We start from the raw sequence: 105,740 nt of genomic DNA, 5'->3' as shown, positions 1-105,740 counted from the left end.
GAAAAGTGAGCTATGCAGTTTTATACTCTTCGAAAATCAAATTCAAACCACGTCAGCGTCGCCTTACCGTACTCAAGTACAGCCTGCGGCTAGCTTCATAGTTTGCTCTTTGATTTTCATTGAGTATTAATAAAACAAAAAAAGAAATCTATCTCATACATGAGTACAAAAGTTCCCCTTATAGTTTCTAGTGAAAAACAAATATTCACTAGAAACTATAAGGGGAGTCTTCATATATCTAAAAGAAATTCTAAACCTGTTTCAGCTTGATATAGTGTTTGAATAAAATGTGAACAAATTTATTAGAGAATTCAAATCAATTTCATGCTTTAAAAGTCGTTTCGTACTATTTTAGATTCAATTAATTATACATCATAGATAATACGCTTCAAAAATCTCTTCAAATCACGTCAGGTTCACATTTCCGTATAAGAGAGAAATTTATTGTTGCAATACTTTTCTTGGTTTGGTACCTTCAGCTGGACCAATGACACCTGCCATCTCAAGCTCTTCCATGAGACGGGTCGCACGGTTAAACCCAACAGACAAACGGCGCTGAATCATCGATGCGCTGGCTTTCTGGGTCTCAATGACTAGAGCCTTGGCTTCTTCAAAAAGCGGATCTCCACCAGAATCACCATCTGAAAATTCTCCTTCATTTTCAGAAACCTCACCTGGATCAAAACTCTCATCGTAGTCTGCATCTGCCTGAGCCTTGATGTAGTTTACGATGCGCTCAACATCATCATCCGAGATAAAGGAGCCTTGAAGACGTACTGGATGATTTTCATCGATTGGTTTAAAGAGCATGTCACCTCGACCAAGCAATTTTTCTGCTCCATTTTCATCCAAGATAGTACGGGAGTCTGTCCCTGATGATACCGCAAAAGCCACTCGAGATGGGACATTGGCCTTGATCAGACCAGAGATGACATCAACGGATGGACGCTGGGTTGCAAGAATCATGTGGATACCAGCAGCCCGCGCCTTCTGCCCAAGACGAATGATGGCATCTTCCACTTCCTTGCTGGCCACCATCATAAGATCAGCCAACTCATCCACAATCACGACAATGAGCGGTAGCGGAATCTGCTTGTACTCAGACTGGGCATTGAACTCTTCTACCTTGGCATTAAAACCTGCAATATTCCGAACTCCCACCTTGGCAAAGAGTTCATAACGATTTTCCATCTCATCCACAACCTTTTGCAGGGCCTTGCTGGCCTTGCGTGGATTGGTCACTACTGGAATCAAGAGGTGGGGAATATCATTGTAAACAGACAACTCAACCATCTTGGGATCGACCATCATAAATTTAACTTGGTCAGGTCTCGCCTTCATGAGGATGCTGGCGATAATGCCGTTAACAGCTACTGACTTCCCTGAGCCTGTTGAACCTGCGACTAGCAAGTGGGGCATTTTAGAAAGGTCAAAAGCTCTTGCGGTTCCATTAACAGCCTTTCCTAAAGGAATTTCCAAGAGATTTTCTGCTTTCGTTTGAGATTGTTCCCATAGTTCTCGGAAAGAAACTGTCGCAATCTCAGAGTTAGGTACTTCAATTCCCACTAAAGATTTCCCTGGGATAGGTGCTTCGATTCGGACATCCTTGGCCGCCAAGGCTAGAGCGAGGTCATCTGCGAGATTGGAAATGCGATTGACCCGTACACCCACTGCAGGCTTGACTTCATACTTGGTCACTGATGGCCCAATTTCAGCCCGTTCAACCGTCACCTTTATCCCAAAGCTAGCAAAGGTTTCTTCCAAAATTTTGATATTTTCTCTGACAATTTTCTTCTCTTTAGACTGGTCTTTGGGTTTATCTGGGGCAAAGAGTTGCAAACTTGGAAGTTTGTATTCAAGGGCTTCCTTTGCTGAAAAATCGACCTGAACATCTTCGTCATCAGAGCCATCTTCTTGTTCAGGGAATTCAAGTTCAGCTTGAGGTAGGATGATTTCTGGTTCTACCCACTCTTCTTCTGGAACAGGAGGAACGTCAAGCACAACATCATCAGTCAGAATTTCACCTGTTTCCATATCAACAGGAGGCAAATCGAGTAAGGCTTTTTCAGCCTCTTCTTGTTCTAATCTAGCCTCTTGCTCAGCCTTTTGGCGAGCTTTTTCTTCTTGTTTGACAAAGCGTTCCTCTTTTCGACGCTCATGCCCTTCTCGCCATTTGGCAAATCCTCTACTGAAGAATTCAGCAATATCGTAAACAGACCAAGGACTGATTAGGAGAGCGCCTGCTAAAATCAAGATAGAACCAATAAAGTAAGTGCCGATATTTGAGAAGAGAAAGGCTGTTGGCACATAGAGACCAACACCAATCAAGCCCCCTCCAGCAAAACTGGTCGTTCGAAAACCGGTCAAATCCGTCACAACCTGAGCCATAGTCCCTTTTAATACCGACTTATCCAAATCATATTTCCAAACCAAGTAGGCCTCAAAAATCAGGAGCAAGCCTGCAAAAATGGTGAAAAATCCAGATAAGAGCCCTTCCTGTTTTCGTATCCACTTGAAAAAGAAGAGATAGAGCAGGATACCAAATATTGCCAGATAAGCTAGGCTACCCACCAGCAAGCGAATTAAATTGTAAAGTGTTATACCTGCAGCCCCTAATTTGAAAGCTGCGAAAATCAATAAAATCGCGATTCCTAGCGAAATCAACATTCGTTGAATCGCTTCTTTTCTTTCGAGTTCTGCTTTAGACGGTCTCCGTCTTGTTTTACTTGTATTCTTGTTTGCCATTCTTCTATTATACCACATTTGACAGACTTTTCGGAAAGAGAAAAAGACTGCACCAAACGGTACAATCTTTTCATTTTTCTATTTTTTATGCTTGTGGTTTGCGTAGGTAACCATAGACCACACCACTTACGATTGCTCCTACCAAGACAGAGACAAGGTAAAGGAGAGCATTTGAAGTAAGGGCAATTACGAAGATTCCTCCGTGTGGAGCCATGAGTTTGATTCCAGTAAGACCAACGAGTCCGCCTGCTACTGCTGAACCAAGGATGAAGCTTGGAATCGCACGAGCTGGGTCAGCGGCACCAAATGGAATCGCTCCCTCAGTGATAAATGACAAGCCCATGATGATGTTTGTCAAACCAGAGTTGCGTTCTTCTTTAGTAAATTTATCTTTGAAAAGAAGAGTTGCGACAAAGATTGCAAGTGGTGGCACCATTCCTCCAGCCATAACTGCTGCCATAGCCACAGAACCACCTGAAGAAACAGTCGCTGCAAGCGTACCTGTACCAAAGACATAAGCCGCTTTGTTAACTGGTCCACCCATATCGACAGCCATCATTCCTCCAAGAACGATACCAAGAAGGACAGCTGAACCTCCTCCAAGACCGCCTAGGAAGTCATTCATAGCAGTGTTGATTGCTGCCATTGGGATATTCACAGCTAGCATGACAAATCCAGTCAAGATTGTTCCAAGAAGTGGCAGGAGAAGAATGGATTTAGCACCTTCAAGTGAACGAGGAACTTTAACGTATTTCTTGATAGCAAGAACCAAAGCACCTGCGATAAATCCACCAACAAGGGCACCTAGGAAACCAGATGAGACACCTGCAAGAGTTGAAGTTGCTTCACCACCTGCGGCATAAGGAATTTTACCAAAGGCAAAACCTTCTTTGGCAATAGCACCAGCCACGAAACCTGCTACCAAACCTGGTTTTTCAGCGATAGAGTAGGCAACATAACCTGCAAAGACTGGAAGCATCAAACCAAAGGCAGCTCCACCAATTTTCATGAACATAGAAGCTAGCTCATGGTAGGAACCAAGATTACCAAGATTTTCATTTGGAACACCCAAAGCACCGTCAATCAAGAAGGCAAGGGCAATCATGATACCACCACCGATAACGAATGGCAACATTTGAGAGACACCACTCATCAAGTGTTTGTAGAAGGCACCACCAAGACTTTGTTTTTCGTTAGAGGTTGTTGCGGCTTTGGCTCCATTAGCAGCACGGTAGACTTCAGCATCTCCATAAAGAGCCAAGTTGATCAACTCTTCTGTCTTGCGGATACCGTCAGCAACTGGACGATTGATCAATGGTTTGCCATCGAAACGATCCATTTCAACGGCCTTGTCTGCCGCAATGATAACAGCTTTAGCCTTGCGGATATCTTCTGCAGTTAGTTGATTTCCAACACCGCTAGCACCGTTGGTTTCGACCTTAATTCCAACACCCATTTCAGTAGCTACTTTTTGAAGAGCTTCTTGGGCCATGTAAGTGTGGGCAATACCTGTTGTACAAGCTGTAACAGCAACGATAAAGTCACCAGAGTCATTGGTAGGTACTTGAACAGGTTCCTCAGTTTTTTCTGAAGCTTGGTTAAAAAGTTCGATAACTTGGTCAGCTGATGTTGCTTGACGAAGTTTATCAGCAAAACCGTCTTTCATCAAGTATTGAGACAATTCTGCCAAGGCTGCCAAGTGGGTATCATTGGCACCTTCTGGAGCTGCAATCATGAAGAAGAGGTCAGTTGCTTGTCCATCCAAGCTCTCATAGTCAACACCCTTATTTGACTTGGCAAAGAGAACTGTCGCTTCTTTTACAGCAGCATTTTTGCTATGAGGCATTGCGATTCCATCACCCAAACCTGTAGAAGTCAAAGCTTCACGCGCTAAAATTCCTTCTTTAAAGGTTTCAAAATCTGTCACATAACCGTGGTCTGTCAAGCTTTTAATCATCTCTTCAATGACAGCTGTTTTTTCAGTTGCCTGCAAATCCAGCAACATGACATCTTTTCTCAATAGGTCTTGAATTTTCATCGTTTTTCTACCTCAACTTTTTCATATGTTTCTTTTATAAATTCTGCCGTTGCCAAGTCATCTGAGAAGGTAGTTGCCGTTCCGCAAGCTACTCCCCATTTGAAGGCTTCTACTGCGTCTTTTGATTTAACAAATTCACCTGTGAATCCAGCTACCATAGAATCACCAGCACCAACTGAATTTTTGACTGTTCCCTTGATAGGTTTTGCGAAGTAAGCTCCCTCAGATGTGACAAGAAGGGCACCGTCACCAGCCATAGAGATAATGACGTTTTGAGCTCCTTTAGCCAGTAACTGACGAGCGTATTTCTCAATTTTCTCTAAACTTTCGAGTTTAACCCCAAAAATCGCTCCAAGTTCATGATTGTTTGGTTTGACCAAAAGTGGCTGGTAGTCCAAACTATCAATCAAGGTCTGTCCTTCAAAGTCACAAACCACTTGCGCACCCGTCTGACGTGTCAAGGCAATCAAATCCTTGTAGATAACATTGCCTAGGTTTTTAGCACTCGAACCCGCAAACACAACCGTATCTTCTGCTGTCAGACTAGATAAAATAGCTTTCAATTCTTCTAGCTGAGCTGGTTCCACATTTGGACCCGTTCCGTTGATTTCTGTTTCTTGGTCTGCTTTGATTTTAACATTGATACGAGTATCTTCTGCCACTTGGACAAAACGTGTCTCGATTTCTTCCTTTGCCAGAGTATCTGTGATAAATTCACCAGTAAAACCTCCGATAAATCCCGTCGCTGTATTTGGTATATCCAAGCGTTTCAAGACACGACTGACATTGATTCCTTTCCCACCAGCAAACTTATCATCACTGTCCATACGATTGACACTACCGACTTGGACTTGGTCCAAACGAACAATATAGTCAATGGATGGATTGAGTGTGACTGTATAAATCATACTTCTATTACCTCCGTTTTCTCCTTAATAACCTGCAAGAGCTCATTCCCTTGACTTGTGATAACAATAGCTCGTTTGAGTGGTGCTACCTTAGCAAAGCAAGTTTGTCCAATTTTTGACGAATCGACCAAGACATAGGTCTGTTTAGCATTCTCCAAAATAGCTCGCTTCACAGCTCCCTCCTCCATATCAGGAGTCGTATAATAACTATCGTCCACACCATTCATCCCGATAAAGGCACGGTCAAAGTGCAATTGGTTAATCTGGTTAAGAGCAACGCCCCCGATGCTAGCATCTGTTGCCATCTTGACACTTCCTCCAACCATGACAGTTGGAATCTGCTTTTCAACCAACTGTGCGGCATGGTGAATCGAATTTGTCACAACAGTAATATTCTTATTGATCAATTCATGGATCAAAAAAGCAGTTGTTGTTCCAGCATCGATAAAGATGACATCTTGTTCCTTGATGAGAGAGGCTGCTTTCTGAGCCAGCAACTTCTTCTCTTGAAGGTTTTTGACAGATTTTTCTTGAATGGTTTCTTCTTCCTGCAAGGAATGGGGCAATTCTGCTCCACCATGTACGCGACGAAGCTTGTTTTCTGCTTCCAACTCATCCAAGTCTCTTCGAACCGTTGATTCTGAGGTCTCTAGCAAACTAACTAATTTCTCTAGAGAAACTACATGATGTTGATTTAACTCCTCTAAAATCAGTTGCTTCCGCTCTGTTTTTAACACTGAATCACCTCCTGTTATCGTTTACACTATTCATTCTATCACACTTCCTTTCAAAGTCAAGTATTTTTTATCATTTTCTTTCAAAATCTATCATTTTTCTTATTTCTAGAATTTTTATTGCAAGATAAGAGCCTTTATGGTAGACTATTTGAGTAAGTATTGGAAGATTACTCAAGAGGCTTAAGAGGCCGTGTTGGAAACGCGGTAGGCGTGTAACAGCGTGCGTGGGTTCGAATCCCATGTCTTCCGTTTATTTTAAAAAAGATACCCAAGAAATCTTGGGTATCTTTTTTCTTATATGCTTGTTTTATAACTCGGGTGAATTTCTTAGAAAATATCAAATAACAATTTCACATTGAGAATTGTTAAGATAATGGAAACGATATAGCCAAGGATGGTATTCCATTTGGCATTGGTAAATTCTCCCATCAGTGATTTCTTAGAAGTTAGATAAATCAGTGGGAAGATTGAAAATGGAAGAGCAATCGAAAGAAAGACTTGTGAATAAACCAATAACTGATCCAATGTTTTTTCCTGATGACCAAACAGAACCGCTACAATCATGACAGGCAACAAGGCAAAGAGACGAGTTGCCAAACGAATGAACCATTGAGGTAATCTCATATGCAAGAAACCTTCCATAACGATTTGTCCAGTCAAGGTACCCGTAATTGTCGAATTTTGACCACTGGCTAATAAAGCCAAGGCAAACAAGGTTGATAAGGTCGAGCTAGCTATAGCTCCTGCAATAGTAGAATCCTGCAAGGCATTATACATTTGAGAGAAGGCAGAAATCTCAGATGCATGGCCGAAAAAGAGAGCCGCCCCGAGAATTAATAGAAGGGAGTTAACCACAAAGGCCAAGGATAATTGGAGATTTGAATCCCAGGTCATAAAGCGCACCGCTTTTCGAACATCATCCTTGTCCTTGTGATTGATTTTCCGAGTTTGAGACAAGGAAGAATGCAAATAGAGGTTATGAGGCATAACCGTCGCACCTACAATCCCCAGAGCTAAAGTTAATTGACTTTCATGACCTGGCAAAGGACTCTCAAATAAGGTCGAATTGGGTAAATAACCCTCAGCGATTCCTTGGAAACTTGGATTTGATAAAGCTACCAGATAAGTAAAGATTGCTAAAATCGTTAAAATCAGTGTTGTCACAATAGCTTCTATCTTCTTAAAGCCAAATTTCATCAAAAGCAATAAGAGAAAGACATCTAGAACCGTCAAAAGGATGGCTATCATAATCGGAATCTTAAAAAGAAGATTGAGAGCAATCGCTGAACCTAGAACTTCTGCCAGGTCTGTCGCCATCAAGGCCAACTCCAAAATCACCCATAAGCTATAACGAAGCCATTTGGGTGAATGATGACCCGTTGCTTGAGCCAAGTCCATTTGAGTTACAATTCCAAGCTTTCCTGCCATCTGCTGAAGCTGCATAGCAATGAGTGATGAAATCAAGATGACAAATAAGAGACTGTACTTATAGGATGCACCTCCAACCACACTGGTTATCCAGTTTCCTGGATCCATATAACCAACTGCGACAAGAGCACCCGGACCTAAAAAGGCCTTTAAATTTTGCCAGAAATGATTGTTATTTGGAGTATCGATAGATTGATTAATCTCAGAGAGTGACACTTTTTTATGAGAAGACATAGATACTTACCTCTTTCTAAACCTACTTTTTCATTATTTTCTATTAGAGAAAAATAAGATTGACTTTAAACTATTAAAACAATGAAAACTATATGAAAAACATTTAGTTTTTTCATTATTTTTCTTAAGGCACCTTAATATTTTTCTTAAGGCACCTTAATTATAACACAAAAATGAAAACTATATGAAAAACATTTAGTTTTTTCATTATTTTTCTTAAGGCACCTTAATTATAACAGAAAATATGATAAAAACTTAAGAAAATTCAGGACTTGCTTTAATATTTAGGATACAACAAAATGTTGTATTCTTTTTTTGCAAAAGAATACCAAAGAATAAAATAAAAAACGTTGTAAAACACCTGATATTATGCGTTTTTTTGATTTTAAAGACTTTTTGCTTGATCCTTTTCACCCTGTTTAACCGCCATTGATTTTAACTCATTACCTACATCTCAAAAAAAATTTAAAATTGTCTTAATCTCCTTTATTGTGTCGCTTTTGGAGTTTTTTTGGTATAAACTTCTACGCTCATCCTATGGAGCAAGACAGACTCATAGCTTCACACATAATAGAACGAGTATCTCCATCTGTAGAGATACTCGTTTTTTGCTATTTTCGAAGTGATCTTTTTGACCAGTCCTATACATCATTTTTATACTCAACGAAAATCAAAGAGCAAACTAGGAAGCTAACCGCAGGTTACTCAAAGTACAGCTTTGAGGTTGCAGATAAAACTGACGAAGTCAGCTCAAAGTACAGCTTTGAGGTTGCAGATAAAACTGACGAAGTCAGCTCAAAACACTGTTTTGAGGTTGTGGATAGAACTGACGAAGTCAGTAACCATATCTACGGCAAGGTGAAGCTGATGTGGTTTGAAGAGATTGTCGAAGAGTATTAAGGAGTATAGAATAGTATTTTAACTCCATCCTCTAAAGTGCTCCCAATAAAAGATACTTGAACACTATATTCAGCATATAAGCTTTATGCCCTAAGTCAAAACAATCATTCTTTTCTAATTTATCGTAAATAAATCTAAAATCACAGAATACTGTCAGATGACTTAAACAATGATTCTTTGGAAAAAGCGAATCGAAACTTGATTTATCAATTTTTATTCCACTATCTTTTTGTCACACATATTTATAAAGTACTGGTGCAAGCGCACATCATCAGTCAATTCTGGATGAAAAGAGGTCACCATCATATTTTTTTCTTGGGCAGCAACAATTTGATCGTCAACTCTTGCTAGAATTTCTACATCTTCGCCAACACTGCTGATAATTGGACCACGGATAAAGGTCATTGGAATCTGACCGACTCCCTTACATTCTGCTTCCGTGTAGAAACTTCCTAATTGGCGCCCATAGGCATTGCGCTCGACCACCATATCCATAGTTCCTAGATGACTCTCTTCCTGAGAAGTAATTTCCTTAGCCAGCAAAATTAAACCCGCACAGGTCCCAAATACTGGTAAGCCAGATAAAATGGCTTCTCGGATGGGAATAAGCATCTCCTGGTCTCGTAAGAGCTTGCCCATGGTTGTAGACTCTCCTCCAGGTAAAATCAAACCCGACAAGTCACTCTGTTCTTGCTGAAAATCATCTAGATTTCTGATTTCAACACTCTCGACTCCTAATTGATCTAGTACTTTTGCATGTTCTGCAAAAGCACCTTGCAAGGCCAATATTCCGATTTTCATCTATTTTCCTCGCTCAGCCATGAGAATTTGAATCTCATTTTCATTGATACCAACCATGGCTTCTCCTAAATCTTCAGAGATTTTAGCTAAGACTTGAGGATTACGGAAGTTAGTCACAGCCTTAACAATGGCACTGGCTCGTTTAACAGGATCTCCTGACTTAAAAATACCTGAACCTACAAAGACGCCTTCTGCACCTAATTGCATCATAAGCGCAGCATCTGCTGGCGTTGCAACACCTCCAGCCGCGAAGTTTACAACAGGCAATTTTCCATGTTCATGGACGTATTGAACCAATTCTACAGGGACTTGCAAATCCTTGGCAGCAACATAAAGTTCGTCCTCACGTAAGTTTTGAATACGGCGAATTTCCTGATTCATCATGCGCATATGACGAACAGCTTGGACAATATCCCCTGTACCTGGTTCTCCTTTAGTACGAATCATAGAAGCACCTTCAGCGATACGACGCAAGGCTTCTCCCAAATCCTTAGCACCACAAACAAAAGGAACTTGGAATTCTTTCTTGTCCACATGGAAACGGTCGTCAGCTGGAGATAAAACCTCACTCTCATCGATATAGTCAATTTCGATAGCCTCTAAAATCTGAGCCTCAACAAAATGCCCGATTCTGACCTTGGCCATTACTGGAATACTAACCGCTTCTTGAATTTCCTTAATCATCTTTGGATCACTCATACGGGAAACACCACCAGCTGCACGAATATCAGCTGGAATCCGCTCCAAGGCCATCACAGCTGCCGCACCAGCAGCTTCTGCAATACGGGCCTGTTCAGGATTTTGAACGTCCATGATAACCCCACCTTTGAGCATCTGTGCCAAGTTTTTATTTAGTTCATAACGATTTTCAGTCATTTCTTTTTCCTCATCATTTGTATTGGTAGCTACCATTTCATTTTAAGTTAGATTAGAATGAATCACAAGATAAAAAAAACATAATTGTATGGGTACAGAATGATGAAAAAACTATCTGACCTTAGCTTAAGGCCAGATAGCTCATTCATTTTTATTTTTCAGCTGTAAGTGCAGCCATTGTGATGTAGTTGTATGGTTTATTAAAGTGTGGCAAGAAGAATAGGTCTGTCAATGCCAATTTATCAATTGTTACATGCTCTTGGATAGCAAGTGAGAACATGTGGATTCCCATGCTGATTGCAGAATCGCGTGAGACCATTTGCGCACCAAGAATTTCACGGCTATCTTTGTCAAAGACAATCTTGATGGCAACTTCATGGTTGTCATGCTTCATAAATTCTGGTTTTTGAAGATCGTTAAAGCCTGTTTCAGTTGCGTTGTAACCAGCAACTTTAGCTTTTTCAAGAGTCAAACCAGTTGAAACCATGTGAAGACCGTAGATTGAAATACCATTTGAACCTTGAACACCGATTCCTTCCAATTCATGTCCACAAGCGTTGTAGGCACCAACGATACCAGTACGAACTGCGTTTGAAGCAAGGGCGATGTAGCTTGTGTCTTTACGAGCGTTGTCATAAACAGTCGCACAGTCACCAACGGCAAATACACCAGGAAGTGAAGTTTCTTGTTTCTTGTCTACAAGGAAGGCACCGTTACGGAAGAGTTCAATCTTACCATCAGCAAGGGCTGTATTTGGACGGAAACCAACTGCAAGGATAACCATATCCACATCGAAAGTTTCTTTATCAGTAATCAAGCGTTCAACTTTACCGTCACCTTCGATTGCTTTAACAGTTTGACCAAGCGCCAAGCGGATGTTGTGGTCTTCCAAGTTCTTCGCCATCATTTGTGTGAAGTCTTTGTCATAGTAACCGTTCAAGACAGTATCAACAATATCGACAAGGACAACTTCTTTTCCAAGACGTTCAAAGGCTTCAGCAAGTTCAACACCGATGTAACCACCACCAACAACGGCGATACGGTCAAGGTGCTGGCTCTTGTCAGCAAGTTTATTGATAACTTCTTCAGCATTTTGGTACAATTTCACGAATTGTACGTTTTCAAGAGTTGCTTTAAATTCGCGGTTGCCTTTAACAATTTCAACACCTTCGATTGGTGGCAAGATTGGTGTAGAACCTGTAGCAAAAATCAATTTCTCGTATGATTCTTTGTGCTCTTTTCCTTCAACTTCTGCTGTAACTACTTTATTATCATAGTCGATTGAAAGAACTGGTGAGTTCATGTACACCTTAGCACCTTTAGCTTCCAATTTTTCTTTATCAGAATAGAACAAGCCTTCAGCACCGTCAATTTGTTCACCAATCCAAAGGGCCATTCCACATCCTAGGAAAGAGATGTTAGAGTTTTGGTCGAATACAACGATTTCGTTCTCATTCCCAAAATTATCCAACATAGTATTAATACATGCTGTACCAGCGTGGTTAGCACCAACTACAACGATTTTACTCATAGAAAAATTCCTACCTTCAATTTTAAATTTACTCTTCTAGTATAACATTTACTGTTAGCGTTTACAAGAGTTTAACTAATTTTCCCGATTTTTTTGTAAAAAATTGTAAACAATCTGTATCTTAACACGGATTCTTGCAATTTTTCTTCATTCCGTGAGCATATTTCTTGACAAGTTTACAAATTTTATTTGTGAAAACGCTGACTTTATGGTATGCTAGTATCATGGAAAGAAAATGTAAGGGGTTCATTTTTCATAAATTTACTATATTTCAACCTTCTTTTCATAAGAGAAAGGAGTTGGTAGCTTGCCTCTTAGTTCACATTCCGAACGGCTAATGGGGACTACTATCACTATTTCATTAGTAGATGAGCGAGCCGATATCTTGCTCCAAAAGTCCTTTGATTTACTCAGAGAGCTCGAATACCGCTTCAATGCCAATAGTCAGGAAGCTGAGTTGATGGAAATCAATTATCAAGCAGGAATAGCTCCTGTCAAGGTTCATCCAGACCTGTTTGAACTAATTTCACTTGGTTTAGAGCATAGCCTAGCGCCCTCTAGCCATCTCAACATCAGTATTGGTCCCTTAATTCAAACCTGGCGTATCGGTTTTTCAGATGCCAAGGTCGCCCAACCTCAAGAAATTGAATCGGTGCTCCCTTTAATCAATCCTCATTCTATCGAGTTAGATTCTTCTACTTCCACTGTGTTTTTAAAACAGAAAGGAATGAAGATCGATCTAGGTTGTTTAGCCAAAGGATACAGTGCGGATAAGGTTGCCCAATTTCTTAGGAAAGAGGGTGTGACGTCTGCCTTGATTAATCTGGGAGGGAATATCCTGACCATTGGAAAAAATCAGGCAAGAGGGAATCAACCTTGGCAAATCGGGATTCAAGACCCAGCAAATCCAAGGGGAAATCACTTAATGACTATCCCTGTTGTCAATCAATCTGTCGTGACTTCAGGCATTTATGAACGTCACCTGACAGTCGATGGAAAAGATTACCATCACATTTTTGACAGTCAGACAGGATATCCTGTTGAAACAGAACTCGCTAGTCTCACAATCATCTCTGATAAGTCAGTTGATGGTGAAATCTGGACAACTCGACTCTTTGGAGAAAGACCTGCTTCTATCCTCTGGCAAGTCGAAAGTTTGGAGGGAATCGAAGCGATTCTGATTGATAAGGAAGGTCACCTAAGCTGTTCTTCAGGAATCCCTACTCTATAGAGACAACTGTTTCAATGGAGTTTTAAAATCGTATTATGTAAAAAGAGAAAGGAAATCTCATGTTAAAACTTATTGCTATTGTTGGAACAAATTCAAAACGTTCTACAAACCGTCAATTGCTTCAATACATGCAAAAACACTTTGCTGATAAAGCTGAAATTGAACTTGTTGAAATCAAGGATATCCCTGTCTTTAACAAGCCAGCTGACAAGCAAGTACCTGCTGAAATTTTGGAAATTGCTGCTAAAATAGAAGAGGCAGATGGCGTTATTATCGGTACTCCTGAATACGACCACTCTATCCCAGCTGTTTTGATGAGCGCTCTTGCTTGGTTGTCTTATGGTATTTACCCACTCTTGAACAAACCAATTATGATTACAGGTGCTTCTTACGGTACACTTGGTTCATCACGCGCCCAATTACAACTTCGCCAAATCTTAAACGCACCAGAAATCAAAGCAAGTGTCCTTCCTGATGAATTCTTGCTTTCACATTCTCTTCAAGCCTTTAATCCAAGTGGAGATCTAGTAGATCTTGATGTTATCAAAAAACTGGATGCTACTTTTGATGACTTCCGTATCTTTGTAAAAATCACAGAAAAATTGCGCAACGCACAAGCCTTACTTCGCAAAGATGCTGAAGAATTTGACTGGGAAAATTTGTAAGATAGGAGACCAAAAAGAATGAAATTTGTTGGACTTGTAGGATCAAACTACGATCAATCATATAACCGTAAACTCTTGGAATTCATCCGTCGTCACTTCAAACTCAAATTTGAATTAGAAGTCCTCGAAATTGATGAAGTTCCAATGTTTAACCAAGACGAAAAATGGGATGAAAGTTTCCAATTGCGTCTCTTGTATAACAGAATTACGCGTGCTGATGGTGTCATTATTGCTACTCCTGAGCACAACCACACAATCTCAGCTTCTCTAAAATCTGTTCTTGAATGGCTTTCATACGAAGTTCATCCATTTGAAAACAAACCAGTCATGATTGTGGGAGCTTCTTACTACGACCAAGGTACTTCTCGTGCCCAAGTTCACCTTCGTAAGATTCTTGACGCTCCAGGTGTCAATGCCTACACACTTCCAGGAAATGAATTCCTTCTTGGTAAAGCCAAAGAAGCTTTCGACGATGAGGGCAATATCACAAATGAAGGAACTATTAATTTCCTTGAAACATGCTTGGACAACTTTGTAAAATATGTGGGAGTCGTTTCAAAATTGAAAAAACCAAAACCAATTGCACCAGAAGATTTATATTGTACAAATTCAATTGCAACTACCATTCAAGGTGTTGATCCAGATGATCCTGAATGGGTAGAAAAAGCAGCTGAACTTGTTGGAGCTGTTTCTGGAGATACTTACGTTAAATTAGACCATGGTATCTTGACAGTTAACCAAATTGACATGTTCTTGAAAGCAATGCCATTTGAGTTGACATTTGCAGATGATAATAACCAATTCTTGTACTTTAATAACGCACACCAAGATCCAAATACAATGTTTGGTAAACGTGTACGTGCTCAATCAGGAAACCGTTTAGGAACTGTACACGGTTCATTACCAGATTCTAGAATGAAAAATGTTGAATGGGTTGTCGGCGTATTGCGTAACGGAGACCAAGAATATGTCCGTACAATTGTGCCAGGAACACCAGAAGGCGTTATTAATACCCATAATTACCAAGCAATGTACTATCCAGATGGTTCATATGCTGGAATCAATGAAATCATCTTTAATTTCCAACCATGGCTTGACTGGTACCTCAATACAACTGGTCAACGTCTAGTTGGTGGAAATACTGCAGCTCCTGCTGGAGGACATGGCGGAGCAGATGCTACATCTGGAGCTTCTGATTCAGGTGATGCTGGAGGTCACGGTGGTGGCGCAGACGCTACATCTGGCGCAAGTAATTAATAATTTTAGGAACCGTTATGGTTCCTTTTTTGGCTCTTTGTCAACTGTACTTGGTTGGTATGTCAATCCTTCTCTATGGAGTTATCGCCAGCAACGGTTTGAAAGTCTTGATCAAAGAACGTGTTGATTTCGGTCAAATGCGTAACCTAATCATCGCAAGTGCTATGTTGGTCCTTGGACTTGGAGGAGCTATCCTTAAACTCGGTCCAGGTACCCTTTCAGGTACTGCCCTATCAGCCATGATAGGAATCATCTTGAACTTAATCTTGCCATACGAAAATAAAGATTAAGAATCTAAATACACCTAAGAGTCTGGGATAAAAAGATTTTGATTTTAGGAATTCTTTATTATAAATTTTTAAAATCGATAGGTTAGACAAAAAAGCGAACAAGACAGAATTCTGAGTGTCAGATAACTTGCTTTGTTCGCTTTTTATATTTAAGGTTAGACTTTTGTCCCAGACTCTTTTTCGTATATCATAATATAGTGGACTGAATCTGGAACAGGACGACACTACCTCTAAAACATTCTTATAAATTGATTTAAATTCCAAATTTTTGTCGCTACATTCCTATTTCATTTTACTATAAAAGTGTCTTAACAAAATTATTAAAATCAAAAAACGCATAATATCAGGTATTCACATAAACCTTGATACTATGCATTTTGTTATAATATTTGCTTTATTTGGCTCAATCTCTTGTCTTACTTACGTTTCTTCTTCGCTTTTTTCATTTTGTTAGCCATGCGTTTCATGGATTGTTTCATAGCAAATTCACCGATTTTACCTTTGAGTCCGCCACCAAACATTTGGCTCATATCTGGCATTCCTGATCCTCCGAGAGCTGACAGGTCAGGCATACCGCCTTGTCCCATCATTCCTTCAAGGGCAGACATATCCATTCCTCCCATATTTGGCATATTTTTAGGAAGGTTGTTTGGATTGATTCCCATCTGCTTCATCATCTTGTTCATATCACCAGACATGACTCCCTGCATAAGCTGTTTAGCTTGGTTAAAGTCTTTGATGAATTTATTAACTTCGACAAATGTATTTCCAGAGCCTGCAGCGATACGACGGCGACGGCTTGGATTTAACAAATCTGGGTTTTCACGTTCTTCAGGTGTCATGGAAGATACAATGGCACGTTTACGAGCAATCTGGCGTTCATCCACCTTCATGTTTTGAAGGGCTGGATTGTTAGCCATACCTGGAATCATCTTGAGCAAGTCTTCCATTGGACCCATGTTTTGCACCTGATCCAACTGATCAATGAAATCATTGAAATCAAAGGTGTTTTCACGCATCTTCTCAGCCATTTCAAGGGCTTTTTGCTCATCGTATTCCTGAGAAGCTTTCTCAATCAAAGTGAGCATATCCCCCATACCAAGGATACGGCTAGACATGCGATCTGGGTGGAAGGTTTCAATGTCCGTAATCTTTTCACCTGTACCAGTGAACTTAATTGGTTTTCCGGTAATGTGACGAACAGATAGGGCCGCACCACCACGAGTATCACCATCAATCTTGGTAAGGATCACCCCAGTCACTTCCAACTGAGCATTAAACTCACGCGCAACATTGGCCGCTTCTTGACCAATCATAGCATCAACGACAAGGAGGATTTCATTTGGTTGAGCCAAGGCTTTCACGTCACGAAGCTCATTCATGAGGAGCTCATCAATCTGCAAACGACCTGCCGTATCAATCAAGACATAATCGTTGTGATTGGCTTGGGCTTGTTCCAAACCTTGACGAACAATCTCAACAGCTGGAACCTCTGTTCCAAGAGCGAAAACCGGCACATCAATCTGTTGACCCAGTGTCTTCAGCTGGTCAATAGCCGCAGGACGGTAAATATCCGCCGCAATCATCAAAGGACGGGCATTTTCTTCCTTCTTGAGCTTGTTGGCCAATTTACCTGCAAAGGTTGTTTTACCAGCCCCCTGCAAACCGACCATCATGATGATGGTTGGAATCTTAGGTGACTTGATAATTTCTGCCGTATCAGAACCTAAAACAGCTGTCAGTTCCTCATCAACGATTTTAATAATTTGTTGCGCAGAATTAAGGGTATCAATGACCTCATGCCCGACTGCACGCTCACGAACTTTCTTGATAAAGTCCTTTACAACAGGCAAGGCAACGTCGGCTTCAAGCAAGGCCAAGCGAATTTCTTTGGTTGCCTCTTGAACATCAGCCTCAGAGATTTTTCCTTTTTTACGTAGATTTTTAAAGACGTTCTGCAAACGTTCTGTTAAACTTTCAAATGCCATTTTTCTTCCTCTTATTCTCTATTATCAATGCTTGTTAAAATTTCTATCTGCTCCTGCAGAAAGTCATCCTTTGGATAGCGCTCCAAAATCTGATCAAAAATCTGACTGCGGACAATGTAGTCCGAGTACATGTGCAATTTCATCTCATAATCTTCCAGAATCTTTTCTGTCCGCTTGATATTATCATAGACAGCCTGACGACTGACACCAAATTCCTCGGCAATCTCAGCAAGACTATAATCATCAGCGTAGTAGAGCTCTATATAATTCATTTGCTTATCTGTCAAAAGCGCCGCATAAAATTCAAAGAGCGCATTCATACGATTGGTTTTTTCGATTTCCATAACTTTTATTATACCAAAAATTAGCCTAATCTACCACACTAGGAAGCCAATCCGAGAAGATAGCCAGGTAAATTTGAAAAAGACATGAGCCTAGCCCCAAGTAATTTCCAATTGATAGCTAGTAAAGGGATGGCCCTCTTGATTTTGTAGTTGATAATCTAGCTCAATCTTTTGCCCATCAACTTGATAATGGATCGTTTGTATGATAAACTCCTGCATGCCCATTGGTGTAGGAATATAGGCCAAACTATCACTATCCTTTAGGAAGCGCATAATGGTCTTGGGATTGGAAAATCGGCTCATCACCAGTTCTTGACCATGAAATTTAATAACCACTTTTTCCTTTTCCTCATTATAGAAAAGCAGGTAGCTATAATCTCCTTTTTCATGCACTTCCACGTCATAAAGCTGGTCAATCACTTCCAACTGCTCATCAAACTGAATCGTATTTCGCATCCGAATCTTCACATCAAGTCCTCTTTCTTGTCTCTTGTCCTACTATTTTACCAAAAACTCTAGCTTTTTGCTATAATGGTCATATGAACGAAAAAGTATTCCGTGACCCAGTTCACAACTACATCCATGTCAATAATCAAATCATCTATGACTTGATTAATACAAAAGAATTTCAGCGTTTGCGTCGAATCAAGCAACTAGGAACTTCCAGTTATACCTTCCACGGTGGGGAGCACAGTCGCTTCTCCCACTGTCTAGGAGTCTATGAGATTGCTCGTCGCATCACAGAGATTTTTGAAGAAAAATATCCCGAGGAATGGAATCCTTCTGAGTCTCTCTTGACCATGACCGCTGCACTCCTTCATGACCTTGGTCATGGTGCCTACTCTCATACTTTTGAAAATCTCTTTGATACAGACCATGAAGGCATTACTCAGGAGATTATCCAAAGTCATGAGACGGAGATTCACCAAGTCCTGCTACAAGTGGCGCCAGATTTTCCAGAAAAGGTAGCCAGTGTCATTGACCATACCTATCCAAACAAGCAGGTTGTGCAACTCATTTCTAGTCAGATTGATGCGGACCGCATGGACTATCTCTTGCGAGACTCCTATTTTACAGGAGCATCCTATGGAGAATTTGACCTGACTCGAATCCTCCGAGTCATTCGTCCTGTCGAAAATGGTATCGCCTTTCAGCGCAATGGCATGCACGCCATCGAAGACTATGTCCTTAGTCGTTACCAGATGTATATGCAGGTTTATTTCCACCCCGCAACACGCGCCATGGAAGTTCTCCTACAGAATCTTCTCAAACGCGCCAAGGAACTCTATCCTAAGGACAAGGACTTCTTTGCCCGAACTTCCCCACATCTCCTGACTTTCTTTGAAAAAAATGTGACCTTGTCTGATTATCTGGCTCTGGATGATGGTGTGATGAATACCTACTTCCAGCTCTGGATGACCAGTCCTGACAAGATTCTCGCAGACTTGTCGCAACGTTTTGTCAACCGTAAGGTCTTTAAATCCATTACCTTTTCACAAGAAGACCAAGACCAACTCGCTAGCATGAGAAAATTGGTTGAGGACATCGGCTTTGATCCAGACTACTACACTGCCATTCATAAGAACTTCGATCTCCCTTATGATATCTATCGTCCCGAATCTGAAAATCCACGGACACAGATTGAGATTTTACAAAAAAATGGAGAACTGGCCGAACTCTCTAGCCTGTCTCCTATCGTCCAATCCCTTGCTGGCAGTCGCCATGGAGATAATCGTTTCTATTTCCCAAAAGAAATGTTAGACCAAAACAGTATCTTTGCAAGTATTACCCAGCAATTTTTACACTTGATTGAGAACGATCATTTTACCCCAAATAAAAACTAGAAGAGGAAATTTATGAGTATTAAACTAATTGCCGTTGATATTGACGGAACCCTAGTCAACAGCCAAAAGGAAATCACACCTGAAGTCTTTTCTGCCATCCAAGACGCCAAAGAAGCTGGTGTCAAAGTCGTGATTGCAACTGGACGCCCTATCGCAGGTGTTGCCAAACTTCTAGACGACTTGCAGTTGAGAGACGAGGGTGACTATGTCGTAACCTTCAACGGTGCCCTTGTCCAAGAAACTGCTACAGGACATGAGATTATCAGCGAATCCTTGACTTATGAGGATTATCTGGATATGGAATTTCTCAGTCGTAAGCTCGGTGTCCACATGCACGCTATTACCAAGGACGGCATCTACACAGCCAATCGCAATATCGGAAAATACACTGTGCACGAATCAACCCTCGTCAGCATGCCCATCTTCTACCGTACACCTGAAGAAATGGCTGGCAAGGAAATCGTCAAATGTATGTTCATCGATGAACCAGAAATTCTCGATGCTGCCATTGAAAAGATACCAGCCGAATTTTATGAGAGCTACTCCATCAACAAATCTGCTCCTTTCTACCTTGAACTCCTTAAAAAAAATGTAGACAAGGGTTCAGCTATTACTCACTTAGCTGAAAAACTCGGATTGACCAAAGACCAAACCATGGCTATCGGTGACGAAGAAAATGACCGTGCCATGCTGGAAGTCGTTGGCAACCCTGTAGTCATGGAAAATGGAAATCCAGAAATCAAAAAAATCGCCAAATACATCACTAAATCTAATGATGAATCTGGCGTTGCCCATGCCATCCGTACATGGGTACTGTAAAATAATTTGAATATAGAAAAAGCACTCCAAAAGTTAGAGATAATGTACTGACCCCAAAAGTTAGACAGAAAAAATCTTACTTTTGGGGTGCAGTTTAAAATTCAGTATTTTTGGTTTCTAGTTTTATCCCCTAAATAATTATTAAATCTGAAAAAGGTAGTACATTATGTAAAACCTTTTTCATTTTTTTATTTTACTACGAATTAATATTATTTTTTCTAATGATAATTGATCCACTAATCTTCCTTTATAAATGTTGCAGTTCTTTTCTTAGTTAGCTTTTTTTCATAACTCTTTATAAGAATAACCAATAAACTACTTAGTAATCCCAAAATAACTAAACTTAATCTCGGGTTTAAAAGCCAATTAAAATAAGCGGCCAATATCCCTCCAAAAGGTGCAAAAATGGTAGCTATTACAAAAGAACTAGAAAGTATCTTTCCAATATTATACACAGTACTTTCTTGTTGCTGTATTGTTGTAATCGAAACAGAAGCTATTGTAATTAATCCACTCAAAATTGAATAACAAATTCCAAAAAATATCCAATTTTCTACTATTCCACTCACCATAATGACAAGTGGGATGGTTGCCATTGATATATTCATCAAGATAAAGGCATCCTTCTTATTCAAAAAAGTAGAAAGAAGGGTTACTGCTATCAAACTTCCAAATCCAGCAATTGAGTAAACAATCCCAACAAGACTATTTGATAATTTTAATTGATCCTGTAAATAAAAAATAATCGTTGCATTGAAACCTAGCATAGCGATATTCACAACAATAGTAAAGAGTAAAGAAATCCTCAATTTAATATTTGTAAAGTTCTCTTTAAAACCTACAAAAATTTCTTTTATATCATCATTACCATTCTCCTTGTGTTCTTGATCTGGAATATATGAAATTAGTATTGAAAAAAATAATAACAAGAAAGAAGCGCTATTAATAAAAAAAATGCTATTAATATTAAACTTTAACATCAATAACCCCGCCAGAGCAGGAGAAACTAATTTTGAAATAGTTCTTACACCTTGAAACTGCGAATTATATTTTTGCAATTCTTCCTTCTCAAATAAGGCAGGAGTAATGACTGAAAATCCTGTTTGAAAAAGTGTCGAAAATAAAGGAATCAAAAATGCAATAACATAGTAAAAGAATATAGAAACTGAATATTTAGATAATATCGGTATTACACTACATAATAATACCGGTATTAATGTAGACCATAATAGTATTTTTTTCTTATTGAAATTATCTAATAAGTAACCCATAACAAATCCCAAGAAGAATTGAGGTAGCAATTCAATAATCACCATTCCTCCCATTGCAAAAGACGAATGAAATTCCTGGTAAATTAAGATTGGAAAAGCAATTTTCTGAAATCTATCTCCAATATTTGATATAAATTCACCAAAAGTTATTGTATAAAACGTTTTCTTGTTAATATCCAAAATGTCCCTTCTTTCTAGTTAAATCACGATGAATATCACTTTTTATTAAATCGGTAAGACTTATTCCAAACCTCTTTGCAAGAGTTGGTACCTCACTATTTTCACTTAAACCATACATAGTTTCTAACTCAATGAAATATACATCCTTACCAGATACTCTAAAATCAAGATAAAGACATCCTTCTTATTCAAAAAGTAGAAAGAAAGGTTACTGCTATCAAACTTCCAAATCCAGTAATTGAGTAAACAATCCCAACAAGACTATTTGATAATTTTAATTACGTCCATTTTTTTCTCTCATTAATTGGACATAGCCCTTTGTTTCTATTTTTGAATTTAAAAACGAGAACTCTCCGCACATTTTATCATAAAAATTACTATAATCTTCTTTTGAAAAATCTCCTAAAATCTCTATCTCAAGATAAAACCCAAGACCATCAATCTTATCTAGATTAATCGTTTTATTTTCTAATTCATTATGATAAGTCTTTCTATGTTTACTTATTGTGAAAATATTTGAAAATCCATCTTGCAAGATATTTCTTACAAATTCTAATTTTTCAGATTCCAATTCTATTTCACTTTCACTCCACATTCCTTGTTTTATCGTATCTTTTCTTGTGAAAATACTTGCTCTATTATCATCTTCTTGGCGAATTCTGTAGATAAAGCTACCTACCTCATCATTTTCAAATTCTCTTCCTTTTGTTTTAAAATATTTATCAACTTGCTTATTTTCATTCTTAAATTTATAAGATTTTTCTAAATATGAAATAGCATTATTATAATCTCTCTCATCGTTGAGTTCAAATCTAACTTCTAATTCATTCATTAATTTTACCTCTCAATTCTTTAAAGGCTGAAGTCTCTTTACATTCACTCAGTCTATAGTAAGTTTCTGGTGATGTTTTATAGACACAAAGCCTGATATTTTCTTGCACTCATTTTAGCACTTCAATATAATACTGTCAAGATTTTTGATGATATTTTTTTATTTATTTTTATTAAATACATATTTGTATTATTTTGGATTTAAAAAACGATGCTTAATTGAACATCGTCTTTACTATTCTGTTATATCTGCAATGTAATGCTCGATTTTAAGAGCCATTGACATATTTCCCTCAAGCTTATATAGAAAATAAGCCGTTTCAAAGTACTCTTTTACTGCAACTTTAGAAGAAAAATTCTTACTGACATTTCCCATCAATAAATACAAATCAGCCAAAAGATACGTTGTTCTATACGTCTTACATTGCTTTATCGTATCTGTGATTTTAGTAATAGCCTCTTCAGTATTATTCTGCAACCATAGATAGCGACAAACATTATAATTAAATTTAATAGAAAGGTTTAATTCTTCGATTGTGTTTAACTTGAGTTGATTTACTTGATACTCTAACTTTTCTCTAATTTCATTAAAACTCTCTAAATCTTCAATATCATAATAAAAATTGAATAGAGTATTTGCAACTTGAAGGTAGGTCAAGTCAGTTACACTTAACTGAGACAGTACCTTCTCCAATCTTGCCACAGCCTCCTCTTTTTGCCCATAGAAATAAAAATCTATAAGAGATTTTGTCCACTCCATATAAAATTTATTTACTAGAGACAAGCGATGCACCTTTACACTCTCTAATTCATATATATATTTCAAAGACTCATAATTTCGATTTGTGATAAATGTCTGGGCTAACTTTTTAAACTCTGATAACTCATCAATCTCTTCTACAATCTGCTCATTAAAAAAATAATCTATACTAACTTTTAACTTCTTAGACAGAGCATATAAAAAGTCTGCTCCTGGAGTAAATTCTCCATTCTCTAATCGACTAATCTGTCCCTGTTTACATATCCCCTCAGCCAATTCTCGCTGAGACATTTTTAATTCTTTTCGTCTATTTTTTAATCTTGTTGCTAAAAGTGTGCCCACGTTTGCATTTTCCTTTTCAATTTGATATCAATTTCAATTGTAACATGATTAAATTTTAAATACAAATTAATAAACCAAAAGATACAAATTATATATAAACAATGACCAGATAGGTTACCTTTGAAAACCTATCCCTTCTTCTTTTGAAATTTCCTTACTCAAACGATTGATAAACTTATTAACTTGAAATGGATTAGATATTAGACTATCATATTCAGATTTTGTTATTGATATATTTAACAGACCAGAAATAATCTTTTACAACATATCAAATTCAGGGGAACAATAACGATTTTCCCCATTTTTTAGGCTATCTATTTCATAACAATCAATTCATTTTGTCACATACCTTAGCCCAAAAAATCCACACCAAATCTTTTTGAAAGCTGTTTAAAGCTTTGTACTTGCTTTCTAAGTTCATAGATCTTAACCTTAACCTCATTTGTCTAATTCCATAATAAAAATAAGGACATTCTAACAAAGGAAGTCCTTATTTTTCAACTAATAGATGTCAAAGTTACTATGCAGATCCACTTTATTCTGTAATCATTGATCAAAATATAATTTTTTGTAAAATTTTGATTATGAATTAGTCAAAGAAAAAACACTAACCTATTTCAAAAAACTAAATTGTGATGATTGCCTATAAATAAACACTTTGAATATTCTTTATTTTTCTTAATTTACTAAAAATGCCCCCTGCCGGAATCGAACCAGCAACTACTCCTTAGGAGGGAGTTGTTATATCCATTGAACTAAGGGAGCTAGATAAAAACTCTGCTGATTGAGCAGAGTTTTTTAGTCGAATTAACGACGGATTTCTTTGATACGAGCTGCCTTACCTTGAAGTGCACGCAAGTAGTACAATTTCGCACGACGTACTTTACCGTAACGAACAACTTCGATTTTTTCAACACGTGGAGTGTGGATTGGGAAGATACGCTCAACACCTACACCGTTAGAGATTTTACGAACTGTGTAGTTTTCTGAGATGCCAGCACCTTTACGTGCGATAACAACACCTTCAAAAATCTGGATACGTTCACGGTTACCTTCGACAACTTTCGCGTGTACACGAACAGTGTCACCAGGACGGAATGATGGGATATCTGTACGAAGTTGACCTTCAGTCAAGCTTTGGATTAATGGATTCATTTTATTCTCCTATCTTTGTCAATCTTGAGGAATCTTCCTCAGCGGATAAACTGTATTTTTGTGCGTCCATTACACACAAGATACAGTTTACCAAATTTCCACAAAAAAGTAAAGAAATTTATAGCAGAATTCCTAAAAAAATCGCAACCAAACCACCTAGGTAGGTCAAAGTCAGGTAAGAATAAAAAACCTTCTTATCACTTAACAGTCTTTGAAGTTCGTCATTCAAGGTAGAGAAGGTTGTTAAACCTCCGCAAAAGCCAGTTGCTAGAATAGCATAGACTTCCTTAGACTCTACATGATTGTAGAATAAGCCAATCAAAAAACAACCTAAAAGATTGGCTATGAGCGTTCCGAGTGGCAATTTAGAAGCTTGATTATAGCGGGAAAAGAAATAGCGCACTAAAGCTCCGAAACCACAAGCGATTGCAAGATAGATGATTACCATTTCTTCCTCCCCAGACAATAGGCCAAGAGTAGGCCTCCACCGATGCTCAAAAGCAAATACAGTACCAAACTAAGATAACGACCTGTATCAAGTAGTTTTACAGCATCTAACATGAGACTAGAAAAGGTTGTCAAACCTCCACAAAAACCTGTACCCAGTGCTAAAACCAAGCCCTTACTGGTTCCCTTATAGACCAGATAGCCCTTGACAAGATAAATCAGGCAGAAAATTCCCAGATAGTTGACAAGAAGGGTGCCCCAAGGAAAGTCTGGACTGGCTGGTAACCAAGTAGAAACCAGGTAGCGGACAAGTCCGCCCACCATGGCAGCTAGAAAAATCCCTAGCGGATAAAATTGTTCTTTTTTCATTTGATGTTTTGATCCTGATAATCACGCGAACGTTTGAGTATGTCAGAAAAAGTCGCTACAATAGTCTCCTGATAGCGCTTGTCCTCTACACGACTTCTAACCTTTTCAAAAATAACTTCTTCTCTCTTGGTATCTAAAATCGGTTTACCTGAAGCTTTCTTATAGGCAACTACCCCCTCAACCAAATGCATTCGTTCTTCTAACAGTTTGACAATTTGGTCGTCGATTTGATCAATTTCTTGACGAATAATATCTAAATCCATGAAGTCTCCTCCTTTATTTGAATTATTGTATCAAAAAGCCACTAAATAGGCTAGTAAAATCCCAAGTCACGGTAAGAAAAATGCACTGATTGATTGCATCAGCGCACGTTTATACTTATCCTACTTTAGCAGCCAATTCTTCTGCAAATTGTTCCAAGCGTTCAATATCTTCTTCCTCGGCAGAAAGATCAACTTTGACACACTCTGAACCTTTTTCTGCTCCTGTTGACACAAAGACACGGTCAAAGTCATCAACAGCCTTACAGAATTCATCGTAGAAGGTATCTCCTGAGCCGACCACTCCGTAGATTTTGCCATTCAAGTTGAGATCAGCTAAATCTTCGTAGAAGTCCATCATCTCATCTGGCAATTCACCATCACCATAAGTATAGGTCGCAACGATAGCGATGTCTGCTTCCAAGAAGTCTGAAGCGTCAATAGTTGTACATTCATCAACATCGACATCCAATCCCAAGTCACGTAATTTGTCTGCTACAATATCTGCAATTTCTTCGGTATTACCGGTCATACTGGCAAATACAATTTTTGCTAATGCCATATCGTCCTCCTCAATTTATCTTTCTCCATTATATCACATCTTTTTCATTTTAAAAATAAAAATTCTTGTGCTACAATGAAATGAGAAAGAATTGAGGTTATTTATGGACATTTGCCATCAAATTTTAGAAAAAATCAAAGAATACGACACGATTATCATTCACCGTCATATGAAACCAGACCCTGATGCCTTGGGAAGTCAAGTGGGATTGAAAGCTCTTCTCAAACATCATTTCCCAGAAAAAACTATCAAAGCAGTTGGTTTTGATGAACCAACTCTTACTTGGATGGCTGAAATGGATTCTGTTGAAGATAGTGCCTACCAAGGAGCCCTTGTCATCGTCTGTGATACAGCTAATACTGCTCGTATCGATGATAAGCGCTATCGTCAAGGTGATTTTCTCATTAAGATTGACCACCATCCAAATGATGATGTATATGGTGACCTGTCTTGGGTCGACACTAGTTCAAGTAGCGCTAGCGAGATGATTACCCTATTTGCTGAAACAACCCAACTGGCCTTGTCAGATCGCACTGCTGAGTTGCTCTTTGCAGGAATTGTCGGTGATACAGGTCGCTTCCTCTACCCTTCTACCACTGCACGGACCCTCCGCCTTGCTGCTTATTTGAGAGAACATAACTTTGACTTTGCAGCTCTCACTCGCAAAATGGACACTATGAGCTACAAAATTGCAAAACTTCAAGGCTACATCTACGACCATCTGGAAGTGGATGAAAACGGTGCAGCGCGCGTTATCCTGAGTCAGAAAATCTTAAAACAATTCAATGTTACCGATGCTGAAACTGCAGCCATTGTCGGTGCACCTGGACGCATTGACAGTGTAAGTCTCTGGGGAATTTTTGTGGAGCAGGCTGATGGCCACTACCGCGTTCGCTTACGCAGTAAAATCCATCCTATCAATGAAATCGCCAAGGAACATGATGGTGGAGGTCACCCTCTAGCAAGTGGTGCTAATTCCTATAGCCTAGAAGAAAACGAAATCATCTACCAAAAGTTAAAAAACTTGCTTAAAAACTGATAAAATACTTGCCAAACTTTTCAGAATCTGATAGACTAGTATGGTAATAATCTATGGCTCGCAAAGAGACCATGGCAGAAAGGAAATATTGCAAAATGAAAAAAGATATCCATCCAGAATATCGCCCAGTTGTCTTCATGGACACAACTACTGGTTACCAATTCCTTAGCGGTTCAACAAAACGCTCTAACGAAACAGTTGAGTTCGAAGGCGAAACTTACCCATTGATCCGTGTGGAAATTTCATCAGACTCACACCCATTCTACACTGGACGTCAAAAGTTCACTCAAGCAGATGGACGCGTGGATCGTTTCAACAAAAAATACGGTCTCAAATAATGATAAAAAGAACAGTTTCGGCTGTTCTTTTTTCTTTCTTGAAATTAACTACTGTTTTCATGTTCCAAACTCAAAAAACTTTGCACTCTAGCTAGCCACACGATGGTTTCTAGAGAACAAAGTTTTTTCTTGCCTAAAAAGTATAAAAGATATATACTAGCTATATATAGTATAGATTGGAGATATACCATGACTACATCACTTACTAAGCAATACAATTTTAAAATCAATAAATCATCAATGGAACAAGCTAGAGCTATCATCAAGGAAAAAGGAATGACTATGACGGATGCTATTAGTCTTTTTATCGAGCAAATTGTTCTCGAACAGGATTTACCAATAAAAACTGCAGAAGATTTACACCGTGAGCGATTGATTCAGGAACTACAAGCCCAATCTGAACGCGCCTTAAGAGAATATGAATCCGGACAAGGAACTTCCCTAGATGATATGAGGCTACGATATGACTTATAAAGTGATTCTATCTACCGAAGTGAGTCAAGCAATTGACAGTATTCATGATTACATTACTACTGTTCTTTTATTACCCCAGTCGGCTAAAAATACTGTGGCCAAAATTCTAGACGGCTTAAAAAGTTTAGAAACCTTTCCTGAAGCTGGCTTTGATGCAGATGAAAAAATCGTCCTTAAAATCAATAGTAAGTACCCCACACGAGGAAAAATTATCGGGCAATATATCTTGCTTTACTTTATCGATCAAACCCAAAGAACTGTTTTTCTTTCCCACTTATTCCACACAAAAAGCGACTATGTTACCTTGCTACAAAGCAAAAATAATAAAAACTCAAAATCATCATTTTAATGTCAACTGCTCCCTTAATAGCCTTGTGATTATAAAGAATACAGTCTTCATTTTAACTAGAAAATAAAAAAACTTTGCACTCTAGCTAGCCACACGATGGTTTCTAGAGTACAAAGTTTTTTATTAGACAAATCTTATTCTTCCTTATCTTGATTTTCAGTTCCTTTAGTTGTATTGTCTTCCCAAAGGATACGCTCGATACGGTGGAAACCAGACCAACCTTCTTCTGTCTTGTTTTCGTCCATATAGTCTGCCAAACGGAAGTCAATTTTTACATCTGACTCACCAAAACTTTCAGCAATTGGTTCTGAACGCTCATAAGACATACGAATCAGTGGATAAACCTTCTTAGCTTCTTCTAACTTACCTTCTTTCAAAAGTTTGACAAATCCTTCCGTATCTGTCAAAAGTTTATCAATTTGCTCTTGCACAAAAGTCTCATAGTCAGCAGTGGCCTTATCAAGCATTTTCTGCTTGTCTTCAGACAAGGCTGTCACCTTAGATGAATCGGTTGTATCTGCTGATTTTTCAAACCTAACAGCACAAGCTGTCAATAGCAAGGCTGAAGATAAAAGGACAAAACCTAGTTTTTTCATTGTTTACTCCTATCGGTTCAGGAAACCTGAATTAATTTTACGTCTCATTATACCACGTTTTCACTCATTTTTTAATAAATTTTCAGAAAATTCAATGTTATGAATAGCATTACAAATGCAAAAAACTAAGCCTAGGAAAATCTCCAAAGCTTAGTTTGATCTAGTTTCTTAATTTCCAGCGTAATATTTTTGAATTCCTTTAATAATGCCTTCAACTAACTTATCTTGGTATTGATCACTACGGATTCGTTGGTTTTCTTCTGGATTATCCATATAACCCAACTCTAATAACACAGCAGGTTTCGCAGTCTCACGAAGAACAGCGAAGGTGGATTGCAAAAGCCCAGCATCTCTAGCTCCTGTCTCGGCCAAGAGAGATGAATGAAGGTCAGCTGCCAAACGATTACTTTCACTCATTCGATCTGGATTATTATGCCAGTACTGGTTAATCTTGCTCGGATAATCTACTTCTTCCTTATAAGAATAAGTCTGTATTCCCAGATTCAATGTTGTGTCATTCCCAGTAGCGTTAAAATGAATACTAATAAAGAAGTCTGCATTCGTCTTATTTACCATACGAGAACGCTCTGTCACAAAGTCAACATCCACATCACTATCACGAGATGTTAAAACTGTATAGCCCAGTTCCTCTAAACGTTTCCGTAATTTACGAGAGACCTGTAGATTCAAATCTTTTTCAGCTATTCCATAATAGTAAGCGCCCGAATCACGTCCACCATGCCCAGGATCTAGGAAGATAGTTTTACTATAGTGCCCCTTTTCAAATCCTTTTGGAAGTTCTTGAACCCATTTACCATTATCTTTGAAAAAATGGCTGCTTCCATTAATAGTATAAGTTCCAGTGACATAAACGCCATCTTCTTTAAGATAATACCAAGCTTGATAATCTTGATCATAAAGCCACTCTTTATGAGCCATGTAGCCACCAGATTTTAGATAGTAAGAGCCAACCCATTGCTGTTCAGCATAGTGCCCACCTGACTTGAGATAAAACCAGCTAGAGTAGTTAGGATCGTACACCCATTCTTTATCTGCCATAGCCCCACTGGACTTCAGATAATAATTTCCCTTCCAGGTATTAGCCATCATGACACCATTTTGATCAAATGCATACCATTTACCATTGATTTGACTCCATTGGTTAGACAGATATTTTCCTGAACCATTGGCGTAGTACCACTTGTTAGCCATCTGATACCAGCTATTTTCAAGTAAGTAACCATTCTTATCAAATAGGTAGCCCTCATAAAGAGTATCTGTAAATTTGACACCCGTTTGACTATAATAAGTCCACTTCCCGTCTTCTTTTACCCAACCAGTTTGTAGCTTAGACTCAGTAGGAAGAGTTGGCTTTATCTCCTGCTCACTCGAACTAGGGATCGGGCTCGTTGGCTGGATTTCTGTAGTTGCTTGAGAAGCATTTGCAGAGCTAGTAGTTGAACTATCAATAGAGTTATTCGTAGAATGACTAGCATCATTAGCTAAAACTGTTTGGCTAGTGAATCCAAGAAGAGCCAGAGCAAGAATCGTAAATTTCTTATATGATTTCATTTATAACCTTTCTAGGGGAATGGAATCCCTGTGTTATTGAGTTCTTTAACTTCCTTAATGAAGGAGTTTTTTAAGGATAAAATTTCATTTTCTGGAAATAAGACTTTCATGGTATCAAGATGTTGGATAATCTGATGTCCTAGTTTTATCCCCTCTATTTTATTTTGTCTAAGAAGATTATACACCTCATACATCTTGATAGTCATAAAAGGATATAGAGGTAAATAGTAACCAGTATGGACAAAAATCCTGCAATACTTTATACGATACAATTCAATTTTATCTATCAATTGTTGTGCCAAATCATAATAAGCATTTTCAGAATAGTATTTAACAATTGTTCGAAGTACATCCACCAACATATGGGTTTGATTTGTAGCTAAAGGAAGGCTACTTGAGAGAAGTTCAAAAACTTCTTTTTCTTTTTGTTGATACATTTCAAGAGGAAAATCAAATAAAGTGCCTAAGCGTTGAAATACATGAAAATCAAAAGGTAACCAGTAATCCATTGAAAACAGCTGTTCTTTTAGTTGTTCAAGGATTTCCCAATCCTCTTCAGTTAGCATTTTTTCAGTAGATATGAGAGTTAATAAATGAAGGAAATTTCTAACATAAGGATTTTCATCATCTTTGACTGTATCTTTGGCATCATCAGACTCCAAAGTTCGATCATTTCTATGTTCGACTAATTTGGTTGTCTCTTCATTTTGCATGGAAACCACAAGGATGATGTCTTCATTGGAAACAATATTCAGATTCTCAAAGATAAAGAAAGTATCTGTTTTAATCATAGCTTCGCCTTTTTCAAACTTACTTAGATTATTAGGGCTAATCGCTGTACCAGCTACTTGTTTTAAAGTAAATCCTCTTTCTTCTCTCATCTTTTTAAGCGCGGGGCCGAAATTTGTAGACATAACTTTCTCCCTTATTTTATTTTAACTTCACTTTTATATTATACACTAATCATAAGTAAATAGGAGAAAAACTACGAAAACGTTCTATTTCACCTTGATTTTAGGGTGTTGATATAGAAAAACGTATTTTTTCGTAGTTTTTTTAAATTTAATAAAGTTTCTTAGTATACTAGAGATAAATTATTATAAAGGAGATGGTGGAATTAACTTATCATAAAAACATTTATAATAAAAACAAGAGGAGACAAAATGAATAAGCAAACTAAAAAATTCACACTTGCAACAGTTCTAACACTTTCATTATTAGGAGTTGGAAGTCTTGCACCCCAATCAGTAGCCGCTAATGATAGACTGGCTTCCACTCAAGAAATCAATGGTCAATCTTATCATATCTTGAACTCTGAGGTAACTAGTACTTCTGCCGGTACTAGCTTAGTTGGAATTGAAGGAACCTTCTTGACGCCAGATAAACAGGCTATTTTAGACCGTATCAATGCCATTCGAAAAGAGGCGGCAGATGAAGGTCTAGTTACCAGCTATGTTCCCATCAAATGGTCAACTGCACTAGAGAAAACAGCATTTTCTCGTGCAGCAGAAGCTTCTGTAACTATGAATCATAAACGTTTATCTAATAAAGATATTTGGAGTGCATGGCCTTCAGGAAATTTCTCACTAGCCGAAAATTTAGCTTGGAACTATGATGGATTTATGACGGCTATTAATCAATGGTATGAAGAAAAAGCAGATTACGTCAAATCTCTTAGTGGAGCAAGTGTCTCTGCTCAAACTGGACATTATGAATCCTTAATCAATCCAGAATTGACCTATATGGGTTTGGCAGCCTTTGATAATCCTAAAAATAGTTGGATTACCGTTGCACAAAGTTTCGGAACAGCATCTGGTGGCTCTGAAGAATTAGCTGGTGGTTATGGAAAAGCCATTCAATACACAGAAGTAAACTCTTCTCAGACTCAAACATTTGCGACTAAAGCGAATCTTTTTGACAAAGACTTGAAGTCTATCGGAACTCATACCAGTAAGCAAACAAAACAAGGTAAGTCTAACGGGACTAATAAACCAGGTTTCTTTTTTCAAATGCAAGATATTGGTAGGGGTATGGGTTTTTGGCGACAATCTGGCTCTCGTTGGTGGTTTATGCAACTTGATGGGTCTTACCCTTACAATCAGTGGGCACAATTAGATAATATCTGGTATCACTTCGATAGTTCAGGATGGATGCAGACAGGTTGGTTGAAAGACGGTGGGAATTGGTACTACCTCGACGGCTCAGGCGCTATGAAGACTGGCTGGCTCAAAGATAACGGTAGCTGGTATTATCTTGATAGCTCAGGGGCTATGAAAACAGGCTGGATGAAGGTATCTGGTAAATGGTACTATGCCTATAGCTCTGGTGCACTCGCAATCAATACGACGACCCCTGATGGCTACCGTGTCAATTACAAGGGTGAGTGGGTCTAGGATAATATTATAAAAAATAGATAAAAAGAAAAGGAAACAAAAATTATGAAAAAAATCGTTTTAACTACTACAGCAGTTTTATCACTTGTAGCAACAGGAGCTACGATTTCAAGTGTCAATGCCGCAAGTGTTCCAATGGTCAAAGTATGGTCTCCAGCAGCCAATGCCTATGTTGAAGTCCCTGCTATTGGTTATCGTGATACAGATTTAGTCGCAACAGATGTGACGCTTGTAGAAAAAAGAAAAGCACAACTCGGAGCATTTTCTAAAGGTAATAGTGAATTTATAACGGTTGATTATGTAGACAAAGCTTATAGACAAGAATTTTCTAAGCAATTTGCAAGTTTTGAATCCAATGGTATCGCCACATTCAACGGTAAAACGATTGCCTTTAAAGCAACAGACTATGGTATCTATACCATGAAGTTTGAATTAGACGGAGTTCGTTACAAACTAACAGCCGATGTTAGAGAAAACGTAGGGAAAGGAGCACCTTTTTACACTTATGTAACTAAACTAGAAGTTTTATCAACTAATCAAGCAAATGCTATCTCGAATACGAGTACTGAAAAACAAATAGAAGCAACAATTACAAAGGTTGAAATTCATCATTTTGGAGTTAATTTTGAAGGTGTACTCTCAGAGCCACTACAACACGGAGGAGATAATGCAGCTAGAGGAAATGTTACTCTAATTGATAAGGCTAGCGGAAAGATTGTGTACCAACATAATAATGATGTCATCTTTAGTGGTCTAACTAATGACGTCAACGACCAATTTCTTTTACCTTTAATCTATAGCAATAAATTTAAAGGGGATGTTTTCGATATCAGACAGTTTCCTGCTGGAACATATATCTTGGAGATGTCAGGAGAGGCAGGTTCTCCACACGATCACTCAGTTGACAACAGAAAACGTGTCTTTAAAGTTAGAAAAGAGGTGACTATCGGAAATCCTTCGACAAATTCAAATACTAACACGACTACTCAATCTGATTCAAATTCTAATTTCTCAGGCAGTTGGGTGCAATCTGGTTCTCGCTGGTGGTATAAACACGAAGATGGCACTTATACTGCGAACGGCTGGGAAAAAATCAACGGTGTTTGGTATCGTTTTGATAACTCTGGTTGGATGCAAACAGGCTGGGTAAAAGACGGTGGCTGGTACTATCTTGACGGTTCAGGTGCTATGAAGACTGGTTGGCTAAAAGATAACGGTAACTGGTACTACCTTCAAGATTCAGGTGCTATGAAAACAGGCTGGATGAAGGTATCTGGCAAATGGTATTATGCCTATAGCTCTGGAGCCCTAGCAATCAATACGACTACACCTGATGGCTACCGTGTCAATGCTAACGGCGAGTGGGTTTAACATACAATAGGAATAAATTAAGGAGACAATTATATGAACAAAGTTATAAAAATTGAAGATGAAACAGTTTATGTTGGAAAAGGTGATAATGGTCAATTTACTGCAATTTCAAGAAAAAGTTTTGGTTTTGAACCACAAGTAGGTGATTATGTAGAATTTTATCAAAACGGTGACGAGTATATTGTTTCAAAAATAGATAACACATCTCCAGCTACCTCTAGTCAACATTCAAATGGAATGAGTGATAAATCTAAACTGGCCGCAGCCTTATTTGCCCTATTTTTAGGAGCGTTTGGTGCCTACGATTTTTACATCGGAAATTCTAAACAAGGATACAAGCGTATCGGCATAACTCTGCTGGCTATCATTCCTATATTGACACTATTTGTTGTTCTGGCAAATGCTATTTGGAATATTATAATTACTATTCAAGTTTTAACGTCTAAAACTGGTAGTAAATGGCACCAAGATGCCCAAGGCTTAGAATTACAAGATTAAATATATGAAAAAATTATTTCTATTCAGTATTAGTATTTTAGCTATCTCTATTTTAACGGCTTGCCAACATCAGAGTGAAAACACTTCCTCAGCAAGTTCTGAAGCAATTGCTTCAAGTACTAGTTCAACTTCTTCTACATCGGAAGAGAAGAAAACAGATTACACCCTATACAATACTGTCCTTAAAGAATATGCCAAAGTATTAGATGGTTCGTCAGCTTCACCTAAAGAGCTCAATTCAAAAGCAAACTTAAAAAATACTTATCCTAAAGAATACTCTGGACTACAATACAGCTTGTATGATTTAGACCAAAATGGTACAGACGAACTTTTGGTTGCCCTTAAAACGGATTCTAACTATTACGATTTATTAGATATTCGAACTCTAAAAAATGGTGAAGTTATTCGACTAACCAATGCAGAAAATAATCTGGATTTTATTGGTGAGCGCGTTCATTTTAATCCTTTAGAAAATAGCTATTTCCAATTATCTACCCGAGTATCTACTAATCAAATCCAACTTAAACTATACAAGTTGAATCAGGATGGAACACAGTTAGAGTTAATTAGTGAATCAGATACAGAAGAGGGACTGGGGACAAAACCACCTTCCCTTGATATAAGATCTTTCTCTTGGAAATCTGTCACAAGTCTCATAAATGAAGAATCTTCCCTTCCGTCAGAAAGGAAAGGAATGGATATTTCTGCAATTCAAAATGGAGATTTTTCTAGTGTTGCAGGAACTTGGAGAAATCCTACAGGTATTGAATTCACCTTTGACAAAAATGGTTTAGTAAGTGATCATTCCAAGATTTCAATTGAACACGCTAAAGAAATTGACCACTATCTTAAGGCAAATATACTTCCTAAAGATGGAGGTGCTGGTGGCTCTGCCCTTGCCTTTTTACCAGCAGGAATCCCTATAACCATGTCTGTCACCTCTTCTTCAGATAATGGCTATACTGACTCGTCTGATATCACACAAGACCGCTTATGGCTTGGACACCAACTTATCAATGGCAGTACGGAGGGATTTTTCTATAAAGTAGAATAGAGCTGGTAAACCCTTAAACTAGCTCATAAATTATCTAGTAACTATATAGGATAAATATTCTTATTCTCTTAGAATATCTATCCTATATTTTTATTTCCTCTACATTCCTTTCGCTACTAGATGAATTCACTCAGAAAAAGATTAGACTTTTAACCCCAAAATTGATAAAATAGGAAGGAAAATAAGATAAAAGGAAACTGTAATCACCATGATGAACATGCAAAACATGATGCGTCAAGCACAGAAACTTCAAAAACAAATGGAACAAAGCCAAGCTGAACTTGCTGCTATGCAATTTGTTGGCAAATCTGCTCAAGACCTTGTTCAAGCAACCTTGACTGGAGATAAGAAAGTTATCAGCATTGACTTCAATCCAGCTGTCGTTGACCCAGAAGACCTTGAAACTCTTTCTGATATGACCGTTCAAGCCATCAACTCCGCTCTTGAACAAATCGATGAAACGACCAAGAAAAAACTGGGTGCTTTCGCAGGGAAATTGCCATTCTAATAAAAATCACAAAAACGCATAATATAAGGTGCCAGATGTACTGACCTTGATATTATGCGTTTTATTGTGTCAAGACTTACTTGATTTCTCCTCGAATCAAGTTTTGTCTCACTTTTATTATATTTTTTCAACTAAGTCTTTTATCATTCGATGTAGTTCTTCTATCTTTTCAGATTGTTTCTCTATTAATATTCTCTGACTAGATAATTCATCTTGGAGTTTATCAAATTGTATCTGTTCATCTGGATTCTCCTTTACAAAAAAGTTCGTTAAGGTACTTGTTAACATTCCTATTGTACTAATCCCTACCAACATTAATAAAACAGCTATCCATTTCCCAAAAAGGGAAACTGGAACAATATCACCATAACCAACAGTGGTTACTGTCACAAGAGCCCACCAAAGACTATCTGAGAATGATTTTTCTTCAACTACAGATAAAATTGAACTTCCTACTAGCACGATAAAGATATTAACATACAAGATATAAATCAGGCCATTTGTCCGTAAGAATCTACTAATTTTTCTTTCTAATTTACCTGTAAGTCCAATTATTCTAAGTAAACGAGTCAGTTTCAGTAATTTTGTCAGCCTTGCTAAGCGAAAGATACGCCCTAATCGAAATATTGTAAAAATAGCATTTAAAGGGAGAATAGCCAATAAATCAAAAATATTTTCAAGAATAAAGCGCCATTTTCTTTTAGTAGTAAAAAAGCGCCAACTATAATCAATTACAAAAACACCCCAGATTACTAAATCAATAATACTATAAGGCGGATTGTCCAAATCAATCATCTCAGCAAATCCAAGCAAGACTAGAACAACAGATATCAACGCAAGTATGATAATCATTGTGTCATAGTAATCCTCAAATAACCATTTTCTTTTCACACTACTTCTCCTATATCATTTGTAAACATTATACCACACCAAATCTCTACTAAAATATATGAAAAAAGGCATATTCGCCTTCTTTTTTATATATCTGTCAATGGTGTTGCGGTATCTGGTGAGGTATCATAAACCTTAAAGTCTACTCCAACTCCTAGATCAGCTTGCGCTAGCTGATTGACCATGGTCATGTGAGCTAGTTCCTTGATATTGTTCTCCTTGGACAAGTGACCAAGGTAGATTTTCTTAGTGCGATTTCCTAGCGTCCGAATCATTGCTTCAGCACCGTCCTCGTTAGAAAGGTGACCCAGATCCGATAGGATTCGTTGTTTGAGTCGCCAAGCGTAAGAACCTGCTCGCAAAATCTCTACATCATGGTTGGACTCGATAAGATATCCATCCGCATTTTCGACAATTCCCGCCATACGGTCACTAACATAACCTGTATCTGTCAAAAGGACAAAACTCTTGTCATCCTTCATAAAGCGATAGAACTGCGGTGCGACTGCATCATGGCTAACACCAAAACTCTCTATGTCGATATCTCCAAAGGTTTTGGTTTTACCCATTTCAAAAATATGCTTTTGCGAAGAGTCTACCTTGCCGAGATACTTGCTATTTTCCATAGCCTGCCAGGTCTTTTCATTGGCGTAAAGATCCATACCATACTTTCGAGCCAAAACGCCTACTCCATGGATATGATCTGAATGCTCATGGGTAATCAAGATGGCATCCAAGTCTTCTGGCTTGCGATTAATTTCAGCAAGTAGGCTAGTAATCTTTTTACCAGACAAGCCCGCATCCACTAAAAGTTTCTTTTTTGGAGTTTCCAGATAAAAGGAATTTCCACTGGAACCCGACGCTAAAATACTGTATTTAAAGCCTGTTTCACTCATTCTAGTCTTCTACTTCATCCTCCCATACTTCTTCTTTCACTGCATCCTTATCATAAGGGAGCACAATGGTAAAGGTTGATCCCTTACCGTATTCACTCTTGGCCCAAATAAAGCCCTTATGTTGTTTGATAATTTCTTTGGCAATAGACAGTCCTAGACCTGTACCACCTTGGGCACGACTTCTAGCACGATCCACACGATAAAAACGGTCAAAGATACGTGGTAAATCCTGCTTAGGAATACCCAAACCTTGGTCTGAGATGGATAAAATCATCTGATCATCAGTCGTCTTCATAGTCACTGTGATTTTCCCACCATCTGGCGAATACTTAATAGCATTGTTAAGAATATTGTCAATCACCTGTGTCATCTTGTCTGTATCAATTTCAATCCATACCGAGGTAATGGGGTAATCTCTCACCAGTTCGTATTTCTTCTCTTCATCCTGCCCTCTTATCTGATCAAAACGGTTGAGGATAAAGGTAATAAAGGCAGTAAAGTTTATCAATTCTACATCTAGGTGACTGGTGGCATTGTCAATTCGAGAAAGATGAAGGAGGTCAGTTACCATGCGTATCATACGATTGGTTTCGTCTAGAGATACCTTAATAAAGTCTGGTGCTACAGTTTCACACAAAGCCCCCTCATCCAAGGCTTCAAGATAGGATTTAACACTGGTTAAGGGTGTCCGTAACTCATGGCTAACATTGGAAACAAAGAGTCTTCGTTCGCGTTCTTCCTTCTCCTGCTCAGTCGTATCGTGCAAAACAGCCACCAAACCTGAAATAAAGCCAGACTCTCGACGAATCAAGGCAAAGCGAACACGGAGACTCAGATACTCACCATTAGCATCTTGAGAATCAATGATGAGCTCAGGAATTTGGGTAATCAAATCACGAAGTTCATACTCATCTTCAATCTTAAGTAACTCTAGGATACTCTTGTTGAGAACATCTTCTTTCTGAACACCTAACTGTTTCTTAGCCATGTCATTAATCATGGTAATCTTGCCACGACGATTGGTCGCAAGGACGCCGTCCGTCATATAAGAGAGGATACTATGTAATCGTTTACTCTCTTGTTCCAGATTTTCTTGGGTTAAACGAATTACTTCTGATAAATCATTGAGATTATTAGTAATATTAGTAATTTCAGAGCTTCCCTGCATATCCAATACCTGAGAATAATCTCCTGCAATCAGGTCTTTTACCTTTTGATTGATTTGCTTCAACCGAATATTATCCCGACGATTTTCTAGCAAAAGTAAGGTCACTACTAAAATAAAGCCAAGTAGAATGAGGATAAAGATAAAATCACTGGTTAAAACTGTGTCTTTAATTAGTTTAATCATTATTTCTCATATAATAACCAACACCGCGACGTGTTAGGATATATTCAGGACGACTTGGTGTATCTTCAATCTTCTCACGCAAACGTCTGATGGTTACGTCAACTGTTCGAACATCTCCGAAATAATCATACCCCCAGACCGTTTCAAGCAAGTGTTCACGCGTAATTACTTGACCGATATGAGAAGCCAAGTGATACAAAAGCTCAAATTCACGGTGAGTTAAGTCTAGTTCTTCACCGTATTTCTTAGCAACATAGGCATCTGGAACAATCTCCAAGTCCCCAATTTGCAAGGGTTGAGTTTTATTTTCATCTGATTCTTGATTATCCACAGAAGCCAAGTCCGTGCGACGAAGAAGAGCTTTAACACGCGCCTGCAACTCACGATTTGAGAAGGGTTTGGTTACATAGTCATCCGCCCCAAGCTCTAAACCGATAACCTTATCAAATTCACTGTCTTTAGCCGACAGCATGATAATAGGCACACTGCTGGTCTTGCGAATGGTCTTAGCAACTTCCAAACCATCAATTTCTGGAAGCATCAAATCCAGAATAATAATATCTGGCTGCTCTGCTTCAAATTGTTCTAACGCTTCACGACCGTTAAAAGCAGTTACAACCTCGTAACCTTCCTTGGTCATATTAAACTTGATAATATCCGAGATTGGTTTTTCATCATCTACAATTAGTATTTTTTTCATATGTTCACCTTTTTCTCTACTATTATACCAAAAAATAGCAAGAAGACACAATAGCTAGTCTTTGCTACTGTCTAAGTTGGCTTTTGCATAAGCCTGCCAGATTTTTTGTTGGGGTTTGGCAAATGGGACATCCTTGAACTCTTCTGGTAAGAGCCAGCGAACTTCCCTATCTGAAAAATCATGGAAGTCAGTCACCTGACCTGCTACAATCTGTACATGCCACTTGCGATGGCTAAAGACATGCTTGACAGTCTCAAAATAAGTATCAAACCAAGCAACATCTAGGTCATAGTCCTGCTGAAAACTCTCTTCTGGACTGGGGCCAAAGTTGACACTTTCTTCTGCAACCTGATGAAAGAGGTCAAACTGCTCCTCTTGCGAAAAGTTATCAACTTCTATCAAGGGGAAATGCCAAAAACCTGCCAATAGCTTTTCACTTTCATTTTTTTCAAGTAAAAATTGTCCCTGAGTATTTTTGACCACCAAGGCTTTTAGATAAATGGGAACTGGCTTTTTCTTGGGAGCCTTGATTGGATAACGGTCCATGGTTCCATTCTGATATGCTGCACTAAAGTCCTTAACTGGACTTTCTTCTGGTCTGGGATTTACAGGAGACTCAATATCTGAGCCCAAGTCCATTAAGGCTTGGTTAAAGTCACCTGGCCGTTCTGGGTCAATCAAGATTTCCATCATTGCCTGAAAAATTTTGCGATTACTTGGAATCCCAATATCGTGGTTGACTTCAAACAGACGCGCCAAGACCCGCATGACATTACCATCGACCGCTGGCTCAGGCAAATTAAAAGCGATACTGGAAATGGCTCCTGCAGTATAAGGTCCAATTCCTTTCAAGCTGGAAATTCCTTCATAGGTGTTTGGAAATTGGCCACCAAAGTCAGTCATAATCTGCTGGGCCGCAGCCTGCATATTGCGTACTCGAGAATAATAACCCAAACCTTCCCAAGCCTTCAACAAACGCTCTTCAGGGGCTGTTGCCAAACTTTCCACAGTTGGAAACCAGTCTAAGAATCGTTCGTAGTAGGGAATAACTGTATCCACCCTGGTCTGCTGAAGCATAATTTCAGAAACCCAGATATGATAAGGATTTTTACTTCTACGCCAGGGTAAATCTCTTTTGTTCTCATCATACCAGTTGAGAAGTTTCTCACGAAAAGAACTAATCTTCTCCTCCGGCCACATGACGATACCGTATTCTTTCAAATCTAACATATCTCTAGTATAACACAGAAGGTTTCACCTGTCTTTTTATCTGATTTATAATATTTTCAATAAACAGTATATAACTTTTCTATCTACTTAAATATTTGATATGACTTCAACTGAAAATCAATAAAGTATCGGAGAATGTGATTATCCACCTTCATGGTTTGATTTTGAGACAAATAATACTCAATGAAAATCAAAGAGCAAACTAGGAAGCTAGCCACAGGTTGCTCAAAGCACTGCTTTGAGGTTGTAGATAAGACTGACGAAATCAGTCACATATATAATCCAAGGTGAAGCTGACGTGGTTTGAAGAGATTTTAGAAGAGTATAAGCTAGAAATACAGTATTATTTAAAATAGTCGATCATCCTACGGATAAACAATAAAAACTCATCTCTCTTATAAAACAATGAAAACGCAGATTGATATCATCCTAAAACAAGTGAAAAAATAGTATTTTGCCCCTTTTTTGCCCCCTATACACAAAAAAAGCCTACTGACCAAGCTAGAAAGCTTGATACAATAGGCTTTTTAAAGACTAATTATTTAACAGCGTCTTTAAGAGCTTTACCAGCTTTGAATGCTGGAACTTTAGAAGCTGCAATTGTGATTTCTTTACCAGTTTGTGGGTTGCGACCTTTACGTGCAGCACGCTCACGAACTTCAAAGTTACCAAAACCGATCAATTGAACTTTTTCACCAGCTGCAAGGTACTCTGTTACTGCTGAAAATACAGCTTCAACTGCTGCTGCTGAGTCTTTCTTAGTCAATTCTGTAGCTTCTGCTACTTTAGCGATCAAATCTTGTTTGTTTGCCATGTTAATGATTCCTCCAAATTAATTTCTAATTAACAAATATAATCATATCCTAAAATTCCTTATAGGTCAAGTTAAAAACGCTGTTTATTCGCATTTTCTTTATTTTTTTAGGAATGGTAACGTACCAAAATAGCCCACGCATTCTCGCCTGTATGAGTCTGAATAATAGAACCGGTTTCTAAAACAGAAATTGGTTTTTCAACATAGGCTTGTAAACTTTCTTTCATTTCTCTCGCCAAGTCATCACTACCTGAATATGAAATTCCAATCTCTGCTACAGAACGTTCAGAGAGAGATGTTGTCAACTCATCCAACCATTTTTTAAAGGTTTTAGCTCCACGCCCCTTAACGATTGGTTGCAATTCATGGTCTTTCATTTGCATGACAACACGGATATTGAGAAGTGAGCTCAACAATCCAGTTACACGGCCAATTCGTCCACCTTTTACTAGATTTTCTAGAGTAGAAACACCAATATAGAGCTCCGTATGTTTTTTTACCTCTTCAACGTGAGATAAAATTTCCGCCATATCTTTGCCTTCTTGTGCTAATTTCGCAGCCTCAACAACTTGGAATTTCAAGGCTTGGTCAGTAAAGGAACTATCGATAACTGTCACGTCGGCAGTAGATAGGCTGGCACCTTGGCGTGCTGCTTCTACAGTCCCTGAAAGAGCATGGGACATATGAATAGCAAGAATCTGGCTACCATCTTTGCATAGGTCCTCAAAAACTTCAGCGAAGACACCTACAGGCGGTTGACTTGTTTTAGGAAGATTCTTACTTTCTTGCATCAACTGAAGAAATTTACCTTCTTCTTTCAAATCCGCATCAGAATAAACAACATTATCAATCATTACAGATAATGGAACAATTGTAATATCTAATTGTTTTACTAGTTCTGGTTCAATAGTAACAGATGAATCGGTTACAATCTTAATTTTTGTCATAGTATCAATCTTTCTATTTTAGGATTCAGATTGGTTTTCTTACTTCTAATTATATCAAAAAAAGATTAAAAATCCTAATGGAGTCAATCAAATTTTCCCTAAAAATTTGATATAATCAACTTATAAGAAAAGAGGTGTCCTATGATTAAAAAAATTTACCCCATTTTTACCATTTTACTAGGTGCTGCTATTTATGCTTTTGGCCTGACTTATTTTGTAGTTCCTCATCATCTCTTTGAAGGAGGGGCGACAGGTATTACCCTCATCACCTTTTATCTTTTTAAAATACCTGTTTCTCTCATGAACCTGCTGATTAACATTCCCCTTTTCATCCTAGCTTGGAAAATATTTGGAGCAAAATCTCTCTATTCTAGTTTGCTTGGAACCTTAGCTTTGTCAGCTTGGTTGGCTTTTTTTGAGCGTATTCCCCTTCATATTGATCTTCAAGGTGATTTACTGATTACTGCACTTATAGCGGGAATTCTATTGGGAATTGGTCTTGGAATTATCTTTAATGCTGGAGGTACAACGGGCGGAACTGATATTCTAGCTCGTATTCTCAATAAATACACTCATATATCCATGGGGAAACTGCTCTTTATCTTAGATTTTTGTATTCTCATGCTCATTCTCCTAATCTTCAAGGACTTGAGATTGGTTTCCTACACGCTCTTATTTGATTTTATCGTTTCTCGTGTCATTGATTTGATTGGCGAAGGTGGCTATGCTGGTAAAGGTTTTATGATTATCACAAAACGTCCCGACCAACTTGCTAAAGCAATTAATGATGACTTAGGAAGAGGAGTTACTTTTATTTCTGGTCAAGGCTACTATAGTAAAGAAAATTTGAAAATCATTTACTGTATTGTCGGTAGAAATGAGATTGTGAAAATGAAGGAAATGATTCATCGAATCGATCCTCAAGCCTTTATAACTATTACAGAAGCCCATGAAATCCTTGGAGAAGGATTCACCTTTGAAAAAGAATAAAAAGAGGTAGTGTAGTGACCTCAAAAGTTAGACTTATTCATCTATCTTTTGGGTTACAAACAACCTCTTTTTTAATTACCCAAACTCTTAAGACCAATTCCGAGCAACTTCTTCATCTGCCTTTAACTGATCCACTAATTGGTCAACTGAGTCAAATTTGGTCATATCTCGAATGCGATCAAGCCAATAAACCATGACGGTTTCCCCATAAATATCTTGATTAAAATCAAAAATATTGACTTCAAAACGTGCTTCTTCTCCATCAAAGGTCACATTTTTCCCGACACTAGCCATAGCACGATACTTCTGCCTTTGAATCTCAACATCAACGACATAAACGCCATCTGCCGGCATATAAGTACGGTCTAAAAGCACCAAATTCGCTGTTGGATAACCAATCGTACGACCACGAGCATTACCATGAACCACCATCCCTCTGGATGGAAGCGGTGCCCCCAAAAGTTCCTCTGCTTCTTTCACATTTCCGTCTAAAATAGCTTGACGGATACGAGTTGAACTAATCTTTCCTTTCTCATCTTCTACAGGTGGGACAATAATAACTTCTCCATCAAAGTAATCCTTTAAATCTTCTGCCGTTTTTTTGTCAGAACCAAATGTATAATCAAAACCTGCAACAATAATTTTGGCATTCATAGCCTTGATATAGGTTGCAAAAAATTCTTCTGCCGTGAGACTAGCAAATTGACTACTAAAATCAAGGAGATATAATTCTTCCACGCCTTCACGCTTTAGTTTCCTCTCACGTTCAGCAGGGTTCAAAATATGCAAAAACAGATCAGGATGATAGGGCTCTAAAGCGATCTTTGGAGATTCATTAAAGGTCATAACGACGATAGGTAATAAATCTTTTCTCGCAGCCTTATTGGCAACACGAAATAATTCTTGATGCCCCTTGTGTATACCATCAAAATAGCCGAGAACAACGACTGAATCAGATGGTGTGCCAATATCTTTTTGGTTTTTTATAGGAATAGTAATAATCATAAAATAATTATATCATAGCGATAGCTATTTCTGGAACAGAAAATCTGAAATGTCGTTTTTTTCACCTGAAATAGCCATTTTTTCAAAAGGGAGTACCATGCAAATATATATTGACTCTGATATACTAGAATTACAAAAAAGGGGAACGATTAACATCATAAGCCATTCCCAATTTATTCTTATTGTATCACAATTCATCATCATTCTTGAGTGAAGAACTGATAGTTGAATAGCCTGCACTAATATCGTAAAAACCAGCGTTTTCTGACGCTGGCTTTTTAACCGTGAAAATATTTCTCAACTAGATCGCTTCTGTGACAAAACTACGGCTTTCCAATACTTTAAGCATGGCATTAGCTGTATCTAGGGCTGTGAAGAGGGGCACTCCGTGTTCAATGGCTGAACGGCGAATCTGCTCACCATCTTCGTCTGCAGTTCGTTTGGTTCCTACTGTGTTAATGATAGCTTGGATTCTTCCTTTACGAACAAAACTTGGAATGTCCTTATCGTCATCACCAATCTTACCAACAGGTTGGGCTTGCAATCCATGACTGGCAAAGAAGGTTGCTGTCCCTTCTGTCGCAAGGATTCCATAGCCAATATTTTGGAAACGACGAGCCAAGTCCAAGGCTTCTTCTTTGGCATCATCAGCGATGGTAAATACAACGTTACCAAAAGTTGGCAAGTGTAAGTAAGAAGCTTCAAAGGCCTTATAGAGAGCTTTTTCCAAAGTCGTATCAGAACCCATAACTTCACCTGTTGACTTCATTTCAGGACCAAGCAAGCTGTCTACCTTAGCTAGTTTGGTAAAGGAGAAGACAGGTGCCTTGATATGAACGCGGGTGCTTTCAGGGTAAAGTCCATCTTGGTAGCCAAGTTCTTCAAGGTTTTGACCCAGAATGAGCTTTGTCGCTACTTGAGCCATAGGGATATTGGTCACTTTAGAGAGGAATGGAACCGTACGGCTGGCACGTGGATTGACCTCAATAACGTAGACTTTTTCATCCTTGATGACAAACTGGATGTTCATCATTCCAAGGCAGTTAAGACCGATTGCTAGGCGTTTTGTGTAGTCTGCGATTGTTTCTTGCACCTTTTGCGACAAGGTTTGTGGAGGATAAACGGCCATCGAATCACCTGAGTGGACACCGGCACGTTCGATATGCTCCATGATACCAGGAATGAGAACATTTTCTCCGTCAGAAATGGCATCAACTTCGCACTCTTGCCCAACGATATAAGAGTCGACAAGAACTGGGTGGTCTGGACTAGCCTTAACAGCAGTTCGCATGTAAGAACGAAGGTCTGCTTCGTTTTCAACGATTTCCATAGCACGTCCACCTAAAACATAAGATGGGCGGACAAGAACTGGGAAGCCAATCTTGCGAGCTGCAAGAACTGCTTCTTCTTCATTGGTAGCCGTTTGACCTGGTGGCTGGGGAATATCCAAGTCTTTAAGGGCTTGTTCGAAGAGGTCACGGTCTTCGGCACGGTCTAGGTCAGCAACTTGTGTACCAAGGATGGTCACACCTGCTTTAGCCAATGGCTCCGCAAGGTTGATAGCTGTTTGACCACCAAACTGAACGATAACCCCTTTTGGTTGCTCCAAGTCGATGACATTCATAACATCTTCGAATGTCAATGGTTCAAAGTAGAGCTTGTCAGACACAGAGAAGTCTGTAGAAACGGTCTCTGGGTTTGAGTTCATGATAATGGCTTCGTAGCCAGCAGCCTGGATAGCCTTAACCGAGTGAACAGTTGCGTAGTCAAACTCAACCCCTTGACCGATACGGATTGGACCAGAACCTAGAACAAGGACGGATTCCTTATCAGACTTGATAGACTCGTTTTCCCAACCATAGGTTGAATAGAAATATGGTGTTTCAGAGTCAAATTCTGCCGCACAAGTATCGACCATCTTATAAACAGGAACAATCTTGTTTTCCAAACGAAGTTGGCGAACTTGGTCAGCAGTCGTTTTCCATAGTTCAGCAATCTTACGGTCTGAGAATCCATTGAGTTTGGCAGTTTTCAAAACGTCTAGATCTTGTGGGTGAGCACCCAATTCTTGCTCAATTTCAAAGATATGCAAGAGTTTATCCAGATAGAAGATATCGATTTTTGTAAGCTCTGCAATTTCTTCTGGTGTGTAACCACGGCGAATAGCTTCTGACACATAGAAGAGACGGTCATCTTGGGCTTTGACAACTTTTTCAATCAAGGCATCATCAGAAACTGATGTAAGTTCAGGCATTTCATTGTGATGTACCCCAATTTCAAGGGAGCGACAAGCCTTAAGAAGAGATTCCTCAATGTTACGACCAATCGCCATGACTTCTCCAGTCGCCTTCATCTGGGTACCAAGACGGCGTTCACCCTTTTCAAACTTGTCAAATGGGAAACGAGGAATCTTGGCAACCACGTAGTCAAGAGCAGGCTCAAACATGGCATAGGTTGAACCTGTAACTGGGTTAATAACCTCATCCAAGGTCAAACCTACTGCAATCTTTGCAGCCAACTTAGCAATCGGATATCCTGTCGCCTTAGAAGCAAGGGCTGATGAACGCGATACACGAGGGTTTACTTCGATGACATAGTACTTGAAGCTGTGTGGATCAAGGGCCAGCTGAACGTTACATCCCCCTTCAATCTTAAGAGCACGAATGATGCTCAAGCTCGCGTCACGTAGCATTTGGTTTTCATAATCTGACATGGTTTGGGCAGGGGCAAATACAATGGAATCCCCTGTGTGAATCCCAACTGGATCAAAGTTTTCCATGTTACAAACAACCAAAGCATTGTCAGCTGAGTCACGCATGACTTCGTATTCGATTTCCTTGAATCCTGCGATTGAACGCTCAATCAAACATTGGGTAACAGGTGACAACTTCAGACCATTTTCAGCGATCTCGCGCAATTCTTCCTCGTTGGCACACATACCACCACCAGTACCACCAAGTGTAAAGGCTGGACGAACGATAACTGGGTAACCAATTGTCGCTGCAAAGGCAACTGCTTCTTCGACTGTGTTGACAATTTCAGATTCTGGAATGGGTTGGTTGAGCTCTTCCATCAATTGTTTAAAGAGGTCACGGTCCTCCGCTTGGTCAATGGCAGATAATTTTGTACCCAGAAGCTCAACACCAAGCTCATCAAGGATACCATTTTTAGACAATTCCATGGCCATATTAAGACCAGTTTGTCCACCAAGGGTTGGAAGCAAGGCATCTGGACGTTCCTTACGAAGAATACGTGTCACGAACTCAAGTGTAATCGGTTCAATGTAAACCTTGTCAGCAATTTCTTTGTCCGTCATGATGGTTGCAGGATTTGAGTTAACCAAGACAACCTCATACCCTTCCTCTTTTAACGACAAGCAAGCCTGGGTCCCAGCGTAGTCAAACTCAGCGGCCTGACCAATAATAATCGGACCAGAACCAATCACCATAATTTTTTGAATATCAGTACGTTTAGGCATATATAAGATATTAAGGGCGTCAAGCGGACAAAGCTAAAATAGGAGTTATGACGAAGAACTGTCAGTTCTAGGAATAACTATCTTTTTAGCACCGTCCGTAGCCCGTATTCAGTTCAGCAAATACGGAGCACCCTTCTCCTTTCTATTCGGCAACTCTCAGGTTGCCATTAAATAAATTCTCCGACGATTTTTTAGCGAAACGATACTTTTCGGTAAAAAATCTAGTGCAGGGAGTTTTTAGTTCGCCTGATAGCGACTAAAAGAAACGACCTGCCTTTCTATTCGTTGCCTCTCAGGGCGACATTAAATAAATTCTCCGACGAGCTTTTACTCGTTCTTAGTTTGATTGTTTAAAAGCTTCCATCATCTCGATAAACTCGTCAAATAGGTAGCTTGCATCGTGTGGACCAGGGGCTGCATCTGGGTGGTATTGAACAGAGAAAGCCGGTTGGTATCTGTGACGTACACCTTCAACTGACTTGTCATTGATTTCTTCATGGGTAATGATCAAGTGCTCTGGCAAATCCTCACGGCTAACTGCATAACCATGGTTTTGACTTGTAAAATCCACACGTCCTGTAGCAATTTCACGTACCGCATGGTTGAATCCACGGTGTCCAAATTTCATCTTGTAGGTCTTAGCACCATTTGCCATGGCGAAGAGTTGATGCCCCATACAAATACCAAAGATTGGAATTTTTCCTTGCACACCACGAATCATATCTAGTGCAGCCGGAACATCTTCTGGGTTACCTGGACCGTTTGACAACATAACTCCGTCAGGATTGAGATGGAGAATTTCTTCAGCCGTTGTCGAATACGGAACAACCGTCACATTACAGTTGCGTTTAGAAAGCTCACGTAAGATTGAGTGCTTGAGACCAAAGTCCACTAGCACCACGCTCAAACCAACTCCTGGAGCTGGATAGGATGTTTTAGTAGAAACCTGCTTGATATTGTCTGTTGGCAAAACTGTTGCTTGGAGCTGATCCGTTACATGGTCCATACTGTCCCCAACATGGGTCAAGGTTGCACGCATCGTACCATGTTTACGGATAATCTTGGTAAGAGCACGCGTATCAATTCCTGAAATACCTGGAATTTTCTTAGCTTTCAAAAATTCATCTAGCGTCATTTGGTTGCGCCAGTTGCTAGCTCGACGCGCTTCTTCAAAAACAACGACTCCTTTACAAGTTGGAATAATGGATTCGTAATCATCACGGTTAATTCCATAATTTCCTACCAAAGGATAAGTAAAGGTCAAGATTTGTCCATTATAAGACTGGTCTGTAATGGATTCTTGGTAGCCGGTCATCCCTGTATTAAAGACGATTTCGCCTGTTACATCAATATCTGCTCCGAAGGCCTTGCCTTCAAAAACTGTGCCATCTTCTAATACTAGAAGTCTTTTTGTCATATTCTCACCTCTCGTGGACGTTCACTGGCGTCTTTTAACGTCTTGTGTTTTAGTTGGCGTTTCTACTCGCCAGTACGGATTCTAAGATTGCCATTCGAACAAAGACACCATTGGTCATTTGTTGGACAATCCGTGATTTTGGTGCTTCAACCAAGTGGTCTGCGATTTCTACATCACGGTTGACTGGAGCTGGGTGCATAAGGATTGCTGTTTCTTTCAAACGGTCATAACGTTCTTGAGTCAAGCCATGTTGGGCATGGTAGTCTTCTTTTGAAAAGACAGCTCCACTATCATGGCGTTCATGTTGCACACGGAGAAACATCATGACATCCACCTGATCAATGATTTCATCAATAGTTACAAACTGTCCATAGTCTGCAAACTCTTGACTTCTCCATTCCTCAGGTCCAGCAAAATAAAGTTCTGCACCTAAGCGTTTCAAAATCTGCATATTGGATTTGGCAACGCGTGAATGGTCCAAGTCACCTGCAATAGCGACCTTGAGCCCCTCAAAGTGACCAAATTCCTCATAAATAGTCATCAAATCAAGCAAGCTCTGGCTAGGGTGTTGTCCCGAACCATCTCCACCATTGATGATGGAAGTCGTAATCGTGGGACTAGCAATTAACTCTCTGTAGTAGTCAACCTCTGGGTGACGAATCACACAGACGTCAACTCCTAAAGCAGACAAAGTCAAAATGGTATCATAAAGTGTTTCACCCTTATTGACTGAACTAGTCTTTACATCAAAGTCCAGTCGCTCCAATCCCAGTTTAATCTCTGCCACTTCAAAGGACTTATGCGTCCGTGTAGAATCCTCAAAGAAAAGATTGGAGACAATCGGATGGTCCTCATAGGGAAGCTGAGCTCCATTTTTAAACTCAATTCCTCGCTTGATCAATTTCATGACTTGATCGACAGCGAGGTCTTCCATGGACACCACATGGTTCAATGCTTGTTGATTTTCTGACATGGCTACTCCTTTAGCTTTCTAAGCTTCTTCAGTAATCAGAACTCTGTCTTGGCCATCAAGTTCTGTCATCTCTACGATGATTTCTTCAGAACGACTGGTTGGGATATTTTTTCCAACGTAATCTGGACGGATTGGCAATTCTCTATGTCCACGATCGACTAAAACCGCTAAACTCACGCGCGCAGGACGACCATGACCGACAATATTATCAATAGCAGCACGGATGGTACGGCCTGTATAAAGCACATCATCCACCAAGATAACTTCACGGTCTGTCACATCAACAGAAACCAAAGAAGTATCTTCTCCACTTTTAACATCATCACGGAAGGGTTTCGTATCCAATTCCACAACTGGAACTGAAAGATTTTCTAGTTGCTCCAAACGTTCTTGGATACGGTGGGCGATAAAGACACCGCGAGTTTTAATACCAGCCAAGACGATTTTATTCAAATCTTTATTGCGCTCGATAATCTCGTAAGTAATACGCGTAATCGCTCGTTTGACGGTCAATTCGTCTACAACTTCTTTTGTCTTCATGACAAACCTCCAAAAAGAAAAGTCTCCTTAAACAAGGAGACTTGAAATGTATAGCTAAGTAAGCCCTACTACAAACAGTATAGACTTCACCCTTCTACTTTATCACGCTCCTTGCCTGCCTCACGGGACAGGTTTAAAGGAATATTTAGTTATCAATTACTATAGCACAAAGCATGCTTAAAATCAAGCAAAAACTTTTGAAACCCCATCTTATAAATTGCTAAAATCATATAACTGTGGGTACTGGTCACACTCTGGATTTTTAGGATGACAAATGGCTCTTCCAAAATAAATCATGGCCTGATGAGCTGCTAACCATTGCTCAGGTGGTAAGATATCCATGACCCGCTTTTCCACCTCAAGTGGTGTAGCTGACTTTTTAACGATATCGTGGTGCTTACAAATACGCTCCACATGAGTATCCACTGCAAAAGCTGGAATCCCAAATCCCACACTCATGACAACATTGGCCGTCTTGCGACCAACACCTGCTAAACTTTCTAATTCTTCACGTGTCTGAGGGACTTGACCATCAAAATCGTCTAGTAACTGTTGGGCACATTTTTTAAGGAATTTAGCCTTATTCCGATACAGTCCCAGGCGAGAAATGTGTGAAGCAATCTCACCCTCTGTCGCAACAGACATAGCTTGTGGCGTTGGAAAGGCAGCAAAGAGACCTGGTGTGGCCTTATTTACCGCTGCATCCGTCGTCTGGGCTGACAACATGACCGCAACCAAGAGTTCAAAATGATTGGTAAAATCAAGACTGGGCTTGGCATCTGGAAACAGAGCAATGATTTCTTCCAGCACCTTTCGTGCTCGTTTTTTTGACAAAACCATTATTCGTCTCCATCAAATAGTCCTTGTAAGCCAGCAAAAGGACTGTTTTCTTCTTTCTTAACTGCTTGTTGAGCTTGGTATTCTTCCTCAGTCATGATTTGCCAGTCATTTCCTGACACAAATCCTTGACCAGCTTCTTCTTCAGCCGTCAAGACCTTGATAGGAATGTTTAGTAGGATATTGTCTGACACGCTCTCAGCAAGGTCAAGTTCTCCATTTTCGATAGGCAAGACCAAGTCATCATCTAGAACTTCTTGATCTAGCTGGTTAGTTGCGCCTTCCATGAAAACTTCTGTGACTGGATAAGATTCAGCCAACTCAACTGGCTCCATACTGCGACTTGAAGCAAGAACAATGGTATAAGACAACTGATAATCTAAGAAATACATACGGTCTTCATACTGTACTTTCCCAACAGCAAGGATATCTCTCACATCTAAAATTTCTTGATTGCGTGCACGCAGGTCAGCAACTAGGTCTAAGGTTTGTTCAAAATGCAAGCCTTCAGACTGCTTACGAATTTCTTGAATATTTAATTTCATACTTCCTCCATAAAGATTTACTATCTTGATTATACCATGAAAAGCCTACAAATCAGCCCACCAAACTTTATAATTAAAATCCGATTTTTTAATATATTTATCACTATATTTTTTGGTGCTATACTATAGACAATAATACATGATAGCAAGGAGGATGCTCACATGGAAGACAAAGAACTCATTACTAATGCAACCCAACTCCTATCCGAGTTAAATAAAAGTTTCCAAAGCTGCAAAAGTTCTACTGCAAGAGCTGCTAAATACTACTCTGCAATAGCTCAAAAAAGCGGAAAAGTTGAACAACAGTATCTTAATCGACCTTGAGAAATTTTACCAACGCACCAGTCTTCTGATTGGATTAGGTAACCTAAAACTAAACGATCAAGCACGTACCGCTTGGCGCAACTATGACAAGTTCCATTACGATCATATCAAACACGTACTAACTCTCTATGGACCTGTTTTTGGATTTTAGAGCATAGAATTTCCAGTTTTCTGTTGACAAAATTTCCTTAAAGGTATAGTATAAAGATACTAATACTCGGAGGTAAGGGAGACATGAACAACTAAGTCTATCAAATAAAGAACCTTTATTTAGTAGATCTTGTTTTTGTCTCTTTTTGTGTGCTCTTTTATGCTCTTTTTCTGGCATTTTATACTCAATGAAAATCAAAGAGCAAACTAGGAAGCTAGCCGCAGGTTGCTCAAAGCACTGCTTTGAGGTTGTAGATAAGACTGACGAAGTCAGTTACATATATACGGTAAGGCGACGCTGACGTGGTTTGAAGAGATTTTCGAAGAGTATTAATAGAGTTTTTTTGACATAGACATTGGCTCTACTAGGTAAAGTAGAGCTTTTTGTTATGCACTATCGACATTCTAGAAAGGGCAATCATATGATAAAAATCAATCACCTGACCATCACTCAAAACAAATATTTACGATACCTTGTATCCGACTTAAGCATGACCATCCAAGACGGTGAAAAGGTTGCTATTATTGGTGAAGAAGGAAATGGCAAATCAACCTTGCTTAAAACTTTAATGGGGGAAGTTTTGTCTGATTTCACTATCAGGGGAGACATTCAATCTGATTATCAATCAATAGCCTACATTCCTCAAAAACTCCCTGAGGACCTAAAAAAGAAAACTTTACACGACTACTTCTTTTTAGATATTATTGATTTAGACTACAGTATCCTCTATCGTTTGGCTGAGGAATTGCATTTTGATAGCGATCGTTTCGCTAGCGACCAAAATATTGGCAGTCTATCAGGGGGCGAAACTTTGAAAATTCAGCTCATCCATGAGTTAGCCAAACCCTTTGAGATTCTATTTTTAGATGAACCTTCAAATGACCTGGATTTGGAAATGGTTAATTGGCTAAAAGATCAGATTCGCAAGATTCGGCAAACCGTTATTTTCATTTCCCATGATGAAGACTTTCTTTCTGAAACAGCAGATACTATTGTCCACTTGCGACTGGTCAAGCACCGGAAAGAAGCGGAAACACTAGTAGAGCATTTAGATTATGATAGCTATAGCAACCAGAGAAAGGCTCATTTTATCAAACAAAGCCAGCAAGCTGCTAACGACCAAAGAGCCTACGATAAAATCATGGAAAAACATCGACGAGTCAAGCAAAATGTAGAAACTGCGCTTCGAGCTACCAAAGACAGTACTGCAGGTCGCCTATTGGCTAAAAAGATGAAAAATGTTCTCTCTCAAGAAAAACGTTACGAAAAACTAGCTCAGTCCATGACCCAAAAGCCACTTGAAGAAGAACACATTCAACTTTTCTTCTCAGATATACAGCCATTACCAGCTTCTAAAGTTTTAATCCAACTAGAAAAAGAAAATTTGTCCATTGACGACCGAGTTTTGGTGCAAGAACTACAATTAACTGTCCGTGGGCAAGAAAAAATCGGTATCATAGGTCCAAATGGTATTGGGAAATCAACTCTGTTAGCTAAGTTACAGCAACTATTAAGTACCAAAAGAGAGATTGCTCTTGGTTTTATGCCACAAGATTACCATAAAAAACTGCAATTAGATTTATCTCCAGTAGCCTACCTCAGCCAAACTAGGGAAAAAGATGAACTACAGAAAATCCAATCCCACCTAGCCAGTCTCAATTTCAGTTATCCAGAAATGCAGCACCAAATCCGCTCTTTGTCTGGTGGTCAACAAGGAAAACTCCTGCTTTTGGATTTAGTCTTGCGCAAACCAAATTTTCTTCTTCTGGATGAACCTACACGAAACTTTTCTCCAACTTCTCAACCCCAAATCAGAAAACTCTTTGCAACCTATCCAGGCGGTCTCATCACTGTTTCCCATGACCGTCGTTTCTTAAAAGAGGTCTGTTCAATCATCTATCGCTTAACAGAACACGGTTTGGAGGTAGTTAATTTAGAAGATTCATACTCATGAGGATAATTCTTTGCTTTGGAGCGATATTTAAACATTATAATCAGTTAATAAATCTTATATCCACATTCAAGTCAATAATCTCTTTCAAGATCATTTGTAATCAACTCTAAATAGACGGATAAAAACTACTTCTAACTATCAAAAAACGAGCACCTCCTCAGTTGGAAATGCTCGTTTTCTTATCTTGCCATGGTTTATCATTACAATGAGAAATAGGAAACAGCCTTGAATGGGAAAATCTCCTAGATCTACGACCACAAACTTTTTATCTACCAACTTTTTTATTCTACTGGTTTTTCTTGATTTCCAGCACTTGTTGTAGATTCTGCTGTTTCCTTTTCTGAAGTTGGTTCAGCAGGTTTAGAATCTGTTGTGTTGCTTGGTTTGTTTTCGTCGTTTGCCGTTTCACTGTTAGATTCCGCAGCTGCTGATGTTTCAGTTTCGGAACTTGTGTTCTCACCATTTGCTTCAGCATTTGTCGCTGGAGTTGCTTCTTCACTCGCGCTTGATTTTGACTTGATTTCTTGATTCAAGACTAGAATAGCTTTTGCCAATTCAAGTAAAGCGGCTTTATCTTTACTCTTAGCAGAAAGTTGATCTAGTAAAGCATCTACCTTATCAAAGTCTTCATCAGAACCCTTATTGTTTTCTAAATAAGCGTGAAGTGACATGAGGATATCGTAAAGTTTTTGATAGAGTACAAGTGTCTGAGGATCTTGCTCAGCATTTTCTTTCTCTTGTTGAAGGGCACTAGCGATACGAGTCAAGACATCTTTTACCTGACTGTTTACTTCATCCAAGTCTGCATCAGCCTTGTTTGTGGCAGCTTTAAGATTTTCTACTTCTTCTGCCAAGGATTGTCTGATTCCTTCTTCTTGGATTTGCTCTAAGAGTTGAGTTGCCTTGCTCAAGAGACTTTCTACTTGTTCCTTGCTGACATGATTCATATGCTCTTCAGGCATAAAGTCTCCATACAATTCTTTCAAGAAGCCATAAATAGCTGTCTTGGCAGTTTGATTATCAACTTTTTCAGTATCTAGAACTGTCTTAGTCGATTTAGCAGTAGTTGGTTGAGCTTTCAAAGCTTCTTCCACTTCTTGTTTTGCCTGATAGATACTTGGGAATAATTTGTTCAATTCTGCTGCCTTAAGGAAGGATTGAGATTGATACAAGGTCCAAGTCAACTGAGCCACTTTGTTTCGAAGTTCATCATTTAAACGACCGTCATTTACGTGTTCGTAGAAGTACTTGATGTATTCTACAGTTGTAACACCTGTTCGATCATTAAAGTCTTGAAGAGCTTGAAGTTGTGATTCAACCGCTGCTAAAGCAGCCTCATCTTTAGCCAATTTAGCTTCTTGGAGTCGAACGAGAAGGTCTTTCTTAGGAAGTCCATAAGTGTCTGTATCTAGTGTATTGATTTTATCAATCAAGGCCTGATATTTCTTATCTAAAGCACTTGTTTCAACAGGTTTGATACTTTCATCAATATGGATATATTGCTTATCAAAGAGTTCTAGTGTCGCAAGATAACCTGCTGTAGAGTTAGTTGCCAGTTTCTTCATGTTTTCAGTAAACTGACCTAAGGCTAACTCAATCTGTCTTTGTTCGATAGGCTTGTCTTTATAGATGCTTCTGCTATCAGCTAGAAGTTGATTTACTTTGGCCAAGACTGCTTTTTCATCAAAATCTCCAGGTTGGTAGTTGGATTGGAGGGCTGGAATCTTGTTTTTCAAAGCTACTTCATAGCCCTTAGTTTGAACCTTGATGTAGTGATTGTGGTCGCCATGAGGAATCACAAAACTACCATTTTCTACCTGCAAGCTATAAGGAGACACACCATCTCGCAAAGCAGTAGTATAAAGTTCATTTAGGAAATCAAGTTCTGGATTTCCAGTTTGTAGCGGAAGACGCACATGTTCCTTACGAACAGCATATGGGTGGATATGAGTTGGATCGTAGGCTTGGTCTGGATTTCCAAAGACAAAGAATCCGTTTGAAATTCTAATCGCTTCAAGTGGAACACCGTAGGTCTTAGAAATATAAGCAATCTTTTCTTCATCGCTAGCATCTCTTGAGAAAGACTCTACCGTTTTAGCAAGAGGTTTTACAGGTTCTGCATCATGATGTGTTTTCAGATGATCCTGTGCGTCCTTAATTTGCTCCGCTGTCAAGTCCTTCTTGAAGAAGTAATGATTGTGATCACTGTGACTCATGACAAAGCCTTGTTCATCCTCACTGATGACACGATTAGCATCAAAACCGTGATCATGGTCTTCATCATGATGGTGTCCATGATGATCTTCATCGTGATCGTCATCATGAGCTGGATTTGGTGTTGCTGTATTTGCCCCTTTCAAGTGGTCTTGCGCGGCCTTGATTTGATCAGCAGTCAAATCCTTCTTGAAGAAGTAATGATTGTGGTCGCCGTGATTCATGATAAATCCTGCTTCATCTTCAGCAATAATACGATTGGCATCAAAGCCGTGTCCACCTTCTTCATGTTCCTCATGTGAAGTTCCTGGATTGATTGGAAGAGATGGCGAAGGTGTTGTTAGACCATTATTTGGAAGAGTCGGTTGCCCAATTTGATTTGATTTCGGAATGTAATGGAAATGGTCACCATGTCTGACGATATAAGCTGTGGCTGTTTCTTCAACGATATCTTTTGGATTAAAGATATAGCCATCAGATGTTGAAGAGTTAGGCTTATTTGTAAGTAATGAGGCATGATTCAAAGTAGATGAATTACTTGGAAGACTTCCTATACTAGACGCTACTTCATGAGATTTTTCATTTGTAGAGACCGTAGAACCAGTTCCACCGATAGGCACCATTCTAGCAATCTTTTCTTCTAAAGGAGAGAGCTTGCTGTAAGGAATAAAGTGGTAATGGTCGCCGTGCGGAATCGCAACTCCATTTGGTGTACGACTGATAATCTTAGCAGGGTCAAAGACCATACCATCTGATTCACTGTAACGTTGGTCGCTAGGTAAATCATAGAGTTCTTTCAAAAGACTTTGGAGATTTTCAGTCTTACTTTCTGACGTGCTAGTTGATCCTTGCTCTATTGCTTGCGTAGTATTGTCACTAGCTGTTGCAGAATAGCTTAACTGGCTCGGTTGCGTATTTTTGCCAGCTAAATGAGCTTTAGCGGCTGCTAACTCACTAGCAGACAAATCACTTTTTGGAATGTAGTGATAGTGTCCTCCGTGAGGAACGATATAAGCATCACCCGTATCTTCGATAATATCAGCTGGATTAAAGACATAACCATCATCTGTCGTATAGCGCCCCTGAGATCTTGCTACAGCAACATCAGAGCTAACCTTCTCATTATCTTTGACGTGTTCTTGTTTTTGACGATTGATTTCATCCTTAGTTCGAACATTATCAGCATGAGCTGCATCTTTCAGGTAGACATAATATTTTCCATCTACCTTGATGATATACCCCCCCCTTGATTTCATTGACAATATCTCCATCCTTAAGTTTGTAGTTTGGATCCTTCATCAAGAGTTCTTCACTAAAGAGGGCATCATAAGGAACTTTCCCGTTATAGTAATGATAGTGATCACCGTGTGACGTCACATAGCCCTGATCTGTAATTTTGATGACAATTTGCTCAGCCTGAATTCCTTCTTTCTGGCTAACCTGATCTGGTGTCAGGTTTTCAGTTTTCTGACTTGACTGGCTGCCATCCACATAAGAGACACGATTATCGTCCTTATTTTCCTGCGAGCGATGCTGGTTCAGTGCATAGGCACAAAGACTCAAGGATACGATAACAGCTGATCCAGCTGCTATATACTTTTTACTGAATTTCATAAATCCCTCATTTCAATAAATGATGAAGCTTTTTCTTAACTTCCTTTACTTGATTAAATAGTTTTCTAAATTGGTTGTTTAACCAATTAATTAACCAGTAAATAGTTTACATTTTTTAAGTTTATCTGTCAAGTTATCTGTCAAGATTTTTATGTCATAAAAAAATCATGACCACCCCTAAAACGGGTGGTTTGCCTGTATCACACCTGACTTAGCGAAACGGACTGAAAGTCACGTAATCCAAAATATCGCCCCGTCTGGAGCGATATTTTTATTTTTTCTTTTTCGATGGTGTGTGGATAGCAATCTTCACTTCAAAGATTGTTCCCTTTGGTTTATTATCTTTAACAGTAATGGTTCCTTTAAGCGCATCTACAATTTGCTTGGCCAGAGATAATCCTAAACCAAAACCACCTTTTTGGCGGGTTCTAGCCTTGTCCACTCGATAAAAACGATCAAAAATTTTCTTCTTATCTTCTGTCGAAATACCGACTCCATTATCAGAAACAAGTAAATACAGATTGCGATCTGTCGCCGAGATAAGAAAATCAATTTCACCATCCTCTTCAGTATACTTGACAGCATTATCAAATAGGATAGTCATCAACTGCTTCAAGAGAAGCTGATCTGTGACAATCGTGCGATGGATCCGATTTTCAAAACGGAAGACACGGTCATTTTCCGAAGCAATCATCTCATAGTTTGTGAAAGTCGTATTGAAAAAACTGGTTGGAACTTCTGCAAGTTCCGGCTTAATCCCATCATCTCTACGAGCTAAATTCAACAAGTTCGTCGTCAAAAAACGCATATTTCGGACTTCTTCCAAACTCGATGCAATGCTTTCGCTCACATCCATAATGGTTGCTTCTGGCTTACGGAAAAGGGTCTCTAAGCGATTTTGCAAAACTGCAAGTGGAGTCCGTAACTCATGACTAGCATTTTCCACAAAAGACTGCTGCTTCTGCATGCTCTCAAGCAGGGGCCTAACACTGACTCTAGCTAGATAGAGACTGGCAAGTAAAGACAAAATCCAGAAACTTGCCATCACAATCACAATCAATTGCTCATGCTTTTGACTGGCCTGCTCCAACTGACTTGTATTAATCAAGACAGCTGCATACTTGATATTGGTTGAAACCGAACTGATATTGGTTTCCATCAAAATCATGCGATAGATTTCTTCTTGTCCATAGCTATTAAAAACCTGAATCTGGTAGATATGGCCTAGTTCTTTTTTCTCTAACTTAATCTTATCCAATCCCAAAAATCGGTTTCCAGAAAGAAGCTGGGTAAAATTCTTATCAAAAAGAATGACCTCCGTATTGGAACTGACATTGGGCTTTATCTCAGTCTTGCTAGTATCTGTAGCGGCATTCTCTAAATCTTTAATCTCTTCTGTTGCCCTATTTACAGCAAGCTGAATAACTGTCTGAGGATTTTCACTTAGTCCATGAAGCTTATCATCCACCGAAGTATAGAGACTCGAATGCATGACCTGTAAAATAATCAAGGTCATGGTAGAGAAAATCAGAGTGAAGACACCAAAGTTGCGGATAAAATAACTAAAGTCATCCGCATACCATGTTTTTTTTAGTTTACTGAACATCTTTTAAAATATACCCAACACTACGCAAGGTTTGCAAATTCTCTGCAAAAGTGGTTCCTTTTAATTTCTTACGGATTTTTGAAACATAAACTTCTACAACTGAAATCGTTGTGTCACTATCAAATCCCCATAGACGATCAAAAATCTGAGTCTTAGGCAAAATCACATTTTGATTTTGAAGGAAATAAACCAGTAAATCGAACTCTTTACCCAGCAATTCGACTGGAGTATCTTCGACTTTAACGGTATTTGTTGACAAATTAACTACAATATTTCCATAAGACAAGGTGTTTTCATTAAACTTGCCTGAACGTTTGAGAAGGGCTTGAATCCGCATTTTGAGTTCTTCTAGGTAGAAAGGTTTAGTCAGATAATCATCCGCTCCCAGTTCAAATCCATGTCCCTTGTCATCCAAACTTTCCTTGGCAGTCATGATCAGAACTGGAGTCGTAATCCCCTTTTCACGCAATTCTTTCAAGACTTGGAAACCATTTTTTTCTGGCAACATCAAATCGAGCAAAATCAAGTCATAGACGCCACTCTCAGCTTCGTAGAGACCTTCTTCACCATCAAATACCTGCATGACATCCGCAAAATCGTCTAAAAAGTCAAATACTGAATTTGACAGGCCTAGGTCATCCTCAACCAATAAGATTTTTATCATGAGAAACTCCTCCTTATTAAAACCATTATACCAAATTTGCCTTAAAAAAAACTCAACTCTCTGCATTTTACATGAGATAGCTGAGTTTTCTTTTATTTAGTCTTAATTATTCAGTTCCGTATTGAAGAACAACTGCTTCTACTGCAGCTTTTTCACGGTTAATCAAGTCAACACGCGCTGCAATTTCCTTGACTCCCATACCGATGTTACGGCTAAGAGCAAGGTCAGAAAGTTGCGGTTCAAAGAATTCCTTGTACTCTGCCAAGCGTTGCTGAGTCTTAAATACGTGTGCAGGAAGGATAACAAAGCTATCAAAGCTCATATCTCCACCAAGAGCTGCCTTAATCCAAGCCCAGTTTTCACGCGCCCAAGACCAAGCTGTTTCCTGAGTTACTTGGTGAGCTAGGAATTGGTAATACCAAGCAGACAAGTCCTGCGGTTTGACCACAAATTTGTCCTTCCAAGAAGCAATCAAGGTTTGGATATTGTCCGCATCTTTACTATAGGCAAGAGCGGCTGCCAACTGACGTTTAAAGACAGCATCTGTTGCGTGCGTATAAGTATCAAGATAAAGTGCTAACAAGTCTTTGGTCTCATGATGTTTCATCTCATTGATAAGGACTTGTGAGCGAATAGCTGCTGGGAGTCCTGCAAGCTGATCCTTGTAGGCTTCGAAGATTTGGCTAGCGACTTGACTAGCTTCTGCATCATTTGAGCGAATCATCATAGAAACAGCCAGCTGACGAACCAACTCATCCTCATCTGATTCTCCGTCTTTAGCTTCAAAACCAAGACAGTCATAGTTGTGACGAGCCAATTTAGCAATCAAGGCTTTGAAGGCTGTTTCAGCTTCTGTTCCTTCATCGATAAAGCGCTCAAGGGCAGAAATGACTTCAGAAACAGCTGAAACGACAAGGTAAGATTCTTCCTTAGCAAGTTTATCAAGAACTGGGAGCAAGTCAGCATAAGAAATGTGCCCTGCCTCAGCAAGCAAACGACGTTCTTGGACGATTTGCAATTTGCTTGTATTATCAAGATCAACTAGGTCAGCAAGAACAGCATCTAACAAGTCTCCTTGATAATCGGTAATGTAATGGGCTGTATTTTCAGTATTGAAACGAAGAGCTCCTTCATTTTCAGCAAGAAGGGCTGCGTAGCCTGGAATTTCGATGCTTTCAGTTTCAAGTGTATCAGGCAAGCCTTTCCAGTTGCTATTGAGTGGCACAACCCAGAGACGGTTCTTATCTTCGTGCTCACCGATAAAGAATTGTTTTTGTGAAATCTTCAAGACATCATTTTCAACTTTGACAGTGAGAACTGGATAACCAGGTTGTTCCAACCAAGAATCCATGAAGGCTGCAACATCACGTCCAGACGCTTGACCAAGAGCATCCCAAAGGTCACGACCAATTGTATTGCTGTATTGATGTTTTTCAAAGTAGGCATGCAAACCTTTAGCAAAATCGGCATCACCTAGCCAACGACGAAGCATGTGCATGAGGCGACTTCCTTTGGCATAGACGATAGCTCCGTCAAAGAGCGTATTGATTTCATCTGGATGTTTAACTTCGACGTGGACAGACTGAACACCATCAGTCGCGTCACGTTCAAGAGCGTGAGGTACTCCACCTGTTTGGAAGTCTTCAAAAATATTCCAGCTTGGCTCAATGGCATCCACACAGACGTACTCCATCATGTTAGCGAAGCTTTCATTGAGCCAAAGGTCATCCCACCATTTCATAGTAACGAGGTTCCCAAACCATTGGTGAGCCAACTCATGGGCCACAACTAGGGCAACTTGTTGACGGCTAGCAAATGTTGAGTTCTCATCCACAACCAAGTAAACTTCACGGTAGGTCACAAGACCCCAGTTTTCCATAGCACCAGCTGAAAAGTCAGGAAGGGCGATGTGGAGAGATTGAGGAATTGGGTACTTAACTCCATAGTAATCTTCGTAAAACTCGATGGAGCGAACAGCGATATCCAGTGAGAAATCAAGGTTTGATAGTGGATGAGCTTTGGTTGAGTAAACACCTACGAGGGTACCGTTTTTAGTTTTAGCCGTTACACCTTGCAAATCACCCGCAACAAAAGCCAACAAGTAAGAAGACATGCGAGGTGTTGTCTCAAACTTCCAGATACCTGTTTCCTTACGGTTTTCAACATCGATTTCTGGCATGTTAGACAAGGCCAATTCACCTTCTGCTTGGTCAAAACGTAGAGAGAGGTCAAAAGTTGCTTTGGCTTCTGGCTCATCCACACATGGGAAGGCTTCGCGCGCAAAATGGCTCTCGAATTGAGTAGACAATACTTCCTTCTTGACTCCATCAACTGTGTAGTAAGATGGGTAAATCCCTGTCATGTTGTCTGTAATTTTTCCTGAGAAAGCGATAACCACTTCAACTTGACCTGCTTCCGCAAGTTCAATATGAAGGGCTTCATTGTCATGATCAACTGTAAATGGACGAGCTTGACCTGCAACTTCTACAGAAGCGATTTCCAGGTCTTTTTGGTGGAGGGAAATACGGTCACTCTGTGCTTGACCAGTGATGGTCACCTTACCAGAAAACGTCTTGGTCTCACGACTCAAGTCTAAAAATAAATCATAATGTTCAGGAACAAATTGCTTAATAAAATGTTCAACTGCTTGCATAGTTTTCTCCTATTCTAAGTTTAAGAGCTAGATCTCTTCTTCAAACAAACTTATTATAACATGTTTTGCCTAAGAAAAAAGGATTGGACAGCGATTTCCAAAACTTTCTTCCTTCTAACAGTCTACAGTGGGTAAACCTTGCGAAATTCTTCTAAAACAACCTTGCTTTCAGGTGTAAAAGTCAGTCCTACTTCACCCAAACAGTCTGTGAAAAAATCCTCATGAACCTGACGCCAATAGACAAGTGTCTTGTCTCCCTCACCTTCCTTATAGGCATGGTCAGCAGAAACTTGATGAAAGGGCTGAACGGAAACCCTTGTAATTTCGACAATGCAGACAGCCTGATTTTGACTATCTAAAATGATGTCAAAGGTGCCTTCTTGCGGAAGAGGTTCATCTTCTAGTGCATAGAGATCGTAGGCTGAAGCTGTTGCTGTCTTTTCTCCTTTTAAAACCAAATCTGCCAAGAGATCGGCATCTACTCCAAAAGCCCAGGCATCGATTTCATCTTCGATAGAAGGATTGATTTGCTTATATTTATTCCATATTTCTTGCGGTGTCATGGGTGCTCCTTTGTAATTTTTTACTTACTTCTTTTACACGTTTGAGGTGGTCTGGATGGTCAATCTCTAAATTAAAAATCTCTAGAATAGAACTGTAGTGAATAATGCACTTGATACCCAACTGATTCATTTTTTGTATGAAAGAAGTATTCAGATAGCCTGCTACAGTAAAATCAATCTTTTTCATCCTTGCTTTATCCTGCATATCTCTTAGCATATCTAACATTATTGGACTTTCCATATCATGCCATTGACTGTTTCTCACAGTGGCAAAAATAAAAGAAGTCAAATCATTCATTCCAACTACAATCTTTGAAATGCCCGTTTCCAGTATCCTATCCAAGTCAAAATACGCTGACGGTAATTCAATCATTGTGCCGATTTTCCCAGTAAAACCATACTCACGCAATACTGTAATAGCTTGCTTTAACTGTTCAGCATCATTGACAAAAGGAAAGATAACAGATAGATTGGGATTGTTTTGATGAACTTCTGTAACGACATGTGCCTCAGCATGAAATTCATCCGGACACGCCAGCAAACGCCTTATCCCTCTATATCCAAACAAGGGATGATTTTCATCAAAATGCTCTTTAGTCCCCTTTAGACAATTAGCTTCTGTATTCGTTAATTCAGAAAAACGATACCAAACTTCTTCATCTGAGTACAGGGAGCAGATAGTCTCTAGATAATCTTTTACAAATTGCTGACAACTTGGTAACAGTATGTTTTGATTGAGCTCTCTCAACAAGTATTCCCCACGAATCATGCCAACATGATGAAATAGTTGTGGGTAAACTTTTTCAAGAATTTTTTCTCCACTAAGAGCAAGTTGATTTTTCATCATTCACCTTCCAATTCATGTAAGAAGTCTTGTCAAGTTCTGGAAATCCTAATAATTCAGACTTAATCTTCAAGACTAATGGCGATGCATTTTCTTCTGTGATTTCTTGAATATCCATCCAAATATATCCGAGTGAATCATTCGCACCATCAGAGACAGCTTCCGAAATCGTAACTTGAGGTGCACTCTCATTCATTTCAACATCATACAAGGCCATGACATGGTGAACCATAAAATTTTTTAACTCTTCCCTGACGAAAACATCGTAGATTCGAGGATTAGAGTAGCTTCTAACAATAAATCCTGTCTCTTCCATAACTTCTCTAGTCAGCGTTTCCGTCAGTCCTTCACCAAGTTGCTGACTGCCTCCAGGTAGGTCATACCTATGTTGATAAGGGCCTCTCGTTTTTTCAATGCAGAGTAACTTCCCTTTTTCAAAGCAAACAGCGTAGACTCCAAAGTGTCTTTTGATTTCCATCAGATCCTCCTACTTCAAAGACCAGCCGCCATCTATTGTCAAAATTTGTCCCTGCATGGCAGATGCCTTTCCACTGGCCAAAAAGAGACTGACTTCTGCTACTTCCTCTGGCTCGATCCAGCGTTTGATTGGAGTTTCACTAGCCACCCAGTCCGCTAAACCACCTGGTTCAAAGTCGGCAGCGGTCATACCCGTCTTGACTGCTCCTGGAGCAATCCCAAAGACCTGAATCCCAGCTTCTGCATAGTCTAGAGCTAGCTGCTTGGTGAAGCCAGCCAAGGCATGCTTAGAAGAAGTATAGGCGTGACCACCTCCACCTGCTAGGCTAGAAGCAATGGAACACATATTGATGATGATTCCCTTCTTATTTTCCAGCATTTGTGTCAAATAATGCCGAGTCAACTCAACAGGAGTCACATAGTTAATTTCAAAAATTTCTTGAATTTCCTGTGCTGTTTGTTCCAACAGTGGTTTGTAAGCATCCAAAACTCCAGCAGTATTGCACAAAACATCAACCCGAGGACACCAATCAAAAACAGGTTCCAAGTTCAAGGTCAAATCTCTCTGTAAAAAGTAGAAATCACCATCTAAAACTGGATTTTCACCTTGGTCCACTCCATAAACTTGATAGCCCTTCTCTAAAAAAGGCGAGCCTGAGCCAATCCAATCCCTGAACTCACTCCTGTAATCAATACACGTTTAGTCATGCACTTCTACCCAATCTGTCGCCAAAACATCACAAGGTGTCGGGCTCCACATGGAAAATCCTTCTCCTTCGCCAGAAACGTTAATCAAAAAATAAGGAGTTACCTCTAGAGCCACACCATTTTGCTCGATGGTATCAAAGGGTTGGACATAGTTTTCAGCACCTCCCCAACCAGTTCGTACATATTTTTTCTTAGCCTTTAACCCAGGTAGAATTTCTTCAAATGTCATGTTTTTCTCCTTTAATTCTACATCATTCATTTAATTATAACAAAAAACCGTTGTGCAACGGCTTTTTGACTCATTTTAAATCAAAATCAATAAGCATTTTATAATTATAGTCATCTAGTTTTAAAAAAGCGTTCCAAACATTCAAAAATATTTGGGACTTCCCTTAATAAATCAGTCACTTTCTTCTTCAAAATATCTCAAACTTGCTCAATAGGATTCAAATCTGGTGAATGAGGTGGTAGAGGTAAGAAAAAGTGTCTATCTTGGATGCACAGTTCATCCAAGATGTTCTTGGGATGAAAACTAGCATTGTCCATGACAATGACATGAGGTGTCTTCAAAGCAGGTAGAAGTTGAGTTTTGAACCATTCCACAAAGAAATCCCTCGTCATACTTCCCTTATAAATCATAGGAACTATAAACTCTCCGTCTACTTGTCCTGCAACAATTGAAGTCCGCTCAAAACGCCGTCCGCTAATCTTTTCATAGATTTTCTCCCCTCTAGGAGCCCCTGCATAAGGACGATAGAGGTAGCGGTCGATTCCCGTTTCATCAATATATACGACTGGTAAATCTTTTAGGTTATCCAAAATATCAAGAAATTCAGCGACTTTCTCAGAATCTTGTTCCTTAAAGCTAGTCATCTTTTTTAAAGTGATATGAATTTACTTTAAAGCTCCCCATACTGAAGGAACAGCACAATCAAAATGTGCCGCAATTTCCCGTAAAAAAGCGTCTGGATGAACGTCTACAAAGGCTTTCAATTCCTCTAAAGGAATCTTTTGCTTTTTGACTACTCGCTTTTTCCGCTCTAAGTATCCTTGTTCACGTCTTTCTTTTCCCACGTGAAGAGAGTTCTGTCGCCAACATCAAAAATTTTAGCTGCCTCGACATGGCTGTGTCCTTCTTTGATGTAATCTAATGCTCCTTGTTTAAAATCTGTACTATATGCCATAGTTTATTATAAGAAGCTTATTTTAAACTAAGCAACTATATCGTGGCTGGAACTGACTATTTTATATATTGTCTTACTTCGTCCTCACAAAACTATATCAAAAATCAAAAGCGCTTAGGAAAAAACTCTATTTCATAAGAGAATAGAATAAATCTTCCCACAATAAAACGCATAATATCAAGTTTTTTTGGCTCCTGATATCATGCGTTTTCTGTTCTTAAAATATTTTTTCTCAGTCTCTTTTTGTTACAAGTTCATCTTCAAAGTTCTTGATTTTTAGTAAATCTAAAATCAAATTTTATCCAACTGACCCTTCCATTTCATAGCTAATCAAGCGGTTCAGCTCAACTGCATATTCCATTGGAAGTTCTTTTGTGAAGGGCTCTACAAATCCCATAACAATCATTTCTGTCGCTTCTGATTCTGACAATCCACGGCTCATGAGGTAATAGAGTTGCTCTTCTGAAATCTTAGATACCTTAGCTTCGTGTTCCAAAGCGACTTGTGAGTTGTGAATTTCGTTAAACGGAATGGTATCTGATGCCGACAAGTCATCCATGATAATGGTATCACACTCGATGTGAGAGACAGATTTCTTAGAGTTTTTATTAAAGGTTACTTGTCCACGATAGTCAACCTTTCCTCCACCTTTAGCGATGGATTTAGACACGATAGACGAGCTTGTATGTGGAGCGTTGTGGATCATCTTAGCTCCAGTATCCTGGTGTTGCCCTGCATTGGCAAAAGCGATAGAGAGCATGGTGCCACGCGCCCCTTCTCCATCAAGATAAACTGATGGATATTTCATGGTAGTCTTTGCACCCAAGTTTCCATCAATCCATTCAACAGTCGCATCTTTCAAGGCTTTGGCACGTTTGGTTACCAAGTTATAGACGTTATCAGACCAGTTTTGGATAGTCGTATAACGCATATAAGCTCCATCTAAGGCAAAGATTTCTACGATGGCCGCATGCAAGCTGTTACTTGAATAAGTTGGCGCTGTACATCCTTCTACGTAGTGGACACTTGCTCCTTCATCAACGATAATCAAGGTACGTTCAAACTGACCAGTATTTTCGTTGTTGATACGGAAGTAAGTTTGAAGAGGAATATCTACCTTGACCCCTTTTGGTACGTAGATAAAGGTTCCACCAGACCATACTGCTGAGTTGAGAGCAGCCAACTTGTTATCTGTCGGCGGTACCAACTTAGCAAAGTATTGTTTAAACAAGTCTGGGTATTCCTTGAGGGCAGAATCTGTATCTGTAAAGATAATCCCCAATTTTTGGAACTCTTCCTTCATATTGTGGTAAACCACTTCTGACTCGTACTGGGCAGAGGCACCAGCTAGATAAGCACGCTCAGCTTCCGGAATCCCGATACGTTCAAAGGTTTCTTTAATTTTTTCAGGAACCTCATCCCATGAACGAGCTGGTTTATCAGATGGTTTTTGGTAGTAAATCAAGTCATCAAAATCAATCTCTGACAAGTCTGCTCCCCAAGTTTGCATAGGCATTTTTTTGAAGGTATCATAAGACTTCAAACGGAATTCTAGCATCCACTCAGGTTCTCCCTTTGCAGCTGATAGTTCACGAATGACATCTTCGTTCAATCCTTTTCCTGTCGATAGGACAGGCTCTACATCATCATGGAAACCAAATTTATATTCACCAAGGTCAATTGGTTTTGGTTCTACTCTTTCTTCAGCCATAATATCCTTTCTTTCATTCTTCATTTCTACTGATTCATAAGACAAAAGAAACTTGCCTTACTTGTTTTCTTGATTTTCAATTGTTTTCTTGAGGGCGTTCCAAGCTAAGGTTGCACACTTGATTCGTTGAGGGAATTTGGCAACACCTGACAAGAAAGCAGCATCACCTAGTTGGTCTTGGCGTTCATCTTTTTGCCCTTGAACCATTTCAGAAAAAATAGTCGCAAGTTCTAAGATTTCTTGTTTGGTTTTTCCTAAAACTGCGTCCGTCATCATGCTTGCAGAGGCAGTCGAGATGGTACAACCTGAGTTTAGAAAAGCGATATCTTCCAAGCGGTCATCTGCATCAAACTTGACAGAGAGGTTGATGACATCTCCACAGGTTGGATTATTGAGACTGATTTGCTCAGCATCATCCAGCTTCCCTTGATGATGTGGATTTTTCGAATGGTCCGCTACCACTGCCATATAGAGGCTATCTAGTTTAGAAAGTGCCATTGAAAAACTCCTTTGTCTTTTGTAGGGCATCGACCAACTTGTCGCAATCTGCCTTGGTATTGTAGATATAAAAACTTGCACGAGCTGTTGCTGGAACTTCCAAATATTGGAGCAAAGGTTGAGCGCAATGATGACCTGCACGAACAGCTACTCCTTCATAATCAAGTGCTGTTGCAAGGTCATGCGGATGAAGGTCACCTAGGTTAAAGGCAATGACACCTGAACGTTGAGCCAAGTCCTGCGAACCATAAATGGTCAATCCTTCAATCGCCTGCAGTTTTGGATAGACATATTCAATCAGTTCCTGTTCATGGGCTTCAATGGCATCCATACCAATCTTTTCTAGATAATCCACTGCCGCAGCAAGTCCGATTGCACCAGCCATGTTAGGAGTTCCAGCCTCGAATTTCCAAGGTAATTCCTTCCAACTGGCAGATTGTTCATAAACGAAATCAATCATTTCACCGCCAAATTCTACTGGTGACATTTGTTCCAGATACTTTTCTTTACCGTAAAGAACACCGATACCAGTTGGACCCGCCATCTTGTGACCTGAAAAGGCAAAGAAGTCCACATCCAAGTCCTGAACATCAATCTTCATATGAGGTGTAGATTGAGCACCGTCCACTACCATGATTGCTCCAACTTGGTGGGCCATTTGAGTAATTTCCTTAATTGGATTGACCACTCCAAGAACATTAGAGGCATGAGCTAGCGAAACAAACTTGACCTTGTCCGTCAATTTAGCTCGCAAGTCATCCATATCCAAGGCACCGTCCTTGAGATAAACATAGACCAGCTCTGCTCCAGTCTTGCGACAGGCTTCCTGCCATGGAATGATATTGGAATGGTGTTCCATGACAGAAATCAAAACTTGATCTCCCTCAGTCAGGATTTCCTTAGCGAAGCATGCTACCCAGTTAAGACTGGTTGTCGTTCCTCTGGTGAAGAGAACTTCCTTTGTTGAGCCTGCATTGATAAACTTACGAATAGTTTCACGAGCAGCTTCATAGGATGCTGTCGCACGCTCTGCCAAGGTATGAACACCACGGTGGACATTTGCATTGTCCTTCTCATAGTAGCGGTTAATCGTCTCCAGAACTGCTAGTGGTTTTTGTGTCGTCGCAGCATTGTCCAAATAAACCAATGGTTCATCATTAACAATCTGGTCTAAAATTGGAAAATCCTTGCGAATCACTTCTACATCTAACATAGGCTACCCCTTAGCGTTTTGACAATTTTTCTTCGATAGTTGCAATCATTTCATCACGAACTTCCTTGACTGGAATCTCAACGATAACGGATCCAAGGAAACCACGGACAACCAAACGTTCTGCAGTTGCCTTATCCAAGCCACGGCTCATGAGGTAGTACATATCTTCTGGATCTACCTGACCGATAGAAGCCGCGTGTCCTGCAGTAACGTCATTTTCATCAATCAAAAGGATTGGATTAGCATCTGAACGTGCTTGATCTGAAAGCATGAGAACACGGCTCTCTTGTTGCGCATCTGCTCCCTTGGCCCCCTTGATGATATGGCCGATGCCATTGAAGGTCAAGGTTGCTTTTTCAAGAATAACCCCATGTTGTAGGATATTTCCGATTGAGTTGCAACCATAGTTAGTTACTCGGGTATCAATCCCTTGTACCTGACGGCCACTTGAAAGAGCTACGACTTTAAGATCCGCATGGCTACCATTACCAATCAAGTCGCTATCAAAGTCAGCAACGACGTTTCCTTCGTTCATAACACCGATTGCCCAGTCAATGCTTGCATCGTTGCCTAATTTACCACGACGGCTAATGTAGGCAGTGACGTTTTCACCTAGACGGTCGATCGCAGCAAACTTCACTTGAGCACCAGAACGTGCAATTACTTCTACTGTGATATTAGCAGTTGCTTTGGCACTTCCTTCACCGCGTGACTCTAAACGCTCCAGATAACTAATCTTAGAATTTTTACCAGCGATAATCATAATATGTTTGTTAAACGGCACATCGCTATCGCTATCTTGGTAGAAAATCCCTTCGATTGGCTCTTTAATTTCAACATTATCAGGAATATAAAGAACAGCACCACTGTTGAAATAAGCTGTATGGTAGGCTGCCAACTTATCATCGTCATACTTAACAGATGACATGAAGAATTCCTCAATCAGCTCTGGAATCTCTTCTAAAGCTGAGTGGAAGTCTGTAAAGACAACACCCTGTTCAGCCAATTCAACTGGAATTTGCTCAAAAACAGTTTGAGTACCTACTTGCACCAACTTCAAGTGATTATCTAAAGCTGTGAAATCTGGAATATTTGCTGATGGCTCATTTTCTGTGATCGTTCCATCACCCAGATTCCAACGGTGGAATTTGACACGCTCAATAACTGGTAATTCTAGGCTCTCAATCTTATCAAAAGCTTTTTGACGGAGGTCAGCCAACCAGCTTGGTTCAGCGTGCATTTCTGAAAAAAGTTTAATATTTTCTTTAGTCATTTACTTCTCCTAAAAGATACGAGGGAATTACAATTCTTCCTTGTAGTCGTAGCCAAGTTCTTCAGCTAGTTTTGCGTATCCTTCACGTTCCAAACGCGCAGCCAATTCTGGACCACCAGAAAGTACAACACGACCTTCCATCATCACATGTACCACATCTGGTGTGATGTAGTTCAAAAGACGTTGGTAGTGAGTGATGATCATAGCACCAAAGCCTTCACCACGCATGGCATTCACACCTTTAGAAACAACTTTAAGAGCGTCAATATCAAGACCAGAGTCAATCTCATCCAAAAGGGCAAAAGTTGGTTCCAACATCAAAAGTTGAAGAATTTCATTACGTTTTTTCTCACCACCAGAGAAACCTTCGTTGAGGTAACGCTCTGCCATCTCTTCTTTCATGTTGAGCAATTCCATTTTTTCATCTAGCTTAGTGATGAACTCGCGAACTGAAATTTTTTCATCATCTTCTTTACCAGCATTCATAGCTGCACGAAGAAACTCAGCGTTAGTAATACCAGGAATTTCTGATGGGTATTGCATAGCAAGGAAAAGTCCCATACGCGCACGCTCATCCACTTCCAACTCAAGGATGTTTACGCCATCAAACAAAACTTCACCTTTGGTTACTTCATAGTTTGGATTTCCCATGATAGCGGCAGAAAGAGTCGATTTACCTGTACCATTTGGTCCCATGATAGCGGCAATTTCTCCTGTTTTCAGGGTCAGGTTCACCCCTTTTAAAATTTCTTTTCCTTCAATCTCAACGTGAAGATCTTTGATCTCTAATACTGACATGATAGTTCCTTTCTTTTTCAAGACCTTTACAGTACTTACTAGAAACATACTCGTTTTCCTTAGAAAATACGGTAATACTCAATGAAAATCAAAGAGCAAACTAGAAAGCTAGCCACAGGTTGCTCAAAGCACTGCTTTGAGGTTGCAGATAAAGCTGACGTGGTTTGAAGAGATTTTCGAAGAGTATAAAAGGTCTATAAATATACTTTTCTAGTATAACAAAAAAAAGCCTAAAAGGCTTTGATTTTGTCTGGAAGCTGAGGGCTAGTCTTTCCTATTAAAATGCTGATCGATGACATCAACGATTTTGCCCATCACATAACTGACGCGAAAATTTCTGAAGAGTAAAATTGCCCAAAAGGCTGCCATAATATAGCGGCCAGTCATCCAGGCTTCATTGAAAAAATAGGTCTCAGCAGCTGTAAACAGCGCTATAATAATAAATTGTTGTTTATTCATAAACTTATTGTATCATGAAATCTTTCTTTAGTCTTCCTCTACCTTCACTTTATCAGCCAAAAATTCAAATCCTTCTGGAATCAGGCTTTCTTCTACTTCTTTCTCAGTTTGAGAAGATTTGGCTTTGGCTGAAAAGGCTGCGCGAACTTCTTTCCATTCCTCCATGGAAATAGCTAAAATCTCAGGTGAAAAACCTGCCGCCTGACTGAGGATGTTACCAAACATGGTGTTGAGATTGTCTCGTTTCATGGTTTGACCAGCATTGAAGTTAGACTCAAAAGCAAGAATTGCATGGTGTTCATTGGCCGCAACTGGTTGAGATCCAACTAGCAGAGCCTTATCAGGACCTCCAAGACTTTCAATCACCTCTCCCCAGGCATTCTGCAAGCGAATCAGATTTTGACGTGCTAAATCAGGATTTTCGACAGCCTCTTGCAAGATAGATTGCACTTTATTGCGATCCACACGATAGACGGTCTTGCCTGCTGCCGGACGACTAGGAGCTGGATTTGTTGGCTTAGGTATAGTTCCTACATTTGCGAGTTCTTGCTTAAGACGCGCAACTTCCTGTCTCAATGCAGAAATTTCACTTTCAACTCCCCCTGAAAGAGCTGGCTCAGGCTTAATCTCCGCTAAACGAATGGTCATCATCTCAGCATAAATCTTGGGCTGCAAACTAGACTTTATATCTGCTAAACTGACTGTCGCTAAGCGAATCATTTCAAACAGATTTTCCTGAGGAAGAGCCAAATTTTCTACAAAGACTGGACTATGATGAGTGTTTTCTCCCCCTGTTTGGACAATTAACAAGTCTCTTAAATAGTGCAAAAGGTCGGTCACAAAACGAGTCATGCTCTTACCATTTTCAAAGAGAAGATTTAAGCATGAAAGGGCCTTGGGAACATCCTGTTGAGACAAGGCAGCCACATAATCATCCAAGGCTGATAGGCTAATGGTGCCAGTAATTTCTTCAGAGATGGCAGTCGTCAGCTCGTTTCCCTGTGTCAAACTCAGGGCTTGATCCAAAATAGACAAGGCATCCCGCATCCCACCTTCAGCCCGTCTAGCAATGATTTCCACAGCCTCTGGTTCAGAACTGATATTTTCTTTTTCTAAAATATAGTGAATATGTTCCTTAATATCCTGTGTCTTAATTGATTTAAACTCGAAACGTTGCACACGGGATAGAATAGTCGCAGGTATCTTGTGCAATTCAGTAGTAGCTAAAATAAAGACCACATTCTGTGTTGGCTCTTCCAGCGTCTTGAGAAGAGCATTAAAAGCCCCTGTAGACAGCATGTGAACCTCATCTATGATATAAACCTTATAACGGGCAAGACTAGGGGCGTAGGTAGATTTATCACGGATTTCACGGATTTCATCGACTCCATTATTAGAGGCAGCATCCATTTCAATGACATCTTCTAAACTACCATCCGTCACTGCCTGACAAATATAACAGTTATTACATGGTTCACCACCCACTTGATTTGGACAGTTCATAGCTTTGGCAAAAATCTTAGCCACACTGGTCTTTCCCGTTCCACGAGGACCAGAAAAAAGATAGGCATGACTTATTTTCTCTTGCTCCACTGCCTGTTTAAGAGTCTTAGCTACAACTTCTTGACCAACCAACTGGGAGAAGTTTTGACTTCTATATTTTCGATAAAGTGCTTGATACATTAGGCTTTCTCCCCAAACATTGTAAAGTCCCATTCTGTCTTTTCAAGCAAAATAGCGACAAATTGTTCCAAATAATCTCGATCCATAGCATCATAATCATCAATCTCTGAAGAATCCAGATCCAGAACCCCGAGCAATTGACCATTCTTCATCATTGGCACAACAATTTCACTTTTAGCTCGACTATCACAAGAAATATAGTTGGGATAAGTCCTTACATCACCAACCAGAACAGTTGCCTGAAAATGAGCCGCCTCCCCACAAACACCTTTTCCCAGTGCAATACGGATGCAGGAAACACCTCCTTGGAAGGGACCTAAAACCAATTCCTTTCCATCGAACAGATAAAAGCCTGCAAATACGGTATTAGGAAAGCGTGATTTTAGAAGAGCACTGGCGTTGGAAAGATTAGCCAAAACATTGGTTTCACCATCCAATAAAAAAGAGAACTCCTCATTTAACATTTGATAACGTGATTGTTTTTCTGATTCTAACATAGAACTATTATATCAAAAAAGGCTTACAGACAAAAGAAAAATCCCTTGTTTAGAAAACAAAGGATTTTATGAATTTTCAATTTGATTAAAGTTCGATATCACCGAACAAGTCAGCCATTGAGAATCCTGTTTGTGTTTCTGGAAGTTCGAAATCACGTTTTTCTTGACGTTTTGGACGACGTGGACGAGCAGCACGTTTTTCTTCTTTTTGTCCTTCTTCTTGAGCTGGACGTTCTTCAAGAGCTTTGATAGAAAGTGATACGCGCTCTGCATCTGCGTTAACTTCAAGAACTTTAACTTTAACTTCTTGACCAACTTTAAGAGCTTCTTTAGGATTTTCAATACGTTTGTGTGAAATTTGTGATACGTGAACAAGTCCATCGATACCTGGCAATACTTCAACAAATGCACCGAAGTCAGTCAAACGTTTAACTGTTCCTTCTACTACATCACCTTTAGCCAATTTTTGCTCAACGCCATCCCATGGTCCAGGTGTTGTTGCTTTAAGTGAAAGTGATACGCGTCCTTCTTCTTCGTTAAGATCAAGGATTTTCACTTCAATTTCTTCACCAACAGTTACAACTGATTTTGGTGAAACGTTACGTTCATGTGACAATTCAGTCAAGTGAACCAATCCGTCAACACCACCAAGGTCGATGAAAGCACCGAAGCTTGTGATACGTGCAACTTTACCAGTTACTACATCACCAACAGCCAATTTACCGAATACTTCAGCGCGAGCTGCTGCTGTAGCTGCTTCAACAACTTCACGACGTGAAAGGATGAAGCGGTTTTCTTTAGCGTCAACTTCTTTGATTTTAGCGTCAAATTCTTGACCTACAAAACGCTCAGTGTTACGTACGAAACGAGTATCCAACATTGAAGCTGGGATAAATCCACGAACACCTTCAAATTCTACTGAAAGTCCACCTTTAACGGCACGAGTTCCTTTAACAGTAACAACTTCTTCTTCGCGACCAACAAGTTTGTCCCATGCTTTGCGAGCTTCAAGGCGTTTTTTAGATACAAGGTATGTAACTGTATCAGTATCTTTACCAACTACTTGACGAAGTACAAGAACATCCAATACTTCTCCTACTTTAACAAAGTCATTGATATCTGCATCGCGATCGTTTGTCAATTCGCGAAGAGTCAAGACACCTTCAACACCAGTTCCAGAGATTGCAACGTTAGCTTGAGTCGCATCAACTGTCAATACTTCAGCACTAACAACATCACCAGTCTCAACTTGGCTAACGCTATTTAGCAAATCTTCAAATTCGTTCATCTAAAAAATCCTCCAACAATCAAGTTTTTCTTAAACTTGACATACTTATAATTTTTTTCCTAAGCACCCGCAAGGACATGTTCATATCGTTCACGTCTTTCAATTATAAAAATAAAATACCCTAAGATATTTTGCTTTTTATCTTGATTATTACCTAAGAACTGGGGTAGCTGGATTCGAACCAACGCATGAGGGAGTCAAAGTCCCTTGCCTTACCGCTTGGCTATACCCCATTGATGAAATGGAGAGAGAGGGATTCGAACCCCCGAACCCGAAGGAGCGGATTTACAGTCCGCCGCGTTTAGCCTCTTCGCTATCTCTCCTACAATCAACATGGATTATTATATCATGAAAATTTCAAAAAAACAAGACTTATTTTGCTAAATTATAATTTTCAATCAAAATTTCCACAGCTTTTTCCAATTTTTTATAAAAACTATCGACATTCCCATTCTTTATGATGGCAAATTGTCCGTCTAATTCGGCAATTTCTCCGATAACTTTTTTACCAATGGTCAACGTATAACCTTCAAAACTGTCTTTTCCTACATTAACTTTAGCATCTGCTACTTGAATTTCAATTTTTTTATCTTTCTTACTCATTTCATACCTCTCTTCACTTTTTCTATTTTACAAGAAAATCCTAAAACTAGCAAGAAAAAACTCTATATCAGGCTTGTCTGACATAGAGTTTTCTGCTTTATTTAATGTGTTTTTCTAGTTCTTTTTGGTACTTACCGTTTGATTCCAATTTTTCTTTTTGCCATTTTTTCAGTGCTTCTTCATATTCTTTTGTTGTAACAATATCTTTTTGCAATTTCATTCCTTTAAAGATATATGGGTCACCTTTAATACCAACTTGTGAGTATGGTTTTGAGAATGGCACTACATTACTTACAACTGGAGAACCACCAGATGAGGCTGTCGGCATCAATAATGAACTATCTGTCAACCAAGCTTGAGCCTTGGCATATTTTTCATATCGTTCTTCAAGATTCGTAGTTTCTGAATCCGCATCATCCAATAATTTCTTATATTGATCCAAACCGAGTTTAGCTACAACATCCTTATCTTTTCCTTTAGTAATACCAAGGTGTTTCATAGCAGAACCTGATTTAGGATCCATGATATTCAAGTAAGATGCTGGGTCTTGATAACTTGGAGCCCATCCTGTACTGTTCAAATCATAGTCTTTTTGAGAAGGAACACGCGCTTGAGAAGTGATTGTTTCCTTTTCATTATCTGTCATTTGAAGAACATCGATGACAACATTTTCAGCACCAAGAGTTGATTCGATAGACTGTTTGAAAGAGTTGCTTTGTTGAACGGCGATGGTATCTGTTTGTTCAACTGGGACATCCAAGTGAATTGGGAATGTTACCCCTTTAGATTCCAAGTCTTTCTTAGCTTTTTCGAAAGCAGCTTTAGCCTTGTCAGGATTGTATATAGAATCCTTACCGTCAACTAGCTCAACACCTTTCCATTGGTCACCATAGTTCACCAACTCTGCTTGGGCGATTTGGCCAAAGTTTTTACCACCTGCTTGCACAAAGTTATCAGGAACAAGGCTGTTACGAATAATCTTATCCGCACCGTCTTCACCATTTAGCTGGGCAGCATAAGAATGGCGGTTGAAGGCAAAGTTGATAGCCTGACGGAAGTCCTTATTAAGCATAGCTTCTTTAGTAGAAGTCTTTTGCTCTTCACTTGTTTTCGCAGTTTTATTGTATGACTGACGATTTACGTTAAAGGTGAAGTAATAGCTACTTGAGTCCTGTGGGCTATAAGTGATTTTATCTCCGTATTGTTCCAAAGTTGAAGCAAAGTTTGAGCTACTTGGGAAGAGACGGGCTGTCGTATAGGCACCTGAAGAGAAACTACGAATCAACGATTCCTGATCAGAACCATCGTAGTAAGTCAATTTAATCTTCTCGATTTTTACCTTTTCTTTATCCCAGTAGTTTGGATTTTTCTCGTATTCGATCAACGATTTAGAAGTCAAGGTCTTCAAGATATAAGGACCATTGTAAAGAATCCCTGCTGGAGTAACTGCTCCATAATCTTTACCTGATGCCTTCAAAAATTCTTCATTTACAGGCAACATCGTCGCTGTTGTAACTTTAGAGTTCCAGAAACTTTCTGGTTTGTTTAGGGTATATTCGACTGTATAATCGTCCAAGGCCTTAACACCAACTGTAGAGAAATCATTGGTCTCACCAGTCATGTAGGCATCCAAGCCCTTAATTGAATTTTGGATGAGAGAGACGCCGTCTGACTTACCGTCAGCTACGTGTTTCAATCCTGTTACAAAGTCATGGGCTGTTACTTCGGCATATTCTTCACCCTCAGAAGTGTACCATTTAACTCCTTTACGAAGTTTATAGGTATAAGTTAAACCATCTTTGGACACAGACCAATCTTCAGCCAAGGAAGGAATAACATTTCCGTACTGGTCGTTTTCCATCAAGCCATCAACCACGTTCCCGATGACATCTGTTGTAGATGTACGAGTCGCTATACTATAGTCCAAAGATGCTGGATCTACTGCATAGACATATGAAAATGTTGTCGGTGCATCTGCTTCTTTATCAGCTTTTCCACAAGCCACTAAAAGAGCTGTTGTGCTCAGGACCACTCCTGCTGTTAATAGCCACTTTTTCGATTTCATCAAAAATCTCCTTTTGTTTGTTTTAATCTACTTTTACAATCCAACCTTCTGGCGCTTCAATATCACCAAACTGAATACCTGTCAATTCATCATAGAGTTTACGAGTCACAGGGCCAACTTCTGTTTCACTATAGAATACATGGAAATCATCACCGTGCTGAATTCCACCAATTGGCGAAATAACTGCTGCTGTACCACAGGCACCTGCCTCTACAAAACGGTCAAGGTTATCAATTGGAACATCTCCCTCAATAGGAGTCAAGCCCAAGCGGTGTTCTGCCAAATAAAGCAAAGAATACTTAGTAATAGATGGCAAGATAGATGGACTCAATGGTGTTACAAACTCATTGTCAGCTGTAATTCCAAAGAAGTTAGCTGAACCGACTTCTTCAATCTTTGTATGAGTTGAAGGATCTAGGTAGATAACATCTGAGAAATGACGTGACTTGGCCAATTTCCCTGGCAAGAGACTTGCAGCATAGTTCCCACCAACCTTAGCCGCACCTGTACCATTTGGTGCTGCACGGTCGTATTCATCCTGAATCAAGAAGTTAGTTGGAACCAAACCACCCTTAAAGTAATTTCCAACTGGCATAGCAAAGATTGTGAAAATGTATTCTTCTGCTGGTTTTACCCCAATAATATCTCCGACACCAATCAAAAGAGGACGAAGATATAGGGTTCCACCTGTTCCATATGGTGGTACGTATTCTTCATTCGCGCGGACAACTGCCTTACAAGCTTCTACAAACATTTCTGTTGGAACTTGTGGCATCAAGAGACGGTCACAGGTACGTTGCAAGCGTTTAGCATTTTCATCAGGACGGAACAGCTGAACACTACCATCCTTAGTACGGTAAGCTTTCAAACCTTCAAAGGCTTGTTGACCATAGTGAAGACTTGGAGAAGACTCTGAAATATGCAAGGTTGCATCTTCTGTAAGTTCTCCTTGATTCCATTGTCCATTTTTAAAATGAGCAATATAGCGATAAGGTAATTTCATATAGGAGAAACCAAGGTTCTCCCAATCAATCGTTACTGTCATATTCCACTCCTTATTCTAAAAACTTATTTCTTTTATTCTACACTATTTTTCTAAAATAGCAAGTATATTTTGTAATTTTCAGAAAATTTCTTCAATAAAAAGAACCTAAGGTATCAATAGTAATGAATACTATATGGAGATTGCATAAAAGACTCAAATTATTCTTCTATCTCGTTTAGTGAAATCTATTCAATAATTGAACTTATTTTTGACATACATAGAGCCCGTACATTAATATTAGTAACCTGTTTCGACAGAGATATGACAAAATGAACTAAAGGTAGTACACAATGTGGTGCAGTCATCTTATGCCATATTCAATAGATTTACGTAAAAAAAGTTCTTGCCTATTGTAAGCGAACAAATAATATAACAGAAGCATCACACGTTTTCCAAATCTCACGTAATACCATTATCTAAAAGAGAAAATAGGTGATCTAAACCATCAAGTAAAAGGAACAAAACCAAGAAAAGTTGATAGAGATAGACTTAAAAACTATCTTACTGACAATCCAAACGCTTATTTGACTGGAATAGCTTCTGAATTTGGCTGTCATCCAACTATAGCATATTGAATCTAGAATAGCACATTACAGTTGCTAAAACATTTCTAGAAAAAATTGACTTTCTCAATCACTTTGTTCACATCTTATTTCAATCTGCTATACTATCCACTATGCTCTCAAAGCTATGGGCTACACTCAAAAAAAAAGAATCACACCTACTATGAACAAGCCCCAGAAAAAGTAGCTTTATTTCTTATTCCTCCCCACTCACCTGAGTACAATCTTATTGAGAAAACCTGGGCTCATATTAAAAAGCACCTCAAATGAGTTTGGGACAAAAGTCTAACCTTAAATATAAAAAGCGAACAAAACGAGTTATCTTACATTCAGAATTCTATCTTGTTCGCTTTTTTTCCTAATCTATCGATTTTAAAATTTTATAATAAAGAATTCCTAAAATCAAAATCTTTTTGTCCCAGTCTCTTTACGAGGATGTTTCGTCCTATTCTTGTTTCAATCTGCTGTGTTTCTCATAAAAAAACAAAAGGATTAAGGAGGTGCATTTCCTTAATCCGATAATCTCTTAAGCCTGACGTTGTCCGAAATCTGCAATCATCTGATCCATTTCTTGTCGACTAGGAGTTGTCAGCATATAAAGGTAATCTCCTTGAAGTTCTGCGAAGGCAGCTGGCATGATTTTTTTAACCTTGAACTGCTGACTGTATTTGGCAAGCAAATCCTCTTCTGAATAAACATAGTGGGCATTTGCACGACGGGATGTAGCTAAACAATATTGAGCTTCAAAGTCTGACACTGGGAACTCTTCTCCTGCGACAATCGCCGCATAGCCTCGGTAAAGGTCCAAGGAATGAGCAAAGTTATAAACATCAATGGTGAAACCACCTGCAGGACGGTTATTGTACTCAATGGCAATGTAGTCGTCCCCTTCACGGAAGAACTCAATATGGAAGAACCGTTCTTTCATACCAAATTCCTTGACAATCGCTTCCCCATACTTGCGCAGTTTAGGATCCATATCCTTGAGCACATAGTAGGAATTGTCCATCTTGTAAATCATGAGATCAAGCGGTGTATAGGCGTAATCAAAGGTTGTTGAGAAGACAATTTTACCATCCTTGTCCACAAGACCATCAAAGGTACAAATTTCGCTAGAGGTGACAAATTTCTCAAAGAAATAAACAGTTGAATGATCCCACTCAGTCTTGAAGTGCTTGATATCGTCTTCTGTTTCAAGCTTAAAGGTCGCGGCTGCTCCCACTCCATTGTCAGGTTTGGCAATCATTGGAAGGCCGATTTCTTTCACTACTTGATCAACATCTGCTTCCGTCTTGATAACAGCTCCAGGGACCACAGGGACACCTGCTTTTTTGAAAAGCTTCTTCATTTCAGACTTAAATTTCGTCTTTTTGAGATCCTCTGGTTTGGCACCAAAGACATTGAATTGTTCTCTGAGTGTTGCATCTAGCTCAAGCCAGTATTCATTGTGGGATTCAATACGGTCAATTGGGCCATGTTTATAAAAGAGAAAAGCAACTGCACGTTTGACTTCATCTATATTTTCAAGATTGTCAACACGGAAATACTCGGTCAGGCTATTGCGCAAAGGCTCATCTAATTGCTCGTATGGTTCTTGACCAATTCCCAAGACTGTGATGCCTTTATTGGCAAGTTCGATGGTAAACTGTTGAAAGTTTTGTGGATAGTAGGGAGAAATAACAAGGTAATTCATAGGTAACTCCTTTTATAAATAGAGATTGCCGAGGAAATAAGGCATTTGTTTGCGCCACCATTCCCAGTCGTGGGCGACATCGTGTCCCCATTCAGCAAACCAGGCTGGAATTTGTTTCTGGTCAAAGGCTTCTTTGAGCTTGTAAAAGGATGGTAGACCATCTTGTTCCCAGGCACCGAGACCCGTACACAGCACAATCTCTGCCTGACGGTAACGATCAATAAACCAGCCGTCGTTCTGATTCCAGATATAATCTACTGGCGAGTTTTGATAAATAGCATCGTCATTGTAGTAATCGCCGACAAAGAAACGTGCATCGTAAACACCACTAAGAGCAATCACCTTGGTAAAGACATCTGGATGCTGGAGGAAAAAATTGACTGCATGATAGGCACCCATGGAGCAACCTGTCGTCATCATACCATCAAACCAACCTGTCTTATGCTTGATAAAAGGAATGGCCTCCTCAATCACATAGCGTTCGTAGGCACGATGCATCTCCGCCTGGTCATGACCATTTTTCCAAGTGGCCAACCAGCTCTCACTATCTACACTGGACAGGGTAAAGAACTGGACACGGCCTTCCTCGATAAAGGAGGCACAGGCATCAATCATGCCAAAATCATAGTATTCGTTGTGACTACCACCTGATGAAGCAAAGACCACAACTGGAATCCCAGCATGTCCATAACGATTAAGGTACATTTCACGGTTAAGATTGCCACTCCAGTGGCTAAGATGTTCAATATACATTTGCTTTCTCCTTTTCTAACTTACCATTTCTCTGCAAAAAATCTCAGACAGCCTGGTAAATTCTCCGACCAAGGGATTTCACTATGGATGGCACCAGACTGAACTTTCAAGACAAGATTATCTAAGTGTACCCCACCTACTATCAAATCATGGTAATACCGAAGAGACGAATCAATATAGGCTTGTTTGATATTACCAGCCATTAAGGTCTTGTCCGTATCATCTGCTTCTTCTGTTCCAACATAGATAAAGATACGCTGGTCAGGCGATAGTTTCTTGCGTTCAATATAGCGATTAAAGGCTTCTTGATGGAGCCAGTTAGCAGATGAAAAGACACCCAAGCAACCAATTTGGTCTTGGTATTCTAGTCCGATAAACTGGGTAATATTGCCTCCTAGTGAAGACCCAATAATAGCCGTATGCTGGCGGTCAGCTTTGGTACGGTAGGTCTCATCGATAAATGGCTTGACCACCTCCATGACAAACTCGGCATACTCCACACCCTTACCACCAAACTGCTGCCCTGGGATAGGAGATTCTTGGAACTTCCAAGCCGCATACTCATTCATCCGCCCCATACCATCATTATCAATAGCAACGACAATCATGCGACTGATATCAGGATTGCGCTTAATAGCTGGGATAATCTTCCATGAATGGCCAATGAAAGACTCCTTGCTATAAAAAACATTTTGCCCGTCATGAAAGTAAACAACAGGATAGGAACGATCCGTGTCTTTCTCATAATCTTTAGGAAGAAGAACACGTACACGACGCTCCTTCCCTGTATAAGGAACCTTGAGTTTGTGTTCTTTCATTTTTAAATAAAAGTAGGATTGATTCATTGTCAGAAAACTCTCTATATTCAAAATTTTATTTTATTATATCACAATTATAGAAAAAAAGTTAGTTTTGCTTCCACTTTTGGAATTAAAAACTAACTTTTTCATTTATTTTTCTAAATTCTTCTGGATTTTCTGATTAGAGCAGATTGTCAATCAAGTCATCCACTTCATCTTTTTCAGCCTGCGGTGTAATCTCAGTAATCATAATCCCAGCCACTGCTCGCTCAACCAAAGCTTCAACATCCATGCGTCTTTCGTACTGTTCTGCATTCTTAATCTTAGGATTGGTCTTTGGACGATCTGGCGCAAAAATGGTACAACAGTCTTCAAAAGGCTGGATAGAAATTTCAAAGGTGTCAATTTCCTGAGCAATGTCAATGATTTCCAACTTATCCATTGTCACAACTGGACGGATGATGGGAGTGTTGGTAACTGCATTGATAGCCTGCATGCTTTCTAAGGTCTGGCTGGCTACTTGACCTAGGCTTTCCCCATTGATGATAACTAAACCATTTCGTACCTCACGAATACGGTCGGTAATCCTCATCATAAAGCGACGAGTTAGAGTCATCAAGTAAGCTTCTGGCGCTTTAGCCTTGATTTCCTCTTGAATCTCTGTAAAAGGAACTTCGATAAACTGGATATTTCCTCCAAACTTGGTCAATTTTCGAGTCAAATCTTGGGCTTTTTTAAGGGCACCAGGACTAGTATATGGTGGGCTGGCAAAGTGAACGGCCTCAATATCTACCCCACGCTTAAGTGCAAGATAACCTGCTACAGGTGAGTCAATCCCTCCTGACAACATGAGCATCCCTTTACCTGAAGTTCCAACTGGCAAACCACCAGCCCCACGAATGGTTTCATAAGAAAGATAGGCTGCTTCTTCACGTATCTCCACCTGAAGATTGATGTCAGGACTTTTCATTTGAGCTTGCACATTTGGAATAGCTTCAAAAACAGCTCCTCCAAGTGTTTGATTGAGTTCACGACTATCCAACTCAAAGTTGTGGTCGCTACGTTTACTAGAGATTTTAAAGGTCATGCCATCCTTGTAGATATCTTTCATAATCTCTTGGACAGAAGACTTCAGAACTTCTACAGATTTTTCAACCTTATAAACAGGGGAAAAGTTTTGAATTCCAAAAACTTGTTTGAGCGATTCTGCTACTGCTGTGTAATCTGCTCCATTTAGGTAAGCGTGGGCACGGTCGCGATCTGCCGTTACCTTAACTTGGGGATAGATAGACAAAACGTCTGAAATATTATTGCGAAGTTTATTGATGAAACGCATACGGTTTTTACCCTTGGTTGACAGCTCACCGTAGCGAATCATAATTTCTGAATATTGCATGAATGCTCCTATCTTACTTTTCTAGTTTGATTGTAAATTAATTTTAACTTGGTCAAAAACTGCTCGACCTGACTCATATCATTTTCAAGGTCTAGGCTAAGACGCACAGCTGACTGAGCCTTATCTTTGTCCACTCCCATGGCAATCAAGGTGCCTGCAGGTTTACCTGCCTTGGACGAACAAGCAGAGGTCGTTGAAATGAAAATATCATAGTCTTCAAAAGCGTGAACGATGACTTCTCCACGAACACCCTTGATTCCAAAAGTCAGAATATGAGGGGCAAAGTCTTCCTCATCTGAAAAGACAAAAATATCCGGATAGTCGAGAAGAGCTTGGCGAATCACTGCCTTCATCTGTCCTGTCTTGCTTGTAAAGAAATCTAGCTTTTCCATGGATAAACGGAGAGCCTTGGCTGTCGCTGCAATCCCTGCTACATTTTCAGTTGTCGAACGATAATCTCGCTCCTGACCACCACCTGTTAAAAGAGGCGTAATCTTCTTGCCAGACTTGATATAGACAAAACCAACACCACGGATTCCGTGGAACTTGTGACTAGAGAAAGTCGCAAAATCTACTCGATCAGTCAAATATTTTTCAGTCGGAATCTTGGCAAGCGCCTGAACCGCATCAACGTGGAAGGAAATAGTCGGTTTGTCTGCCAATAGTTTTGAAATAGCCTCAATGGGCTGGATAGAACCGATTTCATTGTTAACTGCCATGATGGAAACGAGGGTCGTATCTGGTCGTATCAAATCTGCTAGCGCCTCAACATCGACAAATCCTTTCTCATTAACTGGAGCAAAATCCACTTCAAAACCTTGAGATTTCAACCAAAGAGCTGATTCCTTGACTGCTGGATGTTCAATGGCTGATACGATGATGTGCTTGCCAAACTGAGCTTTTTCAAAGGCCACACCCTTGATGACCCAGTTATCCCCTTCTGTTCCACCAGAAGTAAAGAAGATTTCCTCACTTTTCTTGCCAATCAAATCTGCAATTTGTTGACGGGAAGCATCTAAAATTCGTGTTGCCTGGTCTCCCAAACGATGAAGACTAGATGGATTTCCTAAAATTTTTGAAGCCACCTGCATATAGGTTTCAAGGGCTTCAGGATAGGGCTTGGTCGTCGCCGAATTATCAAAGTAAATCATGTTTTCTCACGCTTTCTAAAATCACTCCTTCTATTGTATCATGAAACGGAGCTTGCGACAAGAAAGGGCAATTCCTCTTTTTTTAAGATTTTTTTAAAGAAATGAGGTATAATAAGTTTTAATCAAAGGAGAGAATGCATGTCTAATTATCGTAGAACTTCAAAACCAAAAACAGAACACATCAAAAAAGGCTTTACAGTCTTTCAAAAAACCGTTGCTACAATCGCTAGTATCCTTGGCTTGATTACCGCAAGTATCACGATTATGAACGCCTTGGATAATAACAAAAATACTAAAAAAGAACCTACGACAAGCCAGACGACAACAATTGTCAAAGAAATTCAAAAAGAATCCCCTAAGGAAAATACTACTCCCAATAAGGAAAATCACACCACTCAAGAAAAAACACAACAAGAAGAAACGCCAAAATCCAGCGTCAAGGAAGAGAAAAAAGAAGAGCAGAAAGCAGCAACTCAGGATTCTTCTACTCCCGCTCCTACTCCAAGTAAACCTGCTACTGAAAACGAAAAACAGGTCAATACGCCAACTTCAGAAAATAAAAGCAATCCTCAGTAAGCACATGGTCTAAGAAAAAATCAACTCAAAAATAAAACTGCGCAGTAACTTCTGTCTTGACCACAATCAAGCTAAAGAGAGACTGTGTTTTTGTATAATTGATGTTTTAGATGCTAGATTCTTGACCAATTTTGTGAGATTCATACTCATAAAGATGAATCCTAGCGATGTTATGACAGCTTATTTATTTCTAACATAAACTCTGCACATGCCAACAATACTCTCTCATCTGCCCCAAAAGGGGAAACATCCATTTTCTGTTTGACATAAATTCGAAAGCCTTCTTCACGCAGAAGTTAGTAACCCTTTTACATCTGACATAAATAACCTAGTTCAACCACTTCATAGGCATTACTTCCTGTTTTATTCTTATTTCATACTCTTCGAAAATCTCTTCAAACCACGTCAGCATCGCCTTACCGTACGTATGTTACTGACTTCATCAGTTTTATCTGCAACCTCAAAGCTGTACTTTGAGCAACCTGCGGCTAGCTTCCTAGTTTGCTCTTTGATTTTTATTGAGTATCAATTATAAACCATGGCATAAAAAAACGAGCATATCCAACTGATACATCGCTCGTTTTTTTGCTATTTTAGAGGTGATTTTTGCTCAACCTCTTTTTTTACTAAAAATTAAAGAATTCCATGGCCTGTTTGAACAGTAAATCCGTATACTCTGGGTCTTCTTGGGCAATGGTAACCTGATCTTGAATCATTTCCAAGTCATCTGTTATCATGCCATCTGCTCCTAACTGAACAGATTTATCAAAGGACTCTGAACTATTGATGGTCCAAACGTACAATTTCTGATCGGTATTCCAAAGCTTGTTGACAAAATTTTCATCCAAAGTCGAATACTCCATGGTGTAACCTGTGGCTTTTGTTCTTGGAAAAATACTATTATAAGGTAGGATGAAATAGACTGGAATTTGTGAATCGTAGGCTAAAACTTGGTCAATCACATGGTAGTCCAAAGATTGCATTTGGTGACCATTCTGCTTAAGAACCGTTCCATATTTTTCCATAAAGCGTTTCATCATATCTGGACTATCTTTTCGACTGGTTTTAATTTCAATAAGAAGTTTCTGATGCAATTCATTGGCTTTATTGAGATAGTCATCAAAACTGGACACCTTGCTATGATAACCATTTTCTGAAATATCAAGTTTAGTTAATTCTTTCAAAGTGAGATCCTGTGGATTGGCATTAACTCCTGTCAGATTCTTGATATTAGCATCATGCATCATGACAAACTGGCCATCTTTTGTTTCCTGAACATCTGTCTCAACGAAATCTGGAGATAACTGAGCGGTTTTTTCTAGTGATTGGACGGTATTTTGAACACCATTTTTATCTGAAACACCGCGATGAGAGATAATTAAAGGTTTATGTGAAACTGGAGCTTCTAAATAAACATAACCCTCAAGAGCGAAAAAGATACAAGCACAGCCCATCACTCCCCATCTCATCCAGTGGTCTTTCTTTCTCCTTGGTGTGATTTCTAGTTCTTCTCCCGTTAAGAAGGAAACAAACTTAATGAGAAAGTAAGTCAAGGCCATATAGTGGAAATTCTTAATCAAGACAAAGTTGATAATTCCCAGCACAAGAGATTCCTTATGGGTCATACCATCCATCAGTGCCTGACTAACTAAGATAGGAATGAGGAGAAGAATGAAAAATAGATACGTTTTGACGATAATCCAAAGCAAGTTCCAAGTATAAAACCAGGAGTGCTTTCTTGTCTTCTCTAGACTGTATCTGACTGCCTCTTTGACTGTCTTCTTCTCAAATAAAAGCTGGGGTAGGGCAAACATGAAACGAACTGAAATGTAAAATAGAAGTAAAGCCAGAATAGTAACCACTATACCTACTAGCCAATACTTGTCTTCCACATAATCAACGATAAATTCCGGAATGACAATTTTATTAAGGTAATAAATCTTTAAAATCTTTCGAATTAATGGAAAGAGCATCATGACATAAAAGAAGATAAAGGCCATTTTGGAAATCGTCACTTGTCTCATAAATAAGAAACTTTGGCGAAAGACCTTGCGACTGTACTCCAGCAGAGTTCTCTTTTCATGATAGAGGAGGTGTCGAGCTCCGATAAAGAGGAGTCCTATCTGGTAATAGGCGATTAGTAAATTAACGATTACCAGAACAAATAAAGCAAGACTAACAAAGGGAGAACCCTTTATAATAGCGAAAATATTATTGTAGGAAAGAAAGAGATAACCTGTCTGACGGAGTAACAGTCCAGCAATCCAAGAATTAAGTGGTAACCAGACAAACTCAATCATCATGAATATCAAGAAAAAGAGAAAGAGAATTTTATCTAGATTAAAGTAGATTTTCCTAAAACCTAGATTTTTAGGTTTTTCAGGTTTCATAGGCACTCCTAGTCAAATAATTGAGACAAGTCCAAGCCTCCAAAAGGATTGTTTGATAGGCTACTTTCTGTTTCTAACAATTCTCTAGCTTGATCTGACTCTAAGAAGGACTCGTAAACACGCGCCGTCATCCGAGCATCCTCCAAGCTATTATGGGACTGACCTTGAAATCCAAGAAACGAGGCAACAGTTTGCAATTTGAGATTGGCAATACCATGTAAATCCGAACTGCGACGTTCAAAAGCTTCATCATACAGATCCACCTTGTACTGCTGGCTGTAGTCTAAACCATGGTCCTCTAAAATAGGCAAATCACTTTTAGCAGCATTGTAACCTACCATCGGCAAAGAACCCACAAACTCTTGGAATTCTTTTATAACTTCCTCCACTGGAGGAGCATCTTTTAAGGTCTCGGCCGTAATCCCTGTCAAACCATTGATAAAACTTTTTAAGGGGACACTGGTATGAACATAGGAATCATAGGCATCGATTTCCTGACCATCTCTAAAACGCACTGCCGATACTTGAATCAAGTGTGTTTGTCCTTCATGCTGATTAAATTCTAAGTCAAAAGCAATGTAATCTTCTAATCGTTCCATTTTCTACCTCTCCTATACTGTTATTTTATACTCTTCGAAAATCTCTTCAAACCACGTCAACGTCGCCTTGCCGTAGATATATGTAACTGACTTCGTCAGTCTTATCTACAACCTCAAAGCAGTGCTTTGAGCAGCCTGCGGCTAGCTTCCTAGTTTGCTCTTTGATTTTCATTGAGTATTACTTGAGCAACTATACTATTTAGAAACAAAAGAAGCCATCAGGTTAGCATTTAACCTAAACAGCTCCTTGATTATCCTCCAAATAAACGAGCAAAAAAGCCTTTCTTAGTTGATTGGACTTCTTCTTTTGCTTGGTCCAGCTCTAGCTTAAGATTTTCTTGATCCTTCATGGCTTGAAGGGTCAATTGTTGCTGCTGATCGAGTTGTTTGTCTTTCTCCGCAATCTGACGGTCTTTGATACGCATCTGCTCGTCTTTTTCTGATAACTGACGATCCTTTGCTTTTAATTGTTCATAAAGACGAAGAATTTCTGCGTTCTTCTCATCCACTAGAATCTCCATCAGTTCACGTTGCTTGACATCTTCACTGACAGGCTCATCTTCAAAAATCGTTTTTTTATAGATTTCTTCTAGCTTAATCAAGCCACTTCTGGTAACGACTGTTACCCCTTTGTCATTTTTATCTGTGTCTTCTTCTGGTAATTCTTTGACACGGTTATTGATTGCTTGGCGAGATAATCCTAAGACCTCTGCAATCTCACTGACGGTCATTTCAATACTCATAATATCCTCTGAAACGTTTTCTAGCTTTTCTTTACTTAAATCTTATCATAAGCTAGAAAAACTGTCAAATTTCCGCTTAATCTAAAGCCTTCAAAAAGGCTAATAAGACCTGAGCAGAGCGACGTCCAGCTTCGATAATAAAATCATCAAAAGAGATGTTTGCTTCATGGTTGGCATTGTCACTCATAGCTCGAATGACTAAAACTGGAAGATTAAGAGCATGCGCTGCCTGAGCAATAGCTGCTCCTTCCATCTCAACTGCTAAAACTTCTGGAAAATGGGACTTAATCGCTTCTATCTTGTCATTTCCTGCAATAAAACTATCTCCTGTAGCAATCAAACCAAGATGCCAGTTCTGGTCCAATTGAGATAAACTCTCTTGGATTTTGGAAACAAAGGTTTTATCTGATTCGAAATAAAGCGGTTGTTGCGCCATTTGTCCATAAGCATAGCCAAAAGCTGTAACATCCACGTCATGATAGGCTAATTTGTCAGCAATCACAACATCCCCAACAGCAATACCCTCTGCTACTGCTCCAGCTGAGCCCGTATTAATCAAAGCATCCACTTGAAAATGATCAGCCAAAATCGCCACACTCATAGCAGACATGACCTTACCAATTCCACTTTCTACAAGAACGACTTCATGCGAGGCAATGATTCCTGTGTGATAGGTATTGCCTAAAACAACTTGCTCCTGAGCATTGTCTAAATGCTGGACCAGATACGCCAGTTCTTCTGGCATAGCCGCAATAATTCCTATTTTCATTTCAATTCCTTTTCTATTACAAAAGTTTCATTGCTAAGACAAGCAAAATTAAGAGAAAGATGACTGCAAATAAGATTTTATTCAGTTTAGAATTGAAGACATTTCTCTTGGTATTTTCAATGCGACGGCTTTTATGAATAGACGGTTCGACCTGAATCTTCAAGGTTTCCTGGCTAAAACCATGTTCCCTAGGATTGGCATAACCAAAACGGGAAGAAGAGGTTGGTAAAATCTTGGTCTCCTCATCATCTAGCAAAGGGGGACCCGAAATTTTTTCGCCTCTATTAGCTCTTTCAATCATTTCATCCGTTAATAAAGGTTTACCCATACTGACCTCCTCTATTTTTTGTGCAATTCCCAATACTGAACAGCCATAATTGTCTTGGCATCACAGATATGACCTGATTGGATTAATTCCTTGGCTTCTTCTAAGCTCACTTCAAGGACTTCCAAGGTTTCATCTTCATCCTGCGGACGCGGATTTTCCACTTTCGTCAAATCGCTTGCTAGGTATAGTTTTAACTTTTCATTACAAAAGCCAATGGCTGAGTAAAAATCATACAAGAGTTCTAACTTCCCTGTATAGGCTGTTTCTTCCTCTAATTCACGCAGGGCTGCTGCGACAGGGTCTGTATTTTCTCCTACTTCCAGTTTTCCAGCTGGAATTTCGTAAGAGACAGCCTCGATAGCTTTGCGGTACTGCTTGACCAAGATGAGTTTTTGTTCATCCGTTACTGCTAAAACACAGACAGCCCCATTGTGGAAAATCAAATCACGTTGGGCAGTTCCCTTACCTTCTGGTAATTCAACCTGATCTTGAACCAGTTTAAATATTGGTCCTTGATAAATTTCTTTTCGGCTAAGCGTTTTTTCTTCAAATTCCATGATAGACTCCTACTGATTCTTAGGATGATGAGGAAGGCGAGTTGCATATTCGTCTTTGTTGACCTGACGACCACGACCAATAGCAATAGCATCCGCTGGGACGTCTTTGGTAATAGTTGAACCAGCACCAACGAGAGAATTGTCACCTAACTCAACTGGCGCAATAATGGTTGAGTTTGAACCAACAAAGACATTGTTGCCAATGACTGTCTTGTATTTATTTTTGCCGTCATAGTTGACTGTAATGGTTCCTGCACCAAAGTTAACATGGCTACCCACTTCACAGTTTCCGATATAAGTCAAATGACCAGCCTTAGTATTCTCGCCGATAGAAGAACCTTTCACCTCAACAAAGTTTCCAATATGGACTTGGGCACCTAGAGTTGAACCTGGACGAATGTGAGCATAAGGCCCAACAGTTACGCCGTCTGCAACACTGCTTTCCTCAATCATAGAGTTGGTAATAACAGCTCCTGCTCCGATTGTGCTATCCACTACATAAGTACCGTTAGTCAGAACAGTCTCAGCACCAATTTTCGTTTGCCCTTTCAAGGTAACATTGGATTCGATTTGAACTTCAGGAGCAATCTCAACATCAATATCGATATAAGTTGCTTCTGGATTGACAAAGCTAACACCGTTGACCATGTGCTGATGATTGATGCGACAACGCATAACTGACTCAGCTGTCGCAAGTGCCACACGGTCATTTACCCCAAGACTTTCATCAAAATCTTTCAAAGTATAAGCACCAACTTTTTCACCAGCTTCACGGAAAATGCCAATGACATCTGTAATATAGTATTCACCTTGAGCGTTATTGGTATTGATATTTTTCAAAGCCTCAAACAAACGCTCGTTATCAAAAACATATGTTCCAGTGTTGATTTCCTTGATTTGCTTTTCAAAATCTGTGGCATCTTTTTGTTCAACAATGCGAAGAACCTCAGCATTGTCATTACGCACAATTCGTCCATAGCCAAAAGGATTATCCGTTTCAGCAGTCAAGATAGTGGCCACATTTTTATGATTGATGTGGAAATCAATCAAGTTTTTCAAGCTTTCACCAGTGATTAAAGGAGTATCTCCTGCAATAACCAAGGTGTGACCTGACAAACCTTCTAAGATAGGCTCTGTCATCATAACTGCATGGCCAGTCCCTAACTGTTCAGATTGAGTCACAAATTCTGTCTGTCCAGCCAAGACCTGCTCAACCAATTCTGCCTTGTGTCCGACAACTGTTACTGTCTTTTCAGGTTGGATAGCTCCCACACTACGGAAAACATGTTCCAGCATAGAAATACCCGCAACCTTGTGCAAAACTTTTGGCAAATCAGATTTCATGCGAGTCCCTTTACCCGCTGCTAAAATAATGGCATAATTTGACATAATCTTCTCTTTTCTCTAGAAATTCCCTTTTATTATACCATATTTCAAATCATTCCGCGCTCTTGAATGAAAAAATGCTCCAAAGTCCTTTCCTTAACCCATTTTTTGAGTATTTTTTTTGATTTTTTCCCATTTTTAAGGTAAAATTATGAGATATGAGAAAGAAAATTAATCCGCTTATTTTATTTGGTTTTTTTGGGATTATGATTTTCATTTTAATCCTGAATCGCCCTCGTTTTGAGAACCATCCTGTAAAAACAAAGTCAAATATCGCGCAAGTAGAGACTCAAGCGTTACATAATATAAATAAACCAGTAATTGATGTGTCTGGTTGGCAGCGTCCTGAGGAAATCAATTACGATACTCTCTCCCAAAACATTTCTGGAGCCATTGTTCGCGTCCATAGTGGTGCTCAAACGTCCAAAGAGAACGATGCCTCCTTTGTTAATGGGGTAGATAAGGCCTTTAAAACCCATATTACCGAGTTTCAAAAACGAAATGTACCAGTTGGTGTTTATGCCTTTGTAGCTGGAAAAAGTGTCCAAGAAATGGAAAAGGCTGCCGAAGTATTCTATAACGCCTCTTCGCCTTACAGCCCAAGTTACTATTGGCTAGACGTGGAAGACAAAACCATGTCCAATATGAACGAGGGGGTTGAAGCCTTCCGAGCAAAACTAGAATCACTAGGTGTTAAAAACATTGGAATCTACGTTGGGGTCTACTTCATGGAAGAACACAGTATTGATACAGACAAGTTTACTTCAGTTTGGATTCCTTCCTATGGTTCTGACTCAGGTTTTTACGAGGCAACTCCAAAGACTGATTTAGATTACGACATCCACCAGTACACTTCTAAAGGAAAAATTGCTGGCTTTGATCACGATTTGGATATTAATGTCATCTCTTCCTTAAAAAACAAAGAAGAAACCTTTAGAAAACTCTTTTTAAAACCTTAAAAGCATTTGTTTATCATTTGCTTTTTCTTTTTGTGTTTGATTGTGATACAATATAGTAAGGATTTTTTGAAATAGAAATAGTTGGAGGAAAAATATGCTCTCATGGTTAGCACGCCTTATTAAAGGGATTGTAATTGCTCTTGGATTTATCCTACCGGGAATTTCCGGAGGGGTTCTAGCAGCAATCTTAGGAATTTATGAACGAATGATTGGCTTTCTGGCCCACCCCTTTAAAGACTTTAAAGAAAATGTTTTGTACTTTATTCCAGTTGCCATCGGTATGCTTCTGGGAATCGGCTTATTTTCCTACCCGATTGAATACCTGCTTGAAAATTATCAGGTCTTTGTTTTATGGAGTTTTGCGGGTGCCATCATTGGTACAGTCCCTAGCCTTCTCAAAGAATCAACTCGAGAATCTGACCGAGACAAGATTGATTTAGCTTGGTTCTGGACGACCTTTATTATTTCTGGATTAGGACTCTATGCCTTAAATTTTGTCGTTGGAACCTTAAGTGCTAGCTTTCTTAACTTCGTCCTAGCAGGCGCACTATTGGCCCTTGGCGTATTAGTTCCTGGCCTCAGCCCATCAAACCTACTTTTGATTTTGGGCCTCTATGCTCCTATGTTGACTGGTTTTAAAACCTTTGACCTCTTGGGAACCTTCTTCCCGATTGGAATCGGAGCAGGCGCAACTCTCATTATTTTTTCAAAATTGATGGATTATGCCTTAAATAACTACCACTCACGCGTCTATCATTTCATCATCGGTATCGTCCTATCAAGTACCCTTTTGATCTTGATTCCAAATGCAGGAAACACTGAAAGTATCCAATACACTGGTATTTCTCTTGTTGGGTATGTCATCATCGCCTTCTTCTTTGCACTGGGAATCTGGCTTGGTATTTGGATGAGCCAATTGGAGGATAAGTATAAATAATGGCAAAAAAAGTTAAAATCAAAAAAACATTGGTAGAACAAATCCTGTCTAAAGCAGGTATCCCACATCAGGGGATTCAAATCAATGCCCTGGAAGGAGAACTTCCTCAAGATTATGAACGAGATCAGATTTTCAAAACCTTGGCTCTTTTGGGAGACAAGACAGGACCAATTATCGGAATTGTCCCTATCACTCAACACTTGTCGGAAAAGAAACTAGCCAAAATTTCTGGCAATAAAAAAGTGAGCATGATTCCACAAAAGGACTTGGAAAAAACAACTGGTTACATTCATGGAGCCAATAATCCTGTTGGTATTCGTCAGAAACACAATTATCCCATTTTTATCGATAAAATTGCTCTAGACTTGGATCAAATGATTGTCTCTGCTGGCGAAGTTGGTCACAGCATTATCGTTGCTCCACAAGACTTGGCTAGCTTTGTAAAGGCAGACTTTGTAGATATTTTGGAGGACAGCAAGTAATGAAACTCTACTTTGTCCGCCACGGTCGTACTGTCTGGAACCAAGAAGGTCGTTTTCAAGGTGCTAGTGGAGATTCTCCCCTTCTTCCTGAATCCATTGAAACCCTAAAACGACTTGGCCAGTATCTTAAGGAAATTCCTTTTGATCAGATTTATTCAAGTGATTTACCTCGAGCGGTCAAATCTGCTGAGATTATCCAAAGTCAACTCAAGACGCCCTGTCCTTTAGAAAGTGTTCCTAATCTCCGTGAATGGCAGCTGGGGAAGTTGGAAGGTTTGAAAATTGCAACCTTGGAAGCTATTTACCCACAACAAATCAAAGCTTTCCGATCTAATCTTGCTCAATTTGACACACAAATGTTTGGAGCCGAATCCCTCTATAGCACCACACAACGGACCATCCAATTTATCAAATCATTAAAAGATAGTCCAGCTGAGCGTATTCTAATTGTCGGACACGGCGCCAATCTTACTGCCAGTCTTCGTACTCTTCTAGGTTATAAAGAACCACTTCTTCGTAAAGATGGCGGTCTAGCAAATGCCAGCCTGACAATTCTAGAAACCCATGATTTTGAAACATTTACTCTCGATACTTGGAATGATACTTCCTATCAATAACAGAACTTGATTATAGCGTCAAGTTCTTTTTAGTTTTGAAAGATTATTCGTGAATTTCTTGCTTATTTATGATAAAATGGGAGTATCGCAAAAAATGACTCATCGTATTCTATTTTGAGTAAAACTAGGAGGATCCCATGTCAACAGAACATATGGAAGAACTAAATGACCAGCAGATCGTTCGCCGTGAAAAAATGGCTGCGCTCCGTGAACAAGGAATCGATCCTTTCGGAAAACGCTTTGAACGTACTGCAAATTCACAAGAATTAAAAGATAAATTTGCTGACCTCGATAAAGAACAATTACACGATAAAAACGAAACAGCTACTATCGCAGGACGCTTGGTAACCAAACGTGGTAAAGGTAAAGTTGGATTTGCCCACCTTCAAGATCGCGAAGGGCAGATTCAAATCTACGTTCGTAAGGATGCTGTCGGTGAAGAAAACTACGAAATCTTCAAAAAAGCAGACCTTGGTGACTTCCTTGGTGTCGAAGGTGAAGTGATGCGTACAGATATGGGAGAACTCTCTATCAAAGCTACTCACATCACACACTTGTCTAAGGCCCTTCGTCCTCTGCCAGAGAAATTCCACGGTTTGACAGATGTTGAAACAATTTACCGTAAACGTTACCTTGACTTGATTTCTAACCGTGAAAGCTTTGAACGCTTTGTCACTCGTTCAAAAATTATTTCTGAAATTCGTCGTTACCTTGACCAAAAAGGTTTCCTTGAAGTGGAAACACCTGTTCTTCACAACGAAGCTGGTGGTGCTGCTGCCCGTCCATTTATCACCCACCACAACGCTCAGAATATTGATATGGTGCTTCGTATAGCGACTGAGCTTCACTTGAAACGCCTTATCGTTGGTGGTATGGAGCGTGTCTATGAAATCGGCCGTATCTTCCGTAACGAGGGAATGGACGCTACTCATAACCCTGAATTTACTTCTATCGAAGTCTACCAAGCTTATGCAGACTTCCAAGACATTATGGACTTGACGGAAGGTATTATCCAACATGCTGCTAAAGCTGTTAAAGGCGATGGTCCAGTTAACTATCAAGGTACTGAAATCAAGATTAACGAACCATTTAAACGTGTTCACATGGTGGATGCTATCAAGGAAATTACTGGTGTCGATTTCTGGCAAGACATGACTTTCGAGGAAGCCAAAGCTATCGCTGCTGAGAAGAAAGTTCCAGTTGAGAAACACTACACTGAAGTTGGCCACATCATCAATGCTTTCTTTGAAGAGTTTGTTGAAGAAACCTTGATCCAACCAACCTTTGTCTATGGACATCCAGTAGCTGTATCTCCACTTGCTAAGAAGAATCCTGAAGACGAACGCTTTACTGACCGTTTCGAGCTCTTCATCATGACTAAGGAGTACGGTAATGCCTTTACTGAGTTGAACGACCCAATCGACCAACTTAGCCGTTTTGAAGCCCAAGCTAAAGCTAAAGAACTTGGTGACGATGAAGCGACAGGTATCGACTACGACTACATCGAAGCTCTTGAATATGGTATGCCACCAACAGGTGGTTTGGGAATCGGTATCGACCGTCTCTGCATGCTCCTCACTGATACAACTACTATCCGTGATGTATTGCTCTTCCCAACAATGAAATAATACTCTTCGAAAATCTCTTCAAACCACGTCAGCGTCGCCTTGCCGTACTCAAGTACAGCCTGCGGCTAGCTTTCTAGTTTGCTCTTTGATTTTCATTGAGTATAAGCTCTTATCCTCTGGCTCTTGTCAGAGGATTTTTTGATGCAAAAAAAGACTGAGTAAAAACTCAATCTCTACTTTTCACTTCTTTGGTTGCCACATCTTCTCCAAACCATTTCTGGCTAATCTCTTGGAACTTCCCTTCTTGGTATAGTTGAACAAAAGCTTGGTTTAAAGCTTGGAGTAATTTTTTATCTGCAGGTCTGACACCGACAGCAAAAGATTCACTCTCAAATCCAACTGAAAAGACATTATAGTCATTTAATATTCCTTCAGACTGGAGATAATAATTAGCATACACTCGGTCAATTAACAAGGCATCAATACGGTCATTCTTCAAATCGATCAAGGCTTCATTGAAACTCTGGTATTGATTGGCCTTCTGGTCTTTGACACGATTTTTCAATAAGTCTGGCTGGGCTTCAAAGTCTAAATAACCAGAAGAACCTGCTTGAGCTCCCAAGGTTTTATCCTTCATATCCTCTACTGAACGAATTTGCTGGCTTTTCTTGGCAACCAGAACTTGCTGATTTTCCATATATGGAATGCTAAAGGCAACCTTTTCTCGGCGTTCATCAGTGGCAGAATAGCCATTCCAGATGGCGTCTATGGTTCCATTTTGTAGTTCCGTTTCCTTCATATCCCAGTCGATTGGCTGAAATTGAACCTTAAAACCTAATTTTTCAGAAACTGCTTGTGCCAAATCAATATCAAAGCCTGTATATTGGCCATTCTTTTCTTCAAATCCCATGGGTACAAAGGTATTGTCAAAACCGATGGTCATACTCCCCTGCTCTTGATACTTATCCCAGTTATCCTGCTTTGGATCACTAGCTTTCTGAGTACAGGCCGTTAAAAAGAGAGTCAGGAGAGAAACCAATACTAAAGCAATTTTCTTATTAGTCATCGGCACCTCCTACTTGGGCTCAACCTTGAGAATCTGATCTGCGATATTTTCAGCAAATTGTAAATCGTGGGTAACCACAATCTGGGTCATGCCAAGTTCCCTATTTTGCAAGATTAGTTTTTCCACTTCCAAGCGTAATTCTGGATCCAGTGCAGAAGTTGGTTCATCGTAACCTATGATTTCCGGGTCAATCATCATAGCACGCGCCAAGGCCACCCGCTGCTTTTGCCCACCTGATAGTGAGAATGGATAAGCATCTGCGTGCCCTGCTAAACCTAACTGTTCCAAGAGTCCATGCGCCTTCTTCTCTGCCTCTTCCTGCTTCATTCCCATGGTTTTCACAGGCGATAAGGTCAAATTATCTAGAACTGACAAATGAGGGAAAAGTTGAAAATCTTGGAATACAAATCCTAGTAGATTGCGCTTCTCCAATTCATCCAATTCTAAGGGTTCTCCATTATAAAAGATTTGACCTGAATCAATGGTTTCAAGACCTGCAAGCATGCGTAAGAGAGTTGTCTTACCTCCACCAGAAGGCCCAACGATAGCCAGGATTTGTTTTTCAGGAATGCTTAGACTGAAATTGGACAAAATTTGCTTTTCGCCAAATCCCTTATTGATATTTCGTAATTCTAACATGGTAGCCTCCTATCTATAGTAACTGTACTTCTTCTCAACTTTTTTTGCAAGAATGGTCACAATCCCAATCAAAATTAAGTAAATGGCTCCTGCCAAGAACATAGGAACCAGACTAGCATCACGGTTGGCAGCTGTTCGGCTCGCTAAAATAAGGTCTGAAATTCCTAGAGCATAAACCAGAGAAGTATCCTTGACCAAACTCATAACCTCATTAAAAACACTAGGGAGAACAATCTTGGTCACCTGTGGTAAGATAATATAGCGCACTGTGTCAAAAGGATTAAACTTCAAGACCTTAGCAGCCTCATATTGACCTTTAGGAATTGTATCAATCCCTCCACGGAAGATTTCAGCAAAGTAAGCCGCATAATTCAAAACAAAAGCAATGATAGCCGCAGGAAGGCGATCTAAACGGATCCCAATACTTGGTAGCACATAATAAATAAAAATCAATTGCAAAAGCAAGGGGGTGCCCCGCATGATCCAGATATAAATATTAATCAGATGATGGAGGAGCTTCCAATGGACTTGCAAGGCAAAGGCAATCAAAACGCCCAAGGGAATAGAAAAGATCAAGACCAGCACAAAAACCTGTAAAGTCATGCTTGCACCGCTCAATAAACTCGGTAATATCTCAAACAAATAAGACATACTAACACCTCCTAAAAATAATTGCTCCTATTATAGCATAAATAAACTAAATAACCAACTATTTTTGTAAAAAAATTCTTTTTAATAGAAAAAATACGGTGTATTGAAGCTAGAATAGGACAACACGACTTATAAAGCCTTGTTAGAAATTTGATTTGAATTCCCTAGTCTATTTATTTATATTCTATTTTAATATATTATAATTTATAAGTGAAAAGAAAGGACAAATTTTGCCCTTTCTCGATCTTAGCTTCTATTTGTTACAGTTAACTTGACTGATAATTGGAGTTTTATCTTACGTATTTAAGATGGATTTTCTTTTTTAGTTCGTGCCAATCTCAAGGCACGATTTGGATTGAGACGATTAAATAGTTCTTCCAATTTCTTTTCATTCCAAACGTCTGCGGCGGAAACAAAATTACCATCCGCATCTCGGAAAGATATCGGTTTATCTCCCATATCAATCTCCTAGTCTACAAATTCAAACTCAAATTTACCAATGCGGACCAAGTCCCCATCCTTAGCACCACGCGCACGAAGGGCTTCATCAACCCCCATACCACGAAGCTGGCGGGCAAATTTCATGACAGATTCGTCACGATCAAAGTTGGTCATATTAAAGAGTTTCATCAGTTTTTCACCAGAAAGCACCCATGTCGCATCGTCATCACGGCTAATTTCAAAGGCTTTCTCTTCCTCGTCAAAGCCGTAGTAAGCTTCTTCTTCCATATCTGACTCATCATAGAGCAAGAATTCTGGTGTCTTGTCTAACAATTCAGCTGTAGCATCCAAAAGCGTAGCCAAACCTTGCTTGGTCAATCCGGAAATTGGGAAGATAGCTGGTAACTCTTCAAATTCATCATAGTTTTCAGCCAATTTTTTCTTAAATTCTTCAAGATTTTCCTGACTCTCAGGCATATCCATCTTATTGGCTACAATAATCTGTGGACGCTCCATGAGACGAAGATTATACGACTCCAGCTCTTTATTGATGGCAAGATAATCCTCATAAGGATCACGGCCTTCGCTAGCTGACATATCAATGATGTGAAGGATGACACGGGTACGCTCGATGTGACGGAGGAACTGAGTTCCCAAACCAACACCTTGACTAGCCCCTTCAATCAAACCTGGTAAATCAGCTACTGCAAAGGATTCACCTGATTGGGTACGAACCATACCTAGATTTGGTACAATTGTCGTAAAGTGGTAGGCGCCGATTTTAGGTTTAGCTGAGGTAATAACACTTAAAAGGGTTGATTTCCCTACTGATGGGAAACCCACTAAACCGACATCTGCCAAGATTTTTAGTTCCAATTGTAACTCACGTTCCTGACCTGGTTCTCCATTTTCAGATATTTCCGGTGCAGGATTTTTTGGTGTCGCAAAGCGGATGTTGCCACGTCCACCACGACCACCGTGGGCAACGATAAATTCTTGACCATGTTCAATCAAATCTGTCAAAACCTTGCCAGTCTCTGCATCACGGACGGTTGTGCCTTGTGGTACACGAACACGTAAATCCTCAGCACCACGACCATGCATTCCTTTGGTCATGCCTTTTTCCCCAGAATCAGCCTTGAAATGGCGATTGTAGCGGAAATCCATCAAGGTACGTAAACCTTCGTCTACAACGAATACGACGTTACCACCACGACCTCCATCACCACCCCAAGGACCTCCATTGGGGACATATTTTTCACGGCGAAAAGCGACCATGCCATCGCCACCATTACCAGCCTTGACCTTAATCTTGGCTGTATCTAAAAACATACTCATTATTATCTTCTCACTTTAAAAAAGGGCTGGGAAATCCCAGTCACTAATGTTACTTTTAGGTAATCCGATTTATAGATTACTCAAGGCACCAATTGCAGTTGCAAAAATTCCAAGCAAACTTGCAATCAACATAATAAACACGATTAGTAAGGTTAATTTTTCAAACATGGTTTTTTTACGATTTCCATTATCTCCAAATGCCATTTTTTTCTCCTTCGTTACATTCTACTTTCTAATATCTTAGCATGAATTCAGCTAGTTTTCAATAGTCACTTGCTACTGGTGCAATAATCCATAAAATAATATAGGCTATAATTCCAGCTCCATAACCAAAAGCAAGAACACCCCATATTACGCGAACAATAGTGGGATCCATATCAAAATAATTAGCCACTCCAGCACAAACACCTGCAATCTTTTTGTCACGCCCACTTCTCATTAATTGTTTTTTCATAGCTGTTCCTCTTTCTATTCTTCATGGTCTTTCCAATAATCTCTTATGCTGATCAACTGTGTTTTTGAAGCCTTCAGCATGCGTCTAGAGCCTTTTACGGGTACAGCAACTACCTGTTGTGGTAAATACAAAACTGTCTTAAAAATACGCTGACTGACCGTATCATCTTTTGCTAAATCTTTCTGGAAATTATTTGAAATAATAGCATCAAGATAAAACTCATGCACCCGTTTTCCAAAATTCTCAGCTGAAATCTCATATAATTTCTCTGATAAGGTATGCTCATTCATGTCTGGTGTTGCAATCAGGGCTTCCAAAATAGCACCAGCCAAATCATGTTCTCCATAGTACAAGGTTCCAAACATTTTATCACTGATAAGATTGTCCAGATAAGGATTTCCGTGCGCAATGACAGGCGTCCCACTGGCCAAGCTTTCCAAATATGTCAAACCCTGCGTTTCACTTGTCGATGCCGAGATGAAAAAATCTGCTGCCTTATAATAAAGAGCTGTCTCACTAGGAGCAATCATTCCTGTAAAGATGACGGAGTCTTGAATCTCTAGTTTCTTGGCTTGCTCTTTGAGGTCATCCAGATAAGGCCCATCCCCAGCAACTACCAGTTTCACCTTGTCTTCCTCTCTCAGAACTTCTGCAAAGGCTGCTAATACTGCTTGAATATTTTTTTCATAGGAAATTCTGGAAAGGCTGAGCAACATCTTTTCATTATCTTGAATCCCTAGTTTACTACGCAGTTCTTTTAAATTTTCTTGCTTGATTTCTGGACGCTCAAACTTAGCTAATTCAATTCCAGTTGGAATAACTCGCTTTTCCACCTTGACCTTATAGTCAGATAGCAAGTCTCGGACAATCTCACTCGGGCAAATCACCCCATCCACATCATGCAAAAAACCTCTAACCAGATACTTGACCATACTAGGACGAATCAACATTCCCTTAGCAATATAATGCACATAGTCTTCGTATTGGGTGTGATAGGTATGGATGACTGGAATCTTCAATTCACGCGCAATCCAAATCCCCAACAAGCCAAGAGAAAATTCTGTCTGAGTATGGATAATATCTAGCTGATACTGTTTGGCAATTTCAAGTGCCTTGCTAAATCCTCGGTAGGCAAAGCGGCGATCCTTAAATGCAAAGAAGGGAACACTTGGAATG

99 protein-coding genes, 4 tRNA genes and 8 pseudogenes (1 of these 111 only partly in view) are annotated in these 105,740 nt (G+C 39.5%); 27 read left to right on the top strand and 84 right to left on the bottom strand.

Annotated features, from left to right (window positions below; all coding sequences use genetic code 11):
- Positions 1 to 441: 441 nt before the first annotated feature.
- The 4 genes from B7695_RS10595 to B7695_RS10580 form a co-directional block, all read right to left on the bottom strand.
- Positions 442 to 2,745 (bottom strand): DNA translocase FtsK, encoded by a 2,304-nt coding sequence (locus tag B7695_RS10595; RefSeq protein ID WP_084891641.1) that lies wholly within the window; start codon positions 2,743 to 2,745, stop codon positions 442 to 444.
- 85 nt (positions 2,746 to 2,830) lie between these two features.
- On the bottom strand, positions 2,831 to 4,783 hold the full coding sequence (locus tag B7695_RS10590) for a fructose-specific PTS transporter subunit EIIC (protein WP_084891639.1): 1,953 nt from the start codon (positions 4,781 to 4,783) through the stop codon (positions 2,831 to 2,833).
- Positions 4,780 to 5,691 carry a 1-phosphofructokinase gene (pfkB, locus tag B7695_RS10585; RefSeq protein WP_084891636.1) on the bottom strand — a complete coding sequence of 304 codons (912 nt, stop codon included), beginning with the start codon at positions 5,689 to 5,691 and terminating at the stop codon, positions 4,780 to 4,782. The genes B7695_RS10590 and pfkB overlap by 4 nt, the downstream gene beginning before the upstream one ends.
- Entirely contained in the window at positions 5,688 to 6,428 is a 741-nt protein-coding gene (locus B7695_RS10580; RefSeq protein WP_084891634.1) for a DeoR/GlpR family DNA-binding transcription regulator, read from the bottom strand. Before B7695_RS10580 ends, pfkB begins: the two co-directional genes overlap by 4 nt.
- Positions 6,429 to 6,589: 161 nt before the next feature.
- Here B7695_RS10580 and B7695_RS10575 point away from each other — a divergent pair.
- Positions 6,590 to 6,677 (top strand) — tRNA-Ser (locus B7695_RS10575).
- Positions 6,678 to 6,755: 78 nt separating this feature from the next.
- Here the strand turns inward: B7695_RS10575 and B7695_RS10570 are convergent.
- On the bottom strand, positions 6,756 to 8,090 hold the full coding sequence (locus B7695_RS10570) for an Nramp family divalent metal transporter (protein WP_084891632.1): 1,335 nt from the start codon (positions 8,088 to 8,090) through the stop codon (positions 6,756 to 6,758).
- Between the two features lie 537 nt (positions 8,091 to 8,627).
- On the opposite strand from B7695_RS10570, the gene B7695_RS11610 reads away from it, so the two are divergent.
- On the top strand, positions 8,628 to 8,990 hold the full coding sequence (locus B7695_RS11610; RefSeq protein ID WP_142358894.1) for a hypothetical protein: 363 nt from the start codon (positions 8,628 to 8,630) through the stop codon (positions 8,988 to 8,990).
- Positions 8,991 to 9,021: 31 nt separating this feature from the next.
- On the opposite strand, the gene B7695_RS11850 is transcribed toward B7695_RS11610, so the two are convergent.
- The 4 genes from B7695_RS11850 to nox all read right to left on the bottom strand — a co-directional run bounded on the left by B7695_RS11850 (position 9,022) and on the right by nox (position 12,198).
- A complete protein-coding gene (locus B7695_RS11850; protein ID WP_474104099.1) occupies positions 9,022 to 9,201 on the bottom strand; it encodes a transposase in 180 nt (59 codons plus the stop codon).
- Positions 9,202 to 9,203: 2 nt separating this feature from the next.
- Positions 9,204 to 9,791: a pyridoxal 5'-phosphate synthase glutaminase subunit PdxT gene (gene pdxT, locus B7695_RS10560; protein ID WP_049524878.1), complete on the bottom strand. Its 588-nt coding sequence runs from the start codon at positions 9,789 to 9,791 to the stop codon at positions 9,204 to 9,206.
- The gene (gene pdxS, locus B7695_RS10555) at positions 9,792 to 10,667 is read right to left on the bottom strand and encodes a pyridoxal 5'-phosphate synthase lyase subunit PdxS (RefSeq protein WP_000138519.1); all 876 of its coding nucleotides are present in this window, start codon (positions 10,665 to 10,667) and stop codon (positions 9,792 to 9,794) included.
- A 151-nt stretch (positions 10,668 to 10,818) separates the two neighbouring features.
- Positions 10,819 to 12,198 (bottom strand): H2O-forming NADH oxidase, encoded by a 1,380-nt coding sequence (gene nox, locus B7695_RS10550; RefSeq protein WP_084891630.1) that lies wholly within the window; start codon positions 12,196 to 12,198, stop codon positions 10,819 to 10,821.
- Between the two features lie 307 nt (positions 12,199 to 12,505).
- Here nox and B7695_RS10545 point away from each other — a divergent pair, with 307 nt between their 5' ends.
- The 4 genes and pseudogenes from B7695_RS10545 to B7695_RS10530 form a co-directional block, all read left to right on the top strand.
- On the top strand, positions 12,506 to 13,429 hold the full coding sequence (locus B7695_RS10545; RefSeq protein WP_084891628.1) for an FAD:protein FMN transferase: 924 nt from the start codon (positions 12,506 to 12,508) through the stop codon (positions 13,427 to 13,429).
- A gap of 59 nt (positions 13,430 to 13,488) precedes the next feature.
- Complete coding sequence (locus B7695_RS10540; protein WP_020900666.1) at positions 13,489 to 14,094, top strand: NADPH-dependent FMN reductase; 606 nt, start codon at positions 13,489 to 13,491, stop codon at positions 14,092 to 14,094.
- An 18-nt stretch (positions 14,095 to 14,112) separates the two neighbouring features.
- Entirely contained in the window at positions 14,113 to 15,351 is a 1,239-nt protein-coding gene (locus B7695_RS10535) for an NAD(P)H-dependent oxidoreductase (protein WP_084891626.1), read from the top strand.
- Positions 15,352 to 15,401: 50 nt separating this feature from the next.
- Positions 15,402 to 15,641: pseudogene (locus B7695_RS10530) on the top strand (uracil permease); the annotation flags it as partial.
- Between the two features lie 416 nt (positions 15,642 to 16,057).
- On the opposite strand, the gene ffh reads toward B7695_RS10530, so the two are convergent.
- From ffh to B7695_RS10515, 3 genes are all read right to left on the bottom strand, one after another.
- A complete protein-coding gene (gene ffh, locus B7695_RS10525; protein ID WP_084891624.1) occupies positions 16,058 to 17,629 on the bottom strand; it encodes a signal recognition particle protein in 1,572 nt (523 codons plus the stop codon).
- Between the two features lie 11 nt (positions 17,630 to 17,640).
- A complete protein-coding gene (locus B7695_RS10520) occupies positions 17,641 to 17,973 on the bottom strand; it encodes a putative DNA-binding protein (RefSeq protein WP_000402066.1) in 333 nt (110 codons plus the stop codon).
- 90 nt (positions 17,974 to 18,063) lie between these two features.
- Positions 18,064 to 18,441, bottom strand: a complete 378-nt coding sequence (locus B7695_RS10515; RefSeq protein ID WP_084891623.1) for a YwiB family protein — start codon at positions 18,439 to 18,441, stop codon at positions 18,064 to 18,066.
- A 71-nt stretch (positions 18,442 to 18,512) separates the two neighbouring features.
- Here B7695_RS10515 and B7695_RS10510 point away from each other — a divergent pair, with 71 nt between their 5' ends.
- Entirely contained in the window at positions 18,513 to 19,817 is a 1,305-nt protein-coding gene (locus tag B7695_RS10510) for an HD domain-containing protein (protein ID WP_084891621.1), read from the top strand.
- Positions 19,818 to 19,829: 12 nt separating this feature from the next.
- A complete protein-coding gene (yidA, locus tag B7695_RS10505; protein WP_084891619.1) occupies positions 19,830 to 20,636 on the top strand; it encodes a sugar-phosphatase in 807 nt (268 codons plus the stop codon).
- 236 nt (positions 20,637 to 20,872) lie between these two features.
- Here yidA and B7695_RS10500 read toward each other — a convergent pair whose 3' ends face one another.
- From B7695_RS10500 to B7695_RS10450, 9 genes are all read right to left on the bottom strand, one after another.
- Complete coding sequence (locus tag B7695_RS10500) at positions 20,873 to 22,087, bottom strand: MFS transporter (RefSeq protein ID WP_084891617.1); 1,215 nt, start codon at positions 22,085 to 22,087, stop codon at positions 20,873 to 20,875.
- Positions 22,088 to 22,361: 274 nt separating this feature from the next.
- A complete protein-coding gene (locus B7695_RS10490; RefSeq protein ID WP_084891615.1) occupies positions 22,362 to 22,919 on the bottom strand; it encodes a CYTH domain-containing protein in 558 nt (185 codons plus the stop codon).
- Between the two features lie 234 nt (positions 22,920 to 23,153).
- A complete protein-coding gene (locus B7695_RS10485) occupies positions 23,154 to 24,020 on the bottom strand; it encodes a helix-turn-helix domain-containing protein (RefSeq protein WP_084891613.1) in 867 nt (288 codons plus the stop codon).
- A 693-nt stretch (positions 24,021 to 24,713) separates the two neighbouring features.
- Positions 24,714 to 24,785: transfer RNA gene (locus B7695_RS10475), tRNA-Arg, on the bottom strand.
- 42 nt (positions 24,786 to 24,827) lie between these two features.
- The gene (rplS, locus tag B7695_RS10470; protein WP_001068669.1) at positions 24,828 to 25,175 is read right to left on the bottom strand and encodes a 50S ribosomal protein L19; all 348 of its coding nucleotides are present in this window, start codon (positions 25,173 to 25,175) and stop codon (positions 24,828 to 24,830) included.
- 118 nt (positions 25,176 to 25,293) lie between these two features.
- Positions 25,294 to 25,623 (bottom strand): fluoride efflux transporter CrcB, encoded by a 330-nt coding sequence (gene crcB / locus B7695_RS10465; RefSeq protein WP_084891611.1) that lies wholly within the window; start codon positions 25,621 to 25,623, stop codon positions 25,294 to 25,296.
- Positions 25,617 to 25,991: a fluoride efflux transporter CrcB gene (gene crcB / locus B7695_RS10460; protein WP_084891609.1), complete on the bottom strand. Its 375-nt coding sequence runs from the start codon at positions 25,989 to 25,991 to the stop codon at positions 25,617 to 25,619. The genes crcB (B7695_RS10465) and crcB (B7695_RS10460) overlap by 7 nt, the downstream gene beginning before the upstream one ends.
- Complete coding sequence (locus B7695_RS10455) at positions 25,988 to 26,254, bottom strand: chorismate mutase (RefSeq protein WP_000362440.1); 267 nt, start codon at positions 26,252 to 26,254, stop codon at positions 25,988 to 25,990. The genes crcB (B7695_RS10460) and B7695_RS10455 overlap by 4 nt, the downstream gene beginning before the upstream one ends.
- A 115-nt stretch (positions 26,255 to 26,369) precedes the next feature.
- A complete protein-coding gene (locus tag B7695_RS10450; protein WP_084891607.1) occupies positions 26,370 to 26,813 on the bottom strand; it encodes a flavodoxin in 444 nt (147 codons plus the stop codon).
- 103 nt (positions 26,814 to 26,916) lie between these two features.
- Between B7695_RS10450 and B7695_RS10445 the strand changes: the two genes are divergently transcribed.
- The 4 genes from B7695_RS10445 (at position 26,917) to B7695_RS10430 (ending at position 29,013) form a co-directional block, all read left to right on the top strand.
- On the top strand, positions 26,917 to 27,852 hold the full coding sequence (locus B7695_RS10445; protein WP_084891605.1) for a DHH family phosphoesterase: 936 nt from the start codon (positions 26,917 to 26,919) through the stop codon (positions 27,850 to 27,852).
- Positions 27,853 to 27,947: 95 nt separating this feature from the next.
- Positions 27,948 to 28,190: a type B 50S ribosomal protein L31 gene (locus tag B7695_RS10440; RefSeq protein WP_000710764.1), complete on the top strand. Its 243-nt coding sequence runs from the start codon at positions 27,948 to 27,950 to the stop codon at positions 28,188 to 28,190.
- Between the two features lie 189 nt (positions 28,191 to 28,379).
- Positions 28,380 to 28,664: a type II toxin-antitoxin system RelB/ParD family antitoxin gene (gene relB, locus B7695_RS10435; RefSeq protein WP_192855783.1), complete on the top strand. Its 285-nt coding sequence runs from the start codon at positions 28,380 to 28,382 to the stop codon at positions 28,662 to 28,664.
- Positions 28,654 to 29,013, top strand: a complete 360-nt coding sequence (locus B7695_RS10430; protein ID WP_084891601.1) for a type II toxin-antitoxin system RelE/ParE family toxin — start codon at positions 28,654 to 28,656, stop codon at positions 29,011 to 29,013. The genes relB and B7695_RS10430 overlap by 11 nt, the downstream gene beginning before the upstream one ends.
- 152 nt (positions 29,014 to 29,165) lie before the next feature.
- Here the strand turns inward: B7695_RS10430 and B7695_RS10425 are convergent.
- The 3 genes and pseudogenes from B7695_RS10425 to B7695_RS10415 form a co-directional block, all read right to left on the bottom strand.
- Positions 29,166 to 29,609 (bottom strand): annotated as a pseudogene (locus tag B7695_RS10425) (imelysin family protein); the annotation flags it as partial.
- Between the two features lie 168 nt (positions 29,610 to 29,777).
- Positions 29,778 to 31,181 (bottom strand): N-acetylmuramoyl-L-alanine amidase, encoded by a 1,404-nt coding sequence (locus B7695_RS10420; protein WP_084891597.1) that lies wholly within the window; start codon positions 31,179 to 31,181, stop codon positions 29,778 to 29,780.
- 11 nt (positions 31,182 to 31,192) lie between these two features.
- Positions 31,193 to 32,095: a helix-turn-helix domain-containing protein gene (locus B7695_RS10415; RefSeq protein WP_084891595.1), complete on the bottom strand. Its 903-nt coding sequence runs from the start codon at positions 32,093 to 32,095 to the stop codon at positions 31,193 to 31,195.
- A gap of 249 nt (positions 32,096 to 32,344) precedes the next feature.
- Between B7695_RS10415 and B7695_RS10410 the strand changes: the two genes are divergently transcribed.
- From B7695_RS10410 to B7695_RS10390, 5 genes are all read left to right on the top strand, one after another.
- A complete protein-coding gene (locus B7695_RS10410) occupies positions 32,345 to 33,574 on the top strand; it encodes an N-acetylmuramoyl-L-alanine amidase family protein (RefSeq protein ID WP_084891593.1) in 1,230 nt (409 codons plus the stop codon).
- Between the two features lie 45 nt (positions 33,575 to 33,619).
- Positions 33,620 to 34,945, top strand: coding sequence for an N-acetylmuramoyl-L-alanine amidase family protein (locus tag B7695_RS10405; protein WP_084891591.1), 1,326 nt, complete (start codon positions 33,620 to 33,622; stop codon positions 34,943 to 34,945).
- A gap of 33 nt (positions 34,946 to 34,978) precedes the next feature.
- A complete protein-coding gene (locus B7695_RS10400) occupies positions 34,979 to 35,443 on the top strand; it encodes a hypothetical protein (protein WP_084891588.1) in 465 nt (154 codons plus the stop codon).
- A 4-nt stretch (positions 35,444 to 35,447) separates the two neighbouring features.
- On the top strand, positions 35,448 to 36,497 hold the full coding sequence (locus B7695_RS10395) for a DUF6287 domain-containing protein (RefSeq protein ID WP_084891586.1): 1,050 nt from the start codon (positions 35,448 to 35,450) through the stop codon (positions 36,495 to 36,497).
- Positions 36,498 to 36,705: 208 nt separating this feature from the next.
- Positions 36,706 to 37,005 carry a YbaB/EbfC family nucleoid-associated protein gene (locus B7695_RS10390; protein WP_042900806.1) on the top strand — a complete coding sequence of 100 codons (300 nt, stop codon included), beginning with the start codon at positions 36,706 to 36,708 and terminating at the stop codon, positions 37,003 to 37,005.
- A gap of 117 nt (positions 37,006 to 37,122) precedes the next feature.
- Here the strand turns inward: B7695_RS10390 and B7695_RS10385 are convergent, their stop codons facing one another.
- The 7 genes from B7695_RS10385 to B7695_RS10355 form a co-directional block, all read right to left on the bottom strand.
- Positions 37,123 to 37,896: a potassium channel family protein gene (locus tag B7695_RS10385; protein ID WP_084891584.1), complete on the bottom strand. Its 774-nt coding sequence runs from the start codon at positions 37,894 to 37,896 to the stop codon at positions 37,123 to 37,125.
- An 86-nt stretch (positions 37,897 to 37,982) separates the two neighbouring features.
- Entirely contained in the window at positions 37,983 to 38,792 is an 810-nt protein-coding gene (locus B7695_RS10380; RefSeq protein ID WP_000004961.1) for an MBL fold metallo-hydrolase, read from the bottom strand.
- Between the two features lies 1 nt (position 38,793).
- Positions 38,794 to 40,143 (bottom strand): cell wall metabolism sensor histidine kinase VicK, encoded by a 1,350-nt coding sequence (gene vicK / locus B7695_RS10375; RefSeq protein WP_084891582.1) that lies wholly within the window; start codon positions 40,141 to 40,143, stop codon positions 38,794 to 38,796.
- Positions 40,136 to 40,843, bottom strand: a complete 708-nt coding sequence (gene yycF / locus B7695_RS10370) for a response regulator YycF (RefSeq protein WP_000722071.1) — start codon at positions 40,841 to 40,843, stop codon at positions 40,136 to 40,138. Before yycF ends, vicK begins: the two co-directional genes overlap by 8 nt.
- Positions 40,844 to 40,897: 54 nt before the next feature.
- A complete protein-coding gene (gene mutY, locus B7695_RS10365; protein WP_084891580.1) occupies positions 40,898 to 42,073 on the bottom strand; it encodes an A/G-specific adenine glycosylase in 1,176 nt (391 codons plus the stop codon).
- 538 nt (positions 42,074 to 42,611) lie between these two features.
- Positions 42,612 to 42,887 carry an HU family DNA-binding protein gene (locus B7695_RS10360; protein ID WP_084891578.1) on the bottom strand — a complete coding sequence of 92 codons (276 nt, stop codon included), beginning with the start codon at positions 42,885 to 42,887 and terminating at the stop codon, positions 42,612 to 42,614.
- Between the two features lie 107 nt (positions 42,888 to 42,994).
- Positions 42,995 to 43,834: a DegV family protein gene (locus B7695_RS10355; protein ID WP_084891576.1), complete on the bottom strand. Its 840-nt coding sequence runs from the start codon at positions 43,832 to 43,834 to the stop codon at positions 42,995 to 42,997.
- Between the two features lie 141 nt (positions 43,835 to 43,975).
- On the opposite strand from B7695_RS10355, the gene B7695_RS10350 reads away from it, so the two are divergent.
- The gene (locus tag B7695_RS10350; RefSeq protein WP_000592057.1) at positions 43,976 to 44,824 is read left to right on the top strand and encodes a YitT family protein; all 849 of its coding nucleotides are present in this window, start codon (positions 43,976 to 43,978) and stop codon (positions 44,822 to 44,824) included.
- 87 nt (positions 44,825 to 44,911) lie between these two features.
- Here B7695_RS10350 and B7695_RS10345 read toward each other — a convergent pair whose 3' ends face one another.
- The 7 genes from B7695_RS10345 to B7695_RS10315 form a co-directional block, all read right to left on the bottom strand.
- Entirely contained in the window at positions 44,912 to 45,829 is a 918-nt protein-coding gene (locus tag B7695_RS10345) for a bifunctional riboflavin kinase/FAD synthetase (protein ID WP_084891574.1), read from the bottom strand.
- Positions 45,830 to 46,130: 301 nt separating this feature from the next.
- Positions 46,131 to 49,307, bottom strand: coding sequence for a carbamoyl-phosphate synthase large subunit (gene carB, locus B7695_RS10340; protein WP_084891573.1), 3,177 nt, complete (start codon positions 49,305 to 49,307; stop codon positions 46,131 to 46,133).
- A 337-nt stretch (positions 49,308 to 49,644) separates the two neighbouring features.
- Positions 49,645 to 50,724 carry a carbamoyl phosphate synthase small subunit gene (locus B7695_RS10335; protein ID WP_084891571.1) on the bottom strand — a complete coding sequence of 360 codons (1,080 nt, stop codon included), beginning with the start codon at positions 50,722 to 50,724 and terminating at the stop codon, positions 49,645 to 49,647.
- A 49-nt stretch (positions 50,725 to 50,773) separates the two neighbouring features.
- Complete coding sequence (locus tag B7695_RS10330; RefSeq protein WP_084891569.1) at positions 50,774 to 51,697, bottom strand: aspartate carbamoyltransferase catalytic subunit; 924 nt, start codon at positions 51,695 to 51,697, stop codon at positions 50,774 to 50,776.
- Positions 51,698 to 51,715: 18 nt separating this feature from the next.
- Entirely contained in the window at positions 51,716 to 52,237 is a 522-nt protein-coding gene (gene pyrR, locus B7695_RS10325) for a bifunctional pyr operon transcriptional regulator/uracil phosphoribosyltransferase PyrR (protein WP_033676960.1), read from the bottom strand.
- 210 nt (positions 52,238 to 52,447) lie between these two features.
- Positions 52,448 to 53,077 (bottom strand): endonuclease III, encoded by a 630-nt coding sequence (nth, locus tag B7695_RS10320; protein WP_033681985.1) that lies wholly within the window; start codon positions 53,075 to 53,077, stop codon positions 52,448 to 52,450.
- On the bottom strand, positions 53,077 to 53,619 hold the full coding sequence (locus B7695_RS10315) for a YceD family protein (RefSeq protein ID WP_084891566.1): 543 nt from the start codon (positions 53,617 to 53,619) through the stop codon (positions 53,077 to 53,079). The genes nth and B7695_RS10315 overlap by 1 nt, the downstream gene beginning before the upstream one ends.
- A 162-nt stretch (positions 53,620 to 53,781) precedes the next feature.
- On the opposite strand from B7695_RS10315, the pseudogene B7695_RS11600 reads away from it, so the two are divergent.
- A pseudogene (locus B7695_RS11600) lies at positions 53,782 to 54,094 on the top strand (helicase BlpT).
- A 388-nt stretch (positions 54,095 to 54,482) separates the two neighbouring features.
- Positions 54,483 to 56,048, top strand: a complete 1,566-nt coding sequence (locus B7695_RS10300) for an ATP-binding cassette domain-containing protein (RefSeq protein ID WP_084891564.1) — start codon at positions 54,483 to 54,485, stop codon at positions 56,046 to 56,048.
- A gap of 281 nt (positions 56,049 to 56,329) precedes the next feature.
- Here B7695_RS10300 and B7695_RS11695 read toward each other — a convergent pair.
- The 24 genes and pseudogenes from B7695_RS11695 to B7695_RS10165 form a co-directional block, all read right to left on the bottom strand.
- Positions 56,330 to 59,876, bottom strand: a pseudogene (locus B7695_RS11695) (pneumococcal-type histidine triad protein).
- A 271-nt stretch (positions 59,877 to 60,147) separates the two neighbouring features.
- Entirely contained in the window at positions 60,148 to 61,482 is a 1,335-nt protein-coding gene (gene ciaH / locus B7695_RS10285) for a two-component system sensor histidine kinase CiaH (protein WP_084891560.1), read from the bottom strand.
- The gene (ciaR, locus tag B7695_RS10280; protein ID WP_084891558.1) at positions 61,472 to 62,146 is read right to left on the bottom strand and encodes a two-component system response regulator CiaR; all 675 of its coding nucleotides are present in this window, start codon (positions 62,144 to 62,146) and stop codon (positions 61,472 to 61,474) included. Before ciaR ends, ciaH begins: the two co-directional genes overlap by 11 nt.
- 106 nt (positions 62,147 to 62,252) lie before the next feature.
- Positions 62,253 to 64,799 carry a M1 family metallopeptidase gene (locus tag B7695_RS10275; RefSeq protein WP_084891556.1) on the bottom strand — a complete coding sequence of 849 codons (2,547 nt, stop codon included), beginning with the start codon at positions 64,797 to 64,799 and terminating at the stop codon, positions 62,253 to 62,255.
- A 122-nt stretch (positions 64,800 to 64,921) separates the two neighbouring features.
- A complete protein-coding gene (locus B7695_RS10270) occupies positions 64,922 to 65,362 on the bottom strand; it encodes an ASCH domain-containing protein (RefSeq protein WP_084891554.1) in 441 nt (146 codons plus the stop codon).
- Positions 65,337 to 66,206: a putative PEP-binding protein gene (locus tag B7695_RS10265; RefSeq protein ID WP_084891654.1), complete on the bottom strand. Its 870-nt coding sequence runs from the start codon at positions 66,204 to 66,206 to the stop codon at positions 65,337 to 65,339. Before B7695_RS10265 ends, B7695_RS10270 begins: the two co-directional genes overlap by 26 nt.
- Positions 66,184 to 66,684, bottom strand: coding sequence for an NUDIX hydrolase (locus B7695_RS10260; RefSeq protein ID WP_084891552.1), 501 nt, complete (start codon positions 66,682 to 66,684; stop codon positions 66,184 to 66,186). The genes B7695_RS10265 and B7695_RS10260 overlap by 23 nt, the downstream gene beginning before the upstream one ends.
- Positions 66,685 to 66,693: 9 nt before the next feature.
- Positions 66,694 to 67,391 (bottom strand): annotated as a pseudogene (locus tag B7695_RS10255) (3-oxoacyl-ACP reductase).
- Entirely contained in the window at positions 67,384 to 67,620 is a 237-nt protein-coding gene (locus tag B7695_RS10250) for a DUF2829 domain-containing protein (RefSeq protein WP_084891547.1), read from the bottom strand. The pseudogene B7695_RS10255 and the gene B7695_RS10250 overlap by 8 nt, the downstream one beginning before the upstream one ends.
- 110 nt (positions 67,621 to 67,730) lie before the next feature.
- Positions 67,731 to 68,575: pseudogene (locus tag B7695_RS11585) on the bottom strand (IS630 family transposase).
- Between the two features lie 298 nt (positions 68,576 to 68,873).
- Positions 68,874 to 70,286 carry a Fe-S cluster assembly protein SufB gene (gene sufB, locus B7695_RS10230; protein ID WP_084891542.1) on the bottom strand — a complete coding sequence of 471 codons (1,413 nt, stop codon included), beginning with the start codon at positions 70,284 to 70,286 and terminating at the stop codon, positions 68,874 to 68,876.
- Between the two features lie 57 nt (positions 70,287 to 70,343).
- Complete coding sequence (sufU, locus tag B7695_RS10225) at positions 70,344 to 70,784, bottom strand: Fe-S cluster assembly sulfur transfer protein SufU (RefSeq protein ID WP_084891540.1); 441 nt, start codon at positions 70,782 to 70,784, stop codon at positions 70,344 to 70,346.
- Positions 70,771 to 71,997: a cysteine desulfurase gene (locus B7695_RS10220; protein WP_084891537.1), complete on the bottom strand. Its 1,227-nt coding sequence runs from the start codon at positions 71,995 to 71,997 to the stop codon at positions 70,771 to 70,773. Before B7695_RS10220 ends, sufU begins: the two co-directional genes overlap by 14 nt.
- A gap of 10 nt (positions 71,998 to 72,007) precedes the next feature.
- Positions 72,008 to 73,270, bottom strand: coding sequence for a Fe-S cluster assembly protein SufD (gene sufD / locus B7695_RS10215; RefSeq protein WP_084891535.1), 1,263 nt, complete (start codon positions 73,268 to 73,270; stop codon positions 72,008 to 72,010).
- 27 nt (positions 73,271 to 73,297) lie between these two features.
- The gene (gene sufC / locus B7695_RS10210) at positions 73,298 to 74,068 is read right to left on the bottom strand and encodes a Fe-S cluster assembly ATPase SufC (protein ID WP_000114489.1); all 771 of its coding nucleotides are present in this window, start codon (positions 74,066 to 74,068) and stop codon (positions 73,298 to 73,300) included.
- A 264-nt stretch (positions 74,069 to 74,332) separates the two neighbouring features.
- On the bottom strand, positions 74,333 to 74,527 hold the full coding sequence (locus B7695_RS10205; RefSeq protein ID WP_001041544.1) for a DUF3272 domain-containing protein: 195 nt from the start codon (positions 74,525 to 74,527) through the stop codon (positions 74,333 to 74,335).
- A 27-nt stretch (positions 74,528 to 74,554) separates the two neighbouring features.
- Positions 74,555 to 76,210 (bottom strand): DNA polymerase III subunit gamma/tau, encoded by a 1,656-nt coding sequence (gene dnaX / locus B7695_RS10200; protein ID WP_084891533.1) that lies wholly within the window; start codon positions 76,208 to 76,210, stop codon positions 74,555 to 74,557.
- On the bottom strand, positions 76,210 to 76,707 hold the full coding sequence (locus tag B7695_RS10195; protein WP_084891530.1) for a GAF domain-containing protein: 498 nt from the start codon (positions 76,705 to 76,707) through the stop codon (positions 76,210 to 76,212). Before B7695_RS10195 ends, dnaX begins: the two co-directional genes overlap by 1 nt.
- Positions 76,708 to 76,792: 85 nt before the next feature.
- The gene (gene rpsA, locus B7695_RS10190; RefSeq protein ID WP_001001630.1) at positions 76,793 to 77,995 is read right to left on the bottom strand and encodes a 30S ribosomal protein S1; all 1,203 of its coding nucleotides are present in this window, start codon (positions 77,993 to 77,995) and stop codon (positions 76,793 to 76,795) included.
- 161 nt (positions 77,996 to 78,156) lie between these two features.
- Positions 78,157 to 78,228: transfer RNA gene (locus B7695_RS10185), tRNA-Gln, on the bottom strand.
- Between the two features lie 9 nt (positions 78,229 to 78,237).
- Positions 78,238 to 78,318: transfer RNA gene (locus tag B7695_RS10180), tRNA-Tyr, on the bottom strand.
- 49 nt (positions 78,319 to 78,367) lie between these two features.
- A complete protein-coding gene (locus B7695_RS10175; protein ID WP_000037113.1) occupies positions 78,368 to 78,598 on the bottom strand; it encodes a DUF2969 domain-containing protein in 231 nt (76 codons plus the stop codon).
- A 97-nt stretch (positions 78,599 to 78,695) separates the two neighbouring features.
- Positions 78,696 to 80,663 (bottom strand): peptide ABC transporter substrate-binding protein, encoded by a 1,968-nt coding sequence (locus B7695_RS10170; RefSeq protein ID WP_000837408.1) that lies wholly within the window; start codon positions 80,661 to 80,663, stop codon positions 78,696 to 78,698.
- A gap of 22 nt (positions 80,664 to 80,685) precedes the next feature.
- Positions 80,686 to 81,708: a branched-chain amino acid aminotransferase gene (locus B7695_RS10165; RefSeq protein WP_033681953.1), complete on the bottom strand. Its 1,023-nt coding sequence runs from the start codon at positions 81,706 to 81,708 to the stop codon at positions 80,686 to 80,688.
- Positions 81,709 to 82,016: 308 nt separating this feature from the next.
- On the opposite strand from B7695_RS10165, the pseudogene B7695_RS11690 reads away from it, so the two are divergent.
- Positions 82,017 to 82,541, top strand: a pseudogene (locus B7695_RS11690) (IS630 transposase-related protein).
- Positions 82,542 to 82,797: 256 nt separating this feature from the next.
- On the opposite strand, the gene B7695_RS10150 reads toward B7695_RS11690, so the two are convergent.
- From B7695_RS10150 to B7695_RS10130, 5 genes are all read right to left on the bottom strand, one after another.
- Positions 82,798 to 83,964 (bottom strand): ATP-grasp domain-containing protein, encoded by a 1,167-nt coding sequence (locus B7695_RS10150; RefSeq protein ID WP_084891526.1) that lies wholly within the window; start codon positions 83,962 to 83,964, stop codon positions 82,798 to 82,800.
- A gap of 12 nt (positions 83,965 to 83,976) precedes the next feature.
- On the bottom strand, positions 83,977 to 84,717 hold the full coding sequence (locus tag B7695_RS10145) for an esterase family protein (protein ID WP_084891523.1): 741 nt from the start codon (positions 84,715 to 84,717) through the stop codon (positions 83,977 to 83,979).
- A 20-nt stretch (positions 84,718 to 84,737) separates the two neighbouring features.
- Complete coding sequence (locus B7695_RS10140) at positions 84,738 to 85,562, bottom strand: alpha/beta hydrolase (RefSeq protein WP_084891521.1); 825 nt, start codon at positions 85,560 to 85,562, stop codon at positions 84,738 to 84,740.
- Positions 85,563 to 85,698: 136 nt separating this feature from the next.
- Positions 85,699 to 86,913, bottom strand: coding sequence for a tRNA uracil 4-sulfurtransferase ThiI (gene thiI, locus B7695_RS10135; RefSeq protein WP_084891518.1), 1,215 nt, complete (start codon positions 86,911 to 86,913; stop codon positions 85,699 to 85,701).
- 8 nt (positions 86,914 to 86,921) lie between these two features.
- Positions 86,922 to 88,064: a cysteine desulfurase family protein gene (locus B7695_RS10130; protein ID WP_084891516.1), complete on the bottom strand. Its 1,143-nt coding sequence runs from the start codon at positions 88,062 to 88,064 to the stop codon at positions 86,922 to 86,924.
- A gap of 138 nt (positions 88,065 to 88,202) precedes the next feature.
- Here B7695_RS10130 and B7695_RS10125 point away from each other — a divergent pair, with 138 nt between their 5' ends.
- A complete protein-coding gene (locus B7695_RS10125; protein WP_084891513.1) occupies positions 88,203 to 88,640 on the top strand; it encodes a DUF6556 family protein in 438 nt (145 codons plus the stop codon).
- Between the two features lie 25 nt (positions 88,641 to 88,665).
- On the opposite strand, the pseudogene B7695_RS11570 reads toward B7695_RS10125, so the two are convergent.
- The 9 genes and pseudogenes from B7695_RS11570 to glmU form a co-directional block, all read right to left on the bottom strand.
- Positions 88,666 to 88,927: pseudogene (locus tag B7695_RS11570) on the bottom strand (IS5/IS1182 family transposase); the annotation flags it as partial.
- A gap of 339 nt (positions 88,928 to 89,266) precedes the next feature.
- Complete coding sequence (locus B7695_RS10115; protein ID WP_142358891.1) at positions 89,267 to 91,030, bottom strand: glycerophosphoryl diester phosphodiesterase membrane domain-containing protein; 1,764 nt, start codon at positions 91,028 to 91,030, stop codon at positions 89,267 to 89,269.
- An 8-nt stretch (positions 91,031 to 91,038) separates the two neighbouring features.
- Complete coding sequence (locus B7695_RS10110; protein ID WP_084891511.1) at positions 91,039 to 91,629, bottom strand: 3'-5' exonuclease; 591 nt, start codon at positions 91,627 to 91,629, stop codon at positions 91,039 to 91,041.
- A gap of 46 nt (positions 91,630 to 91,675) precedes the next feature.
- The gene (locus B7695_RS11685) at positions 91,676 to 91,801 is read right to left on the bottom strand and encodes a hypothetical protein (protein ID WP_025169730.1); all 126 of its coding nucleotides are present in this window, start codon (positions 91,799 to 91,801) and stop codon (positions 91,676 to 91,678) included.
- A 79-nt stretch (positions 91,802 to 91,880) separates the two neighbouring features.
- Positions 91,881 to 92,372, bottom strand: coding sequence for a chromosome segregation protein RocS (gene rocS / locus B7695_RS10100; protein WP_000021242.1), 492 nt, complete (start codon positions 92,370 to 92,372; stop codon positions 91,881 to 91,883).
- A 76-nt stretch (positions 92,373 to 92,448) separates the two neighbouring features.
- Positions 92,449 to 93,141 carry a 5'-methylthioadenosine/adenosylhomocysteine nucleosidase gene (locus B7695_RS10095; protein ID WP_084891509.1) on the bottom strand — a complete coding sequence of 231 codons (693 nt, stop codon included), beginning with the start codon at positions 93,139 to 93,141 and terminating at the stop codon, positions 92,449 to 92,451.
- A 16-nt stretch (positions 93,142 to 93,157) separates the two neighbouring features.
- The gene (gene macP, locus B7695_RS10090) at positions 93,158 to 93,469 is read right to left on the bottom strand and encodes a cell wall synthase accessory phosphoprotein MacP (protein ID WP_060628063.1); all 312 of its coding nucleotides are present in this window, start codon (positions 93,467 to 93,469) and stop codon (positions 93,158 to 93,160) included.
- A gap of 11 nt (positions 93,470 to 93,480) precedes the next feature.
- Positions 93,481 to 94,026 (bottom strand): NUDIX hydrolase, encoded by a 546-nt coding sequence (locus tag B7695_RS10085; protein ID WP_000393816.1) that lies wholly within the window; start codon positions 94,024 to 94,026, stop codon positions 93,481 to 93,483.
- A 9-nt stretch (positions 94,027 to 94,035) separates the two neighbouring features.
- Positions 94,036 to 95,415, bottom strand: coding sequence for a bifunctional UDP-N-acetylglucosamine diphosphorylase/glucosamine-1-phosphate N-acetyltransferase GlmU (gene glmU / locus B7695_RS10080; RefSeq protein ID WP_084891507.1), 1,380 nt, complete (start codon positions 95,413 to 95,415; stop codon positions 94,036 to 94,038).
- Between the two features lie 155 nt (positions 95,416 to 95,570).
- Here glmU and B7695_RS10075 point away from each other — a divergent pair, with 155 nt between their 5' ends.
- The 5 genes from B7695_RS10075 (at position 95,571) to lysS (ending at position 100,035) form a co-directional block, all read left to right on the top strand.
- Positions 95,571 to 96,371: a glycoside hydrolase family 25 protein gene (locus tag B7695_RS10075; RefSeq protein ID WP_084891505.1), complete on the top strand. Its 801-nt coding sequence runs from the start codon at positions 95,571 to 95,573 to the stop codon at positions 96,369 to 96,371.
- Positions 96,372 to 96,465: 94 nt separating this feature from the next.
- On the top strand, positions 96,466 to 97,308 hold the full coding sequence (locus B7695_RS10070) for a DUF368 domain-containing protein (RefSeq protein ID WP_000954107.1): 843 nt from the start codon (positions 96,466 to 96,468) through the stop codon (positions 97,306 to 97,308).
- Positions 97,308 to 97,790 carry an aminoacyl-tRNA deacylase gene (locus tag B7695_RS10065; RefSeq protein WP_084891502.1) on the top strand — a complete coding sequence of 161 codons (483 nt, stop codon included), beginning with the start codon at positions 97,308 to 97,310 and terminating at the stop codon, positions 97,788 to 97,790. The genes B7695_RS10070 and B7695_RS10065 overlap by 1 nt, the downstream gene beginning before the upstream one ends.
- Positions 97,790 to 98,407 (top strand): histidine phosphatase family protein, encoded by a 618-nt coding sequence (locus tag B7695_RS10060; RefSeq protein WP_084891500.1) that lies wholly within the window; start codon positions 97,790 to 97,792, stop codon positions 98,405 to 98,407. Before B7695_RS10065 ends, B7695_RS10060 begins: the two co-directional genes overlap by 1 nt.
- A gap of 137 nt (positions 98,408 to 98,544) precedes the next feature.
- On the top strand, positions 98,545 to 100,035 hold the full coding sequence (lysS, locus tag B7695_RS10055) for a lysine--tRNA ligase (protein WP_049494865.1): 1,491 nt from the start codon (positions 98,545 to 98,547) through the stop codon (positions 100,033 to 100,035).
- Positions 100,036 to 100,201: 166 nt separating this feature from the next.
- On the opposite strand, the gene B7695_RS10050 is transcribed toward lysS, so the two are convergent.
- From B7695_RS10050 to B7695_RS10015, 8 genes are all read right to left on the bottom strand, one after another.
- Positions 100,202 to 101,041 carry an amino acid ABC transporter substrate-binding protein gene (locus B7695_RS10050; protein ID WP_084891497.1) on the bottom strand — a complete coding sequence of 280 codons (840 nt, stop codon included), beginning with the start codon at positions 101,039 to 101,041 and terminating at the stop codon, positions 100,202 to 100,204.
- A gap of 9 nt (positions 101,042 to 101,050) precedes the next feature.
- Entirely contained in the window at positions 101,051 to 101,680 is a 630-nt protein-coding gene (locus B7695_RS10045) for an amino acid ABC transporter ATP-binding protein (protein WP_084891495.1), read from the bottom strand.
- 9 nt (positions 101,681 to 101,689) lie between these two features.
- Positions 101,690 to 102,331 (bottom strand): amino acid ABC transporter permease, encoded by a 642-nt coding sequence (locus tag B7695_RS10040; protein ID WP_084891493.1) that lies wholly within the window; start codon positions 102,329 to 102,331, stop codon positions 101,690 to 101,692.
- A 303-nt stretch (positions 102,332 to 102,634) separates the two neighbouring features.
- Complete coding sequence (locus B7695_RS10035) at positions 102,635 to 102,790, bottom strand: hypothetical protein (RefSeq protein ID WP_000502582.1); 156 nt, start codon at positions 102,788 to 102,790, stop codon at positions 102,635 to 102,637.
- Between the two features lie 9 nt (positions 102,791 to 102,799).
- Positions 102,800 to 104,110: a GTPase ObgE gene (obgE, locus tag B7695_RS10030; protein ID WP_000061642.1), complete on the bottom strand. Its 1,311-nt coding sequence runs from the start codon at positions 104,108 to 104,110 to the stop codon at positions 102,800 to 102,802.
- Between the two features lie 69 nt (positions 104,111 to 104,179).
- Entirely contained in the window at positions 104,180 to 104,314 is a 135-nt protein-coding gene (locus B7695_RS10025) for a DUF4044 domain-containing protein (protein ID WP_084891490.1), read from the bottom strand.
- Positions 104,315 to 104,372: 58 nt separating this feature from the next.
- Positions 104,373 to 104,549, bottom strand: coding sequence for a PspC domain-containing protein (locus tag B7695_RS10020; RefSeq protein ID WP_084891650.1), 177 nt, complete (start codon positions 104,547 to 104,549; stop codon positions 104,373 to 104,375).
- A gap of 29 nt (positions 104,550 to 104,578) precedes the next feature.
- Positions 104,579 to 105,740, bottom strand: the 3' portion of a protein-coding gene (locus tag B7695_RS10015; RefSeq protein ID WP_084891488.1) for a glycosyltransferase family 4 protein. The gene runs 164 nt beyond the window's last position; 1,162 of the gene's 1,326 nt are visible here — the last part of the coding sequence; the start codon falls outside the window, past its right edge — the gene reads right to left on this strand; its stop codon occupies positions 104,579 to 104,581.

This window comes from Streptococcus mitis (genome assembly GCF_002096845.1).
In the GTDB taxonomy this organism is placed as follows: Bacteria; Bacillota; Bacilli; order Lactobacillales; family Streptococcaceae; genus Streptococcus; species Streptococcus mitis_A.
Note: the sequence above shows the minus strand (reverse complement) of the source record. Positions and strands in the feature narration are given on the sequence as shown.

Coding starts and splice junctions, on each gene's coding strand:
- B7695_RS10595 (WP_084891641.1), bottom strand. CDS start 2,745: ATGGCAAACAAGAATACAAGTAAAACAAGACGGAGACCGTCTAAAGCA.
- B7695_RS10590 (WP_084891639.1), bottom strand. CDS start 4,783: ATGAAAATTCAAGACCTATTGAGAAAAGATGTCATGTTGCTGGATTTG.
- pfkB (WP_084891636.1), bottom strand. CDS start 5,691: ATGATTTATACAGTCACACTCAATCCATCCATTGACTATATTGTTCGT.
- B7695_RS10570 (WP_084891632.1), bottom strand. CDS start 8,090: ATGTCTTCTCATAAAAAAGTGTCACTCTCTGAGATTAATCAATCTATC.
- B7695_RS11610 (WP_142358894.1), top strand. CDS start 8,628: ATGGAGCAAGACAGACTCATAGCTTCACACATAATAGAACGAGTATCT.
- pdxT (WP_049524878.1), bottom strand. CDS start 9,791: ATGAAAATCGGAATATTGGCCTTGCAAGGTGCTTTTGCAGAACATGCA.
- pdxS (WP_000138519.1), bottom strand. CDS start 10,667: ATGACTGAAAATCGTTATGAACTAAATAAAAACTTGGCACAGATGCTC.
- nox (WP_084891630.1), bottom strand. CDS start 12,198: ATGAGTAAAATCGTTGTAGTTGGTGCTAACCACGCTGGTACAGCATGT.
- B7695_RS10540 (WP_020900666.1), top strand. CDS start 13,489: ATGTTAAAACTTATTGCTATTGTTGGAACAAATTCAAAACGTTCTACA.
- B7695_RS10535 (WP_084891626.1), top strand. CDS start 14,113: ATGAAATTTGTTGGACTTGTAGGATCAAACTACGATCAATCATATAAC.
- ffh (WP_084891624.1), bottom strand. CDS start 17,629: ATGGCATTTGAAAGTTTAACAGAACGTTTGCAGAACGTCTTTAAAAAT.
- B7695_RS10520 (WP_000402066.1), bottom strand. CDS start 17,973: ATGGAAATCGAAAAAACCAATCGTATGAATGCGCTCTTTGAATTTTAT.
- B7695_RS10510 (WP_084891621.1), top strand. CDS start 18,513: ATGAACGAAAAAGTATTCCGTGACCCAGTTCACAACTACATCCATGTC.
- yidA (WP_084891619.1), top strand. CDS start 19,830: ATGAGTATTAAACTAATTGCCGTTGATATTGACGGAACCCTAGTCAAC.
- B7695_RS10490 (WP_084891615.1), bottom strand. CDS start 22,919: ATGAATGAATTAGAAGTTAGATTTGAACTCAACGATGAGAGAGATTAT.
- rplS (WP_001068669.1), bottom strand. CDS start 25,175: ATGAATCCATTAATCCAAAGCTTGACTGAAGGTCAACTTCGTACAGAT.
- crcB (WP_084891611.1), bottom strand. CDS start 25,623: ATGGTAATCATCTATCTTGCAATCGCTTGTGGTTTCGGAGCTTTAGTG.
- crcB (WP_084891609.1), bottom strand. CDS start 25,991: ATGAAAAAAGAACAATTTTATCCGCTAGGGATTTTTCTAGCTGCCATG.
- B7695_RS10455 (WP_000362440.1), bottom strand. CDS start 26,254: ATGGATTTAGATATTATTCGTCAAGAAATTGATCAAATCGACGACCAA.
- B7695_RS10450 (WP_084891607.1), bottom strand. CDS start 26,813: ATGGCATTAGCAAAAATTGTATTTGCCAGTATGACCGGTAATACCGAA.
- B7695_RS10445 (WP_084891605.1), top strand. CDS start 26,917: ATGGACATTTGCCATCAAATTTTAGAAAAAATCAAAGAATACGACACG.
- B7695_RS10440 (WP_000710764.1), top strand. CDS start 27,948: ATGAAAAAAGATATCCATCCAGAATATCGCCCAGTTGTCTTCATGGAC.
- relB (WP_192855783.1), top strand. CDS start 28,380: ATGACTACATCACTTACTAAGCAATACAATTTTAAAATCAATAAATCA.
- B7695_RS10430 (WP_084891601.1), top strand. CDS start 28,654: ATGACTTATAAAGTGATTCTATCTACCGAAGTGAGTCAAGCAATTGAC.
- B7695_RS10420 (WP_084891597.1), bottom strand. CDS start 31,181: ATGAAATCATATAAGAAATTTACGATTCTTGCTCTGGCTCTTCTTGGA.
- B7695_RS10415 (WP_084891595.1), bottom strand. CDS start 32,095: ATGTCTACAAATTTCGGCCCCGCGCTTAAAAAGATGAGAGAAGAAAGA.
- B7695_RS10410 (WP_084891593.1), top strand. CDS start 32,345: ATGAATAAGCAAACTAAAAAATTCACACTTGCAACAGTTCTAACACTT.
- B7695_RS10405 (WP_084891591.1), top strand. CDS start 33,620: ATGAAAAAAATCGTTTTAACTACTACAGCAGTTTTATCACTTGTAGCA.
- B7695_RS10400 (WP_084891588.1), top strand. CDS start 34,979: ATGAACAAAGTTATAAAAATTGAAGATGAAACAGTTTATGTTGGAAAA.
- B7695_RS10395 (WP_084891586.1), top strand. CDS start 35,448: ATGAAAAAATTATTTCTATTCAGTATTAGTATTTTAGCTATCTCTATT.
- B7695_RS10390 (WP_042900806.1), top strand. CDS start 36,706: ATGATGAACATGCAAAACATGATGCGTCAAGCACAGAAACTTCAAAAA.
- B7695_RS10380 (WP_000004961.1), bottom strand. CDS start 38,792: ATGAGTGAAACAGGCTTTAAATACAGTATTTTAGCGTCGGGTTCCAGT.
- vicK (WP_084891582.1), bottom strand. CDS start 40,143: ATGATTAAACTAATTAAAGACACAGTTTTAACCAGTGATTTTATCTTT.
- yycF (WP_000722071.1), bottom strand. CDS start 40,843: ATGAAAAAAATACTAATTGTAGATGATGAAAAACCAATCTCGGATATT.
- mutY (WP_084891580.1), bottom strand. CDS start 42,073: ATGTTAGATTTGAAAGAATACGGTATCGTCATGTGGCCGGAGGAGAAG.
- B7695_RS10360 (WP_084891578.1), bottom strand. CDS start 42,887: ATGGCAAACAAACAAGATTTGATCGCTAAAGTAGCAGAAGCTACAGAA.
- B7695_RS10355 (WP_084891576.1), bottom strand. CDS start 43,834: ATGACAAAAATTAAGATTGTAACCGATTCATCTGTTACTATTGAACCA.
- B7695_RS10350 (WP_000592057.1), top strand. CDS start 43,976: ATGATTAAAAAAATTTACCCCATTTTTACCATTTTACTAGGTGCTGCT.
- B7695_RS10345 (WP_084891574.1), bottom strand. CDS start 45,829: ATGATTATTACTATTCCTATAAAAAACCAAAAAGATATTGGCACACCA.
- carB (WP_084891573.1), bottom strand. CDS start 49,307: ATGCCTAAACGTACTGATATTCAAAAAATTATGGTGATTGGTTCTGGT.
- B7695_RS10335 (WP_084891571.1), bottom strand. CDS start 50,724: ATGACAAAAAGACTTCTAGTATTAGAAGATGGCACAGTTTTTGAAGGC.
- B7695_RS10330 (WP_084891569.1), bottom strand. CDS start 51,697: ATGTCAGAAAATCAACAAGCATTGAACCATGTGGTGTCCATGGAAGAC.
- pyrR (WP_033676960.1), bottom strand. CDS start 52,237: ATGAAGACAAAAGAAGTTGTAGACGAATTGACCGTCAAACGAGCGATT.
- nth (WP_033681985.1), bottom strand. CDS start 53,077: ATGGTTTTGTCAAAAAAACGAGCACGAAAGGTGCTGGAAGAAATCATT.
- B7695_RS10315 (WP_084891566.1), bottom strand. CDS start 53,619: ATGAAATTAAATATTCAAGAAATTCGTAAGCAGTCTGAAGGCTTGCAT.
- B7695_RS10300 (WP_084891564.1), top strand. CDS start 54,483: ATGCACTATCGACATTCTAGAAAGGGCAATCATATGATAAAAATCAAT.
- ciaH (WP_084891560.1), bottom strand. CDS start 61,482: ATGTTCAGTAAACTAAAAAAAACATGGTATGCGGATGACTTTAGTTAT.
- ciaR (WP_084891558.1), bottom strand. CDS start 62,146: ATGATAAAAATCTTATTGGTTGAGGATGACCTAGGCCTGTCAAATTCA.
- B7695_RS10275 (WP_084891556.1), bottom strand. CDS start 64,799: ATGCAAGCAGTTGAACATTTTATTAAGCAATTTGTTCCTGAACATTAT.
- B7695_RS10270 (WP_084891554.1), bottom strand. CDS start 65,362: ATGACACCGCAAGAAATATGGAATAAATATAAGCAAATCAATCCTTCT.
- B7695_RS10265 (WP_084891654.1), bottom strand. CDS start 66,206: ATGAAAAATCAACTTGCTCTTAGTGGAGAAAAAATTCTTGAAAAAGTT.
- B7695_RS10260 (WP_084891552.1), bottom strand. CDS start 66,684: ATGGAAATCAAAAGACACTTTGGAGTCTACGCTGTTTGCTTTGAAAAA.
- B7695_RS10250 (WP_084891547.1), bottom strand. CDS start 67,620: ATGACATTTGAAGAAATTCTACCTGGGTTAAAGGCTAAGAAAAAATAT.
- sufB (WP_084891542.1), bottom strand. CDS start 70,286: ATGGCTGAAGAAAGAGTAGAACCAAAACCAATTGACCTTGGTGAATAT.
- sufU (WP_084891540.1), bottom strand. CDS start 70,784: ATGGCACTTTCTAAACTAGATAGCCTCTATATGGCAGTGGTAGCGGAC.
- B7695_RS10220 (WP_084891537.1), bottom strand. CDS start 71,997: ATGTTAGATGTAGAAGTGATTCGCAAGGATTTTCCAATTTTAGACCAG.
- sufD (WP_084891535.1), bottom strand. CDS start 73,270: ATGACTAAAGAAAATATTAAACTTTTTTCAGAAATGCACGCTGAACCA.
- sufC (WP_000114489.1), bottom strand. CDS start 74,068: ATGTCAGTATTAGAGATCAAAGATCTTCACGTTGAGATTGAAGGAAAA.
- B7695_RS10205 (WP_001041544.1), bottom strand. CDS start 74,527: ATGAATAAACAACAATTTATTATTATAGCGCTGTTTACAGCTGCTGAG.
- dnaX (WP_084891533.1), bottom strand. CDS start 76,210: ATGTATCAAGCACTTTATCGAAAATATAGAAGTCAAAACTTCTCCCAG.
- B7695_RS10195 (WP_084891530.1), bottom strand. CDS start 76,707: ATGTTAGAATCAGAAAAACAATCACGTTATCAAATGTTAAATGAGGAG.
- rpsA (WP_001001630.1), bottom strand. CDS start 77,995: ATGAACGAATTTGAAGATTTGCTAAATAGCGTTAGCCAAGTTGAGACT.
- B7695_RS10175 (WP_000037113.1), bottom strand. CDS start 78,598: ATGAGTAAGAAAGATAAAAAAATTGAAATTCAAGTAGCAGATGCTAAA.
- B7695_RS10170 (WP_000837408.1), bottom strand. CDS start 80,663: ATGAAATCGAAAAAGTGGCTATTAACAGCAGGAGTGGTCCTGAGCACA.
- B7695_RS10165 (WP_033681953.1), bottom strand. CDS start 81,708: ATGACAGTAACGATTGATTGGGAGAACCTTGGTTTCTCCTATATGAAA.
- B7695_RS10150 (WP_084891526.1), bottom strand. CDS start 83,964: ATGAATTACCTTGTTATTTCTCCCTACTATCCACAAAACTTTCAACAG.
- B7695_RS10145 (WP_084891523.1), bottom strand. CDS start 84,717: ATGTATATTGAACATCTTAGCCACTGGAGTGGCAATCTTAACCGTGAA.
- B7695_RS10140 (WP_084891521.1), bottom strand. CDS start 85,562: ATGAATCAATCCTACTTTTATTTAAAAATGAAAGAACACAAACTCAAG.
- thiI (WP_084891518.1), bottom strand. CDS start 86,913: ATGCAATATTCAGAAATTATGATTCGCTACGGTGAGCTGTCAACCAAG.
- B7695_RS10130 (WP_084891516.1), bottom strand. CDS start 88,064: ATGATTTACTTTGATAATTCGGCGACGACCAAGCCCTATCCTGAAGCC.
- B7695_RS10125 (WP_084891513.1), top strand. CDS start 88,203: ATGTCTAATTATCGTAGAACTTCAAAACCAAAAACAGAACACATCAAA.
- B7695_RS10115 (WP_142358891.1), bottom strand. CDS start 91,030: ATGAAACCTGAAAAACCTAAAAATCTAGGTTTTAGGAAAATCTACTTT.
- B7695_RS10110 (WP_084891511.1), bottom strand. CDS start 91,629: ATGGAACGATTAGAAGATTACATTGCTTTTGACTTAGAATTTAATCAG.
- B7695_RS11685 (WP_025169730.1), bottom strand. CDS start 91,801: ATGAAAATCAAAGAGCAAACTAGGAAGCTAGCCGCAGGCTGCTCAAAG.
- rocS (WP_000021242.1), bottom strand. CDS start 92,372: ATGAGTATTGAAATGACCGTCAGTGAGATTGCAGAGGTCTTAGGATTA.
- B7695_RS10095 (WP_084891509.1), bottom strand. CDS start 93,141: ATGAAAATAGGAATTATTGCGGCTATGCCAGAAGAACTGGCGTATCTG.
- macP (WP_060628063.1), bottom strand. CDS start 93,469: ATGGGTAAACCTTTATTAACGGATGAAATGATTGAAAGAGCTAATAGA.
- B7695_RS10085 (WP_000393816.1), bottom strand. CDS start 94,026: ATGGAATTTGAAGAAAAAACGCTTAGCCGAAAAGAAATTTATCAAGGA.
- glmU (WP_084891507.1), bottom strand. CDS start 95,415: ATGTCAAATTATGCCATTATTTTAGCAGCGGGTAAAGGGACTCGCATG.
- B7695_RS10075 (WP_084891505.1), top strand. CDS start 95,571: ATGAGAAAGAAAATTAATCCGCTTATTTTATTTGGTTTTTTTGGGATT.
- B7695_RS10070 (WP_000954107.1), top strand. CDS start 96,466: ATGCTCTCATGGTTAGCACGCCTTATTAAAGGGATTGTAATTGCTCTT.
- B7695_RS10065 (WP_084891502.1), top strand. CDS start 97,308: ATGGCAAAAAAAGTTAAAATCAAAAAAACATTGGTAGAACAAATCCTG.
- B7695_RS10060 (WP_084891500.1), top strand. CDS start 97,790: ATGAAACTCTACTTTGTCCGCCACGGTCGTACTGTCTGGAACCAAGAA.
- lysS (WP_049494865.1), top strand. CDS start 98,545: ATGTCAACAGAACATATGGAAGAACTAAATGACCAGCAGATCGTTCGC.
- B7695_RS10050 (WP_084891497.1), bottom strand. CDS start 101,041: ATGACTAATAAGAAAATTGCTTTAGTATTGGTTTCTCTCCTGACTCTC.
- B7695_RS10045 (WP_084891495.1), bottom strand. CDS start 101,680: ATGTTAGAATTACGAAATATCAATAAGGGATTTGGCGAAAAGCAAATT.
- B7695_RS10040 (WP_084891493.1), bottom strand. CDS start 102,331: ATGTCTTATTTGTTTGAGATATTACCGAGTTTATTGAGCGGTGCAAGC.
- B7695_RS10035 (WP_000502582.1), bottom strand. CDS start 102,790: ATGGGAGATAAACCGATATCTTTCCGAGATGCGGATGGTAATTTTGTT.
- obgE (WP_000061642.1), bottom strand. CDS start 104,110: ATGAGTATGTTTTTAGATACAGCCAAGATTAAGGTCAAGGCTGGTAAT.
- B7695_RS10025 (WP_084891490.1), bottom strand. CDS start 104,314: ATGGCATTTGGAGATAATGGAAATCGTAAAAAAACCATGTTTGAAAAA.
- B7695_RS10020 (WP_084891650.1), bottom strand. CDS start 104,549: ATGAGAAGTGGGCGTGACAAAAAGATTGCAGGTGTTTGTGCTGGAGTG.